The sequence below is a fragment of the Arcticibacterium sp. SM2516 genome (assembly GCF_057914865.1).
In genome coordinates this window covers 2537547-2652889 of sequence record NZ_CP195290.1, presented here as the reverse complement: position 1 = coordinate 2652889, position 115343 = coordinate 2537547, and the positions used below count along the sequence as shown (strand labels likewise).

Below are 115343 nucleotides of genomic sequence, written 5' to 3'. Positions count from 1 at the left end.
ATATTTTGTCGGGTAACAAACCTCCACGGAGGGCTTCGGCAGGGAAACTGACATTAAAGCCACCTAAACTACCTGCAGCAATTGTTTTTAATAAAACTTGACAGCTTTCATCCGCAAAGACTTCTATTTTTGCTTCTGCCAATGGGTATTTTAGATTGGATACCTCCTGATTATTATGAATGAATTTTTTGGTGGTTTTTGTTTTTCCAGAAGAGTTCAGTCTATTCCATTCTTCCTGAGCCGTGCCGCTGATAGCTCCCTGTGCTAGCTCTTCTTCTAAAAAGGCCCAAGAGACATTTCCAGAGATACTCTTTTCTTCCAAAAGAAGTTTTACTTCTTCTCTATCTTCATATTTCAAATAGGCTTGCTGACTCACTATGGAATCTCTGTCTACATCAAATGCGACTATTTTGAATAAATAAGAGCTGTCCCAATGTAAATGAGGAATATAAGCGGCGTAGCTATTTTCACCACCCTGAAGACTATAATTTTCAGGGCTGTCATATTTAAACTCTTTCCAATCCTTTTTAATGTTGGTGGCATAAAGAATCTTGAAGTCGGTATGGTTTGGATAGCCACTCCATGACAAATATGCCTGGGTAGAATCCAACCATAGGGGTTTTAAATCAAAAGGGGGTTTTATAGTGTCTTTATAATGAAAGATGGGGCCATAAGCTGTTTCATAAAATGGACTCCCTTTGGCGGCTATTTGGAAGTCGTATGAGCCTTCTGGTAGTAGATATAGGATATCGTCATGGATATTTACGCCAGATTTAGAGCTAACTTTTGGAATTTCTTTTGAAGACCAATCTGCCCCTTTTTCCCTATAGAACAGTTCATAACTTTCGTCATTATCATGCCCTTCCCAGTTTATATTAAAGTCATATCGTCCACTTCTTTCTACTTTTTCATTTAAGGGTGGCAAAAGTTGATGGTCATATTTAAACCACTGGATCTCACTAAAACCGTTATTCCTAAAAATACCAATTTCTTCCAAGCCTTGTTTGGCGATAGCCCGTACACGATAAGCATAAATTCTTCCAGGAATTAGAGGTGGTAGTGCGTAATTATAGTTTAGTGTTGTTTGCCTGGTTTTAGTGCTATAAATAGGTGGTTGAGATAAGAACAGATTTTGATAGTTTCCAAGATAGTCGCTAGGGCTGTTTATTTCTGTAATAGTGAATTCGTATTCCACATCTGTTACGTTTTTATGTCTCGGAATCCATTGGAAATTTATGTTTTGGGGAGAAAGAGGCTGTTGTAAAACATCGTTTTCTGGTACCGCAAAAATTGGAGGTTCGTTAACGGTCATCCAGATTGGATTGCCGTATTGGACACCAGAAAGAGCTCTGCCTGTATTAGCGTCAATTACCTCAATGCCAAATTGATATGTTCCTTCTTCTAAGGAGTTGGCATATTGTTGTGGGGAAATGAGGAGGTTATGATTCTGAAAATAATTAGCGATTTGATTATTTGGAATATGATACGTTTGTCCACTAGACAATTCTATGGTTTGTTCATTTTGAACAACTGGCGTACTCTGAATAATGATACCAGGGCCTTGAATCCATAGCCGTAGTTTTATTTGTCTTGTGGGTAAACTGTTATCTCTAACTTCCAGCTGCACACTAAAGTTGTTTTGAGCAGGGCTAGCGTATTCGTTTAAATATATAGGATAAGGAGCGGTTTGAGTTATTCTCGCCACTACGGGGTATCTAAAGTCTTGAGCTTCAAGGTTAATAAACATTGAAACTAGCAGAAAAATTAAGAATGTTATTTTAGTGGTTTTCATGGCTAGAAGCTGATGTTATATCCTAGGTTAGCGTTGGTGTAATTTGATCCAATTCCGTTTGCAACTAAACCAATATTCATAGAAATCTTTTGCCTTGGTAAAGGGCTGTAATTTGCCAATAGGAAGACATTATATGCGGTTAGCTGCTCCGAGTTGAAATTTGAAAAAAGGAGAATGGAGCTAATGCTGCTGGTCAATTTCTTATTGAAAAAAGACTTTTGAAGGCTCAGAGAAGGCCCTAATCCTTTATTATCTCCTAAATGATATTTGTTTTGATTAAACGAGAAGCCCGTATTTATTCCGAAATCTTTACTTATCAGGTTTAAATTGTACCATAAGGCGGCATTGATAATATCCGATTGGGTTTCCTCTCTTATGATAGGGCCATTACTCCCTTCGGCTTTCATGTGGGACAGGTTTAGTCTCAGGGCAGAAGATTTTGTTTCTGAACTGGTCAAAGTTTGATTTATACCGAAATTAAAGTTTCTTGAAATCTGTGAATAATCTAGACTGTCAATAGGTTGTCCTGGAATTCTGGTGATTTCTTGATAAGAATCTTTTACAAACATGAAGGATTTGAAGTTGGTGAAACTTAAATTCATCTGCAGTTTTTCAGTAGGACTAATAGTGGAATTTACGGACGCTACCCAACGGTTTTGGCTTGTACTCTTCGTGTTTTCTAAGTCATCTTTTTGGGTTCCTAGCCGGGCAAATAGTGCCACTTTCTTTTTCCAAAAATTGGTTGACAAATGAAAACTATAACTCTCAAGGTCATTGACGAAATAGTAACCTCCTAAAGTTTTGTAACCGGGGTCTACCTTTTCATAGCCCACACCTATGAGTGAGGCAGATTTGCCGAGATGAAAGTTTACTTGGGTCTTAAAGGCATTTAAAGATTTGGAAGTACTGTTTTCATTAACAAATAGGGCTGCAGCGGATTTGATTTTCAATGCTGTTGGGTTTTCGTTGGCATTTGAGGTCAACAAACTATTGGCCATTTCACCTTTCCATTCTAAGAAGGGAAGGGGTTTTATAAGCCAGTCTAAAGCCAACACCAGATTCTCGGAAGGTGTAATGGTTTGACCATAGAATATTTGATTTTCCGCAGGGATTGAATTCTTGTTATCGGAAGCATAAAAGGCAGTGGCACCTAATTTTAGTTGCCGACCAAACCTATAGCTAACTTTAGTTCCAGCTCCCAATCTACCAAAAGTAGGGCCAGCTACGGAGTCCATAGGGCTCGCTTTTACCATTCTGCCATACATGATTTTAACGTCCCAATTCTCAGGTTTTAGTTCAAAACCTGCACCCAGAAATTGATGTCCATTTAGGGTATAAGGGGAGAAATTGAAATTGCCAGTTCCTAGCATTGCCGATGCCCATTTGTAGCTAGGTCTGATGCTCAATTGGTTAAAGTTATAGGCTTGACTGAAGTTAAACTTCCTATCAGAATAGCTAAAACTCACTGGAATGTTAAACTTATTGATTCCAAGGTTCAGGTTGCCAGAGGCAAATAGGTTAAGCTTGTTGTCAAGAAAATACGAATTATAATTGGTGGTCAAATTTAATCCGCCATTAAGCTTCATTAATGGGGCCTTTCTAATGGCTCTGTCGTCATTTAAGTTTTGAGCAGAGAGTTGAAATCCACTAAAAAGAATACAATACAAAAGGAACCTTTTCATTTTCTATCTGATGACTATTCTTTTGGCAATATTGCCCTCTGTGGTATGAAGCAGAACGAGATAAAGTCCAGGGGAAAGGTGAGCATCCAGTGGTATGGAGACTTGTCCGACTTTATCATTTTCATAGGATTTATTGAAAATTACTTTTTTGTTGGCAGCCTGTATGAGTATGATAGCATAGGCATCTTCTTGGTTTAAAGTGATATCTAAGGTCAGCTCATTATTTATAATTGGATTGTTTAATACTTTAAGCTCTGCATAGTTTACTCCTGTGGGAGCAGGGAAGCCCTTGTCGTCATAAAAAGCTTTGCTTATAATCTCTATTTCTTGAGTAACGGGGAAAACGCAGCCATTTATGGTGAGGAAAGCTTCAATGGTATAGTTGCCCATTTCTGTGAATTGAAGTATCAGTTTGTGTTCTTCTTCCGATATCACATTGGCGTATGGGGGGAGTCGCCATTCCACTTTGGTAGGTATGGGTTCTGTAATGTCAACCAAAACCACATGGTCATAATTTGGAGCTACGGAAGGAGCGGCTATATAGGTGTTCACCGAGCGGTCGGCATAGACCTCAATAGATTTAAAGGACTGACATCCATCGGCATCAACCACCTGAAGTAAGTAAAAGCCCGTGGTGTCATCTGTTAGCGTGGGGCCTTCTATGACATCACCTCTGGGCGATTCCCAAAAGTAAGAAACAGCCCACTCCGCTTGTGTACCGTCAACTACGAAATTCGTTGGACAAACCTCTTGGTCGTCCAATATGATTTCATTTTCTGGTGGTGAGGTCATCGTCAGTTGCTCTGAACGGGCTTCGCATCCTAGAGCATCTTTGGCGATGAAAGCAGTGGATTCACCTTCGCATATATGTTCTATCTCCATTGGACTCCCTCTTTCCGCAAAGTTTTCCCATGAATAAGTGAATGGGCCTATTCCGCCAGTTACCTGACCTGTAAATACGCCTTCACATAACCCAAAACAAAGGGCTTCGGTTAAGGCAACTGAACTGGAAAAAGGAATGGTTTCTTTCTCGATCGTATAATTAGCTTCAGCGGTACAGTTGTTCTGGTCTGTTACCATGACGGTGTAATCGCCTTCTGGTAAATCGGTGTTTAAGGTGCTATTAGATTGATTAGACCACGACGTTTGATAGGGCTTAGTTCCACCTTTAATGTCGATTTCTAAAATGCCTTTATTTGAGGTTTCGCAGTAATTGTTGAGTTGTTGTAAAAGGTTTATTTCAATTAGGTCTGGCTCTGTAACTTCTATTTCTTTTTTTATACTAATGCCATTGCCATCGGTTATGGTAACAAAGTAATTTCCAGCATTTATGTTTTGAGCCGCAGTGTTTTCTGAGATTTTGGTTTCTCCGCCAGACGCCTCCACCTTATACCATAATATGGAATATCCTGATTCTGAGTTTTGCTCATGCACACCACCAGAAGGGTTGATATCTAAGGAGCCATCGTTTTGTCCAAAACAGGAGACAGGGCCTATGATGAATTCACCAGTAATTTGAGATGGGGCATCCAAGAACTCAGAGGAAAGAGCAGAGCAGCCATGACTGTCAATAACCTGTAAAGCGTAAGTGCCTTCTCCTATGGAATGGAGTGTTGAAACTGGGCCACTTGAAAGAGTTTTTGTTTCTAAAAGCTGATTTTGTTCGTTTCTCCAATTATAACTTTCGTATTCACCAGTACCACCCATGACCGAAAAAGCTATGCTCCCATCATTTGTATTATAACCCTTGGGTTCTATTTTTTGAACCAGGTTGAGAACAACTGGAGCTGGATTGATAAATTCAATGCCACTAAATTGTTTAACCAAACAGGTTCTATGGTCTGTGATGATTACTTGATTTAAGGATTGAGCAAACCCGTTCATAGCGGTCTTGTTAGTTTCGTCAAATGGTATGACTGCACCTCCATTCAGCTGATAGAAATAAACGCCATTTCCTCCGCTTGCTTCTAGAAATAATTGTCCATTGGCGTCGTCAAAACACGTGATAGGGTTTGTGAAAAAGGAAGCAGAAGGGATTGTGGGTTCATAAATGTCCAAACTTCTAGCGTTTTCACATCCTTCATTATCAAATACTGTGAAGGTATAAGTCCCTTTTTTAAGATTATTTCTTTCGAAATCTCTTTTTTCGGTATCCTTCCACTGGATACTATAATTAGGGCCATTTCCACCTATTGGAGTTATAGAAATATTACCGTCATTGGCGGCGTAACAGGAAATGTCATCTTTGGCGATTTCAAAACTAGGGCTCGGTAGTAGCTTGGTCGTGATTTCGTTACTCTTAGGACTACTGCATAAAGTCTCATGACAAATAACAGAATAAGTGTTACTACCAGTCACGGTAATACTAGGCCCAGTTTGACCATTATTCCAAACGTAGGTACCTGCACAGTTTGGACTGGATGAGGTATTAATAGAAAGGATGGTATTTCCTCCTTTACAAAACTTGGCTTGGTTTGTCGCTTGGATGATAGGAGCACCAGGAGAATTATAAAAATTTACTTTGACCGTGTTCGACTGCTCAGATAGGCAGCCATTTACCCTGCAATGGGCGTAATAGCTTCCAGAGGAATAAACCGTGATGGTAGGCGTGTCTTCGTCTGTGCTCCAGGTGATAGTGCCAGAGCAGCCACTTACACTCAATACTGTACTGGTAGTAGGTGAACAAAAATCTCCACCGCCAGATACCGTGGGTGCTGCTGGTATAGGTTTGGCGTTAATCGTAATGGCATTGCTTTGAGGGCTGCTGCATTGTGCTTCTTGACATCTGACAGAATAGGTATTACTCGAAGAGACTGTGATGCTACTTCCTATCTGGCCCGTGTTCCAAATGTAGGTGCCTGAACAGTTTGGACTGGAAGATGAATTAACGGAAATGGTGGTGTTTTCACCTTGACAAAACTCAGAACCATTGCTAGATCCTATGATAGGAGCACCAGGAGCATTATAAAAATTTACATTGACGGTGTTTGACTGCTCAGATAAGCAGCCATTTACCCTGCATTGGGCGTAATAACTTCCAGAGGAATAAACCGTGATGGTCGGCGTGTCTTCGTCTGTGCTCCAGGTGATAGTGCCAGAGCAGCCACTTACACTCAATACTGTACTGGTAGTAGGGGAACAAAAAACTCCACCGCCAGATACCGTGGGTGCTGCTGGTTTAGGTTTGGCGTTAATCGTAATGGCATTGCTTTGAGGGCTGCTGCAATTTGTTTCTTGACACCTGACAGAGTAGGTATTACTCGAAGAGACCGTGATGCTACTTCCTGTCTGACCTGTGTTCCAAATGTAGGTGCCTGAACAGTTTGGACTGGAAGATGAATTAACGGAAATGGTGGTGTTTTCACCTTGACAAAACTCAGAACCATTGCTAGATCCTATGATAGGAGCACCAGGAGCATTATAAAAATTTACATTGACGGTGTTTGACTGCTCAGATAAGCAGCCATTTACCCTGCATTGGGCGTAATAACTTCCAGAGGAATAAACCGTGATGGTCGGCGTGTCTTCGTCTGTGCTCCAGGTGATAGTGCCAGAGCAGCCACTTACACTCAATACTGTACTGGTAGTAGGGGAACAAAAAACTCCACCGCCAGATACCGTGGGTGCTGCTGGTTTAGGTTTGGCGTTAATCGTAATGGCATTGCTTTGAGGGCTGCTGCAATTTGTTTCTTGACACCTGACAGAGTAGGTATTACTCGAAGAGACCGTGATGCTACTTCCTGTCTGACCTGTGTTCCAAATGTAGGTGCCTGAACAGTTTGGACTGGAAGATGAATTAACGGAAATGGTGGTGTTTTCACCTTGACAAAACTCAGAACCATTGCTAGATCCTATGATAGGAGCACCAGGAGAATTATAAAAATTTACATTGACGGTGTTTGACTGTTCAGATAAGCAGCCATTTACCCTGCAATGGGCGTAATAACTTCCAGAGGAATAAACCGTGATGGTAGGCGTGTCTTCGTCTGTGCTCCAGGTGATAGTGCCAGAGCAGCCACTTACACTCAATACTGTACTGGTAGTAGGGGAACAAAAATCTCCACCGCCAGATACTGTTGGGGCGGCTGGAATAGGTTTAATATTTACCGAGATGACGTTGCTCGCACTTGAAAGTTCCCCTAATTCTTCACATTTAACGCTATACGATCCCGATGTAGATATGCTTACCGAAGTGCCAATCTGTCCGTTGCTCCATTTATATTCTCCTGCACAGTTTGGGCTTGCGGGCAAATCGACAGATAATGTGCTGGTACTTCCTTGGCAAACGGAAGTTGGGCTATCCGCTTTAATAATAGGGGTTTCAGGAATCCATGTTTTATTCAGTGAAGCAAAGCTGTGGTTAGCATTGCACCAAAATAAAATAAGTAAAATGACTCTATATTGTTTAAATATGGAGCATTTGAGCCATAATTTATTGAAGGTATGAAATATACCAATGTCAACTTTTACAGCTGTTGAAAGTGTTTTTTTATTCATGACTATTCCTCCATTAATTATCAGAAAAAGAAAAAATTTCTAGTTCTAAAGGAGTTAACTGTTTGTCAAACCACCACCAAACAAGACATATCAAAAAGGTAAATCCTAGAATGATATAAAGGACTATTTTAATATGTTTCCAATTGGCTTTGACAAAATTAAACATGTCCGAATCTAGCAATTAAGACGGATGGAATGAAAAATTAAGCGTCGCAAAAGCGTCGCAATTTGGAAGTTTCGGACTGTAGAGTTAGATATAATTTACTAATTCTGAGATGTTTGTGTCTTCTGGAAGGTTTGCTTTCTTTCGAAACCTATACGGCGTGCTTCTAACACTTGCGGGAGAAATACCTAAAGTAAAAGCTATTTCTTCATTACTAAATCCAAGCTTTGTCAGTGTTAAATATCGAACTTCTGAAGGTGTTAGCATAGGAAACTTTGCTTTAAGTCTTGAGATAAAGCCAACGTGTACTTTGTCAAAGAGTTCTCTGAATTGTTTCCATTCTTGTTTAGTAAGGATGGTTATTTTTTGTAGTTTTTGTAAAATTTCCTCATCCTGATTTTGGCTGTTAATCTGTTCTAATAGTCGTGTTTTTTCAAGGATTTCTGCTTTGAAATTATCTAGATAAATATGAGCTTGGTTTAGCTCTTCTTTCGCTAAAAAAAGCTTTTTTCTAGCGTTCATTACATTGGTATAATAAATAAATAAGGCTAAACTCAACAATAGTATTAGTCCACCAATAATTACGTTTCTTTTCAATATTTTAGCTTCCCTGTCCGCAGTAAACTTATCAAGCTCCTTTTTTTGTTGTATTCTCAGTAATTTCTTAGTGTCAAAATCTACCTTGTTTTGATTTCGCCAATAGTGCGAGGAATCCAGATAGGCAAGTCCCTTTTTAATGTCCCCTGTTCGAATATAGTATCTAGAAATTAACCGATAAGTTTCAGGTCGATATCCCTGCCAAGTAGTAAATGGGTTTTGCTCTTCTAATTCAAGCATTATCTTTTTTGCTTTTTCTTGTTGACCAGTTCTTAGGTAAGCGTCTATTAATGCGGCTCTTTGAGAGTTTTGCTCTCTTATATCTTCATTTATTGATTTTAAATAACCAAGGCCAGTTTCTAAATGTGTAATGGCTTTTTCATATTCTTGATGTTTATAATGAAGCTTTCCTAGATAGCCTTCGCTGCTACCCATACTAAATGTGTCTAGCGTGCTTGTTGAAGCTTCTAGAGCTTTTTCTAAATAGTAAAATGCTGAGTCTTTTTGATTCAGTTGTTTGAAAGATTCTCCCAGCATATTATAATTATACGGGTAATACTTGCTATTCGAGATTTGCTCTTCATTCAGTTCTTGTATTGCACTCTTACATATCTCTATGGTTTTGGCAATCTCATCAAAGTTGAAATAGATATAGGTGAGATCTATCATTTCTCTAAACTTGGTAGGGTGTTCTATACTATTTAAAGATTGGTTCAGTATTAAAACCCTTTCAAAGTGACCAAAGGCTAATTCGTAATTTTTGGCTCGTTTTAGATAGAAATCACCTAACATGAATTCTAAATAAGCTTCAAAATTCTTATTTTCCCTGTCAATCGTTTTATCTCGAAAAAACAATAAGCGATTCAATAAATAATCTTTTGAAATTTCTGAGGACCCAAAATAGAGCTTCAACTCAGTTATGTCCATCATGAATTCTAGGAAATCAGCATTGTTTTCAACTGCAAATCGTCTAATTGACCTAATTTCTGGCATGTAGGTAGCGGTATCTACATCTTCACTATTAAAGGTCATGTGCCATTTATCTATAAACGTGTTATCCAATTCGTCGGGACTAAGTTTTAAGTAGGCTTCATATTGAGCATAAGTGCTCAGGTTAATAAAAAAGATCAAGAAGGTTAGTTTTCGCATAGACTTTTAAGGATAACTAAAAATAGTGATTTGAAATATTGATTCCGTAGCGTTATACGTAATATTTGAAAGTATGTACAGAAACCTTACCATGCTGAGGTACCTGCTGATAAAAAATGGTCTTAAATTATTAGAATTTTTTAACTTTATAAATTCAACCCAAAATTTATGAAGTACCTCTTTTTATTGTTTATTCCTTTTCTTTCTGTTGCTCAGAGTAAGGTCGATTGGCTTGTAAACCCGATTGATGAAAAAGCTCAAATTGTAGTAAGCAAGAATAACATCGTTTTACGGAATGGTTTGCTATCAAGAACTATAAATATTGATAAAAATGTGTCAACCACAAGTTTCAAAAACCTCCAAACAGGCGATGAGTTTATACGGTCTTTACGCCCAGAAGCCAGAATCGAAATTGATGGAAAAACTTATAATATAGGTGGACTTTATGGGCAAAAGGAACATGGCTATTTCCTAGAAGAGTGGCTTTCTGGGCTTTCCGCAAATCCAAAGGATTTTCAGTATGTAACGTATACCATTGGCGAACTGAGTCAGCCGTTTCCTACGAAAAGTACAAATTGGACTAGCGATGATAGTAAAGCCACGGGTAAAGAATTGACCTTGTATTTTGACGCTCCTGTTATGGATTTGAAGGATGTTAAAGTTGCCATCCACTATGCTATTTATGATGGTATTCCTCTAATATCTAAATGGCTGACCATGGAGAATGTAGGTGCTAAGTCTATCAAAATAGACCAAGTAGTCAATGAAATACTAGCCACTGTAGAAGAGGAGTCTGCTGTGGTGGGTACGCCAGAGCAAATGAAAACACCTCAAAAACTCTACATCGAAAACAACTTCGCTTATAATAATGCCATGAAATATCGTTTGAGCGACCAAGCCACGCACTGGAAGGTGGATTCGGCTTATACTTCTCAAGTGAATTATGCATTGACAACGCCCTGTGTAGCTGAAATATATCCTAGTTTAGGTGTAGGAATTGACTTAAAAGCTAAGAAAACCTATACCTCCATTAGGTCTTATGAGCTTTTGCATGATAATTATGATAAAGAGCGTCAAGGCTTAGCTGTCAGGAAAATGTACAGAACCATAGCTCCCTGGACGAATCAAAATCCGATTTTCATGCACCTTATCAGTACCGATGACACCAAGGTGCGTGAGGTGATAGACCAGTGTGTAGAAACAGGATACGAGATGGTGATTTTGAGTTTTGGAAGTGGTCTTATTATGGAAGATGCTTCTGAGAAGAATATTGCAAAGTTTAAGAAACTGGCAGATTATGCCCATAGTAAAGGCATAAAACTGGGAGGTTACTCGCTGTTTAGCAGTAGAAGTATTGATGATGAAAACGACGTGATTGACCCGGTGACGGGCTTGCCAAATACGGCTGCAACGTTTGGGCATGCTCCATGTTTAGCCAGTGAGTGGGGGTTAAATTATTTAGCGAGTATTAAGAAGTTCATTGTAGAAACAGGATTTGACCTACTAGAGCATGATGGTCCTTACCCTGGCGATGTTTGTGCGAGTACTTCGCATCCTGGCCATGAAGGTTTGCATGATTCGCAATGGGTACAAATGGAACTTCAAAAAGAGCTTTATCAATGGCTAAATGCCAGAGGTGTTTATATTAATGCACCCGATTGGTACTTTTTAGACGGTTCGCATAAAATAGCTTTGGGTTACAGAGAAGTGAATTTTTCACTGTCCAGAGAGCAACAAAAGATTCTAAATCGTCAGAATATCTATGATGGTACATGGGAAAAGACGCCGTCTATGGGTTGGGGTTTTGTACCATTGACCAAATATCAAGGCGGAGGTCCAGAAGCTGTTTTGGAACCTTTGGCGGAGCATCTGACCGACTATAAACAACTGATGATGCAGTATTATGGTGCTGGTATTCAGGCTTGTTATAGAGGACCACGGCTTTATGACACAGAAGAGACTAAGCAGGTAGTAAAAGAAACCATAACGTGGTATAAAAACTACCGTGAGATACTTAATTCAGACATTATTCACCTCAGACGTGCTGATGGACGGGATTGGGATGGCATCATGCATGTGAATGCAGAATTACCTCAAAAGGGTTTGGTGATGCTGTATAATCCACTGCTAGGGTCCATAGAAAGAAATATTAATATTCCGCTATATTATACAGGATTAGTAGATAACGCTAATGTGAGATTGAATGGGGGAGAAGCTACTTTTCACGCACTTAATAGAGATTATTCTATCGACTATGAATTAACAATTCCTGCCAAGGGTTATGTGTGGTTGTTGATAGAGTAGGTTTTTAGTAAAGCCAATTATTTATGGGCAAGCATTGTTGATTTTAGCTTCGAAAGAAATGACCCCTTCTACTTTGAATCCAGGATTTAAGAGAATGTGTTTACCTGCTTGGTAGTAAACATTTGATGACGAGATGGTGTTAATAGCACTTAGCGTTTGACTAGCAGCGTAAGAAGCGTAACTTTCATTTATGTTAGGAATAGAGGTGAAATTATCAATTGTGGGGCATGGGTTTTCATAAGCACCAAGATCTGGTAAGTTGACATGTTTTTGACCGGTTATATCAGAGAAGTATTGGAGGTTAAATTTGCTCCCGGCTTCAATAGCATCACTTGTATTTGAGAGCATTAATCCATCGTCTGATGTTCCAATTATATTGTCATTTCCATAGATATTGTTTGAGTTTATGAATTCTGGGTTTGCGTCAAAAATTGTTGTGTTTTGACAAAAGGTTCCGGAACCCATTAAAGCACAGTTGAATGAGTTAACCATAGAGTATGATATGTAAACGGTGGAGTATAGGCTTAAAAAATGTCTAATATTCGTGTTTACGTCACCAGCTATGATACAATTACTGAAATAGGTGCTAGAATGTCCGGAATTAGCAGAACTATAAGCTATTTCGGCATATTTGTCAGCAGTGTTTCCAAAAAAGGTAGCGTTCTCAAATCTAGAAGAATTTATACCGTTTGGAGCACTAAAACTTATAACTCCTCCATAATCGGAATTGTTTCCAACAAAAATGCTGCTTCTTGCAGTCAAGTAGGAAATTCCTTGATAACTAGAAATAGATATAGCCCCTCCTTCAGCAGTAACGTTTGGGTTTTGATTGTCGGCTTCATTATTTACGAAACTTGAATTTTCAATTAAAGGTCTACAATCTCCGTTATTGCAGTCAAATCTAATAGCACCACCAATAGTCGCATAATTACTATCAAAAAGACATCTGTTAATTTTTGTTTTCGATTTACCGTGAAGGGTATTTGACGAGTTTTGAACATTGATTGCACCACCTACATTTGCTGTATTGTTAATAAAAATACAATCGTTGATAATCATTGAGGTATGAAATTCATTGAAAATTGCTGCTCCTTCTTTCGCAATATTATTTGAGAAAGTTAAATTTGCAAGAATGGGGCTTGAAGGAAATTTAGAATTGGTGCCACGATTGTATAAACCTGCACCAGCTCTGTTTTGAAAACTGGCAGAAATGTTATCTGCATTTCCTTTGGAAATTTTAAATCCATCTATAACGGTTTCAGAACTTACATTTAATGTTTTTAAAATGTGGTAAGAATTATCTGATTGATAGTTTTTATAGCCAATATCCCCACTTAATTGACTTATGTTTTGAGAAAAATTACGATTGTCTAAGTTGAAATCAGAAAGTTCTGTGCCTTTGAAACCTCCATAAACTTTTACACTATCTGGAACTTCAAAAGCTATTGTTCTATCTGAATTGGTAGTAGGATAATAGATGCCCTTAGCTACCCATATTTCGTCATCAGCCTGAGAATTGGTAAGTGCCGTTTGAAGGCTTTTAAAAGCGGACTCCCATGATAATCCATCTCCAAAATCGTTTAATGCCGTTGCTTTTACAAAGTATCTTGTTTGAGAAAAAGACTGGTTCGAAATAAGTAAGAGAATAATTATAGGGAAGAGTAATACTTTTAGTTGCGTGTTCATTCTATGGATTGGTAACTATTTAAAGAAGGTTCTCTCAAATATATAGAAGGAAGAAGTAGTTACAAAAGGGGAAGTGACGTTAATCATTTGATTTGGTCAATTTGGCGAAATTTGTTTTCGGAAGACAGTAAGCAGTTATTCTTTTAATTAGGATTATCATTAATCTTCAATTACAATAATACATTTTTAATCGGATGCTTAGTAAGTATCAATAAATATATTTCAGACCTTTAGGAGCTAAATTATAACGCTTGAAGTATCTTTTTTCTATCCTCTTTATATTTTCCAGTATTCTGGGAAAAAGTCAATTATTCACAGAATCTTTTGCTTATCCAAAAGAAACCACGCTCTCCAGTTTGGGTTGGACAGAACACAGCGGCGGAGGAAGTAATCCGATCGTCATTGCAGAGGGGCTAAGTTTTGGTAATGCGGTTTTAAATTCAGGCGTAAAGTTGGCGGGTGGAGGTCAGGATCTTCATCAAAATTTTGAAGAACAAAACAAAGGTGCTGTCTATGTATCTTTCTTGGTCAATCTGGAAGAAGCTTCTACGGAAGGTGATTACTTTTTTCATTTAGGAGCTAAAGATTTAGGTACCAACTTCAGGGCAAGGATATTTAGCAAAAGTAATGGCGATGGCATCCAGTTTGGACTTAGTAAGTCCTCTAATTCTCCCAATTATACCTCAGAGGTTTTTCAGAAGAATACCACTTACCAATTGGTTTTGAAGTATACCTTTCTGGAAGCAACCAAATCGGATGATATCGTAGAGCTATTTGTTTTAAAAACAGAAACAAAAGTAGAGCCCAAGCGAACCGTTAAAGCCAATGAGGGGGAGAGTGATGCCACGGGCATAGCTACTTTGGCATTTAGGCAGGGGAGCGGGAGCAAAGCCCCTTCTCTTACGCTGGATGAAATAAGAGTAGCTACTAATTGGCCGCAGGCGGTCAGTTTAAGTAGGAGTATGTCTGTGGAGCTTACAATGCCAGAAAATCGCTATGCTTTTAGGTCTGAATGTGAAAAGGAAACAGTCTTTCCAGCAGTTTTAAATGCCTACTGGCCAGAAAACCTATTGAATCTGTGGTCGCCTTCAGCAAATGCCTTGGCGTTTTCTGAAGATGGAATTACGTGGTTAGACCAATTGACTTTTAATTCTACAAGTAACAGTTTTTATAAGCCCTTTTATATCAAATTACATTCAAGTAAAATAGAAGAACCGGAAGGTGTATTCACCATCAGTATTGATAATTATGGGGCGGAGGTTATTGATCATGTAGCGGTTAGATATTCCATTTTTCAGTTAAGAGCAGATTGTAGTTTGCCCATTATTCATGCTAAAACACTTCAGCTTGGAGATTCTGTCTTGGTGTCGGGCGTAATCTCTGCTTCTGCACAAGAGTTTTCTGATTTCAATTATTTGGGAGACGAAACAAGCGGGATTAGAATCCAAGGTGATTTTGGTTTTCAAATAGGAGATAGCGTTCAATTTAACGGGGTCTTATCTGAGCTAAATCAAGAGTCCGTATTATTGATAGATTCTCTCAAAGGAGCTAAGATTTTTGACAAAAAGATACTTAAGCCTAAATTGGTTAAATTGGAAGATATAGCCAATCATACGGGAGAGCTCGTGAAGGTAGAAGGAGTAATTATGAAAGATGCCAATTTTGTTTTCCTACCTAATTCTAATGAAAGTGTAGTTAAAAATGGTAGGGTAGTTCCTGCCAGAATATGGTCAAAAACTAAAATTGACGGTCATGAAAAACCTCAAGGAGCTTTTAACATCACTGGCGTGGTGGGGCAATATAGAGACCAATTTCAAATTTATCCTAGGCTCGAAAGCGACATTGAAGGTCTAGGTATTATGCCTCAGCCTGCGGTAAATATTTCCAAAGAATACACTTTTGATTTAGCTGCTTGGAATCTAGAGTGGTTTGGAAGTGCTGGAAATGGACCTAGGAACGAGTCTCTTCAAATGGAAAATGCCATTCAAGTAATGAAAGATATGGATGCCGATGTTTTCGTTTTAGAAGAAATTACAGGTTTAGATGCTTTTGAAGAGTTAGTGGCTGGTCTGGAGAATTATAAGGGTATCTGTTCACCTGAGGTTTCTGGTGGTGGCGACCCCGATTTTGCTCAAAGGGTATGTTTTGTTTATAAAAATGAAACGGTACAAATGGTAGAGATGAAGGCCTTGCTAAAAGGTACTGCTGTTATCAACGATTACCCAGAGGGTTTCGATAGGTTTTGGGCGAGTGGAAGATTTCCTGCTCTTTTTGTGTGCGACGTAAAAGTTGACGGAATAAGCCGAAGGCTTCATATTATAGGTGTTCATGCCAGAGCCAATAGAAATAGCGATGAAAAAGATTTGGTTTATGACATGAGAATGAAAGATATAGCGGTTTTAAAAGACAGCTTGGACTTACATTTCTCTATGGCGGCTATCATTATGGCCGGTGATTTTAATGACGATGTGGACGAAACGGTGGTTTCAGGGCAAACGAAGTCTACGTATGCCAATTTTGTGGAAGACCAAACGAATTATAAGTTTTTGACAAAAGTGTTAAGTGATACTAGGCAAAAATCTTACTTTGGATATGATAATGTGATAGATCATATTATGGTATCTAACGAGCTTTTTGATAGTGTTTTGAAGGATGGTACGCAGCTTCAGCTTCCATTTGTGAACATAGATGGCTATCCGGATAATACTTCCGACCATCTTCCAGTGATGAGTAGATTTATGTTACAGCCTGCCACTTCTAAGGTTCACTTTTCTGAAATTGACAAGGTATTAATTTTCCCAAATCCATCCGGTCAAAAGCTAGAATTGGGCATAGAGAAAAATACAGGTTCTCACATAGAACTTCAACTTTTTAATGTGAACGGTGATGTGTTACAAAAGGCTAGAGGGCATGAGGTGATTATAGAAAAAAGGCTTTCTAGGGCTTTGAATAAACAGGATGCCGGTGTTTACATTATCAAACTAAATATTGGAAAATCCACAAAAACTTACAAAATTGTGAAGAATTAGAATCGCGAAGTTTTAGCTTTTTGTTATCGATGAAATCTGCCTCTAGGTAGTCATTATAACGTTTTTTTGTGCCTCACTTCCTGGTTTGCCATATTAAATGAAATTGCAGTTGTTATAAAAAAAACAAAAACACCCTATCAATGAAGAAAAATTCTAGAAGAAATTTTATTAAAAAAGGAGCCCTGGCTGCCGGCTCTTTTTACATTGTTCCCCGCCATGTTTTAGGTAAAGGATTTAAAGCCCCTAGCGACAAATTGAATTTGGCGGCTATTGGTGCTGGAGGGAAAGGTTCTAGCGATATTAGAAATGCTTGGAACAAAGGTTCGGAAAACGTGGTGGCTTTATGTGATATAGATTTAAATGAAGCTGCTAGTTCTATCAAATTATTTCCTAAGGCCAAGATATACAAGGACTTTAGAGAGATGTTTGACCAGCAGAAAGACATTGATGGTGTAACCATTTCTACGCCAGATCATAACCACGGTATAGCGGCTATGGCAGCCATGCAAAATGGCGTACACGTTTACGTGCAAAAACCGCTGACTCATAATATTTATGAGGCCAGAATGCTTACCGAAGCGGCTAGGAAATACAAGATGGTTTCTCAGATGGGAAATCAGGGTGCTTCTAATCCCGAACAGCAAAAAATGATTGAATGGTTTAAAGCTGGCTTGTTAGGTGATATTGATAAAGTACATATTTGGACTAACAGACCCGTTTGGCCACAAGGAATTCCTGTGCCAACAGAAAAGAAACCATTGCCAGCAGGACTTTCAGCTAAAGATTGGGATCTCTGGGTAGGGCCAGCAAGCATGGTAGATTATCACCCACTTTATCATCCATTCAAATGGCGTGGCTGGTGGAATTTTGGAACTGGTGCTTTAGGAGATATGGGTTGTCACCTGATTGACCCAGCATTTAGAGTTTTAGAATTAGGGTACCCTACCGAGGTAGAGTGTAGTGTAGGACAGGTTTTCTTAAAAGACTGGGAAGCGGAGTATATCCCAGAAGGTTGTCCACCTTCTTCTAGTGTTCAAGTGAAATTTCCTGCCTCGGCAGCAAATAAGAAAGAAGTAACCATGAGGTGGTCAGATGGCGGAATTCGACCTTTCCACCCAGATATTATTCCTGCTGATCATAGTGTAGGGGATGCTGATAGTGCTAATGGTGTTATCATGGAAGGAGAAAAAGGAGTAATGGTGTGTACGTCTTATGGACAAAGAGCTAAAATCTACTTGAATTCTGGTGAAATATTAGAAGTGCCTAAGGAATATAACGCTGGCATGAAAAACGCTGATATGTCGGAATATGGTCATCATACCAACTGGGTTGAGGCTGTTAAGGCAGGTTTTGGAAGTAAAGAGCATAAAGGACTGACATCTTCTTTCGATTATTCAGGTCCATTGACAGAAACCGTAATTATGGGTAATTTGGCCATCAGAAGTTACCAAGAAAGTACTTCAGGAAGCGGTAGAGGAAGGAAGTATGAAGGTCGTAAGAAATTACTGTGGGATGGTGATAATATGAAAGTGACCAACTACGACGAGGCCAACAAATTTGTGAGTCGTAAGTACAGGGACGGCTGGAAATTGATATAGGAATAGGTGAAATAGTGTTCTGAAAAGCCCTCCAAGAAAAATTCTTGGAGGGCTTTTGCTTTAATTTTTCTAAGAACTCAATCTATCTCATAATCCAGTTTTATGGTAATGGCAGCGGTTTTGTTTTTAGAAGTTGTGTTATAAACTCCACCCCAAGAGTAATCTTCGGAGGAGTTTTGTCCAGTAATTTGGAAAACCCCCATGCTTGCGTTTTTTAAATCTCCGATAGACTAACCTGCATTCTCTGCAATTTTCTCAGCCCTAGACTTAGCATCTTTGGTGGCCTCGGCTATCATTTCTACTTTTAATTCTGCCAGTTTGGTATAATAATATTCTGGAAAATTCGAATAGAATTCTACACCCGAATTTATGATTTCACTCACCATTCTAGACACACTTTCCACCTTGTTAACGTCTTTGCTTTCCACAGAAACATTCTGGGTCAAATTATACCCTGTGAAAACGGTCACGGTATTTCTGGTGGCTTCATTATAATCTGAGCTAAAATCTTTATTGATGGTAACAGCACTGAAAACAATGGAGCTATCCGCTATTCCTTTTGACACTAAATAGTTTCGTAAAATCTCTCTGTCTTTGTCTAGTGCGGCATAGGCCACTTTCAAATTGTACTCCTTTTTTGAGAAGCTTCCAGACCATACAATCAGGTCGGAGGTGAAATCTTTTGTTCCCAGACCTGTCACAGAAATGTTGTTCTGGTGTCTGTTTCTGTTTTTAACCGCATTGCCCAGAATAAGGGCGAAAAGAAGAATAGCCGTTGAAAATATGATAGCTGTTAAATGATTCTTTATCATGCAATTATTGATTTGCCATAAATAAGGTGATATGCCAATTTTATCTTAAAGTATGTATCAATATTACGCTGAAATACGGTTAGAAAGTCTGTGTGATTCTAGTTTATTTCATGTGTTTAAATCTCACTTTATATACCCATACTCCATAGCCAACTTCAGCAAGCTAATCATGTTTTTTACCTCAAATTTTGAAAGCAGATTGCTCCTATGAGTTTCTACGGTTTTGTTGCTTATAAATAGCTCTGTGGCTATTTCTTTTGTGGTTTTACCTTTAGCCACAAGTTCTAATACCTCTTTTTCTCTTCTTGTAAACCTTAGTTCATAAAGATTGTTTTCCGTTGTTTTTTGTCGGGAAAGACTCAGCATTATTATATCTGTAACCTCCTTACTTTGATAGGTTTCTCCTTTATAAACGGTTCTTAGGGCTTTAAGTAATTCTTCGCCTCCAGTGTTTTTTAAAATATAACCAGACGCTCCATTTTTCATCATTTTGGTAATGAAACTTTCGTCATTATACATGGACATGGCCAGCACTTTAATTTCTGGGTGTTTTTTATCAATATAGGTGCATACATTTAGACCGCTGTCTTCCCCCAAATTGATGTCTAAAAGTACGACGTCGATATTGTTTTCTTTCAGTGCGTTTTTAACTTGATTGGCATTTTGACATTCTCCTACCACTTCAAAATCCGACTCTTGTTGCAATAAGGAAGAAACACCTTCTGTGAAAATTTTATGGTCATCTACCAATAATACCCTTATCATTGTACTTTTTAGTTTAAATCATTAGCAGAAATTGTATGAAGCTGCATTCCAAAATCTATTTATTGATGGTGGGCTTTTTAAGTCTCACCAGTTCATTTGCTCAATATCCAGATTGGAATCAGTCTTTCACCAAGGTACAACTTGACAGCTTGCTACAAAAATATGAAATAGAAAAAGATACATTGGGTTTAGCTTTTACTTATTGGTGTTATTCCAAAAAGGAGGAGCATTCTGAAGTACCCGATATTTCTCCTATGGCCACTTTACACAAAAGTATGGAGTTATTCTTGGCTGTGGGAGACTCGGTAAATTATTATAATATTCGTGGAGCCATTGGTTCCTACTATATGGGCAGAGCCTATATAAAGAAGTTTGCCAAGGAATATATAGCCACTTCTGTCCATTATTTTAGGAATAATAACTGGCCATCCTTAGAGTTAGGACATTTAATAAACCTGGCCAATATTGATATTCATGAAAACAGCTTTGATCATGTATCTGAGAAATTAAGGCGAGCAGAAATGCTTAATGAAAAAGTTCAAGACGAAGGTTTCAAAGCTAGAATACACTCTTCCTATGCAGATTACTATTCCAGAAGAGGAGAAATACAAAGGGCTCTAGAACATGCCGAAATTAGTTATGAAATAGGACATAGGTTAAAGATTGATTGGGTTGAAGGGCTTTCGTTTTATTTTAAATCTATTTGTTATAACGCATTAAAGCAGGAAGATAAAAGGTTAGAAGCTCTTTTGCAAGGCTTGAAATTAGTGGAAAATAATGAAATTCTTTTTCAGCTGAAAAAGGAGTTTTACCGTAATCTGGAGAATTATTATTTTTTGAAAAAGGATTATGCCAATGCCCATAAATATGGCGACTTGACTTTAAAGATGGTTGAGAAAATCTATAATTCTAAGATAGAGTCGGACCTGAGGTCTTTTAGTGATTATAATCTGATAGAGAATGAGAGAATAATGGTGGCTAAGTTGGCTTTGGAGAAACAAATTGCTGAAAGCGAGATTGAAAAATTAGAGACTAGGCAGCGGATGTATATTGGGGTACTGTTTTTAACCTTGCTTATTCTTGTTCTTTTAGTCATAGCGTTTATAAATAGGCGAGCGATTAATATGTTGGAAATAAACCAAGCCAACAAGAATAATCAGATTGGTACACTAAACGCTCTTATAATAGGTCAAGAAAAGGAAAGGGAACGAATAGCCCAAGAGCTTCATGATGGCTTAGGTACCATGCTTTCTAGAATTAAAATTTTAATGGGAAAAGGGCTTACTCATGAAAAAACATTAGGAATGCTTGACGAAGCTTGCTCTGAACTTCGAAATATTTCTAGCAATATGCAGCCCAGCAATCTTACAAACTTTGGCCTAGTGAAAGCCTTACAGGATTTCGTATTCAAGCAAAGTGGCACACACCCCAATATTATCTTTGAACATTTTGGTAAACCAAAGGATTTAGGGAAGAATAAGAACTTAATGGTTTACAGAATCATACAGGAGCTTCTGACCAATTCTCTGAAACATGCTGCGGCCAAGGAAATATTGGTTCAAATTATTTTTTCGGACAAAACCGTAAATCTTACGGTTGAAGATGACGGTAAGGGTTTTGAAGAGAGCCTAATAAAAACAGATTCTAGTGGGTGGAATAATATCCGTTCTAGGGTAGATTATCTACAAGGCTTACTGAACCTACATTCTGATAATAAGAATGGTACCTCCATTACTATTTCTATTCCCATCGTATAATTCAGCGTTATATTTTCTTTCAAGATGGTTTTGTAATGCAAGATCTCAGGGTTTACCCTTGGTTTTAAAAATGGGGGAATACCATTAGAGTATTGGTATAAATAGAGGGTAATTTTGGACTTTATTTATAAAGTATGGCGTGCCCTATATTGAAATAAGCAGCCCTACAAGCCTAAAAACAACCTTAATTTTTATTTCTATGCAAAAAAAACTACAAAGAAGTTATGCGTTGCCAAATTTGAGAACAATATGGCTAGCGTTAATTGCTTCACTTATTTACTTGTTTCCTGCAGATGGCTTTGGTCAAAATGCCAGAAAGGTTTCGGGAAAAGTAACGAGTGAAGATGGCGAGGGAATACCGAGTTCTAGTGTACTGGTGAAAGGAACCGCTAAGGGTGCTGTTACGAATATGGATGGCGACTATAGTATAGAGGCGGGAAGTAATGCCGTTTTAGTCATTACCTCTATTGGTTTTGAAAAGCAAGAGATTACAGTAGGTAATAAAAGCATCATTGATATTACACTAAGAGAAAGCACCAATTCACTTGATGAAATCGTGGTAGTGGGTTACGGTTCTTCTAGCAAGCGTCTTCTTTCAGGTGCTCAGACAAACATCGGTGAGTCTGAATTGAAAAAGACGGTGAATACGACCTTAGACCAGGCACTTCAAGGTAGAGCTCCCAACGTATTTGTGGCCAGCAACTCTGGAAAGCCAGGCGGTGCCGCAGCTGTATATATAAGAGGTTTATCTACTATTAATGGTAATAACCAGCCGATGTATGTGATAGATGGTGTTCAAATCATTCCTCAGGATGCTCCATCACAAGGGATTGGTTCTGACGGTCAGTCCAATATCCTTTCTAGCATAAACCCAGATGATATTGCTTCTATGAACGTTTTGAGTGGACCTTCTGCACAATCTATTTATGGTTCTAAGGCTTCTAATGGTGTTATTGTAATTACCACTAAAAAAGGAGAAGCTGGAGATGCAAAAGTGAATTTTACGACCATGTATAACTTCCAAAGTCTCCCAAATCAGCTTGAGATGATGAATTTGAGAGAGTATGCTGCTTATAGCAATGCTTGGGCAGATGAAGTAGGTTATGGTCATAATATGGAATTTGCAGACCCCTCTATTTTAGGCTTAGGTACTAACTGGCAGTCGGCCTTGTTTAAAACAGCGGCCATGAAAAAGCAGCAGTTTTCTATGAGCGGTGGTACCAATAAAATGACTTATTATCTTTCTACCGAACTTATGAACCAAGACGGTATAGCTCCAAACTCTGGTTTTAAGAGAAAATCTTTTAGAATGAACTTGGAGAGTAACGCCAGAAAATATTTGAAAATTGGTACTAATTTATCTGTTTCAGGAACAGATGAGAAGTTATCAATCAATGAGGATAATGTAATTAGTACAGCCATTCGTCAATCACCTAACGCTCCGGTTTATAATCCTGACGGTACCTTCGGTGGTCCTCAGGATGTTATTCCAGGACAATATTCTGCTAAAATCACTAACCCTGTGGCATTGGCTTTAATTAATACCAATGAATATAAGCGTATGACCGCTTTCGGTACACTTTACGCAGATTTGAATTTCTTAAAGGATTTTACATTCCATACGGAGATTAACGGCAATTATGGAAACGACACCAGAGCTATTTTCCGTCCTTCCTACTCTTTCGGAGCCAATGACCTTACACAAGGTGCTAATAACCCAATTTCTACATCGGAAAGGTATAGCGGGAATAACTATTTCTGGAGTGCTAACCAAAGAATTAATTATGCGAAGACCTTCTTAGAAAAACATAGCTTTAATGTGATTGTAGGACATGAAGCTCAGTATTCTTTTAATGAGCAGCTTTCTGGTAGAGTAACAGGTTTTACCAATAACGCACTTTCTGAGCTAAGCCTTGGGGACCCAAAAACTTCTTTAAGTGGCAGTAGAAGAGATGATAACTCTCAGGAGTCATATTTCACAAGATTAGGATATGTATTTGACGACAAGTATATCTTCCAAGGAACCTTCAGAGCGGATGCCTCTTCTTACTTTGGTCCAAATAACAGATGGGGATATTTTCCTTCTGTATCTGCCGCATGGAGAGTATCTAAAGAAAGCTTTATGGAGGATGTTACTTTCATAAACGATTTGAAACTGAGATTTGAAGTCGGTACTACAGGAAATCAGTATTGGGGAAAAAATACTTATGCTCCGCTTAGTACAGCTGCTACGCAATCTGGTCAAGGTTTCTTAGCGGCAAGGTTCCCAAACCCAGATATTAAATGGGAAAACACCACGACCTATAATGCTGGTTTCGACATGAATATGTTAAACGACCGTGTTCAAATAATCTTTGATGCTTATTTAAGAAAAACCACGGATCTTATCACAGATTTACCTTTACCAGCATATGCCGGAACGGTGGGGCAGGGTAGCATTGGAGCTCCGGTTGTTAATATTGGAGACATGGAAAACAGAGGTTTTGGTATTGCCATTAATACCACGCCTATCAGAGGTAATACTTCTAGCGACTTTACATGGCGAAGTGATTTTAATATTTCTTTGGATAGAAATAAACTGTTGAAATTAAATACTGAAAGAGCCATTATAGACAGGTTCCCATGGTTTACCAGAGTCATCTCCCGTTCTATAGTTGGCCAGCCATTGTTTCAGTTTTATGGCTATGAGGCAGATGGTTTAATTGAAGATTATAAAGATTTAACGTCAGCAGCTCTTCCTACAGGAATACATGTCGGTTACGATCAGGCGTGGGTAGGAGACGTGAAATATGTTAATCGTGATAAAACGGAATACTATGACCCAGAACTAGGAGAAAATATCCAAGTGATTGACGATAAAGACAGAACGTTTATAGGAAACCCTTGGCCTAAATTCACTTTTGGTTTTTCTAATTCCGTTTCTTTCAAAGGTTTAGAGTTGTCTGTTTTTACACAAGGTGTTTATGGAAACAAGATTTTTAATCAACTTAGATTTGATAACTCTGCTTTCAGAAACTACATCCATGGTGCTTATAAAGAGGCTTCAACTTTTGCTAAACCAAGCAGCCAAGAGTTAGATGAAACGCTCACTTTATTGAATCCAGGAACTTCGGTTCCTAGAATCTCGGGAACGGCATATGGCAACAGCGGCCGTGCCACAGACAAATTTGTGGAAGATGGCTCTTACATCAGAGTTAAAAATATTCAGCTGAGCTACTTCGTGCCTAAATCTGTACTAAAGAAATACCTGCCAATCAACGGCGTGAAGATAGCAGCAGGTGTTCAGAATGCCTTTACGTTTACCAAGTATTCAGGATATGACCCAGAGGTAGGTACTTCTGCAGGTGTTCCTGGTTTTGATAATGGACGTTATCCTTCTTCTAGAATGTACACGATGTCGGCATCATTTGATTTTTAATAGTACAATAGATAATTTTTAATAATAGGAAAATGAGAAAATATAATTTATTGAAATTTTTATTTGTTGCTCTAACGGTATTCGGTTTTACTTCTTGTAAAGAGTCGTTCTTAGAAACGCCTCCCTTGGATAACCTTACGGCACCAGATTTTTTTAACACAGATGCCGAGCTTTTAGCTGGAACTGCAGCACTTTATAATAAAGTTTGGTTTGGCTCAAACGGACAGGCTCTACTTTCTTTTGGTGATGGTCGTGCCGGCAATATGTTAAGCCCTTATAATACCAACTGGGAGCAATTTTATCAGTTTAATGTGTCAAACACCAACTCTGACATGAGAAACTCTTGGAACTCTTTCTTTACCATAGTGGCTCAGTGTAATGTTTTAATGTATAACGTAGAAACCTATGCTAAACCAGCGGTTTCTCAAGAAGCCAAAAACAGGGCTATAGGAGAAGCCAGATACATGAGAGGTTTGTCGTACTATTATTTGGTTCAAAACTGGGGTCCAGTGCCTATCATTACAGATAACCTGAAGCAAGGTGCAGATACCACGCTGGCTAGAAATACGGTTGAGACGGTTTGGGAGTTTGCAATAAGAGATTTACAAGCGGCTGTGGAACTACTTCCTACCACTTCTACTCCTGGTAGTGGAAGACTAAATGCCTATTCCGCCAAAGGCATGCTGGCAAGGTTTTATTTAACTAGAGCAGGTTTAGGTTCTAGTAATGGACAAAGGGATCAAGGTTACTTAGATAAAGCTAAAGTATTAGCCAAAGATGTGATTGAGAATGGTCCCTTTCAGCTTATGGAGAATTATTCAGATTTGTTTTTGACAGCCAATAATAATAATCCAGAGCAGCTTTTTGGTCTACAATGGGTGAGTAATGGTGGTTATGGTTCAGGAAACCAATTTCAATCTCAGTTTGCAGCCAATAGCCAGCTTACTGGATTCCAAGATGGATGGGGTGGAGGAAACGGAGCTTCTTACGATTATTTGATTAATCTAGACCCTGCGGACTCCGTGAGAAGAAAAGCGACTTTCATGCTTCCTGCCGATCATTATCCTGAATTGGTAAAATCTAAAGGAGGTTATAGAGTACCTGTTCCAGCGGAAAATGCTTGGACTACTTTTGCGAACTTTAAAAAATACGTTGTAGGAACACCAGATGATAATGGTGGTTTAGGGCAGCAGCAAAACGCCCCTAACAACACCTACATGCAGCGTTTGGCAGATGTATATTTAATTTATGCGGAGGCTATTTTAGGTAATAATGCTTCTACTGCCGATCCGGAAGCATTAAAATACTTCAATGCTATTAGAGAGCGAGCCACTTTGGCACCCGTAAGTTCTTTTACGCTAGACGATTTACTGCACGAAAGAAGGTATGAGTTTGCGGTAGAAGGAGATGCATGGTATGATATGGTAAGACTATATTATTACAATCCTCAGAAAGTGATAGACATCATTGGAAGTCAAATAAGAGGAATTTATACCATTAGAATAGTTGAAGGTACGGGTACTCCTCAGAAAAAGAGAGAATTCCAGTTCATTAATCGTAATGAAGAAAGGTTCACATTGGTGCCTTCTAAGTTTTATTTGCCTCTACCAGATACCGAAACTGCTCAGGCTCCTAACCTTTTAAAAGACCCTGTTCCTTACAAGTTTAATTAGAAATTATGCTGTAGAGAAACAGAGCTGTTTCTCCATAAAAAGACAAGAAAAATGAAAAAAGAGAATCAATATTTATATAAGAAGATTTCGGGCATAGCCGTTTTGGTGATGCTGGCCGCGATTTCATTTCTTTCCAGTTGTGAGAAAGACGACGACGGTGTGCCAGGGTTTAGCACTGGCGTACCAACAGTGAGTGGTGTATTTATTTTAGATACCATTAGCAGCTATGCGGATAGCCTTATTACTGGTGCAGAACCTTACGAGCTTTTGGTCATAAAAGGAAATAACATAGGGGGGGCTGTTTATGTGTATTTTAATGGTTATCAAACGAGTTTTAACCCAACCTACAATACAGATAATGTGCTTATAATAAGGATACCTGCAGAAGCACCAACAGATGCAACTGCTGATAACCAAATTAAAATTGTGACTTCTCATGGAGAGGTAACCCATGATTTTAAGATTATAGCTAAAGCAGCTGTTTATGCCTCCAATAAAAGGACTTTTGGAAAGGGCAGAGGAGATATCGTTTTAAAGGGAAAAAACTTTGCTGATGTGAGCTCGGTAACTTTTACAGGAACTACAGAAGAAGTGGAAATCGTGGGGAGAACCAAAGATAAAGTGGGTGACGAAACGATGACACTAAGGTTCCCTAAAACGACCTTAAGCGAAGTAACGCTGGACATAACCAATTCTAGTGGCACCTTTAATGCTCTGTCTTACAAGTTTGTGAATGCAGATGAGGCATATGTTATATTTGATGAGGCATTTGCTGATGGCTTTGCCAATGGTTCATGGGGGGATGCACTTCTGGTTAATTCAGATCAAGCATTTGCTGGAGAATCTTCCCTTTCAAAAGTTTATGCAGGTGGAAACTGGCATTTAGCAGGAATCAGTAACTGGAGCCCATCTGTGCCGTACAAAGCAGACTTTAAGTACATTACTTTTTCTGTGAAAGGTGGTTCTGTGCCAATTTCTCTATGGATTCAGTCCGATGCCTCGAAAGCAGGATTTGGAGGATTTGACGATAAAAATAAGATTGATGTAGCTCCTGAAATATGGAATTACTACAAGATAGCTATTGCAGACCTTGACTTCTGGTATCCTGGAACCACCTTAAAGCAAATAGGCTGGAGAGTTAAAGGTCCAGACAAAAGTGAGACGCTTTATTTTGATGACATCATGTTCATCAGATAGGTATAAGATAAAAATTGGATAAATAGTAGTTAGCGTTTTGTCTGGCTACTATTTTCTTTAAATAAGTGTTTTAAGCATCAAGACACCAGAATCTAGTCTTTAAGATTTAATGAAATCTGTGAAAAACATACTGCTTACAGTGGTTTTAATGGGAAGCCTTTTTCTTTCTTGTAAAGAAAAGGAGGCTACTTTGTTCCATTTACTTTCTTCCGAGGAGTCTGGGATTACGTTTTCAAATACCATCACAGAAACCAATGAGCGTAACGTGTTTAGTTTTGAGTACCTCTATAACGGTGGGGGTGTGGCATTGGCAGATTTCAATAATGATGGCCACGTCGATGTCTATTTTACGGGGAATCAAGTCAACAATAAGCTTTATCTTAATAAAGGTGGTGCTTCCTTAAAGTTTGAAGATGTAACGGAGTTGAGTGGTGTTTCTGCCAATGAAAAATGGTGTTCTGGAGCGTCAACAGTAGATATCAATAATGATGGACTGATGGATATCTATGTTTCTGCCACCGTAAATCCAACGGCCAGCTTAAGAGCCAATTTATTTTATATTAATCAGGGAATCGATGATGCGGGGGTGCCCGTTTTTAAAGATTTGGCCTCGGAATATGGTGTGGCAGATACCAGCCACACGACCCATGCTGCTTTCTTTGATTATGATAATGACGGAGATTTAGATCTTTTTCTTTTGGTGAATGAGTTGGAGAAGCACGGCTATCCAAATAAGTATGTAGAAAAGGTGATAGATGGGTCTTCTAAAAGAACCGATAAGCTTTATAAAAACGACGGGACCAACGAAAATCCGCATTTTACTGATGTATCTAAAACCGCAGGAATCTTAAAAGATGGCTATGGTTTGGGCATTAATATTACAGATATAAACAGAGATGGCTGGAAAGATATTTTCATTACCAATGATTTTCTTTCAGATGACATCCTCTATATAAACAATCAGAATGGCACATTTACAGATCAGTCTTCTGCTTATTTTAAACATACTTCTTACTCCGCTATGGGTAATGAAGTGGCAGATCTTAATAATGATGGTTTGGTGGATATTGTGGCCTTAGACATGCTTCCTGAGCAGAACGCTAGAAAGAAAATGATGGTGCCTGCTAATAATTATTCCACTTATCAGAATAATGAGATGTATGGTTATAACTATCAATATGCCAGAAATACCCTGCAGCTAAATGCTGGATTTGATGCTAGCACGGGAATACCCGTTTTTAGCGAAATAGGTCTAATGGCAGGTATGGCAGAAACAGATTGGAGTTGGTGCCCATTGGTTACAGATTTTGATAATGATGGGTTTAGAGATCTTATTATTACCAATGGTTTCCCCAAAGACATTACAGATTTAGATTATATTGTTTATGGTTTTCCGGCTGCGGTACAAAGAAAAGCGACATTGGAAGAACTCTTAGGAATGTTGCCTTCCAGAAAAGTGGCCAACAAGTCTTTTAGGAACTCAGGAAACACCGAAACTCCTTTTTTTGAGGAAGTTAATGAGCAGTGGGGTACAGTGAAACCTAGTTTTTCAAATGGGGCCGCTTATGCCGATCTTGATAATGACGGAGACCTGGATTATGTGGTCAATAATATCAACGAAGCCGCTTTTGTTTATCTTAATAATGGGCGTTCAGAAAATCATCATTTTCTGCGAGTTAAATGTGAAGGTGGTGAGGGTAATATTAATGGTCATGGGGCCCTTATAGAAATAAGCTATGGCAATGGTTTAATGCAAGTGTATGAAAACACGCCTTATAGAGGGTATTTATCTACCATTGAAAATGTCGCTCATTTTGGTTTAGGGAAAGTAGCAGAGGTAGCGGAAGTTAATATTAAATGGCAAAGTGGTAAAGAATCGAAACTAAAAGGCGTTAAAGCCAATCAAACTTTAGTAGTGAGCGAGGCTACTGCTGTTTATCCCGAGAATTCTAGTACTAAGGCAAAGGGGATATTCATGGATAATACGGCCGAACTTGCTATTAATTATCTTCACAAAGAAACCGATTTTATAGATTTCCATATTCAAAAACTGATTCCACATAAGTTTTCTCAATATGGTCCTGCTATGGCAGTGGGAGATATCAATGGCGATGGATTAGAGGATGTTTTTATAGGTGGGGCTGCCCGCCATTCTGGTGTGTTTTTAATTCAAAAAGCTTCAGGACGTTTTACTCAAAAGGTGTTTGACGACCCCAAAAATGTTTCTGAAGATATGGGCGTGCTGCTTTTTGATGCAGACGGAGATAAAGATTTGGATTTATATATCGTAAGTGGAAGTAATGAATCCTCTCCGAGTTCTGTCCATTATCAGGATAGATTGTACGAAAATGATGGTTATGGGAACTTCCGTTTGGCCGTAGATGCTTTGCCTAGTTTTCTTAAAAGTGGTTCGGCGGTGAAAGCGGCAGATTTTGACAAAGACGGGGACTTAGATTTATTCATTGGTGGTAGATTGGAAGTAGACCAATACCCGAAACCAAGTAATAGTTTTATCCTTAGAAATGATTCTAAAAACGGGATAAAGTTTACCGATGTAAGCTCAAGTTTGGCCCCTGGTCTAAGAGGAATAGGTTTGGTAAGTGATGCCATCTGGACAGATTTTGATAACGACGGTTGGCAAGATATAATAGTGGCGGGAGAGGCCATGCCCATCACCATGCTTAAAAATCTAAAAGGAACTCAATTTGAGCATGTGAAGTCTAAATCGCTTCAAGACAAGATTGGATTTTGGAATAGTATTGTCTCTGGAGATTTTGACAACGACGGCGATTTAGATTATGTGGTAGGTAATCTGGGTCAAAACAATAATTATAAAATATCTCAAGAAACTCCGCTAACTATTTATGCCAAAGACTTTGATAAGGATGGTGTTTTTGATGCCATTCCTACGGTGCATTATTTGACAGAAGATAAAGAGAAAAAAGAGGTAGCTTTTAATGTGAGAGACGACCTCTTTAAGCAGATTAACGCTTTAAGACAGCGGTTCGACAATTACGAGAAATTCTCCAAATCTACCATTTATAGTATTCTGGCAAAAGATGATGTTAAAGAGGCCTTAGTGCTAAAAGTCAATACGGTAGAAAGCTGTTATATAGAGAATTTAGGTCAGGGGAATTTAAATATTACTGCTTTGCCTTTCGCAGCTCAGACTGCTCCTGTTTTTGGAATGCTGGTGGAAGATTTTGACCAAGATGGCTTTTTAGATGTCCTTATGGTGGGTAATGATTACGGAAATGAAGTTTCGGTAGGACGACTGGATGCTTTTAATGGTCTGTTACTTTCAGGAAATGGAATTGGAGGATTTAAGGCTAATACTTTAAAGGAAAGCGGCTTTCTTGCGAAAGGCGATGCCAAGGCATTGGTCAGAGTTACCAACTCAGAAGGTAAACCAATATTCTTAACCTCACAGAACAGGGCAGGATTAAAAAGCTTTACACTAGGAAACGCTACTAGGATGATAAGTCCGAAACCTACAGACGTCTATGGTATAGCTACGCTTAAAAGTGGCGTTAAAAGGAAAATTGAAATTAACTATGGAAGCTCATTTATGTCGCAGTCTTCCAGAAACCTGATGCTCTCAGATAACATCATATCCATTGAGGTTTTTGATGCTAATGGAGGCTCAGCTCTTAATAAATAACAAAGTTTTAGAATGAATGTTTTAAAACTAAAAAAGAAGAAAATGATAAGTACTTTTCAAATCAAAACAGTGATAATTCTTTATCTCTTTTTTTTGTTCTCGTGTTCTAAAAGTGTGGTGATTCCAGATGATGAAACGCCCATAGATATAGTAGAGGTGCAGCCAGCAATTGATCCTGAGCTAGCGTCTACTATAGGCTTTTTTCTAGATGACTGGCAGCCTAAAACTTTTAAAAAACCCGAATATATAGATGGGACGACACCTTCGTCTACCACGCATACGGTCACACTCAATGCGTCTGAGATTATCACCAAAATACCAAACAAGATTTTTGGACATAATGCGAATACATGGATGGGGACTTTTGTAGACTCACCGAGCTTAATTCGTGATATTAGTAACTTAAACCCTCATGTTATAAGATGGCCAGCAGGGAGTGGGAGTAATGTTTATTTCTGGAATACAAATCCTGTAGACGACCCAAATGTAAGTGGTTTTAAAGAAACACCATCTGCCGAATACATGGAGAAATGGGGTGTGCCTAAGCAGTTTATGAATGAGAATGGGCTGTTAGAAGATGCTAGGTTCTTCTATGGTCAGACGAAAGACAATTGGCGTGGATCTTTAGAGAATTATTACAGTTTGCTGGCGACGACCCAAAATGAAGGAAGTATATGCGTAAACTATAGTTTTGCCAGATACGGCACCAGTAAAGACCCTGTGGCTATGGCGGCTAAACTCGCTGCCGACTGGGTAAGATATGATAATGGTCGCACCAAACTCTGGGAGGTGGGAAATGAAAATTACGGTACATGGGAAAAAGGAAATAGAATAGACCTCAGTAAAAATCAAGATGGGCAACCAGAGTTTTTGACGGGAGCACTGTACGCCAAGCACTTTAAGGTTTTTGCTGATTCTATGCGAAATGCGGCGGCAGAAATTGGTTCGGAAATTAAAATTGGGGCTGTTATGCAAGAATCTGTTATACAAGATTGGCAGTCTAATACCACCAGAACTTGGAATGAAGGGCTGATAAAGAATATAGATAATCAAGCCGACTTTTATATTGCCCATAACTACATTACGCCTTATAATGAAAATTCTGAAGCGGCTAATATCTTAAAAGATGCCATAGCTCTACCTGAAAAAATGATGAATTTTGTTCGAAATGAAATTAGTATAAATGGAGGTCAAGCGAAGCCTATAGCATTTACGGAGTGGAACATGTGGGCCAAAGATAGAATGCAGCAAGTGTCTAATACCAGTGGGGCTTTTGCGGTCATTGTTCAGGCAGAATCTATCAAAAATAAATATGGTATGGCAGCCAGATGGGATTTATATAATGGCTGGGAAAACGGAAATGATCATGGACTTTTTAGTGATGGAGGAGCCTCTGATGATCCTAAAATGAATGCAAGGCCTTCGTTTTATCACATGTACTATTTCCAGAAGACCATTGGAGATAGAATGGTTTCTTCTAAAGCTACGGCAGCTGGAGCTCTCCCGTCTTCAATTAAATCTTATGCTTCCACTTATAGTTCTGGAGAGGTAAGTGTGGCCTTGGTCAACACTACTGGTAAACCGCAAAATGTAGAGATTAAAACAGAAAACTTTAACGCTGGCGAAAGATATTACTGGTATAATTTAGCTGGTGGAACAGATAATGGCGATTTCTCAAGAAAGGTAATTGTGAATGGTGAAGCTCCCTCAGGGGCTGCAGGTGGTCCGTCAAATTATGACACCATAAAAACCAAATCTGCAAAAACTAAAGATGGTATTAGGGTAACAATACCCGCTTGGAGTTCGGTTTTTGTGATGATAGATAAGTTGGAACAATAACCTTGTAGAATCTTTTGTAACACTGATTGCATAAATGCAAAAAGTCCGCCGAAGAAAATTTTAAAGGTTGGGATGTTTTCTATTCATCTTAAGCCCCTTCAGGGCTTTTGATACCACGGATATCAAAGAAGCAAAGTCCAACAAGTCCCGTTAGGGACGTAACCTCGGTAGAATAACAAAGAAGCAGAGTTAAACAAGTCCCGTTAGGGACTTAACCTAAGTAGAAAAAAAAACAGAAAAACAAGGACAAGTCTCAAAAGGACGTAACATTGGTGAAAACAAAATCAATAAATACCCATGCTCCTCTTCGCCACCTCAACCTTAGCATAAACAGGACAATCTTTATCATGTGGGGTGGGTAGGTAGCCTGTGCTTTGAAGAAATTCATTGACAATCTCTCCACCTACAAATTTGAATCGCTTTTTGAACAATTTCACCCAAGCTACTTTCGAAAGCGGGTGGTTGATTTCAACCCACTTTTTAAAGCTTCCATGCTCTTTTTGGAGGTCTAGAATGACGTTAGCATTATGAATGGCTGCGTTTACTTTGAGTTTGTTTCTGATAATACCAGCATCAGAAAGAAGTCTTTCTCTTTCGGCTTCGGGGTAAGACGCTACAATGCCTATATCAAAACCATCATAGGCCTTATAGAAATTATCTTTTTTGACCAGAATGGTATTCCATGAAAGCCCTGCCTGATTGATTTCTAAAATAAGTCGCTCAAAAAGCTCATTGTCGGTTTCTAAAGGGAAGCCATACTGATTGTCGTGATAATATTTATGGACATTATCTTCTGGTAGGTCTTGACAAAATTTACAGTACGACATCGTTTTTTTTTTGTTTAAAAGTAAGGAATTTAAAGTCTAGGTATTAGCTAAAAAAATTAGAATTATTCCTCCGTGAAATTTATGACATTTTCATGAATGTGCTTTTTTTCTTTAAATGTATCGACGCTGACATTTTTCAACGAAACATTCTCAACAGGTAGCTCTTCTTGCCCTAAAATTCGAGAAACAAACGCTACATCGGTAGATTTTACATTTGTAAGTTGAATGTCGCTAATAGCCGTAAGTCTACGCTCATACGTGGGCACAAGGTTACGCCATTGGTAAAGCACATCGGTTTCAATACCTAAAACTCCTTTATCTATTTTGCCAGATTTTACATTATTTATAAAGATGTTTTTGACATAACCACCTCTACGTTCGTTGGTTTTAATAAAAAGTAGGTGAGATAACTTAGCACCATCCAGTACTTCACAGTTGTCTACAAAAACGTTTTCTATTCCACCAGATAGTTCGCTTCCAAGTGCTAATAATTGATGACCATTTTTCACCGTAAGATTTCTAAGAACGATATTCTTAGATGGTGTATGCAGTCGCCATGCATCTTGATTTCTCCCTGATTTTATAGAAACAGCGTCATCGCCTTGATCTAAAATGCAGTTTTCTATCAATACGTTTTGACTCATTTCTGGGTCAACGCCATCATTATTATGCCCGTGGGCATACACTTTTATGTTTCTAATGACAACGTCTTTTGAAAGGTAAGGGTGAATAGTCCAGAAGGGACTGTTGGTGATAGTAATCCCTTCTACCAAGATGTTTTGACAGCGGTTGAACTGAATGAAATGTGGTCTTAAGTTCGAGCTGTCGTTTACCATTTGTCTTTCTTCCACAGGAACACCCTTGGCAGCCATGGTGTAAAGATGTTTAAGGCTGTTCATATGAGGAGCTGGTCTGGCAAACCACTCTTCCCAAACATCCATTTTAGCTTTTAATTCGCCTGTACCGGTAATGGCGATATTTTGTGACTCAAAAGCATAAATCAGTGGCGAATAATTATAACATTCCATGCCTTCCCATGACGTATGAACAGCCGGTAGGTAGTCTTTTGGATTGTCCGAAAATAAAAGTATAGCACCCTCTGAAAGATGTAATTCCACATTGCTTTTAAAATGAATAGGACCAGTTAACCATTCGCCTGATGGAATAATTACTCGTCCTCCACCATTTTTATTTGCTTGGGTAATGGCCTTTGCAATGGCCTGCGTCGTTTTTTGTTGGTTTCCGGCTTCTGCCCCAAAATCTAAAATGGAAAAGGATTTAAAGGCACTGAAATTAGGGACTTTTATAGTGTCCATTTCAAAGGGAGCGTCTATGTGAATTTCTTCATAAGAAATTGCTGGATGGGTTTTAGTACAAGAGTATAATGTGAATGCAGCAAATAGACAGAGAAGGAGTAAATGTTTTTTCATTAAGAAGCTTGAGCTTTTTTGGGTTGAGCTTAAGTACAATGTTAAACATATTTCTCCATGCCTGAAATAGAATCAATTAATACTGAATCTATTCGGATAAGCATATAGCCGCGTAACGAATTCTATTTAGGCCTGTTCTCACTTATCAGCCCAACCATATTGTTATTAAATACAGCCAGGCTTGGGCTTAATGAAGAGAAAAACTCTTGGTCTGCTTCCTCTACTTTTATAATAGCATTTTGAAGTATTTCTGCACCGGCTTTAGTGAGCTGGATAATTTTGGCTCTGGTATCTGTTTCGTGTTCTTGACGGCTTAAGAATTTTTTAGATTCTAATGTTCTTAATACTTTAGAAACCATCATTCTGTCCAAGTTACCTTGATTGGCAATATCCACCTGAGTCACCTTGTTGTTTTCTCTAGAAAGCCAACCAAGTGCCGCCAGAATAATAAACTGCGTGTGAGTTAGATTTATGGGGTCAAGCTTCTTTTTTAGTTTTCTTTGCCAAAGTACAGTGACCTGCCCCAGAAGATAGCCTGGGCTATCGTTAGGGCTTTTAAAGCGGAATTCTATTTTTTTAGGCATGGGTTCCTTGATGAATTTGGGTTGAAATTAAATCAAAGTCGTGTTTATTTATTTCAAAGAAACCTAAACGAAATGGATATCCCCAATGCTTTTTGTTTTGAATAAAGTGCAAGTCGTTGATCAATGGTAAGATGGAGATAGAAGTACTTGGTAAAAAGTCAATTCGTCTTCTAGATGGACAAAAATCTGGCGTCATCTGGAATTGGAAAATTTCATCGTCTTTTACCTTTCCTATGGCCGTAAAAGCTTGGCATTTGTCAGGTTTACCAAGAGTGTTTTTACTCGAATAGAATAAGACAAAATCGTTTTTCTTCATCCTTTTTAAAGGTGCCACTTTTCCATGGCAGGCCTGTGCTATGCCCTCTGATACGCCCGTTTCTACGTGGTCTTTTGAGGCTACTATTATCCAATATTTCTGTTTAATGATCATTGGTTTTGTTCCAAAAAAGTAAGTTTATAACCATCTGGGTCTAATACGTGGAGGGCCTTACCAAAGGGAGTTTGCATGATTTCTCCCAAAATTTTGACTTCTCTTTCTAAAAATGTGGCATGTAGTTCTTCAATATTTTCATCAATTACGAACCAAGTGGATACGCCAATTCCAAGTTCTTTTTTCTCCAAACTGCCAAAAGGCTTTCTGATAGCAAAGCTGGCATCACCCTTATTAAACTTGAAAATGATAGCATCAGGATTTTTCATTTCGGATACTTCAAAGGCAAGTTTTTCGGTGTAAAAAGCCTTGGAAGCTTCTAAGTCTGTCACTTGAAGGGATGTGAATTCTAGTCGTCTCATTTGTAAATATTTATTTTGTTGCTGCAAATATAGTATATGCGACAACTAAAATGCTAATCTTTTACTTTTTTTTAAATTGGGTTGAAATGCCAAGTGATTTTGCTTACTTATTCAGTTTAGCAAAAGCCCTAACTGGGAAAGTACCCACACCTTTAAATTTTGGCGGAACGGCACTGAACGTAAAACCATCATTTGGGAGTAAGTAGAGATGGCACAAATGTTCCACTATCAGAATTTCTGCCCCTAAAAGTGTGGAGTGTACAGGTCTGCTTTTTCCTCGGGTATCATCAATGTTATGAGAGTCTATGCCTACTAGGTTTACGGAGCAGTCTCTCAGGTAGGCAGCTGCTCCTTCGGTCAAATAAGGGTTATTTTCAAAATACTGTTCTGTATTCCAGTGTTGATCCCAGTCCGTTTGGATTAATACCGCCTTATTTCTGATTTCACAGTTTTTGAGATGTTCCGCTGTGATTTCTATAGTTTCCGAAAAGGGAACACGAATAACTACGGCATCCAAGTCTACAAAACGCTCTAGTGCAACTTCTGAAAGGTCTTTTCCATCTTGGTAGCGGTGAAATGGGCAGTCTATGTAGGTGCCGGTGTTGGTCACCATCTCTATTTTACCAATTTGAAATTGGGTGCCTTCCTCGTAAAAACGTTTTGAATCTTCACGGCTCAGGTAATCACATATAATAGGGGCAGGAAGACCTTTATAAGTAATAAGCCCATTTTCTATGGTGTGACTTAAATCGACAAGTAAACTGGCGTCTGCTTTCTCTTGGATAGGTTTCCTTCTATGAGCTTCCTCAAAAATGATTTTATTGAAAATTTTGATTTGCCCTACCATCAACAGGTTCAAATTTGAAACAATATAATCTGACAGTTCTTGGTCAGAAATCTGTTCCCCATCTAAATCAAGACGAAAGTCTTCACCTTTAATATTGCCACCGTTGGTGAAGTATATTTCAAAATCAAATTTTACGCTTTTGGGCATATGCTTTTTGTAAATAATGTTGAACTCCTAAGAGCTATATTAATTATTTCCCTTGAGTTTCATTCAACGAATGCCTTTAAATGTCCAGTATGGATGTTTCACATCATATAAATTCAAGGATGAAGACCATTACTTGTTCTTTGAAAACTGGGATGGAAAGGATGTTCAACCCGGTTTATGCAATGGAGAATTGTAATGAGTGCCTAAAGTGTAATAAATCAGACATTTAAAAGAGATTAGCATAGCACCGCTCTGGTGATTGAGTTTAAATGGGTTTACGAAGTGATTTGAAGCAATTTAGCTTCAGTCCCGATAGCTATCGGGAGATTTCTAATGCATAAAGCGGGTTCAATAAAAGCACCACGGATTCCGAAGTAACAGGGGTGAAATTTCTACACTTTCCTCAGAATGTACATAAGAAAGGTAAATGGAATACGCTTTTAAGTACTCTCCGTACAAATCAAAACTTTTAAAATTATGAAATACGCAAAAATACTAATTGGTTCTATATGCATTTCTGCTTTTGTTTTCGGTTGTAATAGCAACTCAGACTCTTCATCCATGAATGAAACAGACATGGACACCGAAATGGCAGAAGATATGGATTCACAGGATTTGATTCCTACCAACAATTCTGTGGCAGAAGATAAAGTCATTTTTACCGATGAGGTTTATAATAACGAAGTAGCCTATAATTTCCCATTAGCAGATACTATTGCCAAATACAGCTCTCAAGGAGCCACGAGCAGTGTTTTATCTGGTTGGATGAAAAAATATTCTAAAGATTTAGCGGCCAATTTAGTTGAAGATGCTACCGTTTTACATTTTGGAGAGGGTATAGTAGTAGCCTTAGACCAAGGAGATATGTATGGGGTGGAAGATTATGTACTTAACGAAAACGCTAAAACAGCTTTAAGGAAACTAGCCTTTAATCTTCAACAAGAACCAGAGACCTATATATTGGTGGCCGGACGTACAGATGCAGCCGGTTCTGCAGATTTTAACGATAAATTAGCATTTAGAAGAGCGGCGATTGCGGCTAACTACCTGAAAGGTTGTGGTATAGATGAAAGCAGATTTTTTATAGATAGTTATGGTGAGAAATACCCTGACTTTCAGAACAGTAGTAAAATAAATAGAAATAAAAACAGACGAGTAGATTTCTTGATTCTCCCTTCTAACCGTATGAGAGAACAGGCTGCAGAAGCGGCATAGAAACAGGCTCATTTATATAAATATAAAATGCCCCTTGGTAAATTTACCTTGGGGCATTTTGTGAAAAATATTGTTGTCAACCGCGTCTTGAAAAGAGATTGATAATGGCTAGTAAGCTTATTTAATGGTTATTGAATTGGTGTTATGATTGAGGATAAGTTTCCGGAGGAGGTAGGGAGATTCCCTAAGTAGGTTTTCTTTATGTGCATTCGAATACCAACCATCATATTTGTCTACATCAAAAGTAATACTATCTCTTGCTGTCATTGTACGACTTGTAATCATTCTATCTTCTTTCTTTTTTCTGGCGTATACCCTATCTTGAATAAGGTTTTCTAAGGTTTCCTCTGATAATGCTGTGCTCATTTTTTTATTAATCAAAAGGAGCTTTGAGCCATAAAAGCAAAATCGGTCATAACTGTGCTCTTTCCATGAATCATCATAGCAAAACCTAATCGTGAGCGTTTCCAATCCACTAGAAGTGTCCATGTCACATTGTATTAAATAGATTCCCATTATTGGTAAATCAGGGTCATAGTTCATGGAGTTTTTTAATGATTGCTTTGTATCTGACAAATATCTTTGAATTGCCTTATTATAAATTGTTCCTGAGGTGAATTTCCAATCTATCAATAAATCATCCTGAGAGACTGCCGACAAGTTTATTGAGAAAAGAAGAAAGAGCGTTAAGTATTTCATATGGATATAGTTTAGAAGTTTAAAGTTATGCATATCCTATTGAAAGCTCTTAATCGCATACGGAAATTGGATTAGGCTTCGTTCAAAACAAAAGTGCCCCAGCTCATGAAGCCAGGGGCACTTTTTCATAATTTGTGTTTTTTCTTATTTCACCACCAAAGTATACTTAGGCGTTGGGTTTAGTGGGCAAAAGTATTCGTATTCGCCTTTTTCTAACGTCACTACTTTACTTGTTGAGCTTGTTCCTTCTTTGATAAGCTCGGTTACGTAAGCCTCTTTGATATGGTGGGCTTCGTCAGACTTTCCTTTTGGCGTTAGCACAAAACCGAGATCATGGTTTACGCCCACATTGGCCACTTTAAATACATAACTTCCAGGCTCTAGCGTTAAGCTTTTCTGTGTAAATGCACCTTCAGTTTGTTCTAAGGCTACCACTTTGGCGTTAGACTGAGCGTAAGTAGTGGTAGAAAATGTAAGAGCGAATGTTGCTACTAATGCAGCTAATAGATTTTTCATTATAGTTATTGTTTTTAATATTTAATTATGATTCCTTATAAAGCCCTGTACTGTTTGAACACGGTCGAAATTCTTTCTTCAAAAACTAATAAACAGCTTATTACTTTATAGAATTTTGAGTGTGTGAGTTTACTGGGCGATGTTTTTTTGGAGGAACGCCTCCCCGGTTCGTTTTTTTAATAATATTGACCGTTTGATAATTTTAAAAATGTGAGCTTATTAAACTAATTGAAGGAGGGTTTGTCATGATTTTGGCATTTTGGCTAAAATCACGCCAAACAAATTCCAGTTGCTAGCTTCTAGCTATTAACATATCGCTCCTCTGGAGCTTAAAAGAGTGGATTAAACTAACTCTGCGTTTAATTCCTGAGCCAATGGGAAATCAATGGCGAAACCTGCAAGGTTATGGATGTAATTACTGATGGTTTTGTCGCCTATTATTATCACCACATCTATCAAATTTGCTTCGGTATATCCTGCTGCAAAAAAGGCTGCTAAGCTTTCTGCTGATGCTTTTCCTTTATTGGCAGCGGCAGAAAGTGTGAATTTAACTAAGGCGTCTGTTTTGGCATCAAAGCTGGCTGTGCCACCTCTTAATTCTAAAATTTGATCTTCTGTAAAACCGTTCATCCCACCTAATACAGTATGGGCACTCTGGCAATATTTACAGCCATTATACTCGCTCACTACCAAGTTTATCACTTCTCTTTCTTTGGCTTTAAGCGTTGACTTACGGTTTTGTAAAGCAAGGTAATCTGCTAATGCGGTTTCGTTTTTGGCGTAGTAAGCATAAAGGTTTGGTACAAAGCCTAAGCCTTTTTCAAGGTTATCAAAAATGGTTTGATTGTTTTCAGAAACTTCTTCTCTTGTTGGAACACTAAATGTTGACATCGTATTGTTGTTTTAATTGTTATTATCAAAATGATGTTACAAAGGTGCAGCAATACGAGAAGGCCTAAATAGGCGGAAATTCCTTTTAAGTTGGCAATTTTTCCTTTTGCTCAGAATTCTTAAAGTCGTTGGGTGAAATACCTTCATTATTCTTAAAAAAACGACTGAAAGCCTGCAAGTCTGAGAAGCCAAGATGGAAAGCAATTTCGGAAATACTACGCTCGCTATACTTTAAAAGTCTTCTGGCTTCTAGCAGGCGTCTTTCTTGAATGTATTGAAGGGGAGTTTTACTGCCAATTTTCTTAAAGAGGTTAGAAAGGCTCTTTGGGCTTATATGAAGGAGGTCGGCGTAGTCGGCTACTTTATGTTTTTCTTTAAAGTGCTGCTCTACCAAATAATTGAAGGCACGCAGGCTGTCTACATACTCACCACCCGAAATGTCATACTGCAGCTGCTCTTTATAAATTCTGGTACAGAGTATCAGCATTCTTTTTAGCATCATTTGTAGCATTTCTAACTGGAGGTTGTCTCGCGACTCCATTTCTATGCACAGCATTTTCCAGACGGTTTCTAGGGTATCTAGTTCTTTGGCGTTTGGTCTTATGATGGGTAGCGTAGCCGCACCAAAATATAAAATGCCTCGGCAGCTTATCTCGCTGTCGTGGTCTAGAATGCAGTAAAAAGGCTTGTTAAACTTTAGGAGCCTGAGTTTGTCAATGTTGACAGTTTCTACCTTATGAAACTCTGTAAGACAAAGCAGCTCATTGGTTTTAAAGGCATGCTCTTTACCATCTATTTTTAGGCGGTTTTGGTCGGAGTCAAACCAAAGCATAGAAAGCTCTGAGTTTTTAGAGGCTTTTATCAAATAGCAGTTTTCGCTGGTAATGTTTACCACCTCAAAATATTCCTGGTTTGGCCCCTCGTAACGCATGTGTTTCTTATGTGATTGTCAAATGTAATTAAATACGCTTTCTGGGGCGGGCAGGTTTGGGGTTTTGTTAAATTTGGTTTTTGAAGCTTAAAGTGAAATCCCATCGAGTTTATCTCTTTTTACAAACCAGAGGTTTGTGAACGCGGCAACGATGGTGGAAGGTTTGCAGAACTGGTTCAATACCTTTATATATATGGTGTAGACGAGAATGATTATAGCAAGCCAATTATGGTGCTAGGTTCGGTGAATGTTGCTAAATATAATTATAGAGGTGGTGTTTTGTCAAATTGGATATTGCAACATCAATATAATTATAAAACTTTTACGGATTATTTGACTTCTGAAATTAAAATGAAAAGCATATGGGAGGTAAAATGAAAATGGCGGGCTTTATATTCTTAGTTCTTTTTCTTGTGTACTACTTTGAAATATGGATTTTTTTTAGGACCAAAATTGAAATGGAGGATATTGAATATATTACTACGAAACATTATATGCAAGGTGAAACCGAATACGTCTATGGCGTTAAAAATATTTGGATATCAAGACCGAGTCAATATGAAAAATTGTTAACCGAATTTGCTAAGGAAACGTTGGATACAGCAATGTCCTACAAACCAAGTATAACTTTTATAGCACTGAATCGTAAGACAAGAAAGTATCTTTTAAGTGAATCTTTTACTATGCTTAATAGGCTTGAATTGGATGAGGATTTTATGGATGAACAGATACTTTTCGCTTATCAGAGCCCGGTAGATAGTTCCAAGGTGAAATTAAGTTGGTTTAATTCAAGTTTAATTCATAAAAATCAGACTATTGAAGAGTCTATATTAGAAATGGCTTCTCCTACGCAATAAGAAGTATTTTTTTCCTCTCAGAGTATTCTAAGACCTTAAATTGTCCTTGAAAAGACTGTTCTCGTCTTCGCTCGAACTGACAATTCTCGTTATATATCTATGTCAGTTCGAGCGACAGTCGAGAACCTCCATATACTTGAACCGACAAAATTTTCCTTCAGCACAGTCTCTGTTAGGTCTACTCTGCGGAGTTAAATTGTCCTCAAAAAGACTGTTATCCCTGTCTGCCTATTTATCCGCCGAATGGAGGACAGGCAGGGTCTTCGCTCGAACTGACAATTCTCGTTATATATCTATGTCAGTTCGAGCGATAGTCGAGAACCGCTCCGTGAGGTCTTTTTGACCTCGTGGTTATGTCATTCGGTCTTCATACCGCTCAAATGTTCGCTTGTAAATGGTCTAACAAAAAAATAGATTTTTACCATTCATTAATGTCTAAGTGGTATCCCTTCTTTAAAGGGTCAATTATTGGGTTTGAAGGTAATTCAATATCAATCAAGCCAGTCTTACCCACATAATTTAATGCACTGCTATGCAAATATTCAGAAGCTTTAGCTACAATTTCTGCCCTAACTGGATTCATATGAATATAGCGGAACGCCGCCCGATTTTTTTTGACCACATAAAAGGTTCAGAAAAGACCTCTTCAGCATGATTGTTGAGTTGCCAGAATTGATATTTTGTATTTCTTTGATGGTTATTGGCTGCAAATTCGAATCTTTTAAGCATCCAATCTGACCTAGATTCTGGACCATCCATCACTCGCTTTAAAATCATTTGGGCAGTATATTTTTTAAAATCTCGTACTAGGTTTGATAATTCCTTCTTTTCAGATTGCATCATAATATGAATGTGATTGCTCATTATTACGAAAGCATAAATATTCATTCCTTTTGCCTTTTGGCAATATTTAAGACTGTCTATGATAATGTCTCTATAATCTTTTCGCGTAAAAACATCAACCCATTCAACCACAGTAAACGTCAGAAAGTAAATTGCTCCTTGGTCTCTAATTACATATCCTTCTTTCATTGCTGTGGTTTTTGTTTCATTTAATTTAGCGTAATTAAATTTTAACCATCGGTCCGAAGACCGAAAGACATATCACTCAAGGTCGAAAAGAGCTTGCGTAGCAGAGTAATTAGCCTTTGGCCGATATCTGAGTACTAGTTCAAACGAGAGGTTTGCAATCACTTCTCCAGGGCTACATTTATCCGCCTTTGGAGGAAGCTTCGGAGTGCAAGGTTTTGGCTAAGCAGAATTAGATGTTTTAGTTTAATTGCGAGGTTTCGTGCTGGGCTGCCGCCATTGATAATGCTCAACCTGACAAAAGTAGCGTCAGCCTGAGAGGAGCGGCTGGCAAACCAGTCGAAGGCAAACGTGCATATGGTACAAAGGCAAATGGGATTGTGAAAAGAATCTTAATAACTAATCATAAAAACCTTGACCACCTTAAATAAAACATTAAGCTGTCAATTTTGCCATTTTTAGGTTCAAAATTTTGGTTCTGGCTCTGAACACTTAGGTAATTATTTTTTATCCTTAATACTTACTGTTGAGCCTGAACAACATTCATTAAATATGGTAAGAGCTTTAAGTGTTTTGTGGCTTTTGTCGTCGGCTATGTCAATTAAAGACATTAAAGGGCTGCGTAAAGGAAAAGTTTCATTATCAGTATAAGCTGACACAAATACCTTCTCAAATAATTTGTTTGCTATTGGAGCTTTATCAATAATACTTAGGATTTTACCATATACTGGTGGGGAATACAAATCGTAGAGTTCCGACGTTAGTTTACTACTGTTTTTTTTCTTCTCTACTGTTTTATTCTCTTTCATAATTATTTTTAGATTAGTATTCAAAGTAATATACATAATATTTTACATTACGCAATACTTAAAGAGCTGTTTAAGAATACATTAATCGCATTTGCCGTTTCAATTGGGTGACTCATATGGGGGCAATGTCCATGTGCTTCTAAAACGTGTAGTGTATTATTAGAGGTCTTTGCATTGATATATTGTCCGACAGATAAAGGAGCTAACATGTCGTCAGAACATTGTATAGTTAGGCTTTCTACTTGTATTAAAGGGAGGTCTTTTCTATTATCAGACATAAAAGTCACTCTTGCAAATTGCTTAGCTATGACAGGATCAATTGAGCAAAAGCTATTTGTCAATTCAGTGGTAAGTTCGTTCCCATTTTCCGAGTTTATTATGTCGGGAGCAATTGATTTAGCCCATGAAATATAATCCTCTTCCATTACCTCCAATAATGAGTCTATTGTTTCTCGATCAAAACCGCCTATATAATCTCCTGAACTAATATAACATGGTGATGGTCCAATAAAAATGAGTTTTTCAAAAATATCTGGCCTTTTTATTGAGGCCAAAGCCCCAATAATACAGCTTACTGAATGGCCTATAAATATTGCATTTTTTAAATCTAATGAATCTGATATCTCAATGATATCATTTGCGTAGCCATCTAGTGAGGAGTATCTTTTTGGTTCGTAAGATAATAAATCAGATTTTCCTGCTCCCACAAAATCAAGCAAAACAAGTTTGTAATTTTTAGTGAAATATTTTGTCATATGATTCCACGCATTCTGATCACATCCAAAACCATGGGAAAATAATAACACTTTTTTCCCCTCGCCTATGATATTTACATTGTTTCTTTTTAAGACACTCATAATTCACTCTTAATTTTATTGAATTCTAAAAATACAAAACCTGTTTTTTCCCTTCTCAGATTCTCCGGTAGGGACTCTGCAATATTGACGTTTTATATTAACTACAAGATACGGCAAAACCTCATCAAAAAAGAAAACTCAAAAGAAAGGAAATCTTATATTTATTATTCGGTCATTTTAGCTTTTATAAGCTGTAGGAAGATGCTCGCTTGTGCAGAATTTTGCCTGTCTTAGAATAAGCTGCGGAAGGGAAAAGCAATTCTTCTCTTGTGAAAACACTAGTTGATTTTCAACATGCCCAACGCCGAATTGGGACAACAAATCGTGAAGAATCTGTATAAGGAATCACTGGGTTTAAACATTGATTATCGAAATAATAATCTATATGACCAATCCGTATTAAGTTTTCTACACAAACGCCTTTTCCTCTTTCACAAACTTTATGAGCACTTTCAAAACGTTTCATAAATGGGCCACGTGCGGCATGCCTTCCAAAAGTGGCTCTGCATAAACCTGTTACCGCTGGGATGTTGAGGGTGCAAGTCATGTTTTTTCTAACTAACAAGGCCTCATACTTAGGAATAATTTCTGTAATAAGTGCCAGTTCCGATGAATCCAAAGCAGCCACCATTGCATTATAATTTTTCAGATGCGGCTCTACATCGCTCACAAAGTTTAGCAAAATGATTTCTCTGGAGCCATCAGAATTTCTGAGGCTAGCGAATTCACCGTCAAGAGAAAGAGGCAAATTTGAAATAGCTAAAAGACTATCTGAAGCACTTATGTAAGCTTTATTCTCAAAGTTATTTAAAAAGGCAATTAGCTTAGGCTCGTCTAAATCAGATTTCGGAGAAATGCACGAATTAACTATGGCAAAAAGGAATAAGATGAAGGTTGTAGATTTCATAAAACTATTTCTAAATGACCCATATGAATTTACCAAAATAAAAGGAAATAGGCATAATTTAGTAGGGTTCTGAATCAGAAATCAACTGACAGATAGCATTTTAGAGTCATAGTTCTTGACTACCTATATTGATAGAATATACCCCATAAAATTATTTTCTTAATTTCGACTAGGATAAGTTCCTTCCAAAGCAATAATATAAGTTACGGCTTGAAAAGGAGAACGCTTTGAAACGCTTTGGCCACCTCCTGTATTATTTATATGAAGTCCCTGAATTCTCTTGCTTCCTGTAGGTGGGGTATTGGTAAATTGCTGAGAGACCACCCTGCTGCTATCTGCTATATAGCTGTTATTGGTATAAAATATATCGCCTTCGGTGTCAGATACATTGATATGGCCACTATGGCTATGTGGTGGTAAATTATTTGTTGTAAGCGTAAAGTCTGTTGACCCACCTTTTTCACCTAAACGAACAGAAGGAAGACCTGGGCCATTTCCAGGATGCACAGCAGATCTACCTCTTAAATCTGGCAGTCCAAAAGTGGTTCGACCATCACCACCGTAGGTTGTACCCAGCAAGGAAAAAAGAGCATCGTAACTGCTAACAGGCAAGAGTTGTCCATTACACAAAGCCCAGCCCCTAGGAGCAAAGTTTCCACCAAACATTTTTATTTCTCCAATAAATTGATTTTGCCCAAATGTGGCTGCTGAGATGAAGAAAGCGATAATTGTAAATGTTTTTTGATATCTCATGGTAATTCAATTAATAGTTTTCCTCTAGCAGCGTCTCGCTGTTTATCTGCCGCAAGGAGCACAGGCAAGCGATAAGGAGGCTACTGTTGTGATATTTTATCACTTACAAGATAAACCAAAACTTTGTCAAAAACAAAAGAGAATACTCAAAAGAGCACAAGCCTTAAGCTTATTATTCGGTCATTTCAGCTCTGAGAAGACTTAAGACGAAGTTAAATTAAGATAAACATTACACATTTTCCATGGTGTTAACCGTGCCAGAAATAGTGCAAGATAGTTTTACGGTATTATAGATGGTGCCAAATTTTTCAAGGTTCTTTTTTAACAAGGCAGGATTAAGGTTTTTATCATTGCTGTAGATAGTCAAACGGTATGCTATGTTGTCCATCCTTGGAGGATTTTCAAGACGAATGGCATTCACCTGAAGCGTGGCTTCTGTGTATTCAAACTTCAGCATTTCCGAAAACCGCTCTACATTTTTCAGCATACACGCAGCAAATGAACCCAAGAATAGTTCAGCAGGATTTGCTAAGGTTTTAGCTGAATTTTTGGTCGTGCCAAAATCTATCTCAGCATCCTTTATGTGAATAATGGCATCCTTATTTGAGATAGACGAAGCCTTAATTTGATAATTCATGTTTTTCTATTTTAAGAGGACCAAAATGTCGTTGTAGGAAGGAACTCTGCTTATAAAAAGCTTAATTGCAATATTACGATAGAAATCTAAAGGGAAATATGACTAAAATCATTTAAACTCGAATTATGCGTTGGGTAATTGTTATGAGTTTTAAAATACAATAAATCAGACAATTATAAGGAAATTAGGATAGCGGTTTACCCTGAGATAATGTCGAAGGGTTCAGGTGATTGAATTTAAATGCGTTTACGCCTGCACTGAGACTGACGAAGTGAACTGTTTTGTATTACCTTCAGCTTGCCGATGGGAAGCAATTTCGTTACGGTCCCGATAAAATCGAGAGATTTACTAATGCATAAAGCGGGTTTATTTAGCAATCCGCAAGGCCTCCGCAAATACAGGGTCAAATTCACTATCTTCAATTCCCTTTACTGCTTTTTCAACATCATACGCCACTCTTTTAAAAGACACTGTTAAAGTTTCAGATTTAGAAGAAGTAGACTGATTCAATTCTAAAATAGCATAACAAGCTCTTGGGTCACCATCTTTAGGTTTACCCACAGAGCCAATATTCACCACATGTTTGAACGTCTGGTCGTTCTGAATTATCCTATGAAAGGGTTTGTGGGTATGACCACATAAGAGTACGTCCGCTTGGTATGCCCGCATCATATTCAATACTTCCTGCTCAGGGTAATCAGCGACCATATAATCATTAATGGCTTTTAAGCTTCCGTGTACCATCAGCAGCTTAAAAGGTTCATTATTAGTAACAAAGTTTAGCATTAAATGTCTGGGTAGATTGATGAGATAGTCTCTGTTTTCATCACTGACCATTGTTCTGGTCAAGCCTTTGTTAGAAGGTTTAGCTTCTAAAGAAACCGGCTTAAGTAAGGCCTCATCATGATTTCCCATGATGGTAGGAATACCTCTTTTTCTAATTTCATGGACCACTTCGTTAGGCCAAACGTTATAACCCACCAAATCTCCTAAACAATATATGGCATCTACCTTTTCGGATTCCACATCCTTGAAAAAAGCTTCAAGAGCGGGTAAATTGGCATGTATGTCTGAAAAGAAAGCGATTTTCATATTAAGCTGTTTTTGGGGCATCGTAGTATTTCTTTTTCAACCAAAACGAAACTTTCACCAGAAGAATTAAAGCCGGAACTTCTACCAAAGGCCCAATAACCCCTGCAAATGCTTGCCCTGAATTCAGTCCGAAAACGGCGATGGCAACCGCAATGGCTAGTTCAAAGTTATTTCCTGCTGCAGTAAAGGCTACGGAAGCTGTTTTGTCATACTCGGCTCCCATGGCTTTGGTAACAAAAAAGCCGATGATAAACATAAGTGTGAAGTAAATAAGTAAGGGAACGGCTATGATTAAAACATCCATCGGGATTTGTACTATCAATTCACCTTTAAGCGAAAACATCACCAAAATGGTAAATAAAAGAGCAATTAAGGTCATAGGCGAAATGGTAGGGATAAATTTCTGTGTGTACCATGCCTCTCCTTTTAGTTTGACTAAAATCAATCGACTTAAAATGCCCAATAGAAAAGGAATACCTAAATAGATGGCGACGCTTTCGGCAATAGTTCCGATGGAAATATCTACGATGGCACCTTCAAAACCGAAATAAGGTGGAAGAACCGTGATGAAAAGCCATGCATAAAAGCTATAAGCAAAGACCTGGAAAATACTATTCAAAGCTACTAATCCCGCTCCGTATTCGCTGCTACCTTCGGCTAAGTCATTCCATACCAAGACCATGGCAATACAACGAGCTAAACCTATTAAGATAAGACCAACCATGTATTCTGGATAATCTCTCAAAAAAGTAATGGCTAAAATGAACATCAATACTGGGCCAACTATCCAGTTCAAAATGAGGGAAATAGAAAGTATTTTGGTGTTTTTGAAAACCTTTGGTAGTAAGGCATAATTGACTTTGGCCAGAGGTGGATACATCATCAATATCAAACCAATGGCAATCGGAATATTGGTGGTTCCACGGCTAAATGAATTAATGACATCTGGAAAAGTAGGTACAAAATACCCTATTCCCACCCCTACAGCCATGGCTACGAAAATCCATAATGTGAGGTTTCTGTCTAGAAAACTAAGTTTTTTCATGTTAAGCTTTGATTTGCGAGAAAACGTAAAATAATTCGGTGGCTATTTGGAGGCTTCGCTCCTGATATTTTTCAGCCTGCTGAGGCGTATTATCAAATGCTTTAGGGTCGTCATAATTTACAGCAATTCGTTTTTCTGCCCCAGCAATAAATGGGCAGTCGCCGTCTGCTTGTGAGCAAGTCATGATGGCTGCAAAACCAGCATTAGGATTAAAATCGCTGTCTAGCTTTTTAGAAAATCCTATAACTGGATGTTGGTTTTCACCGTACTTGATACTGTAAATGGGATTATCGGTTTCTGCAATTTTTCTTACGTCGAAGCCGGTGTATTTAAGTGTCTCGGCTGCCATAGGGAAAAGTGCTGTACTTTCGGTTCCTCCCGAGTAACAGAACACGTTTTTAATGTCTAAATGATGGGCCATGGTCTGTGCCCATACTTGCGATAAATGACTTCTTCGTGAGTTGTGGGTACATATGAAGTTGAGGCGGATTTCTTCATTGGTTTTAACTTTTTCCTGAATGAAACTCACTAAAGGAGCTAGGATTGTTTTTCTTTCCGCCGAAATTTGGTCTGGTTTCAGGCTTAGAATGGTTTTTTGAATGGGAAGGTAAACGGCCATTATAATTAATATTAGTTTGAATGATTTATTGCGATTGGTGAATTTAACAGCAATTCCCTTGAGGGATATCTTGATCAAAAAAACCAATCATGATTGATTTCATTTTTGTCCAGTTTTCGGTGTTTATGCAGTAGCAAACACTGGTGCCGTCTACGCTGCCCTTGATGAGCCCTAAATGCTTTAATTCCTTTAGGTGCTGAGAAATAGTAGGCTGTGCGAGTCCTATTTCATGAACCAAATCGCCACATACACAGCTATTAATATGAAACAAGTGCTGTAAAATCGCCACTCTTGCAGGATGCCCAAACACCTTAGCGTATAGGGATATTTGGTTTTGTTGGTCTGAAAATATTTCTGTTTTGGCTAAGCCCATATCCATATTTATTACTTAATCGCAATGTTACGATTAAGGATTTGGAAGTCAAAACTATTTTAAAATTTTAGCATCATTGTGGTATAACAAAAAAGCCACAGAAGCAATTGAATCCTTCCGTGGCTTTTAATTTTCTAAGAAGCTGTTTTTTTACCCTTCAATATACCCTACAACCTCATAAGCACGTGTACCTCTGTTTTGTATTCTTTCGTATAAAATGTTATTGAACTCATAGAGTGACCTTCCGTTTAAACTAACTCTTTCAGCTTCCTCAGGAAGCTCATAAACCACAGCTCCAATTTCGGGGTTAACCACTTCATAATAACTATTTACTTTCGCAAAATAAATGCCGTTATGAAGGAAGTAATTTATACCATGATGTGTAAAAGTTTTGTAGCCCACAGGAAGTGTTCTAATCTGAAAACCAATACTCGGAATTGCAGGTACATATCGGCCTCCGTTTAGTCTATAAAATCGGCTGTTGTCATAGTAAAGCGATGTGCCATTATGCCTAACTATCGTGGCAGGTTTTGGAAGGGTACGCACTGTTACTACTTTCTTTTTTGTGGTTTTATAAACTACGCTTTTTCTAGGAACTACTGTTTTGGGAACTACAACAGTGTTTTTGTTCGTGTTTCTTTGAGAAAAACCATTTACAGAAAATCCTATTATTAATGCCAGTGCTAGTGTGATTTTGATTGCTCTTTTCATAATTTTTTGTTTTAAGCTTTTAATGTACCTAAGACTATGGATGAAAAGAAAGGTTTAATCTAGCATAGAAAATTAACAGTATTTAGGAATTAAAACTCAGCAAACTTTTAAGACAGAAACGTCACAAAATAGATAATCTTGGATAGATGGATCCACTGCCAATATTTCTCCCGTTATCTTATTTTCTATAGAGACAAAATCATGGTCTTTTGTAAATGGCGTTTTTATGTAATGATGAATGTTGATGCCAAATAAATATAGCTGACCTATCTGTGGCTTGGCTACCCAAACTTGAGATAGTCGATTTTTATTTAACATATAGTTGCAGCTGGTCGCAAAAAAAAGCCGCATAGCCTACACAGTGTGCCGTTTTAGCATTAATCAGTCTATTGGGGTCATTATGATTTCGGGCAACCGTAAAGTTTAGAAGTCGCGATGTGGCGGATAAGCTCTCTTTAATCACACTTTTTACGTCATCATCTCCCTTAAATGATTCCATATAAGCAACAAGCTTTTTGTCCTTTGCTGTGTAGTTTTGACGAAGGCCAATCGACTTATATGTTACACAGAACCTATAAAGCGTACCTCTGAGGCCTATATAAATTGCTAGAGCGATTATTGAAATGATCCATTTGTTTTTGCTGCTCATTGTTTACCAAAATTGATATTTATAGCTGGCGTTTTCGTAATCTAGAGCACTTAATTCTGCATAGTTTGACCATGTCTTTTTGCTCTTTAAGTTTATTGGAAAATCAATATGAACGGGGTCTTGGGTATTGAAATCTCCTCCCCAGCGTAAACCTGGTTCTTGTCGTATGTCTTTTATAAAGTTCTGTAAATCCTGAGGCAATTTACCAAGTTGAGCACGTTTCAAATCGTTAGAGAAATACTTAGTGCCTTCATGTTTTATATTGAAATCTATCGCAAATCCTGCTAGATGATTTGAGGATTTTGAAGGTTTGACTATGGCACCAATTACAAAGTGCTGACTGTTTCTATAAGCTTGATTTATAATGAGGTCAATATTGTTTTTCGCAGCTAGGTTCTCTATTCTGTTAAGGTAAGGGACGAATTTTTTATGAATCAATATTTGTCTTCCCCACAAACCAGAAACATGTTCCCCTTCATATTCTGTTAGGTTTTCAAAGTTTTCAGTGTTCAGGTGTGTCCAAAATTGAAAGTTGAAAAGGAAGTAACATAGCCCAATAAAGACAGAAGTTAGGAATATTGATACGTATTTTAAACGTGGATTCATTCAGTAGATATGGTTTTTGAAAAAAAGTTGGTGTTTGAAAGTCGTGTAATTCTACAACAAATAAAGCAGAAAGTCATGAAGCATCTATGCAATAGCAAAAGGGTCATTATCCTTATCGCTGTCCCAGGTGTATTTTATTCTGAAGGCGATGTCTTTGGCGTAAGCTTCGCCATACATATCGCTCATATATCCTAAAGTCATGTCAATGCCAGCACTCACGCCAGATGCCGTATAATATTTATCAGCCACTACCCATCTTGCTTTTTTAATCCAGTTCACCTTGACTCATGATCCAATCTAAAGCTCTTTTGATTGTGGTAGCTTTTAGGCAATCTAATAGCCCAGTTTTGGCTAAAAGAGCTGTTCCAGTACATACGGTATGGACACTTTTGCTTCGTAAAGAAATATCTTTGATGCTTTCTAATAGTGGAGCATTGTTCACTTCATCCCGAGTACCATAGCTACCAAGGATTAAGAAGACGTCAGGCTGAGCAGGTATTTCAGAAAGTGTTTTAGAATTGAATGATACACCATGACTATTGCTCACTAAACCTTCTTTTTCGGAATAAAAAGAGACCTGATATTCCTTTTTTACTGCTCCAAATACTTCTACCGGACCATATACATCTAAGGTTTCAAAGTCTTTAAAGAGTAATACGGCTACTGTTTTCATATCATTTATGCGTTTAAAACTTCCTCATACCCCCGCTCCGTGAGGTCTTTTTGACCTCGTGGAACTGTTATTCGGTCTTCAGACCGCTTCTAAAGTTTTATTGAAAATGTTTGTGACATGTATAGCCTTTATAATCATCTAGTAATGTTTTGAGGATATCACTTCTGTGGTTTTCGCTTAGATTATATTAATTAGAGTAATTAAATTTTAACTATCGGTCAGAAGACCGAAAGACTTTGCGTAGCTCATTTCAAAGAACAGCTTTTACCATTCATTAACGTCTAAATGGTATCCTTTTTTAAGAGGGTCAATAATTGGGTTTGAAGGTAATTCAATTTCAATCAAGCCTGTCTTACCTACATAATTTGATGCACTGCTATGTAAATAATGGGAGGCCTTATTTACAATTCCTGCCCTAACTGGATTCATATGGATATAGCGGAACGCCGCCCGATTTTTTTTGACCACATAAAAGCTTCAGAAAAGACTTCTTCAGCATGATTGTTTAGTTGCCAGAATTGATATTTGGTATTTCTTTGATGGCTATTGGCTGCAAATTCAAATCTTTTAAGCATCCAATCTGACCTAAATTCTGGACACTCCATAATTCGCTTTAGAATCATTTGAGCGGTGTATTTTTTGAAGTCTCTGACCAAGTTTGATAACTCTTTCTTTTCAGATTGCATCATTATATGAACATGGTAGCTAATTACAAAGAACAGCTTTTACCATTTATTAAGGTTTAAATAGTATTGCTTTAAAAACCTTAAGAAGCCAAAACTTCCTCATACCTAAACTTAGTAATGGCTATTATCAAATCAACAGGAAGTGGTTTGTCTAATGGAAAACGGATAGTTCCTTTGGAAGGATTATAAGGAGCAAGCTCTTTCTCAAAAGCCGCAGTACCGCTAGAGGTAGGATAAAAGCCCAAATGCTTTTTAGTGACAGCATAGTAAATCAACACATTTTTTAATTTGATGGTGGGCATATTATAACTAATCACCTCTTCGGCTTCTGGAATAGTTTTAGCCAAAATAGCACGAATTTGTTTTAAAATTGGCTGCAGCTTTTCTTCCTGCATGCCAATGAATTCGTCGGTACTTTGAAATTTATGTCCTTTCATTGTTTGGCGTTTATGCACTACTGAAATTACATATTTATATAATTTTCACAAGAACTCATCTCGTTTATTCCTTGACTTACAGGTATACTATTTTCGTGCTAGCTGGATGTTTGTATGGTCATTTCTATTGAAGTAAAGGCATTTTCTCAAAAGCACTACCACAGTTTGGACAAACGTTTTGTAAGACTTGATTGACACAGAAAGTAGATTCATACGTGCATATCATAGCTTCTTGGCGATAGCTTTTTTTTAACAATTTTCTCAGCCAAGTCTAAAATCCAACATGGTAGTCGGCTTTATGATGTATTGGAAAATTAAGAGATTGGGCTATAAAACAAAACTCGTTAGCCTTTTTATGAAGCTTATCTGCCTTGGCTTTCGTTTCTTCACTTTCTAGGGTAATGCTTGGACACAGGGTTATCTCGATAAACTTTCCTGAGCCATCGTTATTTTCTATCATGGTGCCCTTAGGTCTGTCCACATAAGCAAGTACATTGATTTGGCTTACGGAGCATAAATGCAAAAACCACAACATGTGACAGGAAGACACAGAAGCCAATAGCAGCTCTTCAGGATTATGTTTGGAGTCGTCGCCTCTAAATGCAGGGTCAGAGGAGCAACTGATATCAACTTTGTTTTCCAGTTTAACCAAATGGCTTCTTTCGTAAGATTTATAGTCTTTTGTACCTGAACCCGTATTTCCGGTCCAAGCCATTTCTAAGGAATAGTGATGTTCTTTTGCCATGTTTTTTAAGATTTTCTGTGTTTAATATAACCAGCGGCAATCTTTTCAAAACCAATTTTTGGATAATAGTCTATCGCACTGGGTGCTGCAATAAGAATCAAAGTAACCTTTTCTCCTAATTCTTTTTGGGTAATGGCGATTAATTCTTTGCCAATTCCATTATGTTGATAATCTTTCCTTATCGCCAAATCTGCCAAATAACAGCAGTAGCATGAATCTGTCAATGAGCGAGATAAGCCCACCAATTGGTCGCCATCCCAGGCAGAAGCAATCAAGTTGGAATTAGCATACATCGCTGTTATTCGCTCTGGGTCATTGGTAGGTCTATTTATACCAGAGCAATCGTATACCGCTATAATGTCTTCTGTTTTGGGCGTCACGCCAATTTTATATGTAATCATGTTTAAAGCTCCAACGGAGCGGAATATTAATAGGGAGGGGTAAAACCCCTTCCTAATGAGAGATAATTTTAAATTCGTTTGGCGTTATGGGAATCATGACAAATATTTGATTCTCATGTAATGTCTTCCGACCTTAAAAGGAGCTACCAAAAACTATTAACAACACTTTTGACTCCCTTTGAAAAAAAACACTTTTTCTTCCGCTGGCTTTCCAGCCTGGATTTCATTTTTTTGCGGGTCGCCGCACCGTTTGAAAAAAACGAACCGGGGAGGCGTTCCTCCAAAAAAAGCAACACGGCAGCGGCCGACCGTCCTGTAAACTCGAACAGTCAAAATTTTAATAATCAACTATATGTATTTCTAGCTAGCAAACTAGAATTTTGACCGTTCTCAGAGAGCACAGGGCGATATAAGGAATTTATTTAATGTCTTCTTTTTTTTCTCAGATGACGAGGTTAAAGCTCCAGAGGAGCGATATATTAATAGAATTCTCAATTGGTCCGATAGCTATTCGTTTGTCGTGATTTTTACTAAAATCATGACAAACGTGTCGTACCCATGCACGTCATTTCAAATGTACAGGTAAATCAATTTTGGCACCATGGCTATCAGGTACTGGCTTTTGACGAAGCGGTTTTATAGGAATCAAACCCGTCCAGATAGGTAAATCCATTTCATCCTCTTCATGGCCAGGGTCTCCTTGACGAATTTTAGCGGAAGCCTCGTCTAAAGAAAACCTGATACCCGTGGTTTTGTCCACTTCTTTTTTGCTCATAGGTTTCAGATAATCCCAGCTATGGGGTACCATTTTCTCCGTTAGGGCTTTAAAGGCGTCATATTTTAATTCTTGACTTTCAAGTAGTTCTCCTTTGGCAAAAATCACCACCGACCGATAGTTTACGGAATGATGGAAAGCCGTTTTGGCTATCACCAATTCATCTGCTAGCATTACAGAAATACACACCGACCTGCCGTCAGAAAGCATTCGCATTAAATGACTGCCTACAGAGCCATGTAAATAAACATAGTTTCCTATTCTCACAAAAGACTGTGGAATACTAAAAGGGTCACCATTTTCAGCATAGCTAATGGTGCAAAAAAGGGCTTCATCAAGAATGTCATAAATCTGTTGGTCGTCATAGTGGGCTCTTTGATTCGCCATTCTGCTTGGCGTGGTTCTTTTGGTTTTTCTTTCCATAATTCTTGTTATTGATGAAACAAAACTAGAGTTTTACTGGGTGGTGTAAATAGTCCAGAAAGTATAAACTAAATAGTCCAGTAATGGTAGAGCTTATTAAAATTGATAAGGAAAATGAGAAACCAGTTTTTAGGCAAATAGCTGACCAGCTTATAGAAAACGTGCAAGCGGGTACTATTAGGGCAGGGGCAAAGCTACCGGGCAGCAGAACACTGGCAGAGCTTTGGGGCATACATCGTAAAACCGTATTGTCTGCTCTAGACGAGTTGATTAACCAAGGTTGGTTAGAGACTAAACCAGGCAGAGGTACTTTCATCGCCACGAAAATTGAAACGGATGCACCAACAGAATTGAAAGTTTCGGAAGATGATAAAGGCAAAGCCGATGAAGTGGTGGTACCTCATATCTTAAAAAGGAATTTACACCTAACCAAAGAGAAATATCATTTGGATGATGGGCTTCCAGACCCTCGACTCGCCCCTATATCAGAATTAAGCAGGGCTTATAAAACGGCATTGACGGCTGGTAATCTTTATACCAAATATACCTATGCCGACACTAAAGGGCATCTGTTTTTAAGAGAGGTTTTGGCGGATTATTTACTGAAAACAAGAGCTCTAGATGTCAGTCCGGACCAAATTATGATTACCAGAGGTGTTACCCAAGCCCTTTATTTAGCCATCCAAACTTTCGTTTCAAAAGGGGATACCGTGGCGATGCCAATACTAAACTGGTCTTCGGCAGATATTAATTTTAAATACCATGGAGCAGAGGTGGTCTATGTGCGGGTAGATAAAGAAGGTTTAGATGTGGAGCATCTAGAAGAGCTTTGCCAAATTCATGATTTCAAAATGCTTTATGTAACGCCCCATCATCAATATCCTACCACGGTTATCATGCCGGCTTACAGGCGAGTGAAGCTCGTGCAGCTGGCAAGGAAATATGGCTTTTACATTTTTGAGGACGATTATGATTACGACTTCCATTATACCAGCCACCCTATCATGCCTTTGGCTTCCACACATCATGGCGATTTTGTGCTTTATACGGGTTCTTTTACCAAGTCTATCTCACCGGTTTTTCGCTTAGGTTATCTGGTGGCTCACAAAGACCAGATTGACCTTATGGCTAGAATAAGACGTTTGGTAGATCGCCAAGGGGATACGCTGTTAGAATTGGCGGTTGCCGAACTACTGAAACTGGGAACGGTGCAGCGATATCTTAGAAAAAATAAGAGGATTTACGAGCAGCGACGCGACTATTTTTCAGAACTCTTGACAGAGCAATTAGATAGTTATCTAAATTTCGAAAAGCCCATGGGTGGCATGTCCATTTGGAGCAAGTTTAATGATGATATTGATTTGATAAAACTGGCGTCAAGGGCTTTGAAAAAGGATTTGTATTTCTCTGACGGAAATCAACATTGCGGTAGCTATCCACATTTAAATAGCACACGCTTAGGTTTTGCATCTTCTACAGAAGAGGAGTTAGAAGCCGCCGTTAAGATTCTTAAATCATTGATTTGACAAATGTGCCAATAAAACTTCAACGCTTTGCTGTTCTTGGAAATTGATATTTCTTTCCTCTTTAAATTGTTTTAACTCCTTTTTAGATAGACCAAACTGCTTGTAGAAATAATTTCTGTCTTCCACTTTGTAGGCTTCACCATCTTTAAAAATGAAGTATCCAGGTTTATCAATAAACTCTGCAGTATATTTTTTTGAGTGAATGTTGTATGGGTCTAAAATTTCCAAATTTATGTCGTTTGATTGCACTTTTCTATTATCACTGAGCAAATCGAAATTCACTGTTTTATAATGCGTGAAGTATGCAAAAGCCATCAAGCTTATTTCAGGAAAACTAGAGTATGTGACATTATCAATTACGAAGTATTCTGGCTCGACAAATATCCTTTGTGTACTAAAAGAGTTAGGCTTAAAGTGTACACGTTGGAATACCAAGTTATAGCTAAGAAAGCCTTCTACTTCTTTTTGACCAGGTAGTTTTAAAGTGCCTTTATGCCACTCTTGGTCATTGAGGTACGGTGTACCTAAAGCGTATTCTTTTTTCTCTATGGTGCTGCCTTGAAAAAAGTACTTAGTGAAATGCATTATTTGAGTTTGTGCGGTATCACTTTTTATGATTTCATAATATTCGTCCAAGATATAAGATGGGTTCTCTGCCATATTTCTATGGGCATCATAGTTTTGAGCTGTTCCAATAAATGGCCAAAAAAGAAGGAGGAAGATTTTTTTCATTTATGCCGTTTGATACTTTAAGTTAAGAAAAATGAGTTAAGAATCAAAGCTTAATAAGAAGCCTGTATACTAAGAAGTAGGCTTAGGAAACGTGGGTAAAAACTTCCTTATAGACAAACTTTTAACCTTCCTGATCTGTTAGGATTGGTGTAAAAGAAAGACTATTTATCATCAATAAATTATAAAATAATGTTCAATAACTTCACGTTTCAAAACCCAGTAAAAGTTATTTTTGGTAAGGGCACAATAGCTCAGTTGCCTAAAAATATACCAGCAGACGCCAAAGTTATGTTGACTTATGGCGGCGGTAGTATTTTCTCCAATGGGGTACACGAGCAGGTCATTGAGGCACTTACGGGTTATGATGTCATTGAATTCGGTGGTATAGAAGCCAATCCCACTTTTGAAACCTTAATGGCAGGGGTAGAGGTTGCTAGAAAAGAGAAGGTTGACTTCTTATTGGCTGTAGGTGGAGGCTCTGTATTAGATGGTACCAAATTTATGGCGGTGGCCATCCCTTTTACAGGTGGTGATGAATGGAATAATATCATAAGAAAAAAAACAAAGTATGGTGAGGCATTGCCGATAGGCTCTGTGATGACTTTGCCTGCCACAGGTTCAGAGATGAATTCTGTGGCGGTGATTAGTAAAAAGGAAACCGACGAGAAGTTTGCTATTGGTCATCCGCTTTTGTTTCCTCAGTTTTCTGTTTTAGATCCTGAAACGACCTTTTCATTACCTAAAAGACAAGTGGCTAATGGTGTGGCAGATGCTTTCACGCATGTCATGGAGCAATATTTGACTTACCCTGTAGGTGCTGAAATTCAGGATAGATTTGCAGAAAGCATTCTTCAGACACTGGTGACTGTTGGCCCAAAGACCATTGAAAATCCAGAAGATTATGAAGCCAGATCTAATTTGGTTTGGGCTGCCACTGTGGCACTCAATGGCTGGATCAATGTGGGTGTACCACAAGACTGGGCTACACACCAAATTGGACATGAGTTAACAGCTCTACATGGTATAGATCATGCTAGAACTTTGGCCATTGTATTGCCCCATTTAATGCGTTTTAAACTTGAGGCCAAGAAAGAGAAAATGAAACAATATGCTCAACGTGTTTGGGGTCTTTCTGGAACGAACGAAGAATTGGTAGAAGGAGCCATTCAAAAGACTATTGACTTTTACGAATCACTGGGTATTCCTACGAGTGGTAAAGCCTATGGCATTGGCGAAGCTACCATCAAAGAAATAGCCAAACGTTTCGAAGAAAGAGGTAATGCTTTCGGTGAGCATGGCGACATTGATGCTAAAGCCGCAAGTGCTATTTTAGAAATGAGTATAGCTTAATTATTGTTTTGGGTGGGATTCTTTAAAAATACCCACCCAAAAACCAAACACCCACAATAGACTTACGTTCCTAGTTAAGAAAACGAATTCATACAAGATGAAAAGGCTCTTATTTTTGCTTTTATGTAGCTTCTCTTTATCTGCACAGCCACCTGGTTTTGTAGATGAATTAATCTCAGAAGACTATATTTCTCCTACGGGACTTACCTTTGATAAAAGCGGTCAAATGTACGCTTGGGAAAAAGGAGGAACCGTTTTTAAAGTAGACAAAAAATCAGGAGCTAAGCGGCTGCTTTTAGATCTTTCTGCGGAGGTTTATGATTACCTAGATCACGGCTTAAATGGCTTAGCTTTACACCCAGATTTTTTAGAAAATGGCTATTTCTACCTGCTTTACGCTGTTGACAGAAACTACCTTTATTATAAAGATTCTATTTTTTATAGCAGAGCCAATGATGACGTATTTTCTGCTTCTATTGGCAGAGTTACACGTTATACTATTCGTCAAGATACGGTGGATTTAAAATCCAGAAAAGTGTTGATTGGTGAAACACACACCACGGGTATCCCAGTTTTAATGGATAATCATGGCATGGGCTCTTTAGTTTTTGGAGCGGATAATAGTCTTATGGTAACATCCGGCGATGCAGCCATTGCCAGAAACCCTCCTTTTCAAAATGGTGATGCTTTTTATTACGAATTGGTTACCCTACCGCTACAAGAAGGTATTATTACCGAAGACCAAAACATAGGTCCTTATAGAGCACAAAATCTTAATTCTTTGAATGGCAAAATGTTGAGGATAAATCCTGAAAATGGAAACGGTTATCCTTCAAATCCATTTTATCAAGAAAATGAACCACGTTCTGCTGAATCTAGAATTTGGGCCTATGGTCTGAGAAATCCTTTTAGGTTTAGTTTAAAGCCAGAAACTGGAAGCACAGATGTGGCCTTAGGAGACCCAGGTACATTTTATGTGGGCGATGTAGGTTGGGAAAACCGAGAAGAAATCAATGTTATTGACGGAGGAGGAGCCAATTTTGGATGGCCATATTTTGAAGGCATAAGCTATAGGAATAAGCTTTTTAGTGACCCTCAGTATTTTCCAGAAAATGCGATTGCCCCTGTTTTAGAATGGCGTGGTAGTATTGCTCAGGCTTTTGTAGATGGTGAAGCTTACACGGTAGGTTCTCCAGAGTTTTTAGGTGAGCCTTTTTCAGGTAACTCATCTATTGGTGGTGTTTGGTTAAGTACCCAACATTTTGAGGGATATAAAGACACCTATATTCAAGGAGATTATGAAGGTTGGGTCAAAATCTTCAAGTTTGATTTTAGAGGGAATCCTTATGAAGTGGTGAGTATTTCTGAGAATGTACACCCTGTTTGCTTTGCGGAGGACCCTACAGATGGCAGTATCTATTACATGAATTTTTTCTTTCCGAATACCCACGAAATAAGGAGAATATATAATGAGCCCAATCCCAACTTTCCGCCAGTAACTGCAGCTTTTATTGACCCTATTTATGGAGCTGCTCCGCTTAATGTTAGGTTTGACGCCAGCAGTTCTTTTGACCCTGAAGGTCAAAAATTGACCTACCTATGGGACTTTGGAAATGGTTTTTCTTCCACTAACGCTGTTGCTGATTTTAGATATACAGACAGCGAGGAGAAGCTACATCGGCCAATGTTAACCATTACAGATGAAGCAGGAAAGTCGACCGTCAAACAATTTAAAGTGCATGTTAATAATTTTCCGCCGGAGGTCATTTCTACCTCTGTGCAAGGCATCACAAAGTTTAAAAATGAGGATGGTCTTACGCTAAATTTAAGTGCCGTTGTACAGAACCATAATCCTAATGAAGAATTATATTATGACTGGTCGGTGGTATTGCACCATGAAGAACACTCGCACTTGATTACTTCATTTAATACCTTAAAGGCTACCACATTTTTGGCTCCAATTCCTTGTGATGAACAAGCGTATAGATACGAAATAAAGCTTTTTGTTCATGACAATACAGGACTAGGACCTACAATCTCATATTTCATTAAGCCTTTATGCCCTGGAGAGGAGGTGGTTCTGGGTTTGGAATTAAGTCCAAACCCAGTGGATTTAAAGATTAATCTCACGGGTATGGATGGATTAGATGAAATGGATTTAAACTACCATGTCTTCAATAATCATGGGCAGCTACTGAGAACAGACGCAGGGAAATGGAAAAACCTGAAAAGAAACCTAAATAAGGCGGTGGCTAATTATTCACCAGGGATTTACATTCTAAGAGTGAATTTGGATGGCAGAAGCCAGTCGTTTAGGTTTGTGAAAAACTAGAGCTTCTTTAAAAGCTCAAAATCTTTCACATGTTTAAGATACAGGTAGTTGAGCAACATGCCATTGGTATTGTTTATCAATGCATGAGCTTCCGCAAACGGGAAAATATGCGTTGTAATTCTTTCAAACTCATAGGCCGTTCCCATTTCTTTGTTTTCGTAAGAGTCTATCTGTTCTTTGCTCATTTTGAGTTCTGCCGCAAATAGATACATAGATTCGTCGCTGGTGCCTGTACTTGGAAACAGCCTTTTATTTGGAGAAAGATTTATCAGTTGACTTTCTGTTATTTCAATACCCGTTTCTTCCTTTACTTCCTGTATAGAAATGGCTTCTGGCGTTTGTAGCCCATCCACCATTCCGGCAGGGTGTTCGTAGGTGTGGTTGCCTTCTGCAATGCGTCTTTGTTTCACCAAAATAAGGTACTTTTCTTCGGTGACTTCGTCAATAAGACAAATCAGGACACAAACTACTTCACCTTTAAGAAAACATATGGGTGGTATTTTATCACCCTCCGGCGTGCTAGCATTTAACATGAGCGTGGAAAAAAGCACTTCCCCATTATATCTTCTTCTGGTGTAAACTTCTTCTACATGATGGATGATGAGTCCGCTTTTTTCTAAGTGGCTTTTCCAAAGTTTAAACTTGTGAGCATCTTCCAGTTTTTCTTCTTGCATCTTATTTTCTTAACTTGTGACTCTTTCAAATAGATATGAAAACAAAACTATTAACTTCTGGGCTTTTTATAATGCTGATAGCAGGATACTTTGCCTATTCAGAGGGTTCTAAAGACCCATTTATGTATAAAGGAGATAAAATGAAAGGGCTATCTTTTGTGGCACCCAATAAGCCCATAGATTCTTCTCATTTTGTTTCTACTCAAAGGGTTTATGCCGACTGGACGGCATTAATGCCTTATGGTTTTGTGAAAGATGGGGAAGCCACTTTTAGGTATGCTAAATTGAGCGATTTACCTAAAGAAGGACATCAATGGTGGGGAGAGCAGCCTTCCGGTGTAATTGAATGTATTAGGCTGGCTCATGAAAACGGTCAGAAAGTGATGCTCAAGCCGCATATGTGGCATGGTAGAGGCAAGTATACTGGTAACTTCAAACTATCTTCAGAGGAAGATTGGAAGGCATTTGAGGAGAGTTTTGGAGGCTATATTTTACAATATGCCACAATAGCAGAAGACAATGATGTGGAGCTTTTTTGTATCGCAACAGAAATGCAAACCATGGTGGCAGAAAGGCCAAAATTTTGGTTAAAATTAATAGAAGATATTAGAAAGGTTTATTCTGGGAAACTGACCTATGCAGAAAATTGGGACTGCTATGATGACGTTCCTTTTTGGAGTCAATTAGACTTTATAGGGGTAGATGGTTACTTTCCCTTATCCAACGAGAAAAGCCCTGATTTAGCCGCTTTAAAATCGGGTTGGTCAAAACATTTAAAGAAAATGGAGCGTGTTTCTTCCAGAATAGGTAAACCTATTCTCTTTACCGAATATGGATATAGAAGTTGCGATTTTGCAGCGGAAAAACCGTGGGATACAGATTATTCTTTACCAGATAACGAAGGCATTCAAGCGAGGGCGTATCAATCGCTGTTCGATGAAGTTTGGGGGCAGCCATGGTTTGCCGGTGGTTTTGCATGGAAATGGTTTCCTTTTAAAGAAGCATCCAAAGCTTCAAGAGATAAGTTTTGTCCGCAACATAAGGAAGCCGAAGAGGTATTAAAGGCTTTTTATAAAGAAGCATAAAGCCCTGTTTTAAGTCCGCCTTATGGAGGGTTTCCTTTGTAGAATTGGATGTTTTGTAGATTAAATAGTAGGGGTTTTATTTAAGCGTGATTATTTTCTTATTTTCACGGTATCAACCCTACATAAAATACATGTTAATCATACTTCTTATCCTTGCTGTGGCATTGATTGTCATCAGTACCACTAAATTTCAATTACATCCATTTCTTGCACTCCTCTTTGTAGCCATTTTGTTTGGCTTAGCGGCAGGAGTCCCCATGGCAGATCTAATTACTTCTATTAATGATGGTTTCGGGAAAACCCTTGGTAGTATTGGTTTGGTTATTATTGTGGGGGTTATGATTGGGGCATTCTTAGAAAATACCGGTGGTGCAGTTAGGTTGGCCAACGGTGTTTTAAAATTAATAGGTAAAAAAAGAGTGCCAGAGGCCATGTCTTTGGTGGGATGGCTTATTTCCATTCCCGTTTTTGGGGACAGTGGGTTTGTGATTCTAAATTCACTCAATAAAGCCTTAACTAAAAAGGCTGGGCTTTCTTTAACAGTTACCACGGTATGTTTAGCTACGGGTTTAATGGCCACACACACCATGGTGCCACCTACACCTGGTCCTATTGCTACGGCAGCCATTATTGGGGCAGACTTGGGCTTGGTTATCGCTTTTGGTGCAGTTATAAGCCTTATTGCTCTAATTCCCCCAATTATTTTTGCCAAAAAATATGCTTCTAAATTTTGGCTAGACCCAGCTCCAGAAATGGGTGAGGACGATTTTGAGAAGAAATTAGAAACGGCACCTTCATTCATGCATTCTATCGTGCCTGTTTTAATTCCACTTTTATTAATTGTGATAAAATCCTTTAATGATTTATACAGCATTATTGGAGCAGGGAGCCTAAAAGATATCTTGGACTTTGTAGGTACGCCCATTATTTCGCTTATCATTGGTTTATTAATTGCTTTTACGCTTCCTAAAAAGCTGAAAAAAGATATGCTTTCTACGCAAGGATGGGTAGGCAAAGCTCTTTTAGATTCGGCCTCCATCGTTATGATTACAGGAGCCGGTGGTGTTTTTGGTAAGGTTTTACAGAATGCTGGTTTAGGAGATATGATAGCTCCTCTTTTGGCAGATTATCCAATGGGTATCTTCCTGCCTTTTCTTATTTCTGCGGCCTTAAAAACGGCACAGGGTTCTTCTACGGTGGCCATGATCACTACAGCGTCTATCATTACGCCGCTTATTCCACAGCTGGGTTTAGATACCGAAATCTCTAAGGCATTGGCGGTTTTGGCTATTGGAGCAGGTTCGGCAGTGGTATCTCATGTAAGTGATAGTTTCTTCTGGCTGGTGACTCAAATGACAGGCATGAGCATCTCTTTAGGATATAAAATTCATACGGTAGGTACTGGGATAGTAGGCGTATCTTGTTTTATTTTAATATACATCGCTCACATGATTTTCGGATAGCCTATTTTGGCTTAAGATGAAGAGGAAAGAACTTGCCCAATTGCACATACCGCTCCCATTTAGGCTTATGGTAACCATGCCATTAGCATTTATGCTAATGGGTTTTCAAATAATACTCTGGCTTAATTTGCCAGATTAATCTTTCAGTTTATAACGGCGTCTTGTGGTATTGATCAAGAACTTTTTTTGAGCGGTGAAGCTATCTGGGTGTACTTTTTTAAAGATAATTTCCCATTCTGCAAACATGATAGGATCTGCTTTAGCGAACCCCTCGCGGTCAATTTTCTTTGAAATAAGGTATTCGTTGAAATTCAAATTAACGTCAGTAGCCATATCTAGATTTTAGTTTATTTACGGGCTTCTCAATAAGAAACCATGAGGCCGAAGCCAAAATTATTACAGCAATATATAAAAATAAGACTTTCAAAGAAGTGCCTAAAAAGCCATCTTCAAAAACCTGTGTAATCTTATTTGAAACTCTTACAAACGGATTATGAATGGAGTTATGATAAGGGTTATAGATAAAGTTATGGAAGATGTAAATCCCGTAACTAATTCTACCGATATATACCAAAGGCTCCCACTCAAAAATGGTATGTAATAAAGTTCTGGAGGATTCTCTTGTTACCAAAAAACCAATAATAGCTACAGAAATGACAGCTTCTGAGAATCTTAGGAAAATAACAGATACATAATTATGCCCTTCAGAAACAGATTTGAGCCAGATAACGGTCAATGCGTAAACGACTAAACCTAAAAGTAGGGTAGAGCCCTTTGAGAAGAAATGCACAAGCTTTTCTTTTTGATAGTATACGGCATTTGCCAAAAGTCCACCTAAACCAAAAGCATCTAGGCAGGTGGGCATAAGTACGTATGGCTTTATCCACGAAGCTCCAGAAAGGTAAAAATATATTCTTAAACCTACCGACAAGACTATCAGGAAATACATGGATTTCTGAATGCTTTTTAGGGGTAAAAACAATATGAGGAAAGGGAAGAAAATGTAAAACTGCTCTTCCACAGCCAAAGACCATAAGTGGTCTACAGAGCCTAACCAGTTTTCAGTTAAGGCAATGTAGTTATTACTCATATAGGTTACGAGCCAGAAAAACTTCTCTCTGACTGGCTCCACATCTAACAGGAACAAAACAAACAGGGTGATGTAATAAATAGGGAAGATTCGGATGGTACGTCTAACAAAAAAACGCTTTAATGAGAAACCATGACCCCTATTTAAACCTGTATCTTTTTCCTTAGCAGAAAGTAAAATTCTGGTGATTAAAAACCCACTCAAAACAAAGAATAGACACACGCCCAAGTAAGAGGCAGGAAACCCAAGTCTATCTCCAGACCAGTGGTCAAAAAGCACCATACTTACAGCTAAGAACCTGATGCCATCCAGCGATTTAATGTAGTTTGTCTTCACTTTCTACCAATTTTTAGGTGCTTCGGTATAGGGAATTCCTTCAATTTTTAACGTCTTATAAGTATCATATAAAGTAGGTTTTCCGTTAGACACTTCTAAGAAATAGGCTTTATAAAGGTCGGTTTTGAAATTTCTTCTATCCAAATAAGCGATGCCTTCCACAGTACCTAAAATAGACCCTTTTACGATTCTTAATGGAATAAGCTGTTCAGATGTTTTACTCTTAAGCCAAATGTAATTTTCATTCATTTTTTGAAGGTTGTTTTCAAAAAACAATAAGTTATTCCCTGAAAAAGCTATGCTATCAATTTTGCTTTCATCGAGTTCTGCCTTAGCTCCAAGCAATGTTTTTTCAAATTCAAAGGTAGGAGGGTTGTAAGCGGTTTGTGAAAAATCAGCTCCGGAGTTTTTTAAATTTAAGGTTTTCGCTACCATTTCCATCGACGTACTTTTTACAATTCCGAGATACGAAACTTGAGCATTAATAAACAAGAAAATAGCACATGTAAAAAAAGCATAAGTCCACTTCTTGTTTTTTAGAAACTGGAGTCCAAACAGAATGTTTGTACCAAAAATCAAGAAAGAATAGATCTTATACTTACTGCTCAGTAAAGTGCTTACTTCGTAGTCGTTTCTGCCAATGGACACCAAAGCGAGCGTCCCTAAAAGAAAACCCTGTATGGCCAAAAAGTTAAGTGTTTTCTCGTTGGTGTCTTTGGAAAAGAATAGTTTGAAAAGTATCCATAGACCAAAGAGCAAGTTCATTATGCCAAATAGATACGCCAGTTTTGTAGTAAAAAAGGTATCTAAAAGCGGATAAACCAAAGAACCGTTTAACGCAAGAAAGTTGAGGGTGAAATCTTCAATATGTGGTCTTTGATTTGTGCTTTTGGTAAAGCCAATAAAGTAAATGGTAAATATCACAGCATGAATCCCTAACCAAATCATAAACTTCTTTTTCTCACTTAAAAAGAAGAGGATCATCAAGCCTAAAATACCCACTAAAATACTATTTCCTGATGTTAGAAGGGCCAGAATGGAAAAGACGATAGCCCCGATAAAGGATGCTTTATCATTAAATACTTTGGTAGAAAGTAGGCTTAGTGAGGTTAATGCCAGAAATAAAATCCAGTGGTTTTGTGCCGCTGCCATTCCCCATAAACTATTTTCTGCGGTAGAGAAATTGAAAATAAAGAGGGCTAAAAATAATAAAGTTATCTTGTTCTGACGGAAGTGCTTATTCAGGATAATATAGAGCCCCATTAAAGCAGCAAGCCCTATTTGACCAAAATACATTAGAAATTTAAAGTCGGTATGTCCAGTAATGGTCTTATAAATCAAAGCGGCAGTTCTGGTAAACCATATTCTATGTTCGTTATGAAAGCTAAAAAGCTTTCCTACACTAGACCAAGTAAAGTTATCTATCAAAACTCTAATGGCGTGGTCGTCCCAGTGTGGTGCGTTTACGCCAAAACGGTACACCATCCAAACGGAACAACCAAGCAAAATGGCTATGGAAAAATAGATGAGGGTGTTTTTTGAAGTTGGACTCATTTAGTAACGTAGTTTTTCTCCTTTAAAGTCAAACAAGGTTATTTTTTGACCATCCACTTTTTTTAAAATAAGAAGGTCAGGCTCCTTAACATCTATAAATTCTACATAAGCAGCGTCCTTAGGTAAATAGAGATTCAGATATTGAGCATCTAAAATGTTTTTAACGGGCTCTTCCTCTAAATGTTCCGAATAGACATTGGTGCCGTAAGAAGGAATGAACAAAGTATCTCCTTTTTGATAACTGTCTTTGACCAATTGTGCGGCAGCTCTATAAGGGTTCCTTTCACGGGCTTCGTTTCTAAAAGAATAACGGGCAGATGTATCTCCTAATATTTTTGAAATTTCTTGTGCTCCAAGATAGACCTGAAATAATATTGGAACAATAACCAAGTACTTGAGCTTGGAAGGCTCATGCAATACTCTACCAAGGCCAATGGCATAAATAACCGCAAAAAATGGCACACCAACACCAATGTACCTATGTGCTAAAGAAGTGGTATGACCTGTTTTATAGGCATCAAAAATGACATACATCAGCGGTAAAATGGCCGAAAGGATAAGGATAAGCTTTAAAGGAGCATCTGTGTGCGACTTTAGGAAATGGTAGAACATAAAAACCACCAAGGCCCCAGATATAAACGCCAACTGATAATAAGGAGGAATAAATATTAAACCTAAAACCAATAATGCAGCTAAATAAACTAAAACAAGTTTCTCCTTTTTAAGTACTTTAAACTTGTAGGCCAACACAAACAAAATCGTACAAATTAGAAAAATTCCTAAATTTAAAATACCATGCATAGTGTGGTATAAATCAAAACTCAGTATGTTACTGTCAAAAAGAATATTAATCGATTTTTGAAAAACGTTTTTTAAAGTGCTCGGATCCACATTACCGCTCATCGGATTTTGGTCGGCAGGCAGATTGGCTAATTTAAGATGCAAGGCATTTTTATCTTTCAAAAACATCATAGACCACTGTCCACCTCCGGCAGTCATCCAGTAAGCCATCACCAACAGCGTAAATGCACCAGAAGCTAAAAGGGTGAACCACTTGTTTTTTTCTCTTAGGAAAACAACTGCAGCGACAACGTGGGCTAAGAAAATGATAAAATTTAAATAGTGGTTCAGCAAAGCCATGGCTGCTATGATACCATAAATTATGCCCAGTTTTATTGTTTCCTTTTTGTCTTCCGATTTTAAGATTTTATAAAAAACAAAGGTGCCTAAAACCACCAATAAAAAAGATAAAGTATAGCTGCGAGCAAAATGACTTTGAGAGATAAAAAGGGGATCTAGGGCTAAAATGGAAATGGCTATCAGCCCTATTTGGGTAGACTTTAAGAAGGATTTGCAAAGCCAAAATACGAGCACTAGCGTAAGCAGGTTAAAAATTACACTCAGGGTTCTAACCATACCGTCTTTAAGCCCAAAAGCCTTAATCCAGTATTTTAGAAAGACGTTATATGTGAAATGGGTGCCAAAATCTGAACGAGCTATAGCCTGATAATGGTCTTGTAGATTTCTGTCTTTCCAGAATTCTTTTGGCGTAAATGTTTGATTTTCTGTTAGTTCTGGTTGGTTGTATCCGCCTACACAGATGCCGTGCACGTTTAAAAGCGTAAATTTTTCATCGGTATACGGACTGTAAGAATCTATTTTGTAAAATCTTAGAAATCCAGCAATCAACAAAATGAAGAGCACAAGAATACGGGATGGCATGAAAAAGTATCTTTTGGGGTAGTCTTTCACTAAGCGACAAAAGTAATCACATTTTAAGGATTGTAAACTCCACTCTACGGTTTTTCTTCCTAGTTTCTGGTGTGGAATTGCTAGAGATAGGTTTTATTGGACCCCAAGATTTCGTTTCAATCCTTTGACTAGATATACCACCCTTTCTTATTAAGTAAGTTTTAACTTCGTCCACCCTGTTTTTTGCCAACTCCACGTTGAGTGTAAAATCCCCCTGATTATCTGTATGCCCCTCTAAGAGTACTTCCATATTCGGATATTCTTTCATGATTTTAACAATTCTTTCTAATTCATCATGAGACGATTTCTGGATTTCGTATTTTCCTTGGGCGAAAATCAAATTTTGCAAAATCATTTTTTGACCTGCTTTAATGGGCGTCAAATAAAAGTTTTTAGTTATTTCTCGATAATTCTTCTCCCTCGATAGGTCTACAGAATCTCTTAAGTCCATGTATCCTTTGCTCGCCAAATCAAAATAGTACACAAAGCCCGCAGGTAAAATCACTTTGAATTCTTTGGTGTCTGGGTTCATTTCAATATTGAAACCCTTTTGGTTGAGACTATCGCTATTCGATTTCATTAATATGGGTACATCGAGAACTAAATCAGAGTTTAATTCCATGACTTTACCACTTAAAATTGCCACGGCCTCTGGCTTGATAGACTCAAAAAGGTTCATTCTGAAAATATCTTCACCACCAATCGAGTTATTGTCGGAACTCATGTAGGCATATTCTCCAGAGGCGGGAATCGTGAAAAAAGCATCCCATCGGCTTGAGTTTATTTTGGGGCCAAGATTTACAGGCACAGACCAGCTGGTCCAGGTGTCGTCCAGTCTTTTAGTCATGAAAATATCTGAATCTCCATAGCCAGGATGTCCTTTAGAATTAAAGTACAACGTTTTATTATCGGCAGAAAGAAATGGCGACCCTTCGTTATCCGCGGTATTAAGTACGGGACCCATATTTTTAGGTCTGGAATAAGAGCCATCTGCCGTCTTAAAAGAGACATAAAGATCATTGTTTCCATAACTCGGAAGCCTGTTTAATCCCATGATAAGTATGTTTTCGTCATGGCTTATGGCATATTCGGTATTCGCAGGTTTGTCTTTCTCTATTTTTTTAGCTTGGAAATCGGTTATTTTTACTTCCACAGGATAACTCCATTTACCATTGATGAAGGACGTTCTAGATAAACCTATTTCTTGTCCTCCGTCTGGTTTATAAATATTGAGTACAAACAACCCAGAACCTGTTGCAGAAGCAGTGGCTGCGGCATTAAGGTTCGCATCATTTACCGGACTACCAAGATTTTGTGGTTCAGACCAATTTCCTGCTGCATTTTTAGTAGAGACCCAGATGTCTTGCTTAATTTCTGTGTCTTTACTCTTTTCATCTCTAATATTGCCAGGGTGGTCTAATCGGGTGAAGAACAGTTTGTTACCGTCTGGTGTGATGATAGGTGCAACCTCCCCATAAATAGAATTGACGATAGGACCCAGATTTTCCTTTTGAAGGTTTTCTGGCATATTTTCAGCCAGATTGATGTTGAATTCTATAAATTCTTTAGAATCTGAGATGGCAATGGCATCATATTGCTTTGGGCCTTTGGATATTCTATGGTTAACAACCAGCTTTATGGCATTAATTTTTTCAGGTGCGGGTTCCACAAATACTCGCCAAAACCGATTTTTTACATTTACTTTTTCACCTGTGTTTTGATATAATAGATGTTCTGTTCCCGCTTCATCATAACCAAAAATACGGGCAACGGCTCCTGGGTTTAAATTTTCTATAATGGCCACCTGGCGTACGGAAATAGCCTTTTCAAAACCTACTTTAATATAATCTTCACCATATTGAGAGCCATTGGGCTCCCAAGCACATGGCGACTCCACCATTTGAGGATAAATGCTGGGTGTTCCTAAGATTTGAACCGACCGATATTTTGGGGAGTTAAGCATATCCGTCTTTTCAGAGGAGTAACCTAACACTTCGGAAGCCCATAAGACCTCTTGAGAAATAGCTCCCTGAAAGAAAAAAAGAAGTAAAACGACGGTATAGATCCTACGGGACATTTTCCTGTATAACGAATTCGGTTGTTTAACGAAATTACCTCATATTTATTGGTATTCAATGAAAAACGGTTGCTTAGTAGTACCAAAAAAAACTCAAGCTCACCAGATTTTAAACCAATAGGTATGGGAAAGAATTTGTCTTTCAACTTTAGTGTTTTAGTATATAAATTATTTACGTCATCAAAATATTAGTTTGCATTAAGGAGGCGTTAGAATGAAGATGTTGAGAAGAGTACTCTTTTTTTACTTGTTTGTGGTTGTTGGAGCTAAAGCTCAAATGACCATAAATCTTCAATCCAGAGCATACGGTTTTGGTGAGAAAGGTTATTACTATCAAGGGGTAAAAGATAGCAGACCCTCCACGTATTTTTTAGGCCAATTGTATGCGGCAAATGGTCAAAAGGTGGATTTGGAGATTAGGGGAGGTGCAGAAAGAGCTTTTGAAAGGCAGTTGTCGCAAAACTTTAGGCACAGCTCTAAGAACGTAGCTTTACTGGCGGAAATTACCGAACTGGCCTATGTGGAATCCAAAGGGAGAGATGGACTCATTAGTGGCATTGCGAATATGAGATTAAGTATTTACACCATTCATGAAGGTGATACCACTTTAATATGCAAACCATATAGTTCATCAAAATACCAGCGATCCTTAAATAGTCTTAGAGAAGAATCCTACGAGCCCATTTTAAATCAAATGTGGTTCTCCTGTATTGAATATGTAGATAATTATATAAAACTGAATAAAAGTAGGATAGAAGCTTTTAATGATGGTGTCTTGATAATTATAGAACCTTATGAAACCAGGAATAATAGAGATACGGTTCATTATTTGTCTCGAAAAGTAAATTGGAGTGACTTTAAAGGGAATCCAAGATATACTTCAAAATATGCGGCGGCTATTTTTCCTACCATTGCCTTGGGCAGCAAACTGACCATAAGAGATGGTAAACTCACAGCTATACTTAAACCACAGGTATTTATGATTCAAAGTCAGTCTTGGGCTAAAGGTGTTTCTAAAAATAATGAGTCTCTAGAGCATGAGCAAATTCACTTTGATATTACTAAGGTGGTGATGGATAGGCTGATTGCCAAATTAAGAAATGTGAAAGCAAATACCATGGATGACCTGAGCAGTATCATTCAGTATGAATATCTTCAAGCTTTTAGGGAGATGAATCGGCTTCAAGATGCCTATGATTCCGAATCTAATCACAATCTCAATAAAACCAAGCAGGAAGAATGGGCAAAGAAAGTAAGAATTTGGCTTAAAGAAGGGGCTTGAAATTACAATGCTTTAAAGGTAAAACCGCTAGAAATCATCTCTTCTAAAAATCTAGGCAAAGCGTAGGTCATGTTTTTTTGAGCTTTAAGACTATCATGAAAAACAATAATGGAACCAGGTTTGGTCGCTTTTATTGTGTTTCTTAGACATGCTTCAGGAGAAATATCTTGTTTGTAATCTTGGCTTAAAGTGGTCCACATAATGGTTTCAAAGTCAGCGGGAAGACCTGCAATTTGTGACTTTTTTATCCTACCATAGGGCGGTCTGAAAAGTTTTTTTGAGGCGTTAAGATAGGTTTTCTCTATTTCCTTTTGACAGGCTGTTATGTCTTTAGCATAAGCTTCATTGTCGGTTTTCCATCCTTTAAGATGATGCATGGTATGATTCCCAATGGCATGTTCCGCCGCACAAATTTTCTGAAAAATTTCAGGATGCTTTATGATATTATCTCCTATACAAAAGAACGTGGCTTCGGCTTGAAAAGTCGCCAGCGTTTCTAATACAAATTCCGTTATGTCAGGAATGGGACCATCATCAAATGTTAGAAAGAGTTCTTTACCATGAGTCTCTCTTTCCCATGTAAGTTTGGGATATATCTTCTGAAGTAATTTTGGGGTTCGGTATAGCATTAATGAAGTTCTCTGTTTTTCCAGTTATAAGGCTTCTTTCTTAATGAAATTAATCCGAAAAATAGGACATAGAAAGGATAAATCAACTGAACTAAAGGAATATAAAACAACAACTTAAAACTCCTAAAAAACAGCAGTGCCGTTCCCAGAAACAGGAATTCGGGCCATATCTTAGCAAAAATAAGTTCCCCTGAACCTTGTATGAGGCTATAAACGAAGGAAGCATTGGCACAAAAAATAAAAATGGCCATTATTTTAGGACTTAGCAGCGTATAAAAGCTCCATTTCCCTGCCCAGCGTTTTCTCTGATTGTAAAAGCTACTTAGGTCTGGCAGAGCTTTTGTTTTCACTATCACTTCTTCAGACTTTAAATAATGCACTTGTTTAGGAAATGCTTTACTCATTTTGTGCATTAAAAACTCATCATCACCGCTAGCAACTTCCTCATTTCCTTCAAAGCCATTTACGGCATGGAAGGCAGATTTTAAATAGGCGATATTGGCACCGCTGCACATATTTGGAAAACCTTTTTTCATAGAAACAGCACCAGAAATGATGAGACTGGCAAATTCTATTTGCTGGATTTTAGTCCAAATATTTAGCCAAATATTATCGCCTTGATAGTCATGAAAAAAGACAGGAGAGCTTAAAAACACCACATCATTATTTTCAAAGTAGGTGCTAATGGTTTTAAGCCAATTAGGCTGCACATTGCAGTCGCCATCGGTGGTGACGATGATGTCGCCTTCAGTTAGAGCAATGCAGTGCGAAATGGCTCTTTTTTTAGGAGAGGTGTTTTTTTCTTTAGGTGGAAGGTTGACAAGCTTTAGGTTCAGGGATGTTTTGCTTTGAAAGCCTATTACCAATTCCTCCGTGTTGTCGGTGCTGTCGTCATTGGCTATGATAACTTCAAAAAAGCTTTTATCAAGGGTTTGTTTATCAATGTCTTCTAGTAAACTTATAATATTTTCGGCTTCATTTCTTACAGGAATGATGACCGTTATATTTTTTTGTTTGATGTTTTCTGTCGATTCCTTATAAGCGGGCCATTTCCACCATATATATATAAGAACCGTGCAAAATAGGCCATAGCTATAAATGAAGAAAGAGGCGATATTGTTCAAAAGGATGAATTGGAATTTCTCAAAGGTAAGGAAGTATGAGAGTATCAAAAAGCCTTACCTTTATAGCCGATGGATAAAGCAGAGAAAATTATTTTAGGCGTAGACCCCGGAACAAATGTGTTGGGCTACGGACTCATTGGTGTTACAGGAAGTAAGCTTCGCATTATTCAGTATGGCGTACTCCGCTTGGAGAAATTGGGTTCGCATGAGTTGAAATTGAAAAAGATATTCGAAAGGATGACTGGTATTATTCAAGAGTATTTACCAGACGAAATGGCCATTGAGGCTCCTTTTTATGCCAAGAATGTGCAGTCGATGCTGAAATTGGGCCGTGCTCAAGGTGTGGCTATGGCGGCGGGTTTAGCCAGAGATATCAGTATTGTGGAGTATTTACCGAAGTCTGTTAAGAAAAGTGTAACAGGAAACGGAAATGCCAGTAAGGAGCAGGTGGCCTTTATGTTAGAGAATCTTTTTGCTCAGAAGTTGGAGACTAAATTCTTAGATGCCACGGATGCCTTAGCAGTGGCTGTTTGTCATTACATGAACGCCAAAACAAAAGCCTTAACAGGCAGCGGGTCTAGTAAAAAGGGTTGGGGGGCTTTTGTGAGCGAAAATAAGGGTAGGGTTAGCGGAGGATAGGAAGGCCATGTGAGTTTCAGGAACCAACTCAACGATAAGTCCAAATGGAATTATAGTTGAGATAGTTCATAATACTAAAGTGCCTTTAATTGGGCGATAGTTGCCATTGGGTCTTCATTGCTAAAAACAAAACTCCCTGCCACCATGGCATCTGCACCGGCGTCCACTAATAATTTCCCCGTTTCTAGGTTCACACCACCATCTATTTCAATCAAGGTATTCAAACCTTGCTCTTGAATCATGGCTTTTAATTTTTTGACTTTGTCAATGGTTTTATAGATAAACTTCTGACCGCCATAACCTGGGTTAACAGACATAAGCAGCACCATATCGCAGTCGACTAAGATGTCTTCCAAAACCGAAACTGGCGTAGCAGGGTTTAAAACGACACCTGCCTTACAGCCTGCCTCTTTAATTTGAGCCAATGTTCTATGAAGATGTGTACAGGCCTCATGGTGAACCGTAATAATATCTGCCCCTATTTCGGCAAAAGTCTCAATGTACCTTTCAGGCTGCACTATCATCAAATGTACATCCATGGTCTTTTTTGCATGCTTTTTTATGGCTTGAATCACCGGCATACCAAAAGAGATATTTGGTACAAAAACACCATCCATGACATCAATATGAAACCAATCCGCCTCAGAAGCATTAACCATTTCAATGTCTCTTTGAAGGTTGGCAAAATCGGATGCTAATAAAGAAGGGGCTATGATAGGCATGTTTTTTTTCTTTTTTACAAAGATAAGAAATGGACTTAAGAAGAGGCGGCAATTTACATAGAACTAAAAGATTTTATTGATATGCATGTAATCTTAGCCTTTTTTAGCGGATACAAATGGTAAATTATCTGTGTAGGAACAGCCTTTTACCAAATATTTAGAAAAACCTACCAACCGTACATTAAAGCCATTTGCTGTTAATCTGTTTTCTAAGTTTGAATCATAGAAAGCTCGTTTTGAAAGATTTGTTCGCTAAACGAGGGACTTTATAGCCTTGACTGTCTCGCTTAAATCTGTCAGCTCGCTAAATTTTTAATGGAAACTTTTAATAATATAAATTGACTTGGCCATGAAAACTTCAACTTTAACCACAAACGCAATTATTTTTGACTACGGTAAGAAAACGGTTCCTTTTGAGAGCATCACACATTTCAAAAGTGAATTTGGAAACTATACCAAGGTTTTTTTAAAAGAGGAAAAAAACTTTTTATCCGCATTTACCTTGAAGCATTATTCTGAAAAGTTGAATGAAAACAGCTCATTTATCATTCCTAGAAAGGGTGTTTTGGTAAATAAAAGACATGTGAAGTCTGTTTTAAATCAAGAACATGAGATTTACGTCGTGTTAAACTCTGGCGAAAGATTTAAAGTTAGCCGAAGAAGAAGAGAAGCCGTTTTGAGGAGTTTCGTGTAAATTTTATACTTCTTAATCTATACAATAGCCCAAAGATTCATTTCGAACATTTACTTCTTTTGAATTTGCTTTCATTTGATGAAATTTGCTGAGAAACAATCTTTCTAGAATGAACGCCTTAGACAGAATCAACGAGCTGACTGAACAACTCAACTACTACAATTTAAAGTATTATCAAGAGGCGGAATCCGAAATCACTGATTTTGAGTTTGACAAACTGCTGAAGGAGCTCGAAATACTAGAGCAGGAAAATCCCGAATTAAAACGCTTAGACTCTCCTACACATAGGGTGGGAGGTACCATCACTAAGGAATTTGAGGCTGTTTCTCATAAATACCCAATGCTTTCCCTTTCTAACACTTATAATGAGCAAGAGCTTTTAGAGTGGGACGAAAGAATTAAAAAGGTCTTAGCAGAAGAACCTTACGAGTTTATCTGTGAAATTAAATTTGACGGAATATCTCTGTCTGTTTCCTATGAAAATGGTTTAATGACCAAGGCTGTGACACGCGGAGATGGCACGCAGGGAGACAATATCACTACCAACGTAAAAACACTTAAAACGCTACCTTTATATATAGGCGATTTTCAAAACAAGGGAAGTTTTGAGGTTCGTGGAGAGGGTTTTATGCCCAATTCTGAGTTTGAGAGAATCAATGAGGACTTGATTGCCGAAGGCAAAAAAGCGTTGGCAAACCCTAGGAACTCTGCCGCTGGGACTTTTAAAATGCAGGATTCTGCCGTGGTGGCATCTCGGAACCTGGACTGTTATCTTTATCAATATTTGAGTGATAACGATAGCTTTAAAACACATGAGGAGAGTTTAATCGCCATGAAAAAGGCAGGGTTTAATGTCTCAGATTCATGGCAAAAGGTTGCTGATATTCATGAGGCTATAGCCTATATTAAGGAGTGGTCAGACAAAAGACATACGCTTGCCTGTGCCACAGATGGGATTGTTATCAAGATTAATTCTTACGCTCAGCGGGAAGAATTGGGCTTTACTGCTAAAAGCCCTAGATGGGCAATTGCCTATAAATATAAAGCGGAATCAAAATCTACATTATTGAGGGGTGTTACTTATCAAGTGGGTAGAACAGGTGCCGTTACACCCGTGGCGGAGTTGCAGCCTGTGGAGCTTTCTATGACCACGGTTAGAAGAGCTACCTTACATAATGCAGATGAAATAGAAAGGCTTGGAATATGCATAGGAGACTATGTTTTTGTAGAAAAGGCGGGGGAAATTATTCCAAAAATCACTGGAGTGGATATTTCAAAACCCAATGCAGATTTATTCAAACCCAAGATAACGTTTATAAAGAATTGTCCAGCTTGTGGTACTGAGCTAATAAGAACGGAGGGAGAAGCGGCTTACTACTGCCCTAATGAAAAGGCCTGCCCACCTCAAGTAAAAGGTAGAATAGAGCACTTTATTCAAAGGAAAGCCTTGGATATAGATAGTTTAGGGGAAGGGAAGATTGAGATTTTAATGGACAGTGGTTTACTAAATGACGCTGCGGATTTGTATCATCTCAAGTATGAACAAATTTTAGGACTAGAGAAAATTCATGTAGACGACCTTACGGGTAAAGAAAGAAAAGTTTCCTTTAAAGAAAAGACGGTAGAAAACATTCTAAAAGGCGTAGAAGCATCTAAAAAACAACCTTTTTCCAAAGTGCTTTTTGGAATAGGGATAAGATTTGTAGGACAAACTACGGCCGAAAAACTCGCAGATTATTTTAAAACTATAGAGGCCCTAGAAGCCGCTTCTTTGGAAGAACTGTTAAATGTTCCAGACGTGGGAGAGAAGGTGGCAGAAAGCATCATAGCTTATTTTTCAGACGTAGAAAGCAGGACTTTCATTGAAAAATTAAAAGCTGCTGGCTTAAAGTTTGAAGCCGAAAATATGGTCTCAGAGCTGGAGGGGAATGCTTTAGATGGCATGATACTGCTCTATACAGGAACTTTTAAGAATTATAGCCGGGCAGAAATTGAGCAAAAAATAGAAGCCAACGGAGGTAAACTTGTTAGCGGTGTTTCTAAGAAACTAACCTATCTTATTGTAGGCGAAGCCGCAGGTCCTTCCAAGTTGGCTAAGGCAGAAAAATTAGGTGTCACAATGATTTCTGAAGATGAGTTTGAGGCTATATTTCAACGATAGGAAAAAGGTTTAACTATTTGTACTTATTTAGAGGTAGTTTTGTCGCTAAACCCTTTCTGAATATTAGCCACTATGAATAATTCCAAACATTTAGTTTTTGGATTCTGTATTTTAATCTCTTTTCAACTCCATGCTCAAATCCCTAATTTAGGTGTAGAAATAAAATTGAATCTTAATAGCATCAAGAATACAATAAATGATGAAAAAGGGTCTGCTGATTTTATTTTAAATCTTCCTATGCCAGATGGGGCCTTTCAGGTATTTAATCTGAAAACTTCAAACATAATGGAGAATCAGCCTTCAAATATTCAAACTATTGAAGGTGTTTCGCTTGATGGGTTAGCAAAAATAAGATTGGCTATTACCCCAAGTGCATTAACTGGGATTATGCAATATGAAAATGGGTATTACCTAATTGAAGCAATTGACCAGAAAGAAGGACGATACACTATTTATAATATGAATGATAGCGGATTGGGCAACTGTGGAACGGCGGACTTTGACGAAAGTAAGCTAGTAAAACGGAATGGTAAAGTATTAAGTACGGGTTTGTTTCCGATTGGGACTCAATTAAGAAAATATAGATTTGCGGGTGCCGCCACGGGCGAAATGACGGATTCATTGGGTACCCAAACTGCCGCGAGGGATAAAATTGTGGCCATCTTAAACGCTACAAATTTGATATTTAACCTGGAAGCCTCGGTGTCTTTTGAGCTAGTCTCTAAAACTACTGATTTAACGCTCATATTTACAGATGGAGCCACGGATCCGTTTCCTGTTAATACTTCTTTTGGAAATGCAGGCGATGCACAAACAGGTTTCAATAGCATGAATGCCAATGGGACAATTTTATATTCGGAATATGATATGGGGCACACCTTCAATATATATAAAGCAAATGGAGGCTCAAGAGGCTCAGGAGGAGGCTCACCCTGCGATAATACTTCAAAATCAGTGGGTTGGACAGAATTTGGTATTTCCACTGCATTAGGAAACACGGTTGGTTTATTCGCTCACGAAGTTGGTCATCAGTTTGGCATGGGGCATACGTATAATGCTACTGGTGGTTCTGATTCATCGCCTACTTTTTGTACGGGTGGATGGAATAGTCAAGCGGCTGTAGAGCCAGGAAGTGGTACTACACTGATGGGATATGGCGGAAACTGTTCAAATAACACGAGCGGTTCATTGTCTAGTTATGTCTTGACTAACCCAAGAAATGAGACTTATTTTCACGCTAAGAGCTTGGATCAAATGTTTACTAAAATGACTGGTATTTCCAATTGTTTTACATCTGTGTCGACTGGGAATAATGCTCCTATAGTTTCCGTAGGATCGGCTGCTACTATTCCCAAAGGTACACCTTTCATTCTTATGGGTTCGGCCACAGATGCTGATGCATCGGATGTATTAACTTATAACTGGAGCCAAATTGACGTGGCAGCACCAAATGATAAGGGAGCATTAGGCACCATTAATGGAGTTGGAGCATACTCCGCCGTGAATAGCACCACAGCTCCACTCTTTAGAAGTAGAATTAGCTCATCATCAAGCAGAACTTTTCCTGCTATGAATTTCATATTGAATAATGCCAATGCACCTGCGGACAATGAAGGGGAGGCTTTGCCCCAAGTAGCTAGAACTATGAATTTCCGTTTGACGGTTAGAGATAACAAAGTTGGAGGCGGAGGAGTTGATTCAGACTTGAAGATTATTACCGTAGATAATTCTGGGCCATTTCAAATATCATCTCAAAACGTGCCAACTTTATGGTTCGTTGGTGAGTCTAAAGCCATTACATGGGATGTGAATGGAACAGACGCAGCTCCCATTAATTGTAGCAATGTCAATATATTAATTAGCACAAATGGCGGCACTACTTTTACATCGCTTGTAAGCAATACATTGAACGATGGCACAGAAACCATTACAGTTCCAAATACCCCATCTAGCCAAGTAAGAGTTAAAATAGAAGCCGTAGGGAATATATTCTTTGATATTAATAATGGAAGTATAACCATTTCAAGTGGCTCTTGCACGCCAGAAACATCATCATTGACAAATGTTGCAGCTGCTTCGGAAAATGCAGGTTCAGCTAATCTTAATTTTAATTTAAGTGCCATAGGTGGAGGTATTTCTAGTTTTGCAGGTTCAATAGAAACTACGGATCCGGGTTCCAATCTATCCTTTGATGATGCAGGTGGAACGTGTAGCGGGCCTAGTAATAGCAATTATTATGATGTGTATTCTTTTGTTGTGACTACCTCAGCCACTTATACTTTTAATCTTACCAGTCCTTTTGGACTTTTATTGAATTTATATAGTGCACTTTATAATACGTCTAGCGTCTGCAGTAATTGGTTAGCCTCTACAGCCACTAGACCCTCTGGTAGTGGTGGTGTAAGCCTAGGTAATAGTATGAGTCAAAGCTTAACACCGGGTACCTATTATTTAGTGGCTTCTAGTTTTGATACTAATTTTCCAACGCTTCCTGTAGCTTATAGCGTAACTGTCACGGGCGGAACCGTCTATTCTGAAGTTCCTGCCTCTGGCTCCTCATATGCCTACACCTATATGATTTATAATACCGTATCGAGTATGGTTACAGGATTTTCGGAGGGTCCTGATTTAAGAACGTATGCTGCAGGTAATTACGAAGTATATGGTCTTTCTTATGCCGGAGGGCTAGATTTAAACCCATACATTGGGAGTTCTTTAAGCGAAATTCAAACGGCCATTTCTAATTCATCCTTATGTGCTGTTCTAAGTACAAATAGTAAAACAGTGACAATAAACGCTTGTCCAAATATTCCAGCTAACCCAACAGTGAATGGGGTGACAATAGAAGTAGGGGAAATGGCAACACTAACCGCGACTGGTTGTACTGGATCAGTGCAATGGTACCAAACTGCCATTTCTTCTTCTACTCTAGGAACTGGGGCTTCATATCAAACACCCGCACTTCAAAGTAACACAAGTTATTATGCATCTTGCTTAGATGTTTGTGAAAGTCCAAAGGTCCAGGTTGATGTAACTGTGCTTAGCTATTGTGCTTTAAGTCTAAACTGTTCGTATGGGGATTACATAAGCAATGTTACAATAATGTCAGGAGCGAATACTTTATTAAATCAATCTTCATTATGTACGAATTCAGGCTTTACTTATTATACAGCCTCAACACCTGTTTTGACTCAAGGAGAAACTTATACGTTTAACATAAGTAAAAATACGGGCTATGCGGAGGCAATTAAAGTTTGGATAGATTTTGATAGAGATTTTGTATTTGAAGCTGGAGAAGAAATAATTGCTTTTGCACCAAATCAAACCGGCATACAGTCTAACACATTTATGGTTCCTGCTGATGCAAAAGTGGGCTCCTTAAGAATGCGGGTTAAACTTCAATATGCCTTCGCTGTTGTAGATCCATGTGCAACCGAAGCTGGTTCGGAAGGATTTGGTGAAATTGAAGACTATTTGATAACAATGGCTTCTTCTAATAATTGTTTAAATGAAATTACCCACGTTTCCACCACGAATGATTTTAGCAGTGGTACGCAAACTTTTCAAACGAGTAACACCACTGGAACGGGACTTATATCTGCCACAAATGATATTACAGGAGGGAATATAACCTATGATGCGGGTAAGCGAGTAGAATTAAAACCTGGGTTTAGTGCCATTTCAACGGTGGCAAATCCTGCTGTTTTTAAAGCCCAAATAGGAGGCTGTAATTAAGTATTAATATTCTTTGCCTTTCTAATTGTATAATATTGACGTATTTTTGCAGCCTGATTTAAGGCAATATTATGAGTACAAGTTTAAGAGGTGTAGGAGCAGCCCTAATAACTCCATTCAAAGAAGATTTAAGCATTGATTTTGACGCTTTGTCAAAATTGATAAAATATATTTCAGTAGAAGGCTGTGATTATTTGGTGGTGAATGGCACCACCGGCGAGTCTGCTACCACTACTTTAAAGGAAAAAGCGGCCTTATTGGATTTTGCGAAGCAGAATAATCCTAAAAACTTACCTATCGTTTTTGGTCTTGGGGGTAATAATACTGCTCAAGTACTAGAAAATATTTCCACAACTGATTTTGATGGTGTTGCAGCCATTCTTTCAGTTTGTCCATATTATAATAAACCTTCTCAGGCGGGTATAATTGCTCATTTTACGGCCATAGCAGACGCGTCTCCTGTGCCTGTGATTTTGTATAATGTACCGGGAAGAACGGTGACGGCCATAGGTGTAGATACCACCATTGCCCTTTCTGCTCACGCAAATATTATAGCCTTAAAAGATGCTTCTACTTCCATAGATCAAGCCATCGATTTAAGTAAAAGGTTACCGTCAGATTTTCTTTTATTATCTGGCGATGACAATCTAGTAACTCCTCAAGTTTCCTTGGGCTACCAAGGTGTTATTTCTGTGATTGCTAATGGCTTTCCAAAGGAGTTTCATGAAATGACTTGGGCTGCTTTAAATGGCGACTTTAAGAGTGCTGCCATCTTACAAAGACGTTTTCATGTATTTGATGACCTTTTGTATAGAGAATCTAATCCTGTTGGGATTAAGAAGGTCTGTGAAATAAGAGGAATTTCTCATGCTAGGGTAAGACTTCCTTTAGTACAAGCTTCCTCTGGTTTAGGCGTGTTGCTGGAAGCGGCTATGAAAAAAGAAGGTTTTCTTTAATATGATGAAAGGAGTTTTGCTGTCTTTTTTTCTGCTTTGTGTAGGGTTTTCATCCTATGCTCAAAACTTAGACAGCAGGATAGTAAGCAATTGGAATCAAGATAGGAATGTCAATAAGGACGATTTCTATTTGGGCTTAAGCCAATCTGCCGATTATGTGGCTATAGGTACGCCTGTTTCTCTGCTAGCTATAGGTTTATTGTCTCAAAATAAGTCTCTTAAAATACAAGGTGTACAGTCGGCGGTAGCGGTATTAGGCACTTATGGTATAGGATATATCATGAAAAAGTCTATCAAGCGTGACCGCCCTTTTGTATCACTAGCAGCTATTACGCCCATACAAAGAAAGGATTCTTATTCCATGCCGTCTGGTAGTACAGCGGTGGCTTTTTCTTCAGCTACTTCTTTGGTAAGTGCATTTCCAAAATGGTATGTGGCCGTTCCGGCATACGGTTATGCTACTGCGGTAGGATACGCTAGAATTCGCTCTGGGGAGCATTATCCGTCAGATGTACTGGTAGGAGCGGTTATTGGAGCTGGCTCTGTCTGGGTTTCTGGTAAATTAATGAAGTGGATTAATAAATAAGCTATTTCTCCAACGCTGAGATTAAAACGGTTCTTCCTTCCTTAGCAGAAATCATGGCCGCCTGAAGTATCTCCATAACTACCATATTGTTTTCTAAGGAGGATAAATCTTTTGAATCTAGCTTTATTTCTCCTCTTATCACCCCTTTTAAATATCTAAAAGGGTCACTAAGAGATGCGGGTCTCTCATCCACTTTTAGGGTTTCTGTTTTGGCAGAAGAACTTGGCTTTACATTTAAATCAGATTTATTCAGAGCATTTAGGAAACCCTTTTGGGTGTAAACCTCCATATCTTTTCTGCTAAAACTCCAATTCCAGCTGGCTTGTATAATACTTTGCGAATGTGGGTAGCTCAGTATAACCGTGGCTTCATCGTCTACTTTTGGATAAATGCTAGGCTTTATTTGTTGGGTAACGGCGGTTACAGCTGTCGGTTTTTCGCCATCATGTAGCCAAGTGGATAAATTGGCACCGTAACATCCGAAATCTACCAAAGCTCCAGCTCCGTTAAACGCTGGGTCTGTTAACCAACTGAAAAATTCAGGACTAACTCCAATTTCCTTTGGACCTTGATGCCCATCATGGATAACTATTTTTCTAATATCTCCATAAGTGTCGCTCTCTGTTTCAAGGATTTCCTTGATTTTATGATTAGATGGATACCAAGTGGTTTCATAATTGGTAATAAGGAAAATATTGTTTTCTAGGGCTAGCTTTTCCATTTTTCTAGCATCGGATAAGCTTACCGCCAATGGTTTTTCTACCATCACATGAATGCCTTTTGGAGCACAAATTTCAACTACTTCTAAATGCTCCTTAATACTATTGAAGGCACAAACAGCCTCGGGCTTTGTTTGAGCTAGCATGGTGGTTAGGTCGGGATAAACCAAATCCATGGAGAATCCATATCTTTTGGCATACTTTTGAGCCAATTCTCTATTTGGTTCCGCTATACCTACCAGTTCATAATCGCCATTTGTAGCGTTTCGAAGTACCCAGTTGACGTGGTCGTGGGTTAATCCAGCCACCGCCAATTTAAAGGGTTTATTTTGAGTAAAGGCGGTTTGGACCGTAAGGATGACAAGAAGTAAAAGTGTTATTTTTTTCATTTAGGGTTGAATTTTGGTCTGCTATTCCAACTTATACGCTCTACGTCTACCAGGTGACCGTCTTGAGCTTTTTCGGTATAGGCTTCTTGAAAGTTACCACCAAAACGATAGTAAAAATCCTTAGACTTGATATTATCTTTTAAAACAGAAAGAAACATATCTTGTTGAGGTTCATTTTCTTTTATCCAATCAAATGATTGTTGAAGTAAGCTTAGTCCAATGCCTTTTCCTTGATGTTCTTGAAGTACGTGGAGATTATCTACCAATGCACCAAAACCAGATTTATGATGCAAGTATATACAGGAAAAACCAACGATATGCTGATTTTCAATGGCCACAATGACCTGTCTGTTTTTTTCAATTTCTTTAGCTCTTTGCATCCAAACAGATTTTCTTTCTGCTATGACTTCATGATCTAGAAAAACATCAGAAAAAATGTTTCTGTAAAAAACAGACCAGCTTTTGGCGTGCAGTTCCGCTATTTCTTCATATTCTTCTAAAGTAGCAGGTCTGTACAACATGATAGTAGGTTTTAGTCTAAGATTTTAGGGCCATTTTGGTTTACACCAGACACAAAAAGGTTGGTCTTGATGCCAGCATTTTCAAAAACAGATTTCATAGCTAATCCCACTTTGTCTGCCATTTCTTTGCCTTGGCTAAAAGCAAAAATAGAAGGTCCAGCACCTGAGATACTAGCTCCAAGGGCACCTGTTTCTATCGCCGTCTGTTTTACCTCGTTAAAATATGGAATTAAAATGGAGCGATGGGGTTCCACCAAATGGTCGGTCATGGAACGTCCAATAAGGCCATAATCGGAGCTCATAAGTCCCACTATCATTCCAGCTACATTTCCAGTTTGTGCTATAATTTTCTTTAAGATGGCCTCTTGCCTTAAAATAATCCTGGCATCCTTGGTGTTAACCTCTAAGTCTGGATGGACTATAGAAACAAAGAGTTCGTCAGGCGTATTTATTTTTACGAAATCTAATGGTTCGTAGCTTCTTATGATGACAAAACCTCCAAGTAGAGCAGGAGCCACATTGTCGGCATGAGCAGCACCACATGCCACTCTTTCTCCTTCCATACTGAAGGGTAGTAAGTCGTTGATAGACATAGGTTTGCCAAGCAACTCATTGACTGCAAAAACTCCTGCAACGGAGCTCGCAGAGCTACTGCCTAAGCCACTCCCTAAGGGCATTTTTTTATTCAAAATAATGTCAAAACCGACTTTAGTTTGAAGTTTATCTAAATACCTAAGTATGGGAACTGTTACTGTATTCTTTTCAGGATTATAGGTTAGTTTACCTTCATCTCCTGTAATTTCTGTGATAATAATCTTATCGTCATTTCTTTTGGATATAATGACTTCGTCTCCAGGATAATCTACAGCAAGGCCGAAAATATCAAAACCGCATGAAACATTAGCTACGGTAGCTGGGGCAAATATTTTGATACTATCTCGCACTTTGAAAGCTATTTAGACCTATTGAAAAACTTGTTTTAATTTAAAGAAGAAGCCAAGCTGATGATATCAGCAAAAACACCCATGGCCGTGACTTCCGCACCTGCTCCAGGTCCTTTTACTACCAAAGGATTAGTCTTGTACCTTTCCGTGGTGAAACTGATGATATTTTCAGAACCCGCCAAGTTGTAAAATGGATGGTCTTTACCAACTACTTCCAGAGAGATGGAAGCTTTACCATCTTTTAGTTTAGCAATATATCTAAGCACAGTGCCAGCACTTTTAGCCTCATTAATAAGGGCTTCAAATCTGTCGTTATCCTTATCTAAAGCTTCATAGAAAGCTTCAACAGATGGAGCGTTCATGCAGGCGTCGTTTAATAAAGGGCTCAGTTGAACATCTTCAGGCTCTAGTTCTAAGCCAGACTCTCTTGCTAAAATCAATATTTTTCTAGCTACGTCCATGCCACTCAAATCTTCTCTAGGGTCTGGCTCCGTATAACCCATTTCTTTCGCCTCTTTTACCACATCAACAAACTTGCGTCCTACATCAAAATTGTTAAAGATATAAGCGAGTGTACCCGAAAGAACGGCTTCAATTTGTCTGATTTGATCACCACTGTTGATGAGGCCTTGAAGTGTATTGATAATAGGCAATCCAGCACCCACGTTAGTTTCATATAAAAACTGTACGTTACGGGTGTTGGCTATTTTTTGCAGTTTATTATAGTCGGCTTGAGAACCTGAATTGGCTACCTTATTTGGCGTGATAATAGAAATGTTACTTTCTAAAATGCCGGCATAATGCTGCACGATATCTTTATTGGCCGTAGAGTCTACAAAAACGGTGTTTGGAAGGTTTAAGTCTTTAACGTCAGAAATGAATTCGCTTAGGTTAGCAAGCTCGCCATTTTCGTTGAGTTTTTCTTCCCAGTCTTCTAGGTTAAGACCTTCCGCATCGATGATCATTTTTTTGCTGTTGATAAGACCTACTATTTTAATATTAGTGTTCTTATTCGCTTTTAAATGAGATGCTTGGCTTTCTATTTGCCTTAAGAGTGTTTTTCCTATAAGACCTGTAGGACCAACCAAGAAAACGTTTAACGTAAATCCATCTATTTCGAAAAAACGCTCATGGATGGCGTTTAAGGCTTTGCTGATATCTTTTCTATTGATGACAATAGATATATTAAGCTCCGAAGAACCTTGGGCTATTCCTACTACGTTAATCCCATTTTGACCTAAAACAGAGAATAGTTTCCCTGAAGTACCAGAGCTGGATTTCATTCCTTCTCCTACTACCGCAAGAATAGAAAGATGTGGTTGAACCTTGATTTTATCTATATCTCCTGCGGCTATTTCCGCTTGGAATCCTGTATTTAATAATTCTTCAACACGGTCTGCGTCTATAGGGTTTATGGCAAAACAAATGGAATGCTCAGACGAGGCCTGAGAAATAAATATCACTGAAATGTTATTGTCAGCAAGAATGCCAAAGACTTTCGCCGATATTCCAGCAACCCCAATCATGCCGTTTCCTTCCAAGTTTACCAAGCTGATATCGTCAATAGAAGAAATTCCTGTAATAGAATAAGGCGTACTTCTACTTGTTTTAGAAACTGTGGTACCCGAGTGCGTCTCATTAAAAGTGTTTAATACTTTTACAGGAATCTGCTTTAAAAAAGCAGGGGTAAGGCTTGGAGGATATATCACCTTAGCACCAAAATGCGAAAGCTCCATAGCCTCTGCATAAGAAATATCTGGTATACTGAAGGCGTTTTTGACCTTTCTAGGGTCTGCGGTCATCATACCGTTGACGTCCGTCCAGATTTCAATGACTTCCGCATTTAATGCCGCTCCAAAAATAGATGCGGTATAGTCTGAGCCACCTCTTCCTAAAGTGGTTGTAACGCCATTGCTATTTGAGCCTATAAAGCCCGTAAGACATAAAACGCCATCGTTTTCTGCCACATAATCTTGGATTTTCTTATTGGTCAACTCAAAATTTACGGCAGCATTATTGAAATTATCATCCGTCTTGATAAGGTCTCTGGTGTCTACAAAAGAGGCTTTTACACCTTTTTCTATCAATGTGCTAGAAATAATGGTAGTAGATAAACGCTCTCCAAAGCTAAGCAGCAAATCCATCGTTCTAGGAGAAATATCTTTGATGAGCGAAATTCCCCTTAAAAGGTCTTCAATTTCATTGAATATGACTTTTACTTTGGCTATAAGAGCACTTTGCTGTTTAACATCTATAAGTCTTCTAATAGCGTTAAAGTGTCTTTCCTCTACAGAATGAAGATGTTCCATGTACTCCGTATCTTCTAGAGCAGCCATTTTGCCAATTTCAATAAATCGGTTCGTGACACCACCCATAGCCGAAAATACAACAGCTATTTCATTGCCTTCTGATACATTTTTCTGGATAATCCCAAGAACCTTATTGATACTCTCTACCGTACCTACTGATGTTCCACCAAATTTTAAAACCTTCATTCTGAGTCTTTAGAAATAAATTTAGATGCTCCCAAAAACATACCTTTATGATTTTGATAAGCATTCTTTAAAAAGGGAAAGCTAAACGGCTGCAAATATAATGATAATGCTTTCTTTGATGTAAGCTTTAGCTACTCCTTTACTGATTTTCTTTTGCGGTCTAATCCAGCGTTTTGGTTTTAAAAGAATTTAATTCGATATTTGGCTAAACATTTCTAACGCTTTCCTAAAAAAAATAAATGATTACAGCCACATTCAAAGCCTTGAATGATGAGACTCGTAGAGGCATACTAGAGCTTCTTAAGGATGGAGAATTGCCAGCTGGCGATATCTCCAAAGAGTTTAGCATTTCAAAACCAAGTATATCTCACCATTTAGATCTTTTAAAACAAGCTAACCTTATTAAAGCCAAAAAGAGAGGTCAATTTATTTACTATTCGCTTCAAGCCAGATCTTTAGAGGAGGTTTTTAAATGGTTTATCCAGTTTAAACCAGAGCAAGCCATGCATTTAAGCAAACCAAAAATTCGTTTGGAATTGGCTTAAGAGGTAAGGGCCTTTTTCGTGAATTCTAAGAAATCGGTTATTTGAGCCTTTGAGTTATAGATATGGGTAGATATCCTGATGGCATCCAAGCCACTTTCGGGTACTACCCTTATTCTAAAACCAGCCTGTGATGCTTGTTTTGAGAATTCTTTGTAATCCATCTCTTTCGGCTTGAACGTTATCATACAGATTCTAGATTGTGGCTCGGCCGGAGAGAGGATGTCTAGTTTGTCTGAATACTCGAAAAGTCCGTCGTAAAGATATTGAGACAACGATCTAACCCTTTGTTCTATTTTGGCTTTGCCTATATGGCTATGAAACGCTGCTGAAGCTGCTGCTCCTGCAAATAATGGTGTACTTTGGGAACCATAATCAAATCTATGTGCCGTTGGATTGTATCCTTTAAAACTCGGCGGTGAAGTGTATAAATCCCATCCGTCGTCGGAATAAGCCCCTACTTGTATGGCTTGTATCTTGTCTAAATGCTCTTTCTTTAAATACAGAAAACCAGAACCATTTGGGCCAAGCATCCATTTATGGCAACTGGTAGCGTAGCTATCGCAGCCTAAATCTTTTAGGTTAATATCAAAAGTGCCCGTACCATGAGCTCCATCCACAGCCGTAAAAATCTCTTTCTTTCTGGCCATTTCGGCTATTTCTTTAATCGGAAATACTTGACCAGTAGTACAGGTAATATGAGGAATAGCTATCACTTTGGTTTTGGCAGTAATGAGCTTTTTTATAGTTTCAATGTTTTCTTCCGCTGTAGCTGCTGGATTAAAGGTTACTAGTTTTATGCCATGTAGCTTTGCTCTATTTAGCCAAGGAAGGGCGTTTCCAACATGCTCATGTAAGCTAATGATAACCTCATCATCAGCTTTAAGGTCAAGTCCCCAACAAATGATATTTATGCCCTCTGTGGTATTATGAGTTAAACTTATTTCTTCTTTAGAAACACCACTAAAATCGGCCAAAACATTTCTATACTCATCCGTATGCCCATATTCTCCACTGGTATTGGTAAGGTCTAGAGATGTTTTTATAGCGTCTATTACTGATTTTGGGGATGGGCCAAAAGTGCCGTTATTTAAATAAACTCTCTTATCTGTTAAGGGAAAGGACTTTCGAAGTTGTTCCCAATAAGCCTCCTCGGAGCTTTGTATGTTTGGGGTGATTATTTGGCTATTGGCTTCAATGGCTGCTAATCCAAGACCTAGCTGGCCGAGGAAAATTCTTCTGGTTGATTTCATAGGGCCTAATTTATGAAAAGGAATTTGAAGTCTGTCTTACGAACTCGCTAACACTTATTTTTTCTATAATTTGTACAATTATATAATATCATTAAACTGGTAAGTGCTTGAATTGCGAAATAAAATATGGCTATTTGATTAATATTAGATACAGTTAGCCTTTCCCTTTGTTTTAATGCGGATTATGATTCTGAAGTTAAAAAGGGTAACCGATGCCAAGGTTAAAGTTTAGACCGTAGCTACTATCTCTTTTTAGGGTGAAGTTGTCTAACACAAAACGGTCGCCTTCTTCTCGTGACGGATCCATGACTTTTATACCCCAGTCAAACCTAAACTGGAAGTAGGAGAGGTCGTACCTTATACCAAAGCCTGTTCCTACTGCTATCTCTTTGTAGAATCTATTGAAATCAAAGTTGGCCTTATCTCTTTTGGCTTCGGTTTCTATTTGGTGCCATTTCCAGATGTTTCCAAAGTCTATGAAGCCAGCGAGCTGTATATCTCCAAAAAAGCGAGCTACTTTCTTCCTTACTTCAATACTACCTTCTAGAAGAATGTCGCCCGTCTGTGGTATAATATTTCCGCTTGCGGTGTCAGGTTTTGCAGAGCCTACCCCAAGAGACCGCGGAGACCAAGCCCTAACGGAGTTACTACCTCCCACAAAAAAGTTTTTCTCGTATGGCATTGACTTGTTTCCATACGGGTTTGTCACGCCTACATTTAAGCGATAGGCAAGACTGGCGGAAGGAGTCAAGTTAACATATCTCCTATAGTCGACGTTGATTTTTACAAACCTAAAGTATTTTCTTACGGTGTCTGGCGAGTTGAAATCTTGTCGTAATGGCAGTAACTTCTCAATGAAGTTGATTTTGTCTTTGTCTTTAGAAAAATTAAGAAGCGTTCCTCCTGATTCTACAAAAACCCGTAAGAACTTTGAGCTGGCGTAGGGCTCTTGCAGGTTTTGGTCATTATACACATAGGAGGCGTTTAGGCTACTTACAAACTGTGGATCAAACGTAGTTTTAAGATTGTTTCCTAAGGCCTGTTGTTCCAAGAGGCTGTTGTAAAAACTTAAACCAGCGGCATCTTTAAGGTTATAGTTGGTGTTGATGAGGTTGGCGTCTAGCAAAGATAAAAACATGGTGGTATACCTAGACGGCTGCCAGCGGTAGTTGCTATTAAGTTTGAAGTTTAGTCGGTTACCCCAGAAAGGCTCAGAATAGTTGAATCCCGCCCCAAATTGCGTTCTTGGGTTTTTTAATTTAATGCTTTCAATGTCTTTCCCTAATAACGTAATATTGGGAAAGGTCATGCTCACATTCGTTCCAATTTCCCAGCTTCCGCTAACATCTGTAGTTCCTAAAGGTGATGGTTGACCTTCTCTAAAAACACGTCCGGAGGCCTCAAAAATCTCTAATTTTTTAATAAGATTTCTGGCGGTAAGGGTTACAGGAACCCCAAAGCCCAAAAAGCCTGAACCTCCATTATAAACATGGTTTAAGCCTGGGCCAGTGCTTATAGAGTATTTTTGCAACTGTGGAGCAAAATACTCTAGGCTAATCTCATCTTTGCTTAAGGGATTAATTTGTGAACTGGCAAAGGAAAATTGATTGATGAGTCCAATCTGTCTTTGGGTTTCAGAAATCTCATCAATGTTATAGATACTTCCTGGTCTTGAAATTACTTTTTTGTCTAATATCTTTTCGGGAATACTGCTATTCAGCGTGATGTACTTGATTTCATTCACTAAAATGGTATCGGCATTATTTGATACTGTGGTGGCATAAGGGTCAAAGCCCTTAAAGACGACCTCCTTAATGCTGTAAATTCTATGCTCATCTTGGTTAGGAGGATTTATAACAGTAAACCTCAGATTTCCTCTTTTCTTTTCGCGGAATTCCTCCAGATTATAATTGGCATTTATAGCTTCATGAATGATGTATTGGTTTAGGAAATTATAATAGCCATTTTGTTTTGCTAAAAGCTCAATTCTGTTTTTCTCGGCGTCCACTTTTTGAATGTCAAACAAATCGCCAGGTTTAATGAGTTGTTCTGATTTTCTGGCTGTGATAAGACTGTCAAGTTTGGGGTCTAAAACTTCGTAAAAGATGGTGTCCACAACATAACCTTTTCCTTCTTTGACCACATAGGTAAGCTTGGTTTGGTCTTTTGTCAGTGTATTGTCCATTTCATAACTTACTACGGCGTCTTTAAAACCTCTATCTTTTAAATATTTTTCAATAATATTTGAGGTACTTTCTGCTTTGTCTTTGCTGATAACTGCTTGTGGTTCACCTATGTTTCTCCAAAGCCAAGAATTTTGTACGTTAAGGTTTTCTTCGGTTTTTCTGATTTTTCGTCGGTAGCGTTGTTTGATTCTTTCTTTTTTCGAATCAGCCGTAAATTCTTCTGGATATTCTTGAAGACTGCTTTGAAAACTAGCAAGTCTGTTTTTTTGAGCTTGGGTGTTGAAAGTATTCAGTCCGAAATTATAAAACCAGACTCTTGGTGTGAATTGAAACCAGGGAATGTTAAGTGGTTTGTTATTAGGTCTTTGGTTTAGTGGTATTAAGGTTGCTAGTTCTTCGCTGTGGATTTTAGAATTGCCTTTAAAGTCTTGTTCTCCCAATAAAACCTCATTTTCTTTCAGTTGGATTTTATGGCTGCACGATAGCAAAAAGCTAGAAAAGAGTGCGAGCAATATGTATTTAAAAAATGTTTTCAATACCTTTCGAATGCCGACTCTTTTACAATCGGTGAGATAGCCTTATTAAGTAAAAATTTAGAACGAACTACTACGGAAAAAAGTGAATGGACTAAGTAAACAAAAGCAAAAATACATTCAATCACTACATATTAAAAAATACCGACAGCAATTAGGTGTTTTTCTTGTAGAGGGGCAAAAGTCCATTGAGGAACTGATAAAGTCTGATTTTGAAATTAAGGAGATTTATTTGACCGAGAAGGGTAAAGGATTGAAGGTGACGAATGCTGAAATTTCTTTTTGCTCTGAGGCAGAAATTGACAAAATTTCTTCGTTTAGAAGCAATAATTATGGCGTGGCGGTGGTGTATTGTTTGCCCAACAAACCATTTGATATTGATGAAAGGGAATGGGTTTTAGCTTTGGACGATCTACGTGACCCAGGTAACCTTGGGACCATTATAAGGATAGCAGATTGGTATGGCATAAAGAAGATTGTTTGCTCAGAAAGTACTGTGGAACTTTATAATCCCAAAGTGATTAGTTCTACGATGGGGTCTTTTACTCGGGTTTCTTGTTTTTATACAGACTTGGGAAAATATTTATCAACTTCAAATCTACCCGTTTATGGAGCCTATCTTGAAGGAAGTAATATACATAAGTTAGACTTTCCAGATTCTGGCATTCTCTTAATGGGTTCAGAATCTCATGGGATTTCGGAAAGTTTAGCGGCATACGTTACCGATAAAATCACCATTCCGGCATTTGGAGGAGCGGAATCTTTAAATGCAGGAGTGGCTACTGCCATTATTCTTGACAATATTAGAAGGTAAACTCAAGGGCTTAATCTATCTCTTTGCCAGCTGTTTTCTTTTTTAGAGAATAATATTCTGTCGTGAAGCCTGTTTTGGCGTCCTTGCCAAAATTCAATTGAGTTGGGTTTTAGAATATATCCACCCCAATGAGGAGGTCGAGGAATGACTGGTAGATCTTTAAATTTCTCTATTAACTTCTCATTCTTCTCTTCTAGGATTTCTCTTCCATCTATAATGCTGCTCTGGTTGCTCACCCATGCACCTATTTGGCTAAGTTTAGGTCTTGAATGATAATACTCGTCAGACTCTCCACTAGAAACTCTTTCAATGATACCTTCTATTCTTATTTGACGTTCTAAGGCATCCCAAAAAAATGTGATGGCTGCATTTGGGTTTTCGGCCATCTCTTGACCTTTGTGACTTTGATAATTGGTGAAGAAAACAAAACCATTTTCATCAAAATCTTTCAATAATACGACCCTGGCTGACGGCTTATTCCCCTTAATGGTCGACAAAACCATGGCGTTGGGTTCTTTTATTTCCCCTTGTTTGGCAGTTTCCATCCATTTTGAAAACAATGTTATAGGCTCAGAACCAATATTTTGCTCCAAAAGCTCGTCTCTGGAGTAATTTACACGTAGGCCCGATAGATCTTTCTCTTTAGTCAACTTTCCAACCATTTTCTTCTTATTGGTGTATTATTAATAAATTGCAGTCGCAAATATATAGAATCATTTTACCAGAAAATATGATGTCTGACAACAACACCCCAGATAAAAAAGGGAGTGCCGAGGTGAAAATTTCGGAAGAAAACAAAAAAGATATGAATACGAACGAAGAGAATGCTGCCGAAAACGCAGAAAGCAAGGGCTTGGAAAATTCTGAAAACAAGCCTGTTGAAAATGTAGTGGAGACTGAAAATGTCGCTGCTGAAGAGGTGAAAGAAGACGCCGCTGCGGAAGATGTTACTGTGGCAGAGGAGGTGGTGAATGCAGAAAAAGCTACAGAAGAAGCGGTTGCTGAAGATGTAGAGGAAAAAGAAGCAGTTGTTGAAGATGTAGTGGAGGAAGAATCAGTTGCTGAAGAAATAGTGGCGGAAGTCCCAGAAAAAACTGAAGAGGTGTCTGAAACCAAAGAATCAGTTTCTGAAAATAAAACGGAAGTTGATATTGAGGAAATTGAAGACGACGAAGCGGAGCATTTTAGTTCGGATGATATTGACGTTGAGAAGTTTGAAAAGAAAGACTTTGTAGAATTAGCAGAGAAAATGCTAGATGCAATTTCGAAAAGTGGGGTCAAAATTAACGACGTAAGAAACATTGATTCGGTATATAAAGAGATTCGTACTGCTTATGACGAAATCCATGGTGCAGAAATAGATGAGGCTAAAGCTAAATTTGTTAAGAAAAATGGTTCCGACGAGGGTTTTGCGTTTAAAAATAGCAACTATGACTTAAGATTTGAATCTATAATGATTCAGATAAGAGATGCTAGAAATGCCTTCTATAGAAATATGGATGCTCTTAAAGAAGATTATTTTGAAAGAAAAACCAATTTGCTTCAGCAGTTAAGAGAGATAGTAGAAGAGGAAGAAAAAGGTGGTTCAAAAGAAAACTGGGAGGCTTTTAAAAGAGTGCAAAACGCATGGCGTGATGCCGGAAATGTTAATTCTCCTCATAATGGTACTTTATGGTCTGGCTATAATGCCCTTTTAGACAGGTATTTTGATATAAGAAGTATTCAAAATGAATTAAAGGAGCTTGACCGCAAAAAGAACTTAGAAATAAGAGAAGAATATGTGGTTAAGATAGAGGAGATAGCTGCAAGTCTTAAAGACCAAGAGCTTACCGGAAGCTTGCTTAAAAAGGCGAATGAGTATTTGAACGAATATAAGCATACTGGCCCAGGAACAAGAAAGGAGCAAGAGGCTTTATGGGAGCGGATGAAGGCTGCCTTTGATATTATATACGATAAAAGAAGAGGGCAAAACGAAGAGAACCAGCACCTGATGGAGGAGGTTTTTGCGGCCAAGTCTTCATTGCTAGAAAAGCTTAAGCCTTATGCCAATTTTGAAAGTGGTAGAATAAACGATTGGAACGCCAAAACGAAAGAGGTTCAGGAGCTTCAAGAGCAATGGAATAAGCTTAAGGGTCCTATGCCAAGAGATAAGGCTAAAGACACGAGCAAGCTTTTCTGGAAGCTATTAAAAGACTTCTTTAGGGCTAAGTCGGCCTTCTTTAATAAACTAGAAGCAGAGCGTAAAGTAAACCTTACAGCCAAAGAAGGCTTATGCAAACAAGTAGAAGAATTGGTGGAAGCAGGTGATGTTTCTGCTGACAACACCAACTTAGTTATCAATTTGCAGAAAGAGTGGAAAAATTATGGTCATGTGCCTCAGAAATTTAAGGATTCCATTTACAAGCGTTTTAAATCTGCTTGCGATGCTTTCTTTGATTTAAAGAGGAGTGAAGGTAGCGAAAAGGATAAAGAGTACTTGGCTAACCTTAAGGCTAAAGAAGAGCTTTGTGCCCTCATAGAAGGGGAGATTAAAGATAAGAAGACAGACCTTTCTAAGCTTGCTGATTACAAGAAGAAATATAATGACCTGGGTTTTGTGCCAAGAAAAGATATGGACAAAATTCAGAATAGGTTTGTGAATGTCATTAACGAGTATGTTAAAAGTTCTACAGAAATAGATAAGGATGAGAAAGACAAGCTCATGCTTAAAAATGAAGTGGAGGTCACCATGAAAACTGGGGGGAACCCGAGAGCTCTGGAACGTCAGGATAATGATTTGAGTCGTAAGCTGAAATCTTTTGAAGATGAAATAAATCAATTGAAAACGAATATTGAATTTTTCGGAAGATCTAAAGGAGCTGATAAAATTAAGGCTGAATATCAAATGAAGATAGAAAAAGCTGAAAATGAGGCTGATAAAATCAAAGAGAAATTGAAGCTGATTAGAGAGGCTTCAAATTATTGAAAAAGTTGAAAAATTTTCAACTGAAAGCTTGCAGGAGAAAGTTGTCGCTATTACTTTTGCATCACTTTAACGGAAACGAAAAGATTTTATCTCTAAACTTCCTTTAAAAACAGAGGCCTCTTTAGCTCAGCTGGTAGAGCAACTGACTTGTAATCAGTAGGTCATTGGTTCGATCCCGATAAGAGGCTCAGTTATAAAGACTTCATAATCAATAGATTGTGGAGTCTTTTTGTTTATACGCCTTTTTGCTTTTTGGGCAGGTTGCAGAACAAGTTGCAATACAAATCCACCGACTCCTCCCTGTACTTTCATCATTTCGCTACTGTTTTCGTTAAATTAATTTCCTAAACTTATGAAAATTTATATGTTATTATCTACTTGTTAAATAATAACATTATATATTTGTGGCATGAAATCACACAAGCTTACAATACATCCATTCTTAAATACCAATATCGCTGGAGGGTCCAATGGTAATTTATTTCCTCTTTATTATAGGTTAACTTATATGAGGAAGAATACCATGCTACGCAGCTTTAGTAAGGGTGTCTATGCTCATTTAGAAGAGCCAAAAGTTAAGAAGATAATAGAAACGGAAACCGAAGATATAAGAGCATTAATGGGTATGCTTACACAGCTTTTTACAGTGCCCTTTGATATGACAGGAATTAAGGCCAAGTATGAGCTGGCTCAAATGCATATCTTGGGTGTTATAGATCAAAGCATAAGAGATGCTGTATCCAGAAATCTCAAAACTATTGACAATGAATTTGCTCAAGTTATTAATGTTGGTGTTTACTCAGAAGACTATCCACTTTATGTTTTGATGAATGCTATAGAGAAGCTAATGCCAGAAGAGTCTGGTAACGCTTTTGAGGGTACCGATGTTTTCCTAGATTATTTGGGTGATTGGATTGACGTTTACCCTTTGGGCGGAAAGCAGCCTCGCATCGTTGATTGGCTTGATGTATATCATTTAGATAAGCGATTTATCAAATCACTTCATAAGAAGTATAATGATGACGAGAACGTAAAGCATATCATGGAAGGAATTTTCAATTTAATTCAGACTAAAATCAATAAGCCTATGTAGAGACTCTAGAAATTATTCAAATTCACACACACACACACAAAAAAAAAACACACACACACAATGAAATCTTTAATTTTAAACGGGGTCGAACTAGACGACCTGCTGACGGAGATTCGTCAAATAGTTCAGCAAGAAATGAACTTAAGTAGTCATTCAGAGAAGAGCGAAGATGTTGAATGGCTTGATATTGAACAAACGGCTCTTTTTGTAAAGAAAGCAAAGCAAACGGTATATCAATACTGCTCGAATTCTTCCATTCCACATTATAGGAAGTTTGGTAAACTCTATTTTAAGAAAGCGGAGCTTGAGTCTTGGTTGCTTGAAGGTAGACGGGGTGAACGTATCACAAAAAAGAATTGGTAAGATTAACCTTTGGACGAAACAGCGAAACAATTCACTTTGTTTCGGTTTTGTTTCGTCCATGTTTCGCCAATAATTCTTAAAAAGAAACGGATTTGAATCGCTTTAAAACGATTTAAATCCGTTTCGTTCACACATTTAATAGAACACACAATGAAAGACTTAACATGTAGAACATGTAGGCAGACCATATATGGTCGTGGAAATCAGATCTACTGTACTCAGCGGTGCAAGAATGAGTACAACAATGCTATTTACAGGAAAAAGCATGAGAATGCTCTGACCACCATGCGAACTATAATGAATAATGCTAAGAAGCTTCAAGGCCTGTATAAACGTTATGGCGGTATAGGTTTAAAGAGTGATGTATTTATTCTGAATGGAGTAAATCCGGCTTTTACTAATTATAACCGGACTGACGGACTATTTGAATTTGATGATTGGAAGCTAAGGGAAATCGGAGAAGATTTATACCAGATTATTCCACCAAAAAATAATGATAAAAATGAATAATAATGCTCTGAGTTTTCAAAATTTAAAGGACTCATATCCAATTAGGCAGAACCTTTACAGTGTATGGTCAGATCAGCCGGAATCAAACTTGAAGAAAGAGCAGGCCAATTCTTTCTGGGGTTTTATTGGGGTTCTTTTACTCGTATTTTGTGCATTTTTCCTAGGACTTTTTTGGAAGGATGTAAACGAGTACCTGCAGAGCTTAGGTGTTGGTAAAACCAAGAAGGTTAATGGCAGTAAGGAAAAGGGACTTATGGTTGAAAATAGCTCCGAAATAGAAATTAGTTATTAGCTACATTATAATGAGATAAATCCTATTTTTGACAAAGCCAAGAAAGTATATCCATGAACAAGAAATCCCTAACTGAAAGAGACATCTGCACCAAGTTTATAAATCCTGCTATTCAGAAAGCTGGATGGGATATGATGCGGCAGGTAAGAGAAGAGTACTTCTTCACCGATGGGCGGGTTATTGTTCAGGGAAAGCTTAGTACGCGAGGTAAGCGTAAAAGAACAGATTATCTACTTTTTCATAAGCCTAACAATCCAATTGCGGTTATTGAAGCTAAAGACAACAATAAGCCTGTAGGTGCAGGTATGCAGCAGGCCTTAGAATATGCCGATATTCTTCAAGTACCTTTTGTCTTTACTAGCAATGGCGACTCCTTTGTTTTTCATGATAAAACATTGCCCGAAGGTGTTATCGAAAAGGAAATAAGCCTAGATGAATTCCCTTCGCCTTCTGAGCTTTGGGAAAAGTATATAAAATACAAGGGTTTGGCCGAAGCACCCGTTCGGAAAATAGTGGAGCAAGACTATTTTGTGGATGATAGCGGCATGTCGCCCAGGTACTATCAGCAAAACGCTGTCAATAGAACAGTTGAAGCTATTGCCAAAGAACAGCAAAGAATCTTGCTAGTAATGGCCACAGGCACTGGAAAGACTTATACAGCTTTCAATATCATTTGGCGACTATGGAAATCTGGCATTAAGAAAAGAATTCTCTTTTTGGCCGATAGAAATGCCTTATTGACCCAGACTAAAAATGGTGATTTCTCTCCTTTTGGGAATGATATCATGCATATTATTAAGAATAGAAAGATTGACAAGTCTTATCAAATCTATTTCGCTTTATATCAAGGATTAACTGGTACAGAAGAAGCCCAGAATGCCTATAAAGAGTTTAGCAGAGACTTCTTTGACCTGATAGTGATAGACGAGTGCCACAGAGGAAGTGCTTCCGAGGCTTCGGCTTGGCGTGAGATATTGGATTATTTTGGCAATGCTACGCAAATTGGACTTACAGCCACTCCAAAAGAAACCAAAGACGTTTCGAATATCAGTTATTTTGGTGAACCTGTCTATACTTACTCTTTAAAGCAAGGCATAGGAGATGGTTTTTTGGCTCCTTATAAGGTTATTAGAATTAGTACTACTGTAGATGAAGGATGGCGACCTACTAAAGGCCTAAGAGATAAATATGGTAACGAAATAGAAGACCGTATTTATAATTTAAAAGACTATGACCGTACATTGGTTATTGACGATAGAACGCAACTCATAGCCAAACGAATCACCACCTTTTTGAGGTCTTTTGACCCCTTTGCTAAAACCATTGTTTTCTGTACAGATATAGACCATGCTAACCGCATGCGAATGGCTCTTATTAATGAAAACGCCGATTTGGTAGCAGAGAACCAATATTACGTTGTGAAGATTACCGGTGATGACGAAGTAGGTAAAAGAGAGCTTGATAATTTCACAGATGTGGAAGAGCGATATCCTGTGATAGCCACTACCTCTAAAATGTTGACCACGGGTATAGATACTAAAATGGTGAAACTGATAGTTTTGGAATCTAACATTGGCTCCATGACAGAATTTAAACAGATAATCGGACGAGGAACTAGAATTAGAGAAGCGGAAGGTAAACTCTATTTTACCATCATGGATTTTAGGAAAAACACCAATCATTTTGCCGACCCAGACTTTGATGGCGACCCTGTATGTATTTATGAACCGCAGACCGAAGAGGAGTTTGAAGAAGTGGTAGATGAAATAAGCAATGAGACTCCAGATATCGACGAAGAAAACATATTGAAAGATGATTTTGGGATTTGGGATGAAGAAGAACCTGCGGTAAAGAAATATTACGTAAAAGAAGTGCCAGTTACCATTGCCCATGAAAGGGTGCAGTATTATGGTGTAGATGGCAAACTAATTACGGAGTCTTTAAAAGATTACACCAAATCCAATATTAGCAAAGAGTATACGTCCTTAGACGACTTTATAAATACTTGGAATGCTGCCGAGAAAAAGGAGGCTTTGATAGAAGAATTGGCGGAGCATGGCATTCTTTTGGAAGCTTTGAAAGAAGAAGTTGGGCAAGATTTAGACCCTTTTGATTTAATCTGCCATGTGGCTTTTGACCAGCCAGCACTCACCAGAAAAGAAAGAGCAAATAACGTACGCAAGCGAAACTACTTTGGCAAATACAATGAAACCGCTCAGCGAATCTTATACGTTTTGTTGGATAAATATGAGCAGGAAGGCATTACTTCCATAGAAAAAGGGGCAATTTTGAACCTTGACCCATTTAATAAAATGGGTTCAGTGATAGAGTTGGTAAGGTCATTTGGGAAGAACAAAGACTTTGAACTGGCTATCAAAGAATTAGAAAAAGAAATTTACAGTAACATAGCATAAATGAGTATAGGAGTAAATATTAAGGGCATAAGAGACATTATGCGTAAGGATACAGGCGTAGATGGAGACGCACAGCGTATTTCGCAAATGGTCTGGATGATTTTCATGAAAATCTTTGCCGATAAAGAGGAAGAATGGGAGCTGACCATAGAAAATTATAAAAGCCCTATTCCTGAAAACCTAAAATGGCAAACTTGGGCAGCAGATGAGGAAGGTCTCACGGGCGACCAGTTGATGGACTTTATTGACAATGAGCTTTTTGTTGCCCTAAAAGACTTAGACATTAGCATTAGCCCACAGGCTAAAATCATACGTTCGGTTTTTGAGGATACGTATAATTACATGAAAAACGGAACGTTGTTTCGTCAGGTAATTAATGAGATAAATAAGATAGACTTTAATAGCAGCACAGATAGGCACCTTTTTAACGACATCTATGAGACTATCCTGAAAGAGCTGCAGTCGGCTGGTTCTTCTGGGGAATATTATACGCCTAGAGCCGTTACGCAGTTTATGGTGGATATTATAAATCCGCAGTTGGGTGAGAAAATATTAGACCCTGCCTGTGGTACGGGTGGTTTTTTGACCTGTGCCATAGAGCATGTGCGTAAGCAAATTAAAAACCCAGACGAGCGAGTTGTTTTTCAAAACTCTATTACGGGTGTAGAGAAAAAACCTTTGCCGCATTTGCTCTGTACCACCAATCTTATGATTCATGGTTTTGATGTGCCTGCCGTACGAAGAGATAATTTGCTGAGCAAACCTTATAGCGACTGGGGCAGTAAAGACAAGGTGAAAATTATACTGACCAACCCACCTTTTGGAGGTGTGGAAGAAGATGGTACGGAGACTAATTTTCCTCAAAAATTTAGAACCAAAGAAACCGCCGACCTATTTCTGGTTTTGATTATTAGACTGCTGGAAGATGGTGGCCGCTGTGCGGTGGTGCTGCCAGATGGTACGCTCTTTGGCGAAGGTGTGAAAACTCGTGTAAAAGAAGAGCTCATGACCAAGTGTAACCTGCACACCATTGTGCGGCTGCCCAATGGCGTTTTTAATCCTTATACGGGTATTAAGACCAATGTTTTGTTTTTTGAGAAAGGCAAAGCCACCAAAGATGTGTGGTATTTTGAGCACCCATACCCAGACGGTGCAAAGAGTTATAATAAAGGCAAGCCCATCCATATCAAGGAGTTTGACCTAGAAAAAGCTTGGTGGAATAAGAGAGAAGAAAACGAATATGCCTGGAAAGTATCTGCCAAAGAAATAGAAGCTAGAGGTTATAACCTGGACATTAAAAACCCGCACCAAGAGGTGGATAATTTAGCAAGCCCTGAGGTGATTCTTAAGAAATATAAGTCTACGGAGAAGCAAATAGGCGGCATACAAGATGAGATTATTAAGGTATTAACAGAAGCTCTGCAATAAATGAAGCTATTAGAACTGTTCAAAGAGCTGACACTACACCCCAAAAACGCAGAAGAGCTGAAGGGCTTGATTTTGCAATTGGCGGTTGAAGGAAAATTGACCAAAAAATGGCGTGATGAGCATCCTGATGTGGAGCACGCTTCTGTTTTAGTTTCTAAAATACAAAGGGAGAAAAAACGGCTTTATAATGAGAATAACAACAAATTAGAAAAAGCTCTGCCTCAGATTGATGCTTCCGATGCTTTATTGTTGCCTAAAGGATGGTTTAATGTTAGGCTAGGTGAAGTGATTCAGATTATAAGAGGTATTACTTTTCCCAGTTCAGAAAAGTTTAAAGTAGATGGAGTTGGTAGGGTTCCTTGTTTAAGAACTGCGAATGTTCAAAATGAAATTGAATGGGAAGACTTATTATACATAGATGAGAAATATGTTAAACGTAAGGAACAGATTTTAAAGTTCGGTGATGTCATTATGTCAATGGCAAATAGTAAAGAGTTGGTTGGTAAAGTTGCTCTAATTGACAAGGAGATGGACCGAAGTTATACTTTGGGAGGGTTCATTTCATCATTAAGAACTTATTTGTTTGATGCCAAGTTTTTAATGGTTCTACTTCGAAACCCAACAACACGTGAAGAACTGATAGCCAGTTCAAGTCAAACAACGAATATCGCAAATGTTTCAATTGCTAAACTTAGACCACTAATTATTCCTTTTCCACCCCTCGAAGAACAAAAAGCCATTGTAGAAGTTGTCAATCAATTATTTGCAGAAGTAGAGCAATTAGAGACCTTAACCAGAGAAAGAATTCAGCTTAAGGAGGATTTTGTGGTTTCTGCTTTGCAAAGACTAAGTAATGGCGATACCGCCAAAGAATGGAGCTTTTTACAAGAGCATTTCAAAACCTTTTTCACAGAAAAAAGCAATGTCAAAAAACTAAGAGAAGCGGTGCTTCAATTGGCCGTGCAAGGCAAACTAACCACTAAATGGCGACTGATTCAACAAGCTCAGCAATCGCCTTTAGAGCCAGCCTCAGAACTCCTAAAACGCATCAGAGCAGAGAAAGAGCAGCTGATAAAGGAGAAAAAGATAAAGCAAGAAAAAATGTTTCCCGCTATCAAAGATAAAGAGGTTCCGTATGAGCTTCCAGAAGGATGGGTTTGGTGTAGAATGCAGGATTTATGTCCAAATATATCTTCAGGCTCGACTCCTCCCAAACCGTATTTCAAAGAAGCTGGAGTGCCATATTTAAAGGTGTATAATATTAGAAAACAAAAAATTGATTTTACTTATCGCGAACAATTTGTGGACGAAGAGTATCATTTGTCCAAACTGAAAAGGTCAATATTGAAACCTGGAGATGTGATTATGAATATAGTTGGGCCTCCTTTAGGGAAGATTGCAATTATTCCAGATTCATACCCAGAATGGAATTGTAACCAAGCCATTACATTTTTTCAACCGCTTGATAGAAAATTAAATGTCTGGATTTATACCTTTTTGAAAGCAGGTTCTTTTCTTAAGCATATCGAACTTATTGGTACAGCAGGTCAGGACAATATCTCCGTAACTAAGAGCAAAATGATAATGATACCCTTACCTCCCTATCAAGAACAAAAAGCTATCGTAGAAAAAGTAAATGCCTTAATGGGTTTTTGTGATGCCCTAGAGCAAGAAATCGCTAAAAACAACACCCAAGTTCAGGACTTAATGCGTAGTAGTTTAAGGGAGGTTTTGGAGGGGTAGGGGGGGGTATACAATTCTTTTAATTCTATCGACATATTTAAAAAAAATGAGGTTAAACATATACACACTTTTAAATAAATAGAATGGCAAAGAATAATACAATAAACGTTTTTGATTTAATTCTTGAATGGGACGAATTAAACTGGCTAGAGATGGAGATTTCGACCTCTATTGTAGCAATGGAGGAGCTTTTGAAAAACATTGAGAATTCATGGACGAATTTAAACGCTGAAATAAGTTTAAAAATAAAAAGTTATTATGATAGCCTTTGTGAAAGAGAAAGGGAAATGGGTGTACCACATCCATATGACTATCAGGAACATTTAGTTAGCGAAATAAAATCTAGAGGATATGTCGCAACTTTCATTGCATCTTTTGCTCTGCTAGAAGGTTCGTTAAGCAAGATTTGTGAAAAAATTGAAACAGAATTTGATTTTGATACTAAATTGAAAGATGTTTCGTCCAATAGCTATTTAGAACATTACAAAAAGTATCTTATCGAGGTTTATGGTCTTGAAAAAGAGCTATTTAATAAGTATCCAGTAATTGGTAAATACACTAAACTTAGAAATCTATTATCTCATGAAGACGGTACTTCAACAAAGACAGAGTTGAGAAGCCTAGAAGGCTTAAAACACTTGAGAATTCGTAAAAAAAATAAAGGTATTTCTGTTAGAATAGATGACAAACAATTTCTTGTAGATTTCTTTAAGGTTTTAAATAAGATATTTAACGACCTTTTTAAAGCGGTAGATAAAAGACGCTTAGAGATAGGAAAGTAATAATCAAGGAAGTTTAGATATGAAATCCAACTCCCCACCAAAAAAAACAAGGCTTGATGTATATATAAGACGTTATTGTGGAGTGAGTAGAACTTATAATACGAAATATGGAATTACAACATCTAAAAAGGGCGATTAAAGACTGTGAAAATGGTTTGGTGCCATTTAGTAATGGGCTTAATTTACATTGCTTTTTATATGGGAAAACATGGTATCCGATTCGGGCTGTACTTAAGAATGCTTCTCAAATAGCAAATGAAAATATAGACTATACAACAAATGGAGGAATAGTCGAATTACACAAATTACTACACTTTGTTAGGGTAAAGACAATCCATGTTCAAAACAATCAATTAGTAGACATTTCAAAAGAGGAGGCTCTTACCGAAATCGGAAACTTAGCCGATGTTATTAAGTCATTGACATAAAATAGGTGACAATGAATTTAAGAAAAATCATTAATGATTTAAGTACGGAAAGACCTGTTTGTCACTCTGAAGATGATTTCAAACTGACTTTGGCACTGGAAATTCAAAAACAACACCGAATTTCAGGACTTAATGCGGAGTAGTTTAAGGGAGGTTTTGGAGGGGTAGGGGTAGGGGTAGGTTTCATAATGTCAGCCCGAGCGAAGACCCTGCCTGTCTTCCTAACGATGGGTAAGTCGGCCGACAGGGAGGGCAGTCTTTTTAGGCTATTGGAGGGTCTCGGCTTCGCTCGACCTGACATTTGTGTTTGACTATAAGCACTTTTTATATTTTATCAGTGTCCTCTTTCATACGGAAACTTTCACTGTGAGAATTTTAGCTTAGATTTATATTGACAGCCATAAATCAAAACGATTTCCCCCAGTCGGGATTTCTCCTAAATAAAAAAGCATATGAAAATACTAATGCATAAACCATCGCAATTGTTGATTGTGATCCTTCTTTTGGTTTCCTTTTCATGTACGAAAACGAGGATTTATTATTCGGAGAATCAGCAATATGCTCTGTTAAAAACTTTCATTGAGAATAAAAGTGAAGTAGAAACTATTCATGAAGGAAAAGGGAACAATTTGCATACTTTGCAGTCTGACATCAAGGGGGAAAATCTCTATTACATTGACCATAGAGCAATTTTCAAATATAATCTAAAAAGTAAAGCTAAGGAGCTAGTCATTACTTATTACAATTCTAAGCCTAATAAGGACCCTTATGATTTCGTATTAGATGAAAAGAATGATTTAATTTATGTTACTTATGGCTATTCTGGTAAGAGTCAGATTGGGACTTATAGAATGAACGGTGATTCTATAGAAGAACTCGTTCAATTACCAAACAACATCAGAAATCTAGTATTGGATAATAAAAATGAGAAGCTTTATTGGTTCGCTAATGATGAGGCTACCAAATGCAGTAAATTAATGTCACTTGATTTATTAAATCCTACTCAACCTAAAGTGATTTTAGGATGTGAGCAAAAAATTTGGAAAGCACATCATGCAGCTTTATATGCAAGAAAGAATGAGCTTTATTGGGTTCAGAATGGCGACCCTTTACTAATGATGCGGTAAAAAAAATCAATCTAGATACCGGTGTTATAAGTTTTTTTGTTTCCAACCCTAAAAAGAAGACAATCATTGATTTACCAAGTTCTATAGCCATAGATCAAGATAAAGGTTTTGTTTATTGGGCTGATCAGAAAAAGCATTGGATAGCAAAAAAGAAAATGACAGGCGGAAAGCTGAAGCCTGTGTTAAAGGTTGGTGAGGATGTATATCCTGCCGCTGTTGAGGTAATTAGTTTAAAGAAAGAATAATCGCTTCAAGTATTTTGTCCAGTTTTTTAATAATAAACTGGACAAATGTCTTAATATTGAGTGGTTAGAAAGTTCTTGTAAGCATCTGAAAAAGAATAGTTTATGGTACAGGTGTTTTTTATTTGGTTAGTGTTCACCTAGGATTATTATATACAACAGGTGAAGGAAAATCAAGCTAGTGTGAAATGCGGATTATTATTTCGCTAACTCTAATTCATTATTATACACTGCACATGCACAAGCCGAGAAAGAAACCAGCCGCTTACAATTGCAAGAAATAGAATTGTTCACTGCCAAAATAGACGAACTCATAGCCGAAAACTACGACCCTAAACCGGATGATGGCGTAGGCAAAAACATAGCCCCTTTACAAAGAAAGGTTTGCTAAGAGCCGAAGTATTAAAGACCACAGGCGGTGCAAAACCACAATTGGAGAAATATTTAAAAGCGGATTGGTAGGGGTTATGCTTTAGTTCCAATTTTTGTTTTTTTATTACAAATAAAGACAAGTTTTGTAACAAATTTAGTATGTATATGTTACAGAAAATACACTTATTATGTCGCAAATATCTACTATATTTGCGACATAATAAATAATAAAATTGATGCAAAGTATTGATGATAAGGTAATTGTTAAGATAAAGAAAGCGGAGAGGGGTTCGCTGTTTTTTGTTGATAATTTCCTGTCATTAGGAAGTGCTAAGGCTGTGTCAAAAGCTTTGGAACGTTTGGTGCAAAAAGAAGAGCTGCACCGAGTGGCAAGAGGCATTTATTCACGCATAGCTATTGATCCGATATTAGGTCCATTGAGGCCAAGTGCTGAGGCCATTGCTGAGGCCATTCGTAGGCGAGATAAGGCGAGGATTGTACCTACAGGTAGTTTGGCCTTAAACGCTTTGGGGCTTTCTACCCAAGTGCCAATGAACGTGGTATATTATACAGACGGTTCGGCAAGGAAGATAGATTTGGGTAAAAGGAAAATTGTTTTTAAAAAAACCTCTCCCCGAAATCTGGCTACTATCGGTAAAATTAGCACCTTGGTTATACAAGCTCTAAAAGAAATAGGGAAAGACAAAGTAACAGAAGCGGAAATGAAAATCATTCTGGGTCATCTTAAAAATGAAGAGGCTTATCGCCTAGAACACGACATAAAATTAGCTCCAGAGTGGATTAGAATAATTATGCGTAAAGCCTTAAAACCGAAAGACAATGATTAAGTGGCTTAACATACCCGAAGGTACTAAGCGAAATGCTTATACTTAAATAGCAGAACAAACTGGTATGTCTGCCTTTGCTATAGAAAAAGACTGGTGGGTAAGCCGCACCTTAAAAATCATCTTCCAAATGGATATTGCCAAACATTTGGTGTTCAAAGGTGGAACATCACTTAGCAAAGCGTGGAAATTGATAAATCGCTTTTCAGAAGATATTGATTTGGCGATAGATAAGGAGTTTTTTGAAGGATATAAAGGAGACATTTCAAAATCTAAAATCACCAAATTAAGGAAAGAAGCAGGCATATATACCACAGGTACATTCTTTGAAGAATTGCAAGAGGAGTTTCAGAAAAAGGGGTTTCCTGGGCTTGATTTTAAAGTAATAGAAGCAGCGGATAGCGACCAAGACCCGCGAATAATTGAAATATACTATCCCAATATAATCACTGCCAATTCTGAATATCTATTGCCACGAGTGCAAATAGAAATCAGTTGCAGGTCGCTACGTGAGCCGTTTACTGTTAAAAGTTTCGGATCGTTAGTTGATGAAGTTTATGAAGGAAAAGATTTTGCTGAATCCTTGTTTAAAGTACCAACCGTAAATCCTGAACGTACTTTTTTAGAGAAGCTATTCTTACTGCACGAAGAGTTTCATCGCCCTGCCGAAAAAATGCGAGTAGATAGATTAAGCCGCCATTTGTATGATGTTTTTCAACTCTCTAAAGCAGGAATTGCAGACAAAGCTATTAGTGATAAAGAATTATATGAAACCATCGTAGCTCACCGCTACAAGTTTTCAAGAGTAGGTGAAGTGGATTACAACTTACACAATCCTAAAACACTGAATCCCACCCCACCCCAAGAAGTGATTGCTGATTGGGAAGCTGATTATGCCAAAATGAAAGAAGATATGATTTATGAAGAAAACAAGCCAAGTTTTGATGACCTGATTAATAATTTATCGGATTTGGGAGCAAAACTTCAAGAGGTGGGTTGGCAATTTGAATTACCTTTTCCAACAGCCGATTAATCATAACTAATCACCAACAGCCAATGACTGACCACTGGATTATATATTCCGGTGAAAGTGAGCCACCCATTCCGGTTCAAAGTGAGCCAGTAGTAAAGCTATGCCTTAATATATGAAGTGTTGAACAATTAGGCTAGAATGCAGCGATTAAGCCTTCGGTTAAAATGGGTCTTTATTTAATTTTTCTTAATTGCTCATCACTACATCTGGTTTGAATTTTACATAAAGTTTCCTTTTTGTCATTGTTCTTTAAATTTAAGAGTAATAATTGTCTTAACTTAATGTCCAGTTTTCGGGGTATCATCACAAAAAAAATACCTCATGAGAGGCATTTTTTTTAAACGTTAGAGACTAAAGTAGAAGGGTTTTAATATCCGTTATTTTTTAGGGTTTATTTCAGCCTCCTTCCAATTGGGTAGTGAAACAGTGGTTTGATAGTTGGAGTAATTGTAAAGTGGATTTCGAATTGGATGATAAATTTTCTCTTGAGATAAATTATCCACTTGGGTATAGATCCATATAGCATTTGGATCCCAAACTACAATTTCATCTCTACCGTCTCCCGTAATGTCCAAAACGGCATTGCACATATCAGGATGACCGTCATCCGGAAAATCTAAAACTTTCCTGCCCCAACCATCGAATACGCCTCCTTCATCAACATTTGGGTTCACAACGAAGAACTCCTCAGATTTTCCTGTCCAATTGACCGGCAGCAGCATACTGCCATATTGATTGGGTTCAAAATCATGATAAATATCTCCATTCGCATCATAAAAATGTATTATACCTTGATTCCCCCAAAAATTCATGGATATGGTCTCCAATCCAGGCAGGTCATCTCTAAAATTGGCTATCGCTGGATTTTGCCCATGACCTATGTAATGATGCTTGGTAATCTCTCCTTTAAGGTTAGCAAAGAATAATCCTTCGTCGCTGGCCGCACACATAACCATTGGCTCAGAATCTTCCGTATATTTTACCACAGCAACCCCATCGGCATGGTCATCTAATTTATCTTCAAGTGTCCACATGGTTCTACCATCATCATCTAGTAGGGAATACCCTATCAAGAGCTCGTCCTTACCATCCTCATCTACATCATAAGCAAACGGATAGTGGCCAGTGTTAAGTTTACTGTACCAAAGAATATTTAATTGATCATCCATGGCCCAAACCCGCTCATATCTATCCTTTATAATTATATCACTATCATAGCCCTTTCCCCTAAAATCACAGAAATAAAGACAGTCACCTAAGATGTTACCATACATATTGTGCGTCTCAGGACTAATAATTTCCTGATCGGTAACCATGGGTGTTGTTCTTTTATATTTAATCTTTCCAGTGGCTCCGTCAGCTACAATCAATTCCCTGTTCATGGTATATATAACCTCAGACTTTCCGTCATTATCCAAGTCATGAATTTGGAAGGCAACATCACTTGTAAGGTTGACTTTCCATGGGTCTGGGGTTCCTGTTTGCCACAGTATTTCTCCATCAAAAGTCATCGCTGTCATACAGCTTAATTCAGAGTTTTTATCCTGAGGTCCATGATTAACTACTTGACCAATCAAAACATCAATTGTCCCATCATTATTAAGATCGCCAAATCTCAAATTTCTACCGACACCAAATCCTGTTGTGTTGATTTTTTTCCAGACTTTCATTTCAGGTATGGATTCTTTTATGCCTTCAAGTTCAAGTGCATATTCTTTCCTCGAAGTTTTCAGCTTTGATAATTCATCAGCCGATGTTTTGACTTCTATCTGGTGAAATTTGGTAGGTATATCCGCCAACAAACCAATTTTCCCGTTAGGATAGGTTTCATCCACGGCGTCAATAGTTACATCTTTGATACTGCATGATATATTACTTCCTTCAACTTTTACATTCAGAGTCAACAATTCCTCTGGATTCCATTCCAATAAAGCTGATCCCAAAATCTCTTCATACGGTTGATGAAAGCCAGTGGCATCATCCACCATCTTAAGAATCAATGAATCACCTTTTACACCTGCGAAGTAATAATTTCGGTCATTACGATAACGAAAAGTCAATCCGGACTGGAATTCTTTCGATTGAGGTGTGAATTGTAAATTGACAACATAATCCGCCCAGTCCTGCTCACCTGCAACCACCATGGGATGCGTATGCCTTTTTTCATCATTTGTCATTACCTGAATCATTTGACGATCGTTTCCTTCCTGACGAACATGCCATGCACGTTTAAAATCAGAATCCCAAGTAAAAGTAGAGACAGCCCATTGAGACCTTGGTGCTGCTTCGTGCAAATAATGATATTCGGTATGGGCACCTACATCTACCGAATAGGGTCCACGCCGAATTGAACTAAAATCATCAGCTAAAAGTATTTCATTGTACCTTGGCCCTTGTTGACATCCTGCCAAAACAAGGATTAACAGCACAAACTGTATTCCATTTTTCATATTATATAATTGGTATTAGGGTCTAAGTTATATTTCGTTTTAATCGGTTGAGCTTATAAGTTCCAGTTCCATATCACATCTTTGTTAGTTCTGATACCTTCTTTTGGAAATGGATGCTGTTCATCAAAAGGGTAAAGGGCTTCAATTTTTTCAATGGTGATGCCATCTTCGTTCAAAGTTCCATCGCTATTAAAAACTGCTGAAACATCAAGGTCTAGGTGCTTCGCCAAAAAAGGATAGACAGCAGCTCTTTTACTTGCTTCGTATCCATGATCCTCGTTGGCGAAATGAGCATTTTCAACCATTTCAGATTTACCGAATAAGCCATATATATACTGCTCAAACGGAAATTCGACATTCGGTGTAAATTCGGTGGCATCCGTTCCAACAGAAACCAGAAGCATTGGATTAGGTGCTACGCATGCAGCTATCTCCGCATTATTATATTTGAATTTTCCATTTTTCTGTATATCCATACCTAGTTCGCAGACACAGCCCCCGAAGTGACGATACGAAACCATTACGACTGGAACGGAAACTGAAACTCTTGAATCTACCGCAGATAAATGAAAAGTTTGGGTTCCACCTCCTGAAGCACCAGTACTAGCAATCCGCTTGGGATCTACACCTATACTAAGCAGGAAATCAACAGATCTGATACTGTTCCAGATTTGCAATTTCATAGTTTCAGGAGCTTCATGAACCCAGCCAAACTCTGCTAGTTGTCCATACCCGACCATGTCATAGGAAAAAACAACAGCTCCCATACGTGCCATTGA

The 115343-nt window shown here is 38.2% G+C and carries 102 protein-coding genes and 1 tRNA gene (2 of these 103 cut by a window edge); 41 read left to right on the top strand and 62 right to left on the bottom strand.

Translation table 11 applies throughout. The features are described from left to right. From ACSBFT_RS11015 to ACSBFT_RS11000, 4 genes are all read right to left on the bottom strand, one after another. Positions 1 to 1792: the 5' end (the start) of a fibronectin type III domain-containing protein gene (locus ACSBFT_RS11015; RefSeq protein ID WP_489604664.1), read on the bottom strand. 4991 nt of this gene lie to the left of the window's left edge; only the first 1792 of its 6783 coding nucleotides appear in the window; its start codon is at positions 1790 to 1792; its stop codon lies beyond the left edge, outside the window. Between the two features lie 2 nt (positions 1793 to 1794). Next, positions 1795 to 3474 carry a hypothetical protein gene (locus ACSBFT_RS11010; protein ID WP_489604663.1) on the bottom strand — a complete coding sequence of 560 codons (1680 nt, stop codon included), beginning with the start codon at positions 3472 to 3474 and terminating at the stop codon, positions 1795 to 1797. Between the two features lie 3 nt (positions 3475 to 3477). After that, on the bottom strand, positions 3478 to 7971 hold the full coding sequence (locus tag ACSBFT_RS11005) for a SprB repeat-containing protein (protein ID WP_489604662.1): 4494 nt from the start codon (positions 7969 to 7971) through the stop codon (positions 3478 to 3480). A 250-nt stretch (positions 7972 to 8221) separates the two neighbouring features. After that, a complete protein-coding gene (locus tag ACSBFT_RS11000; RefSeq protein WP_489604661.1) occupies positions 8222 to 9880 on the bottom strand; it encodes a tetratricopeptide repeat protein in 1659 nt (552 codons plus the stop codon). A gap of 168 nt (positions 9881 to 10048) precedes the next feature. Between ACSBFT_RS11000 and ACSBFT_RS10995 the strand changes: the two genes are divergently transcribed. Further along, positions 10049 to 12184, top strand: coding sequence for an alpha-amylase family protein (locus ACSBFT_RS10995; RefSeq protein ID WP_489604660.1), 2136 nt, complete (start codon positions 10049 to 10051; stop codon positions 12182 to 12184). A 21-nt stretch (positions 12185 to 12205) separates the two neighbouring features. On the opposite strand, the gene ACSBFT_RS10990 is transcribed toward ACSBFT_RS10995, so the two are convergent. Beyond that, entirely contained in the window at positions 12206 to 13870 is a 1665-nt protein-coding gene (locus ACSBFT_RS10990) for a 3-coathanger stack domain-containing protein (protein WP_489604659.1), read from the bottom strand. A gap of 251 nt (positions 13871 to 14121) precedes the next feature. Here ACSBFT_RS10990 and ACSBFT_RS10985 point away from each other — a divergent pair, with 251 nt between their 5' ends. After that, positions 14122 to 16899, top strand: a complete 2778-nt coding sequence (locus tag ACSBFT_RS10985) for a T9SS type A sorting domain-containing protein (RefSeq protein ID WP_489604658.1) — start codon at positions 14122 to 14124, stop codon at positions 16897 to 16899. A gap of 140 nt (positions 16900 to 17039) precedes the next feature. Continuing rightward, on the top strand, positions 17040 to 18497 hold the full coding sequence (locus tag ACSBFT_RS10980) for a Gfo/Idh/MocA family protein (RefSeq protein WP_489604657.1): 1458 nt from the start codon (positions 17040 to 17042) through the stop codon (positions 18495 to 18497). Between the two features lie 77 nt (positions 18498 to 18574). Here ACSBFT_RS10980 and ACSBFT_RS10975 read toward each other — a convergent pair whose 3' ends face one another. The 3 genes from ACSBFT_RS10975 to ACSBFT_RS10965 form a co-directional block, all read right to left on the bottom strand. Then, entirely contained in the window at positions 18575 to 18700 is a 126-nt protein-coding gene (locus tag ACSBFT_RS10975) for a hypothetical protein (RefSeq protein ID WP_489604656.1), read from the bottom strand. A gap of 27 nt (positions 18701 to 18727) precedes the next feature. Continuing rightward, complete coding sequence (locus tag ACSBFT_RS10970) at positions 18728 to 19309, bottom strand: SIMPL domain-containing protein (protein WP_489604655.1); 582 nt, start codon at positions 19307 to 19309, stop codon at positions 18728 to 18730. A 123-nt stretch (positions 19310 to 19432) separates the two neighbouring features. Further along, positions 19433 to 20074: a response regulator gene (locus tag ACSBFT_RS10965; protein ID WP_463045529.1), complete on the bottom strand. Its 642-nt coding sequence runs from the start codon at positions 20072 to 20074 to the stop codon at positions 19433 to 19435. Positions 20075 to 20109: 35 nt separating this feature from the next. Between ACSBFT_RS10965 and ACSBFT_RS10960 the strand changes: the two genes are divergently transcribed. From ACSBFT_RS10960 to ACSBFT_RS10935, 6 genes are all read left to right on the top strand, one after another. Next, positions 20110 to 21831: a sensor histidine kinase gene (locus tag ACSBFT_RS10960; RefSeq protein WP_489604654.1), complete on the top strand. Its 1722-nt coding sequence runs from the start codon at positions 20110 to 20112 to the stop codon at positions 21829 to 21831. 199 nt (positions 21832 to 22030) lie between these two features. Then, entirely contained in the window at positions 22031 to 25249 is a 3219-nt protein-coding gene (locus ACSBFT_RS10955) for a SusC/RagA family TonB-linked outer membrane protein (RefSeq protein WP_489604653.1), read from the top strand. 32 nt (positions 25250 to 25281) lie between these two features. Continuing rightward, positions 25282 to 26922, top strand: a complete 1641-nt coding sequence (locus ACSBFT_RS10950; protein ID WP_489604652.1) for a RagB/SusD family nutrient uptake outer membrane protein — start codon at positions 25282 to 25284, stop codon at positions 26920 to 26922. A gap of 51 nt (positions 26923 to 26973) precedes the next feature. Further along, positions 26974 to 28119, top strand: a complete 1146-nt coding sequence (locus ACSBFT_RS10945; protein WP_489604651.1) for a cell shape determination protein CcmA — start codon at positions 26974 to 26976, stop codon at positions 28117 to 28119. Between the two features lie 109 nt (positions 28120 to 28228). After that, positions 28229 to 31780, top strand: a complete 3552-nt coding sequence (locus tag ACSBFT_RS10940; protein WP_489604650.1) for a VCBS repeat-containing protein — start codon at positions 28229 to 28231, stop codon at positions 31778 to 31780. Positions 31781 to 31822: 42 nt separating this feature from the next. Next, positions 31823 to 33619 (top strand): hypothetical protein, encoded by a 1797-nt coding sequence (locus ACSBFT_RS10935; RefSeq protein WP_489604649.1) that lies wholly within the window; start codon positions 31823 to 31825, stop codon positions 33617 to 33619. 284 nt (positions 33620 to 33903) lie between these two features. Here the strand turns inward: ACSBFT_RS10935 and ACSBFT_RS10930 are convergent, their stop codons facing one another. The 6 genes from ACSBFT_RS10930 to ACSBFT_RS10905 all read right to left on the bottom strand — a co-directional run bounded on the left by ACSBFT_RS10930 (position 33904) and on the right by ACSBFT_RS10905 (position 38246). Next, positions 33904 to 34446: a DNA-3-methyladenine glycosylase I gene (locus ACSBFT_RS10930; RefSeq protein ID WP_489604648.1), complete on the bottom strand. Its 543-nt coding sequence runs from the start codon at positions 34444 to 34446 to the stop codon at positions 33904 to 33906. Between the two features lie 62 nt (positions 34447 to 34508). Continuing rightward, the gene (locus ACSBFT_RS10925) at positions 34509 to 35876 is read right to left on the bottom strand and encodes a glycoside hydrolase family 28 protein (protein ID WP_489604647.1); all 1368 of its coding nucleotides are present in this window, start codon (positions 35874 to 35876) and stop codon (positions 34509 to 34511) included. 122 nt (positions 35877 to 35998) lie between these two features. Continuing rightward, the gene (locus ACSBFT_RS10920) at positions 35999 to 36460 is read right to left on the bottom strand and encodes a MarR family winged helix-turn-helix transcriptional regulator (RefSeq protein ID WP_489604646.1); all 462 of its coding nucleotides are present in this window, start codon (positions 36458 to 36460) and stop codon (positions 35999 to 36001) included. Beyond that, positions 36453 to 36890, bottom strand: a complete 438-nt coding sequence (locus tag ACSBFT_RS10915) for an EVE domain-containing protein (RefSeq protein WP_489604645.1) — start codon at positions 36888 to 36890, stop codon at positions 36453 to 36455. The genes ACSBFT_RS10920 and ACSBFT_RS10915 overlap by 8 nt, the downstream gene beginning before the upstream one ends. Continuing rightward, on the bottom strand, positions 36887 to 37252 hold the full coding sequence (locus ACSBFT_RS10910) for a VOC family protein (protein ID WP_489604644.1): 366 nt from the start codon (positions 37250 to 37252) through the stop codon (positions 36887 to 36889). The genes ACSBFT_RS10915 and ACSBFT_RS10910 overlap by 4 nt, the downstream gene beginning before the upstream one ends. Positions 37253 to 37355: 103 nt before the next feature. Then, complete coding sequence (locus ACSBFT_RS10905; protein WP_489604643.1) at positions 37356 to 38246, bottom strand: cyclase family protein; 891 nt, start codon at positions 38244 to 38246, stop codon at positions 37356 to 37358. Positions 38247 to 38723: 477 nt separating this feature from the next. On the opposite strand from ACSBFT_RS10905, the gene ACSBFT_RS10900 reads away from it, so the two are divergent. Further along, positions 38724 to 39461: an OmpA family protein gene (locus ACSBFT_RS10900; protein ID WP_489604642.1), complete on the top strand. Its 738-nt coding sequence runs from the start codon at positions 38724 to 38726 to the stop codon at positions 39459 to 39461. 117 nt (positions 39462 to 39578) lie between these two features. On the opposite strand, the gene ACSBFT_RS10895 is transcribed toward ACSBFT_RS10900, so the two are convergent. From ACSBFT_RS10895 to ACSBFT_RS10880, 4 genes are all read right to left on the bottom strand, one after another. After that, positions 39579 to 40160: a hypothetical protein gene (locus ACSBFT_RS10895; RefSeq protein WP_489604641.1), complete on the bottom strand. Its 582-nt coding sequence runs from the start codon at positions 40158 to 40160 to the stop codon at positions 39579 to 39581. Positions 40161 to 40304: 144 nt separating this feature from the next. After that, positions 40305 to 40676 carry a cupredoxin domain-containing protein gene (locus ACSBFT_RS10890; RefSeq protein WP_489604640.1) on the bottom strand — a complete coding sequence of 124 codons (372 nt, stop codon included), beginning with the start codon at positions 40674 to 40676 and terminating at the stop codon, positions 40305 to 40307. Positions 40677 to 41018: 342 nt separating this feature from the next. Next, complete coding sequence (locus ACSBFT_RS10885) at positions 41019 to 41567, bottom strand: carboxymuconolactone decarboxylase family protein (RefSeq protein WP_489604639.1); 549 nt, start codon at positions 41565 to 41567, stop codon at positions 41019 to 41021. A gap of 85 nt (positions 41568 to 41652) precedes the next feature. Beyond that, positions 41653 to 42498: a helix-turn-helix domain-containing protein gene (locus ACSBFT_RS10880; RefSeq protein ID WP_489604638.1), complete on the bottom strand. Its 846-nt coding sequence runs from the start codon at positions 42496 to 42498 to the stop codon at positions 41653 to 41655. A 362-nt stretch (positions 42499 to 42860) separates the two neighbouring features. Between ACSBFT_RS10880 and ACSBFT_RS10875 the strand changes: the two genes are divergently transcribed. After that, positions 42861 to 43355: a hypothetical protein gene (locus ACSBFT_RS10875; RefSeq protein WP_463045511.1), complete on the top strand. Its 495-nt coding sequence runs from the start codon at positions 42861 to 42863 to the stop codon at positions 43353 to 43355. 418 nt (positions 43356 to 43773) lie between these two features. On the opposite strand, the gene ACSBFT_RS10870 is transcribed toward ACSBFT_RS10875, so the two are convergent. From ACSBFT_RS10870 to ACSBFT_RS10755, 24 genes are all read right to left on the bottom strand, one after another. Beyond that, a complete protein-coding gene (locus tag ACSBFT_RS10870) occupies positions 43774 to 43938 on the bottom strand; it encodes a hypothetical protein (protein WP_463045510.1) in 165 nt (54 codons plus the stop codon). Further along, positions 43935 to 44387 (bottom strand): transposase, encoded by a 453-nt coding sequence (locus ACSBFT_RS10865; protein ID WP_489604637.1) that lies wholly within the window; start codon positions 44385 to 44387, stop codon positions 43935 to 43937. Before ACSBFT_RS10865 ends, ACSBFT_RS10870 begins: the two co-directional genes overlap by 4 nt. A gap of 497 nt (positions 44388 to 44884) precedes the next feature. After that, positions 44885 to 45193, bottom strand: a complete 309-nt coding sequence (locus ACSBFT_RS10860) for a hypothetical protein (RefSeq protein WP_463045508.1) — start codon at positions 45191 to 45193, stop codon at positions 44885 to 44887. A gap of 47 nt (positions 45194 to 45240) precedes the next feature. Continuing rightward, positions 45241 to 46050, bottom strand: coding sequence for an alpha/beta fold hydrolase (locus tag ACSBFT_RS10855; protein ID WP_463045507.1), 810 nt, complete (start codon positions 46048 to 46050; stop codon positions 45241 to 45243). A 289-nt stretch (positions 46051 to 46339) separates the two neighbouring features. Next, on the bottom strand, positions 46340 to 46957 hold the full coding sequence (locus ACSBFT_RS10850) for a hypothetical protein (RefSeq protein WP_489604636.1): 618 nt from the start codon (positions 46955 to 46957) through the stop codon (positions 46340 to 46342). 159 nt (positions 46958 to 47116) lie between these two features. Then, positions 47117 to 47710 carry a phage tail protein gene (locus ACSBFT_RS10845; protein ID WP_463045505.1) on the bottom strand — a complete coding sequence of 198 codons (594 nt, stop codon included), beginning with the start codon at positions 47708 to 47710 and terminating at the stop codon, positions 47117 to 47119. Between the two features lie 229 nt (positions 47711 to 47939). Further along, positions 47940 to 48347, bottom strand: a complete 408-nt coding sequence (locus ACSBFT_RS10840) for an OsmC family protein (RefSeq protein ID WP_489604635.1) — start codon at positions 48345 to 48347, stop codon at positions 47940 to 47942. 366 nt (positions 48348 to 48713) lie between these two features. Beyond that, complete coding sequence (locus ACSBFT_RS10835; RefSeq protein ID WP_489604634.1) at positions 48714 to 49439, bottom strand: metallophosphoesterase family protein; 726 nt, start codon at positions 49437 to 49439, stop codon at positions 48714 to 48716. A 1-nt stretch (position 49440) separates the two neighbouring features. Continuing rightward, complete coding sequence (gene arsB / locus ACSBFT_RS10830) at positions 49441 to 50484, bottom strand: ACR3 family arsenite efflux transporter (protein ID WP_463048130.1); 1044 nt, start codon at positions 50482 to 50484, stop codon at positions 49441 to 49443. Position 50485: 1 nt separating this feature from the next. Beyond that, positions 50486 to 51103 (bottom strand): arsenate-mycothiol transferase ArsC, encoded by a 618-nt coding sequence (locus ACSBFT_RS10825; protein ID WP_463048129.1) that lies wholly within the window; start codon positions 51101 to 51103, stop codon positions 50486 to 50488. Between the two features lie 43 nt (positions 51104 to 51146). Then, on the bottom strand, positions 51147 to 51476 hold the full coding sequence (locus tag ACSBFT_RS10820) for an ArsR/SmtB family transcription factor (protein WP_489604633.1): 330 nt from the start codon (positions 51474 to 51476) through the stop codon (positions 51147 to 51149). Between the two features lie 150 nt (positions 51477 to 51626). After that, complete coding sequence (locus ACSBFT_RS10815; protein ID WP_489604632.1) at positions 51627 to 52187, bottom strand: DUF6515 family protein; 561 nt, start codon at positions 52185 to 52187, stop codon at positions 51627 to 51629. Positions 52188 to 52283: 96 nt separating this feature from the next. Beyond that, a complete protein-coding gene (locus tag ACSBFT_RS10810) occupies positions 52284 to 52505 on the bottom strand; it encodes a hypothetical protein (protein WP_489604631.1) in 222 nt (73 codons plus the stop codon). Beyond that, entirely contained in the window at positions 52495 to 52836 is a 342-nt protein-coding gene (locus ACSBFT_RS10805) for a hypothetical protein (RefSeq protein WP_489604630.1), read from the bottom strand. The genes ACSBFT_RS10810 and ACSBFT_RS10805 overlap by 11 nt, the downstream gene beginning before the upstream one ends. Before the next feature lie 3 nt (positions 52837 to 52839). Continuing rightward, positions 52840 to 53442, bottom strand: coding sequence for a M15 family metallopeptidase (locus ACSBFT_RS10800; protein ID WP_489604629.1), 603 nt, complete (start codon positions 53440 to 53442; stop codon positions 52840 to 52842). Positions 53443 to 53526: 84 nt separating this feature from the next. After that, positions 53527 to 53721, bottom strand: a complete 195-nt coding sequence (locus tag ACSBFT_RS10795; protein WP_489604628.1) for a hypothetical protein — start codon at positions 53719 to 53721, stop codon at positions 53527 to 53529. Further along, positions 53708 to 54115 carry a DJ-1/PfpI family protein gene (locus ACSBFT_RS10790; protein ID WP_489604627.1) on the bottom strand — a complete coding sequence of 136 codons (408 nt, stop codon included), beginning with the start codon at positions 54113 to 54115 and terminating at the stop codon, positions 53708 to 53710. The genes ACSBFT_RS10795 and ACSBFT_RS10790 overlap by 14 nt, the downstream gene beginning before the upstream one ends. Before the next feature lie 264 nt (positions 54116 to 54379). Then, positions 54380 to 54544 carry a hypothetical protein gene (locus tag ACSBFT_RS10785; RefSeq protein WP_489604626.1) on the bottom strand — a complete coding sequence of 55 codons (165 nt, stop codon included), beginning with the start codon at positions 54542 to 54544 and terminating at the stop codon, positions 54380 to 54382. Beyond that, positions 54541 to 54804: a hypothetical protein gene (locus tag ACSBFT_RS10780; protein ID WP_489604625.1), complete on the bottom strand. Its 264-nt coding sequence runs from the start codon at positions 54802 to 54804 to the stop codon at positions 54541 to 54543. The genes ACSBFT_RS10785 and ACSBFT_RS10780 overlap by 4 nt, the downstream gene beginning before the upstream one ends. 77 nt (positions 54805 to 54881) lie before the next feature. Next, complete coding sequence (locus tag ACSBFT_RS10775; RefSeq protein ID WP_489604624.1) at positions 54882 to 55238, bottom strand: iron chaperone; 357 nt, start codon at positions 55236 to 55238, stop codon at positions 54882 to 54884. A gap of 124 nt (positions 55239 to 55362) precedes the next feature. Continuing rightward, positions 55363 to 55464, bottom strand: coding sequence for a DUF1272 domain-containing protein (locus ACSBFT_RS10770; protein ID WP_489604831.1), 102 nt, complete (start codon positions 55462 to 55464; stop codon positions 55363 to 55365). Positions 55465 to 55509: 45 nt separating this feature from the next. Continuing rightward, the gene (locus ACSBFT_RS10765; RefSeq protein ID WP_489604623.1) at positions 55510 to 55983 is read right to left on the bottom strand and encodes an OsmC family protein; all 474 of its coding nucleotides are present in this window, start codon (positions 55981 to 55983) and stop codon (positions 55510 to 55512) included. Positions 55984 to 55988: 5 nt separating this feature from the next. Further along, a complete protein-coding gene (locus ACSBFT_RS10760) occupies positions 55989 to 56384 on the bottom strand; it encodes a GNAT family N-acetyltransferase (RefSeq protein ID WP_489604622.1) in 396 nt (131 codons plus the stop codon). A gap of 565 nt (positions 56385 to 56949) precedes the next feature. Continuing rightward, positions 56950 to 57582 carry a pyridoxamine 5'-phosphate oxidase family protein gene (locus tag ACSBFT_RS10755; protein ID WP_463046591.1) on the bottom strand — a complete coding sequence of 211 codons (633 nt, stop codon included), beginning with the start codon at positions 57580 to 57582 and terminating at the stop codon, positions 56950 to 56952. An 83-nt stretch (positions 57583 to 57665) separates the two neighbouring features. Here ACSBFT_RS10755 and ACSBFT_RS10750 point away from each other — a divergent pair, with 83 nt between their 5' ends. Continuing rightward, positions 57666 to 59108, top strand: a complete 1443-nt coding sequence (locus ACSBFT_RS10750; protein ID WP_489604621.1) for an aminotransferase-like domain-containing protein — start codon at positions 57666 to 57668, stop codon at positions 59106 to 59108. Here the strand turns inward: ACSBFT_RS10750 and ACSBFT_RS10745 are convergent. Then, the gene (locus tag ACSBFT_RS10745; RefSeq protein ID WP_489604620.1) at positions 59097 to 59840 is read right to left on the bottom strand and encodes a hypothetical protein; all 744 of its coding nucleotides are present in this window, start codon (positions 59838 to 59840) and stop codon (positions 59097 to 59099) included. The two genes, ACSBFT_RS10750 and ACSBFT_RS10745, sit on opposite strands and share 12 nt — an antisense overlap. Before the next feature lie 189 nt (positions 59841 to 60029). Between ACSBFT_RS10745 and ACSBFT_RS10740 the strand changes: the two genes are divergently transcribed. Together ACSBFT_RS10740 and ACSBFT_RS10735 are read left to right on the top strand one after the other, a co-directional pair. Further along, positions 60030 to 61190 (top strand): iron-containing alcohol dehydrogenase, encoded by a 1161-nt coding sequence (locus ACSBFT_RS10740; RefSeq protein WP_489604619.1) that lies wholly within the window; start codon positions 60030 to 60032, stop codon positions 61188 to 61190. A 97-nt stretch (positions 61191 to 61287) separates the two neighbouring features. Further along, positions 61288 to 63522, top strand: a complete 2235-nt coding sequence (locus ACSBFT_RS10735) for a PQQ-dependent sugar dehydrogenase (RefSeq protein WP_489604618.1) — start codon at positions 61288 to 61290, stop codon at positions 63520 to 63522. On the opposite strand, the gene ACSBFT_RS10730 is transcribed toward ACSBFT_RS10735, so the two are convergent. Further along, positions 63519 to 64196, bottom strand: a complete 678-nt coding sequence (locus ACSBFT_RS10730) for an NUDIX hydrolase (protein ID WP_489604617.1) — start codon at positions 64194 to 64196, stop codon at positions 63519 to 63521. The genes ACSBFT_RS10735 and ACSBFT_RS10730 overlap by 4 nt on opposite strands. A 35-nt stretch (positions 64197 to 64231) precedes the next feature. Between ACSBFT_RS10730 and ACSBFT_RS10725 the strand changes: the two genes are divergently transcribed. Together ACSBFT_RS10725 and ACSBFT_RS10720 are read left to right on the top strand one after the other, a co-directional pair. Further along, the gene (locus ACSBFT_RS10725; protein ID WP_489604616.1) at positions 64232 to 65281 is read left to right on the top strand and encodes a glycoside hydrolase family 113; all 1050 of its coding nucleotides are present in this window, start codon (positions 64232 to 64234) and stop codon (positions 65279 to 65281) included. A 131-nt stretch (positions 65282 to 65412) separates the two neighbouring features. Then, positions 65413 to 66744 (top strand): GntP family permease, encoded by a 1332-nt coding sequence (locus tag ACSBFT_RS10720; RefSeq protein ID WP_489604615.1) that lies wholly within the window; start codon positions 65413 to 65415, stop codon positions 66742 to 66744. 135 nt (positions 66745 to 66879) lie between these two features. On the opposite strand, the gene ACSBFT_RS10715 is transcribed toward ACSBFT_RS10720, so the two are convergent. From ACSBFT_RS10715 to ACSBFT_RS10695, 5 genes are read right to left on the bottom strand one after another with little or no spacing between them, the layout of a single operon-like run. Beyond that, on the bottom strand, positions 66880 to 67077 hold the full coding sequence (locus tag ACSBFT_RS10715) for a hypothetical protein (protein ID WP_489604614.1): 198 nt from the start codon (positions 67075 to 67077) through the stop codon (positions 66880 to 66882). Continuing rightward, positions 67067 to 68170 carry an acyltransferase family protein gene (locus ACSBFT_RS10710; protein WP_489604613.1) on the bottom strand — a complete coding sequence of 368 codons (1104 nt, stop codon included), beginning with the start codon at positions 68168 to 68170 and terminating at the stop codon, positions 67067 to 67069. The genes ACSBFT_RS10715 and ACSBFT_RS10710 overlap by 11 nt, the downstream gene beginning before the upstream one ends. Positions 68171 to 68173: 3 nt before the next feature. Continuing rightward, the gene (locus tag ACSBFT_RS10705; RefSeq protein ID WP_489604612.1) at positions 68174 to 69724 is read right to left on the bottom strand and encodes a hypothetical protein; all 1551 of its coding nucleotides are present in this window, start codon (positions 69722 to 69724) and stop codon (positions 68174 to 68176) included. Then, positions 69725 to 71446 carry a glycosyltransferase family 39 protein gene (locus tag ACSBFT_RS10700; protein ID WP_489604611.1) on the bottom strand — a complete coding sequence of 574 codons (1722 nt, stop codon included), beginning with the start codon at positions 71444 to 71446 and terminating at the stop codon, positions 69725 to 69727. It lies immediately after the preceding gene. Positions 71447 to 71492: 46 nt separating this feature from the next. Next, entirely contained in the window at positions 71493 to 73553 is a 2061-nt protein-coding gene (locus tag ACSBFT_RS10695) for an OmpA family protein (RefSeq protein ID WP_463048763.1), read from the bottom strand. Between the two features lie 220 nt (positions 73554 to 73773). On the opposite strand from ACSBFT_RS10695, the gene ACSBFT_RS10690 reads away from it, so the two are divergent. Beyond that, on the top strand, positions 73774 to 74835 hold the full coding sequence (locus tag ACSBFT_RS10690; RefSeq protein ID WP_489604610.1) for a hypothetical protein: 1062 nt from the start codon (positions 73774 to 73776) through the stop codon (positions 74833 to 74835). 2 nt (positions 74836 to 74837) lie between these two features. Here the strand turns inward: ACSBFT_RS10690 and ACSBFT_RS10685 are convergent, their stop codons facing one another. Together ACSBFT_RS10685 and ACSBFT_RS10680 are read right to left on the bottom strand one after the other, a co-directional pair. Continuing rightward, a complete protein-coding gene (locus ACSBFT_RS10685) occupies positions 74838 to 75464 on the bottom strand; it encodes a polysaccharide deacetylase family protein (RefSeq protein ID WP_489604609.1) in 627 nt (208 codons plus the stop codon). After that, entirely contained in the window at positions 75464 to 76588 is a 1125-nt protein-coding gene (locus ACSBFT_RS10680) for a glycosyltransferase (protein ID WP_489604608.1), read from the bottom strand. Before ACSBFT_RS10680 ends, ACSBFT_RS10685 begins: the two co-directional genes overlap by 1 nt. Positions 76589 to 76657: 69 nt before the next feature. On the opposite strand from ACSBFT_RS10680, the gene ruvC reads away from it, so the two are divergent. Continuing rightward, a complete protein-coding gene (ruvC, locus tag ACSBFT_RS10675) occupies positions 76658 to 77227 on the top strand; it encodes a crossover junction endodeoxyribonuclease RuvC (protein WP_489604607.1) in 570 nt (189 codons plus the stop codon). A 74-nt stretch (positions 77228 to 77301) separates the two neighbouring features. Here the strand turns inward: ruvC and rpe are convergent, their stop codons facing one another. Next, on the bottom strand, positions 77302 to 77949 hold the full coding sequence (rpe, locus tag ACSBFT_RS10670; protein ID WP_463048758.1) for a ribulose-phosphate 3-epimerase: 648 nt from the start codon (positions 77947 to 77949) through the stop codon (positions 77302 to 77304). Between the two features lie 349 nt (positions 77950 to 78298). Between rpe and ACSBFT_RS10665 the strand changes: the two genes are divergently transcribed. The 5 genes from ACSBFT_RS10665 (at position 78299) to ACSBFT_RS10645 (ending at position 86081) form a co-directional block, all read left to right on the top strand. Beyond that, the gene (locus ACSBFT_RS10665; protein WP_463048757.1) at positions 78299 to 78643 is read left to right on the top strand and encodes a LytTR family transcriptional regulator DNA-binding domain-containing protein; all 345 of its coding nucleotides are present in this window, start codon (positions 78299 to 78301) and stop codon (positions 78641 to 78643) included. A gap of 109 nt (positions 78644 to 78752) precedes the next feature. After that, entirely contained in the window at positions 78753 to 80804 is a 2052-nt protein-coding gene (gene ligA / locus ACSBFT_RS10660) for an NAD-dependent DNA ligase LigA (RefSeq protein ID WP_489604606.1), read from the top strand. Positions 80805 to 80876: 72 nt separating this feature from the next. Further along, positions 80877 to 84539: a reprolysin-like metallopeptidase gene (locus tag ACSBFT_RS10655; RefSeq protein WP_489604605.1), complete on the top strand. Its 3663-nt coding sequence runs from the start codon at positions 80877 to 80879 to the stop codon at positions 84537 to 84539. Between the two features lie 71 nt (positions 84540 to 84610). Beyond that, positions 84611 to 85495 carry a 4-hydroxy-tetrahydrodipicolinate synthase gene (gene dapA / locus ACSBFT_RS10650; RefSeq protein ID WP_489604604.1) on the top strand — a complete coding sequence of 295 codons (885 nt, stop codon included), beginning with the start codon at positions 84611 to 84613 and terminating at the stop codon, positions 85493 to 85495. Position 85496: 1 nt separating this feature from the next. Next, the gene (locus ACSBFT_RS10645) at positions 85497 to 86081 is read left to right on the top strand and encodes a phosphatase PAP2 family protein (RefSeq protein ID WP_489604603.1); all 585 of its coding nucleotides are present in this window, start codon (positions 85497 to 85499) and stop codon (positions 86079 to 86081) included. A gap of 1 nt (position 86082) precedes the next feature. Here ACSBFT_RS10645 and ACSBFT_RS10640 read toward each other — a convergent pair whose 3' ends face one another. From ACSBFT_RS10640 to thrA, 4 genes are read right to left on the bottom strand one after another with little or no spacing between them, the layout of a single operon-like run. Next, complete coding sequence (locus ACSBFT_RS10640) at positions 86083 to 87189, bottom strand: Gfo/Idh/MocA family protein (RefSeq protein WP_489604602.1); 1107 nt, start codon at positions 87187 to 87189, stop codon at positions 86083 to 86085. After that, positions 87186 to 87710 (bottom strand): GNAT family N-acetyltransferase, encoded by a 525-nt coding sequence (locus tag ACSBFT_RS10635; protein ID WP_489604601.1) that lies wholly within the window; start codon positions 87708 to 87710, stop codon positions 87186 to 87188. Before ACSBFT_RS10635 ends, ACSBFT_RS10640 begins: the two co-directional genes overlap by 4 nt. 11 nt (positions 87711 to 87721) lie before the next feature. Further along, positions 87722 to 88654: a homoserine kinase gene (locus ACSBFT_RS10630; protein WP_463048750.1), complete on the bottom strand. Its 933-nt coding sequence runs from the start codon at positions 88652 to 88654 to the stop codon at positions 87722 to 87724. 35 nt (positions 88655 to 88689) lie between these two features. Then, positions 88690 to 91149: a bifunctional aspartate kinase/homoserine dehydrogenase I gene (gene thrA, locus ACSBFT_RS10625; RefSeq protein WP_489604600.1), complete on the bottom strand. Its 2460-nt coding sequence runs from the start codon at positions 91147 to 91149 to the stop codon at positions 88690 to 88692. Between the two features lie 239 nt (positions 91150 to 91388). Between thrA and ACSBFT_RS10620 the strand changes: the two genes are divergently transcribed. Beyond that, positions 91389 to 91694 (top strand): autorepressor SdpR family transcription factor, encoded by a 306-nt coding sequence (locus ACSBFT_RS10620; protein ID WP_463048748.1) that lies wholly within the window; start codon positions 91389 to 91391, stop codon positions 91692 to 91694. Here the strand turns inward: ACSBFT_RS10620 and ACSBFT_RS10615 are convergent. After that, complete coding sequence (locus tag ACSBFT_RS10615; protein ID WP_489604599.1) at positions 91691 to 92944, bottom strand: aminotransferase class V-fold PLP-dependent enzyme; 1254 nt, start codon at positions 92942 to 92944, stop codon at positions 91691 to 91693. The genes ACSBFT_RS10620 and ACSBFT_RS10615 overlap by 4 nt on opposite strands. A gap of 196 nt (positions 92945 to 93140) precedes the next feature. After that, positions 93141 to 95642 carry a translocation and assembly module lipoprotein TamL gene (gene tamL / locus ACSBFT_RS10610; RefSeq protein WP_463048746.1) on the bottom strand — a complete coding sequence of 834 codons (2502 nt, stop codon included), beginning with the start codon at positions 95640 to 95642 and terminating at the stop codon, positions 93141 to 93143. Positions 95643 to 95748: 106 nt separating this feature from the next. On the opposite strand from tamL, the gene ACSBFT_RS10605 reads away from it, so the two are divergent. After that, positions 95749 to 96477: an RNA methyltransferase gene (locus ACSBFT_RS10605; RefSeq protein ID WP_489604598.1), complete on the top strand. Its 729-nt coding sequence runs from the start codon at positions 95749 to 95751 to the stop codon at positions 96475 to 96477. Between the two features lie 2 nt (positions 96478 to 96479). Here the strand turns inward: ACSBFT_RS10605 and pdxH are convergent, their stop codons facing one another. Then, positions 96480 to 97139: a pyridoxamine 5'-phosphate oxidase gene (pdxH, locus tag ACSBFT_RS10600; RefSeq protein WP_489604597.1), complete on the bottom strand. Its 660-nt coding sequence runs from the start codon at positions 97137 to 97139 to the stop codon at positions 96480 to 96482. Positions 97140 to 97168: 29 nt separating this feature from the next. Here pdxH and ACSBFT_RS10595 point away from each other — a divergent pair, with 29 nt between their 5' ends. Both ACSBFT_RS10595 and ACSBFT_RS10590 read left to right on the top strand, forming a co-directional pair. Next, positions 97169 to 99442: a DUF349 domain-containing protein gene (locus ACSBFT_RS10595; protein WP_489604596.1), complete on the top strand. Its 2274-nt coding sequence runs from the start codon at positions 97169 to 97171 to the stop codon at positions 99440 to 99442. A gap of 115 nt (positions 99443 to 99557) precedes the next feature. Next, positions 99558 to 99630: transfer RNA gene (locus ACSBFT_RS10590), tRNA-Thr, on the top strand. On the opposite strand, the gene ACSBFT_RS10585 is transcribed toward ACSBFT_RS10590, so the two are convergent. Next, a complete protein-coding gene (locus ACSBFT_RS10585; RefSeq protein WP_489604595.1) occupies positions 99596 to 99757 on the bottom strand; it encodes a hypothetical protein in 162 nt (53 codons plus the stop codon). The genes ACSBFT_RS10590 and ACSBFT_RS10585 overlap by 35 nt on opposite strands. Positions 99758 to 99851: 94 nt before the next feature. On the opposite strand from ACSBFT_RS10585, the gene ACSBFT_RS10580 reads away from it, so the two are divergent. The 14 genes from ACSBFT_RS10580 to ACSBFT_RS10515 all read left to right on the top strand — a co-directional run bounded on the left by ACSBFT_RS10580 (position 99852) and on the right by ACSBFT_RS10515 (position 112114). After that, positions 99852 to 100535 carry a hypothetical protein gene (locus ACSBFT_RS10580; protein ID WP_489604594.1) on the top strand — a complete coding sequence of 228 codons (684 nt, stop codon included), beginning with the start codon at positions 99852 to 99854 and terminating at the stop codon, positions 100533 to 100535. 60 nt (positions 100536 to 100595) lie between these two features. Continuing rightward, a complete protein-coding gene (locus tag ACSBFT_RS10575; protein ID WP_489604593.1) occupies positions 100596 to 100898 on the top strand; it encodes a helix-turn-helix domain-containing protein in 303 nt (100 codons plus the stop codon). A 150-nt stretch (positions 100899 to 101048) separates the two neighbouring features. Continuing rightward, the gene (locus ACSBFT_RS10570) at positions 101049 to 101408 is read left to right on the top strand and encodes a hypothetical protein (protein ID WP_489604592.1); all 360 of its coding nucleotides are present in this window, start codon (positions 101049 to 101051) and stop codon (positions 101406 to 101408) included. Continuing rightward, entirely contained in the window at positions 101401 to 101700 is a 300-nt protein-coding gene (locus ACSBFT_RS10565; protein ID WP_489604591.1) for a hypothetical protein, read from the top strand. Before ACSBFT_RS10570 ends, ACSBFT_RS10565 begins: the two co-directional genes overlap by 8 nt. Before the next feature lie 53 nt (positions 101701 to 101753). Next, positions 101754 to 104114, top strand: a complete 2361-nt coding sequence (gene hsdR, locus ACSBFT_RS10560) for an EcoAI/FtnUII family type I restriction enzme subunit R (protein WP_489604590.1) — start codon at positions 101754 to 101756, stop codon at positions 104112 to 104114. Further along, positions 104115 to 105542 carry a class I SAM-dependent DNA methyltransferase gene (locus ACSBFT_RS10555; protein ID WP_489604589.1) on the top strand — a complete coding sequence of 476 codons (1428 nt, stop codon included), beginning with the start codon at positions 104115 to 104117 and terminating at the stop codon, positions 105540 to 105542. Beyond that, on the top strand, positions 105543 to 107285 hold the full coding sequence (locus ACSBFT_RS10550; RefSeq protein WP_489604588.1) for a restriction endonuclease subunit S: 1743 nt from the start codon (positions 105543 to 105545) through the stop codon (positions 107283 to 107285). An 83-nt stretch (positions 107286 to 107368) separates the two neighbouring features. Continuing rightward, positions 107369 to 108067 (top strand): hypothetical protein, encoded by a 699-nt coding sequence (locus ACSBFT_RS10545; protein ID WP_489604587.1) that lies wholly within the window; start codon positions 107369 to 107371, stop codon positions 108065 to 108067. Between the two features lie 107 nt (positions 108068 to 108174). Beyond that, positions 108175 to 108495, top strand: coding sequence for a hypothetical protein (locus ACSBFT_RS10540; protein WP_489604586.1), 321 nt, complete (start codon positions 108175 to 108177; stop codon positions 108493 to 108495). A gap of 11 nt (positions 108496 to 108506) precedes the next feature. Further along, a complete protein-coding gene (locus ACSBFT_RS10535) occupies positions 108507 to 108638 on the top strand; it encodes a hypothetical protein (RefSeq protein ID WP_489604585.1) in 132 nt (43 codons plus the stop codon). Between the two features lie 309 nt (positions 108639 to 108947). Further along, complete coding sequence (locus ACSBFT_RS10530) at positions 108948 to 109622, top strand: hypothetical protein (RefSeq protein ID WP_489604584.1); 675 nt, start codon at positions 108948 to 108950, stop codon at positions 109620 to 109622. Further along, complete coding sequence (locus tag ACSBFT_RS10525; RefSeq protein ID WP_489604583.1) at positions 109583 to 109867, top strand: hypothetical protein; 285 nt, start codon at positions 109583 to 109585, stop codon at positions 109865 to 109867. The genes ACSBFT_RS10530 and ACSBFT_RS10525 overlap by 40 nt, the downstream gene beginning before the upstream one ends. A 605-nt stretch (positions 109868 to 110472) precedes the next feature. Continuing rightward, positions 110473 to 111084, top strand: coding sequence for a DUF6088 family protein (locus ACSBFT_RS10520; protein WP_489604582.1), 612 nt, complete (start codon positions 110473 to 110475; stop codon positions 111082 to 111084). Positions 111085 to 111148: 64 nt separating this feature from the next. Beyond that, the gene (locus tag ACSBFT_RS10515; protein WP_489604581.1) at positions 111149 to 112114 is read left to right on the top strand and encodes a nucleotidyl transferase AbiEii/AbiGii toxin family protein; all 966 of its coding nucleotides are present in this window, start codon (positions 111149 to 111151) and stop codon (positions 112112 to 112114) included. A gap of 377 nt (positions 112115 to 112491) precedes the next feature. On the opposite strand, the gene ACSBFT_RS10510 is transcribed toward ACSBFT_RS10515, so the two are convergent. Beyond that, positions 112492 to 114564, bottom strand: a complete 2073-nt coding sequence (locus tag ACSBFT_RS10510; RefSeq protein WP_489604580.1) for a hypothetical protein — start codon at positions 114562 to 114564, stop codon at positions 112492 to 112494. A gap of 53 nt (positions 114565 to 114617) precedes the next feature. Next, positions 114618 to 115343 carry the 3' portion of an alpha/beta hydrolase family protein gene (locus tag ACSBFT_RS10505; protein WP_489604579.1) on the bottom strand. Its footprint extends 507 nt past the window's final position, so 726 of the gene's 1233 nt are visible here — the last part of the coding sequence; its start codon lies off the right edge, out of view — the gene reads right to left on this strand; its stop codon occupies positions 114618 to 114620.

What these genes read in the sequence shown, in the direction of transcription:
- ACSBFT_RS11010 (WP_489604663.1), bottom strand. Translation starts at nt 3,474, where the DNA reads ATGAAAAGGTTCCTTTTGTATTGTATTCTTTTTAGTGGATTTCAACTC.
- ACSBFT_RS11005 (WP_489604662.1), bottom strand. Translation starts at nt 7,971, where the DNA reads ATGAATAAAAAAACACTTTCAACAGCTGTAAAAGTTGACATTGGTATA.
- ACSBFT_RS11000 (WP_489604661.1), bottom strand. Translation starts at nt 9,880, where the DNA reads ATGCGAAAACTAACCTTCTTGATCTTTTTTATTAACCTGAGCACTTAT.
- ACSBFT_RS10995 (WP_489604660.1), top strand. Translation starts at nt 10,049, where the DNA reads ATGAAGTACCTCTTTTTATTGTTTATTCCTTTTCTTTCTGTTGCTCAG.
- ACSBFT_RS10990 (WP_489604659.1), bottom strand. Translation starts at nt 13,870, where the DNA reads ATGAACACGCAACTAAAAGTATTACTCTTCCCTATAATTATTCTCTTA.
- ACSBFT_RS10980 (WP_489604657.1), top strand. Translation starts at nt 17,040, where the DNA reads ATGAAGAAAAATTCTAGAAGAAATTTTATTAAAAAAGGAGCCCTGGCT.
- ACSBFT_RS10975 (WP_489604656.1), bottom strand. Translation starts at nt 18,700, where the DNA reads ATGGGGGTTTTCCAAATTACTGGACAAAACTCCTCCGAAGATTACTCT.
- ACSBFT_RS10970 (WP_489604655.1), bottom strand. Translation starts at nt 19,309, where the DNA reads ATGATAAAGAATCATTTAACAGCTATCATATTTTCAACGGCTATTCTT.
- ACSBFT_RS10965 (WP_463045529.1), bottom strand. Translation starts at nt 20,074, where the DNA reads ATGATAAGGGTATTATTGGTAGATGACCATAAAATTTTCACAGAAGGT.
- ACSBFT_RS10960 (WP_489604654.1), top strand. Translation starts at nt 20,110, where the DNA reads ATGAAGCTGCATTCCAAAATCTATTTATTGATGGTGGGCTTTTTAAGT.
- ACSBFT_RS10955 (WP_489604653.1), top strand. Translation starts at nt 22,031, where the DNA reads ATGCAAAAAAAACTACAAAGAAGTTATGCGTTGCCAAATTTGAGAACA.
- ACSBFT_RS10950 (WP_489604652.1), top strand. Translation starts at nt 25,282, where the DNA reads ATGAGAAAATATAATTTATTGAAATTTTTATTTGTTGCTCTAACGGTA.
- ACSBFT_RS10945 (WP_489604651.1), top strand. Translation starts at nt 26,974, where the DNA reads ATGAAAAAAGAGAATCAATATTTATATAAGAAGATTTCGGGCATAGCC.
- ACSBFT_RS10940 (WP_489604650.1), top strand. Translation starts at nt 28,229, where the DNA reads ATGAAATCTGTGAAAAACATACTGCTTACAGTGGTTTTAATGGGAAGC.
- ACSBFT_RS10935 (WP_489604649.1), top strand. Translation starts at nt 31,823, where the DNA reads ATGATAAGTACTTTTCAAATCAAAACAGTGATAATTCTTTATCTCTTT.
- ACSBFT_RS10930 (WP_489604648.1), bottom strand. Translation starts at nt 34,446, where the DNA reads ATGTCGTACTGTAAATTTTGTCAAGACCTACCAGAAGATAATGTCCAT.
- ACSBFT_RS10925 (WP_489604647.1), bottom strand. Translation starts at nt 35,876, where the DNA reads ATGAAAAAACATTTACTCCTTCTCTGTCTATTTGCTGCATTCACATTA.
- ACSBFT_RS10920 (WP_489604646.1), bottom strand. Translation starts at nt 36,460, where the DNA reads ATGCCTAAAAAAATAGAATTCCGCTTTAAAAGCCCTAACGATAGCCCA.
- ACSBFT_RS10915 (WP_489604645.1), bottom strand. Translation starts at nt 36,890, where the DNA reads ATGATCATTAAACAGAAATATTGGATAATAGTAGCCTCAAAAGACCAC.
- ACSBFT_RS10910 (WP_489604644.1), bottom strand. Translation starts at nt 37,252, where the DNA reads ATGAGACGACTAGAATTCACATCCCTTCAAGTGACAGACTTAGAAGCT.
- ACSBFT_RS10905 (WP_489604643.1), bottom strand. Translation starts at nt 38,246, where the DNA reads ATGCCCAAAAGCGTAAAATTTGATTTTGAAATATACTTCACCAACGGT.
- ACSBFT_RS10900 (WP_489604642.1), top strand. Translation starts at nt 38,724, where the DNA reads ATGAAATACGCAAAAATACTAATTGGTTCTATATGCATTTCTGCTTTT.
- ACSBFT_RS10895 (WP_489604641.1), bottom strand. Translation starts at nt 40,160, where the DNA reads ATGAAATACTTAACGCTCTTTCTTCTTTTCTCAATAAACTTGTCGGCA.
- ACSBFT_RS10890 (WP_489604640.1), bottom strand. Translation starts at nt 40,676, where the DNA reads ATGAAAAATCTATTAGCTGCATTAGTAGCAACATTCGCTCTTACATTT.
- ACSBFT_RS10885 (WP_489604639.1), bottom strand. Translation starts at nt 41,567, where the DNA reads ATGTCAACATTTAGTGTTCCAACAAGAGAAGAAGTTTCTGAAAACAAT.
- ACSBFT_RS10880 (WP_489604638.1), bottom strand. Translation starts at nt 42,498, where the DNA reads ATGCGTTACGAGGGGCCAAACCAGGAATATTTTGAGGTGGTAAACATT.
- ACSBFT_RS10875 (WP_463045511.1), top strand. Translation starts at nt 42,861, where the DNA reads ATGGGAGGTAAAATGAAAATGGCGGGCTTTATATTCTTAGTTCTTTTT.
- ACSBFT_RS10870 (WP_463045510.1), bottom strand. Translation starts at nt 43,938, where the DNA reads ATGAATCCAGTTAGGGCAGAAATTGTAGCTAAAGCTTCTGAATATTTG.
- ACSBFT_RS10865 (WP_489604637.1), bottom strand. Translation starts at nt 44,387, where the DNA reads ATGAAAGAAGGATATGTAATTAGAGACCAAGGAGCAATTTACTTTCTG.
- ACSBFT_RS10860 (WP_463045508.1), bottom strand. Translation starts at nt 45,193, where the DNA reads ATGAAAGAGAATAAAACAGTAGAGAAGAAAAAAAACAGTAGTAAACTA.
- ACSBFT_RS10855 (WP_463045507.1), bottom strand. Translation starts at nt 46,050, where the DNA reads ATGAGTGTCTTAAAAAGAAACAATGTAAATATCATAGGCGAGGGGAAA.
- ACSBFT_RS10850 (WP_489604636.1), bottom strand. Translation starts at nt 46,957, where the DNA reads ATGAAATCTACAACCTTCATCTTATTCCTTTTTGCCATAGTTAATTCG.
- ACSBFT_RS10845 (WP_463045505.1), bottom strand. Translation starts at nt 47,710, where the DNA reads ATGAGATATCAAAAAACATTTACAATTATCGCTTTCTTCATCTCAGCA.
- ACSBFT_RS10840 (WP_489604635.1), bottom strand. Translation starts at nt 48,347, where the DNA reads ATGAATTATCAAATTAAGGCTTCGTCTATCTCAAATAAGGATGCCATT.
- ACSBFT_RS10835 (WP_489604634.1), bottom strand. Translation starts at nt 49,439, where the DNA reads ATGAAAATCGCTTTCTTTTCAGACATACATGCCAATTTACCCGCTCTT.
- arsB (WP_463048130.1), bottom strand. Translation starts at nt 50,484, where the DNA reads ATGAAAAAACTTAGTTTTCTAGACAGAAACCTCACATTATGGATTTTC.
- ACSBFT_RS10825 (WP_463048129.1), bottom strand. Translation starts at nt 51,103, where the DNA reads ATGGCCGTTTACCTTCCCATTCAAAAAACCATTCTAAGCCTGAAACCA.
- ACSBFT_RS10820 (WP_489604633.1), bottom strand. Translation starts at nt 51,476, where the DNA reads ATGGGCTTAGCCAAAACAGAAATATTTTCAGACCAACAAAACCAAATA.
- ACSBFT_RS10815 (WP_489604632.1), bottom strand. Translation starts at nt 52,187, where the DNA reads ATGAAAAGAGCAATCAAAATCACACTAGCACTGGCATTAATAATAGGA.
- ACSBFT_RS10810 (WP_489604631.1), bottom strand. Translation starts at nt 52,505, where the DNA reads ATGTTAAATAAAAATCGACTATCTCAAGTTTGGGTAGCCAAGCCACAG.
- ACSBFT_RS10805 (WP_489604630.1), bottom strand. Translation starts at nt 52,836, where the DNA reads ATGAGCAGCAAAAACAAATGGATCATTTCAATAATCGCTCTAGCAATT.
- ACSBFT_RS10800 (WP_489604629.1), bottom strand. Translation starts at nt 53,442, where the DNA reads ATGAATCCACGTTTAAAATACGTATCAATATTCCTAACTTCTGTCTTT.
- ACSBFT_RS10790 (WP_489604627.1), bottom strand. Translation starts at nt 54,115, where the DNA reads ATGAAAACAGTAGCCGTATTACTCTTTAAAGACTTTGAAACCTTAGAT.
- ACSBFT_RS10785 (WP_489604626.1), bottom strand. Translation starts at nt 54,544, where the DNA reads ATGAATCCAGTTAGGGCAGGAATTGTAAATAAGGCCTCCCATTATTTA.
- ACSBFT_RS10780 (WP_489604625.1), bottom strand. Translation starts at nt 54,804, where the DNA reads ATGATGCAATCTGAAAAGAAAGAGTTATCAAACTTGGTCAGAGACTTC.
- ACSBFT_RS10775 (WP_489604624.1), bottom strand. Translation starts at nt 55,238, where the DNA reads ATGAAAGGACATAAATTTCAAAGTACCGACGAATTCATTGGCATGCAG.
- ACSBFT_RS10770 (WP_489604831.1), bottom strand. Translation starts at nt 55,464, where the DNA reads ATGATATGCACGTATGAATCTACTTTCTGTGTCAATCAAGTCTTACAA.
- ACSBFT_RS10765 (WP_489604623.1), bottom strand. Translation starts at nt 55,983, where the DNA reads ATGGCAAAAGAACATCACTATTCCTTAGAAATGGCTTGGACCGGAAAT.
- ACSBFT_RS10760 (WP_489604622.1), bottom strand. Translation starts at nt 56,384, where the DNA reads ATGATTACATATAAAATTGGCGTGACGCCCAAAACAGAAGACATTATA.
- ACSBFT_RS10755 (WP_463046591.1), bottom strand. Translation starts at nt 57,582, where the DNA reads ATGGAAAGAAAAACCAAAAGAACCACGCCAAGCAGAATGGCGAATCAA.
- ACSBFT_RS10750 (WP_489604621.1), top strand. Translation starts at nt 57,666, where the DNA reads ATGGTAGAGCTTATTAAAATTGATAAGGAAAATGAGAAACCAGTTTTT.
- ACSBFT_RS10745 (WP_489604620.1), bottom strand. Translation starts at nt 59,840, where the DNA reads ATGAAAAAAATCTTCCTCCTTCTTTTTTGGCCATTTATTGGAACAGCT.
- ACSBFT_RS10740 (WP_489604619.1), top strand. Translation starts at nt 60,030, where the DNA reads ATGTTCAATAACTTCACGTTTCAAAACCCAGTAAAAGTTATTTTTGGT.
- ACSBFT_RS10735 (WP_489604618.1), top strand. Translation starts at nt 61,288, where the DNA reads ATGAAAAGGCTCTTATTTTTGCTTTTATGTAGCTTCTCTTTATCTGCA.
- ACSBFT_RS10730 (WP_489604617.1), bottom strand. Translation starts at nt 64,196, where the DNA reads ATGCAAGAAGAAAAACTGGAAGATGCTCACAAGTTTAAACTTTGGAAA.
- ACSBFT_RS10725 (WP_489604616.1), top strand. Translation starts at nt 64,232, where the DNA reads ATGAAAACAAAACTATTAACTTCTGGGCTTTTTATAATGCTGATAGCA.
- ACSBFT_RS10720 (WP_489604615.1), top strand. Translation starts at nt 65,413, where the DNA reads ATGTTAATCATACTTCTTATCCTTGCTGTGGCATTGATTGTCATCAGT.
- ACSBFT_RS10715 (WP_489604614.1), bottom strand. Translation starts at nt 67,077, where the DNA reads ATGGCTACTGACGTTAATTTGAATTTCAACGAATACCTTATTTCAAAG.
- ACSBFT_RS10705 (WP_489604612.1), bottom strand. Translation starts at nt 69,724, where the DNA reads ATGAGTCCAACTTCAAAAAACACCCTCATCTATTTTTCCATAGCCATT.
- ACSBFT_RS10700 (WP_489604611.1), bottom strand. Translation starts at nt 71,446, where the DNA reads ATGCCATCCCGTATTCTTGTGCTCTTCATTTTGTTGATTGCTGGATTT.
- ACSBFT_RS10695 (WP_463048763.1), bottom strand. Translation starts at nt 73,553, where the DNA reads ATGTCCCGTAGGATCTATACCGTCGTTTTACTTCTTTTTTTCTTTCAG.
- ACSBFT_RS10690 (WP_489604610.1), top strand. Translation starts at nt 73,774, where the DNA reads ATGTTGAGAAGAGTACTCTTTTTTTACTTGTTTGTGGTTGTTGGAGCT.
- ACSBFT_RS10685 (WP_489604609.1), bottom strand. Translation starts at nt 75,464, where the DNA reads ATGCTATACCGAACCCCAAAATTACTTCAGAAGATATATCCCAAACTT.
- ruvC (WP_489604607.1), top strand. Translation starts at nt 76,658, where the DNA reads ATGGATAAAGCAGAGAAAATTATTTTAGGCGTAGACCCCGGAACAAAT.
- rpe (WP_463048758.1), bottom strand. Translation starts at nt 77,949, where the DNA reads ATGCCTATCATAGCCCCTTCTTTATTAGCATCCGATTTTGCCAACCTT.
- ACSBFT_RS10665 (WP_463048757.1), top strand. Translation starts at nt 78,299, where the DNA reads ATGAAAACTTCAACTTTAACCACAAACGCAATTATTTTTGACTACGGT.
- ligA (WP_489604606.1), top strand. Translation starts at nt 78,753, where the DNA reads ATGAACGCCTTAGACAGAATCAACGAGCTGACTGAACAACTCAACTAC.
- ACSBFT_RS10655 (WP_489604605.1), top strand. Translation starts at nt 80,877, where the DNA reads ATGAATAATTCCAAACATTTAGTTTTTGGATTCTGTATTTTAATCTCT.
- dapA (WP_489604604.1), top strand. Translation starts at nt 84,611, where the DNA reads ATGAGTACAAGTTTAAGAGGTGTAGGAGCAGCCCTAATAACTCCATTC.
- ACSBFT_RS10645 (WP_489604603.1), top strand. Translation starts at nt 85,497, where the DNA reads ATGATGAAAGGAGTTTTGCTGTCTTTTTTTCTGCTTTGTGTAGGGTTT.
- ACSBFT_RS10640 (WP_489604602.1), bottom strand. Translation starts at nt 87,189, where the DNA reads ATGAAAAAAATAACACTTTTACTTCTTGTCATCCTTACGGTCCAAACC.
- ACSBFT_RS10635 (WP_489604601.1), bottom strand. Translation starts at nt 87,710, where the DNA reads ATGTTGTACAGACCTGCTACTTTAGAAGAATATGAAGAAATAGCGGAA.
- thrA (WP_489604600.1), bottom strand. Translation starts at nt 91,149, where the DNA reads ATGAAGGTTTTAAAATTTGGTGGAACATCAGTAGGTACGGTAGAGAGT.
- ACSBFT_RS10620 (WP_463048748.1), top strand. Translation starts at nt 91,389, where the DNA reads ATGATTACAGCCACATTCAAAGCCTTGAATGATGAGACTCGTAGAGGC.
- ACSBFT_RS10615 (WP_489604599.1), bottom strand. Translation starts at nt 92,944, where the DNA reads ATGAAATCAACCAGAAGAATTTTCCTCGGCCAGCTAGGTCTTGGATTA.
- pdxH (WP_489604597.1), bottom strand. Translation starts at nt 97,139, where the DNA reads ATGGTTGGAAAGTTGACTAAAGAGAAAGATCTATCGGGCCTACGTGTA.
- ACSBFT_RS10585 (WP_489604595.1), bottom strand. Translation starts at nt 99,757, where the DNA reads ATGATGAAAGTACAGGGAGGAGTCGGTGGATTTGTATTGCAACTTGTT.
- ACSBFT_RS10580 (WP_489604594.1), top strand. Translation starts at nt 99,852, where the DNA reads ATGAAATCACACAAGCTTACAATACATCCATTCTTAAATACCAATATC.
- ACSBFT_RS10575 (WP_489604593.1), top strand. Translation starts at nt 100,596, where the DNA reads ATGAAATCTTTAATTTTAAACGGGGTCGAACTAGACGACCTGCTGACG.
- ACSBFT_RS10570 (WP_489604592.1), top strand. Translation starts at nt 101,049, where the DNA reads ATGAAAGACTTAACATGTAGAACATGTAGGCAGACCATATATGGTCGT.
- ACSBFT_RS10565 (WP_489604591.1), top strand. Translation starts at nt 101,401, where the DNA reads ATGAATAATAATGCTCTGAGTTTTCAAAATTTAAAGGACTCATATCCA.
- hsdR (WP_489604590.1), top strand. Translation starts at nt 101,754, where the DNA reads ATGAACAAGAAATCCCTAACTGAAAGAGACATCTGCACCAAGTTTATA.
- ACSBFT_RS10555 (WP_489604589.1), top strand. Translation starts at nt 104,115, where the DNA reads ATGAGTATAGGAGTAAATATTAAGGGCATAAGAGACATTATGCGTAAG.
- ACSBFT_RS10550 (WP_489604588.1), top strand. Translation starts at nt 105,543, where the DNA reads ATGAAGCTATTAGAACTGTTCAAAGAGCTGACACTACACCCCAAAAAC.
- ACSBFT_RS10545 (WP_489604587.1), top strand. Translation starts at nt 107,369, where the DNA reads ATGGCAAAGAATAATACAATAAACGTTTTTGATTTAATTCTTGAATGG.
- ACSBFT_RS10540 (WP_489604586.1), top strand. Translation starts at nt 108,175, where the DNA reads ATGGAATTACAACATCTAAAAAGGGCGATTAAAGACTGTGAAAATGGT.
- ACSBFT_RS10535 (WP_489604585.1), top strand. Translation starts at nt 108,507, where the DNA reads ATGAATTTAAGAAAAATCATTAATGATTTAAGTACGGAAAGACCTGTT.
- ACSBFT_RS10530 (WP_489604584.1), top strand. Translation starts at nt 108,948, where the DNA reads ATGAAAATACTAATGCATAAACCATCGCAATTGTTGATTGTGATCCTT.
- ACSBFT_RS10520 (WP_489604582.1), top strand. Translation starts at nt 110,473, where the DNA reads ATGCAAAGTATTGATGATAAGGTAATTGTTAAGATAAAGAAAGCGGAG.
- ACSBFT_RS10515 (WP_489604581.1), top strand. Translation starts at nt 111,149, where the DNA reads ATGTCTGCCTTTGCTATAGAAAAAGACTGGTGGGTAAGCCGCACCTTA.
- ACSBFT_RS10510 (WP_489604580.1), bottom strand. Translation starts at nt 114,564, where the DNA reads ATGAAAAATGGAATACAGTTTGTGCTGTTAATCCTTGTTTTGGCAGGA.